This window comes from Sutcliffiella horikoshii, assembly GCF_019931755.1.
Classification (GTDB): domain Bacteria; phylum Bacillota; class Bacilli; order Bacillales; family Bacillaceae_I; genus Sutcliffiella_A; species Sutcliffiella_A horikoshii_E.
Window position 1 is genome coordinate 3,566,604 of record NZ_CP082918.1, and the last position, 114,479, is coordinate 3,681,082.

127 protein-coding genes, 1 pseudogene and 1 riboswitch (1 of these 129 only partly in view) are annotated in these 114,479 nt (G+C 41.2%); of the genes and pseudogenes, 20 read left to right on the top strand and 108 right to left on the bottom strand.

Translation table 11 applies throughout. The features are described from left to right. Window positions 1–391 carry the 5' end (the start) of a spore germination protein gene (locus tag K7887_RS18330; RefSeq protein WP_223491068.1) on the bottom strand. The gene continues 944 nt to the left of window position 1, outside the view, so the window shows 391 of its 1,335 coding nt (coding positions 1–391); the start codon lies at window positions 389–391; its stop codon lies beyond the left edge, outside the window. Window positions 392–731: 340 nt separating this feature from the next. On the opposite strand from K7887_RS18330, the gene K7887_RS18335 reads away from it, so the two are divergent. After that, on the top strand, window positions 732–929 hold the full coding sequence (locus K7887_RS18335; RefSeq protein WP_223491069.1) for a helix-turn-helix domain-containing protein: 198 nt from the start codon (window positions 732–734) through the stop codon (window positions 927–929). Between the two features lie 4 nt (window positions 930–933). Beyond that, window positions 934–1,773 carry a DUF817 domain-containing protein gene (locus K7887_RS18340; RefSeq protein ID WP_399209731.1) on the top strand — a complete coding sequence of 280 codons (840 nt, stop codon included), beginning with the start codon at window positions 934–936 and terminating at the stop codon, window positions 1,771–1,773. Window positions 1,774–2,046: 273 nt separating this feature from the next. Here K7887_RS18340 and K7887_RS18345 read toward each other — a convergent pair whose 3' ends face one another. The 4 genes from K7887_RS18345 to K7887_RS18360 form a co-directional block, all read right to left on the bottom strand. Then, window positions 2,047–2,604: a hypothetical protein gene (locus K7887_RS18345; protein ID WP_223491073.1), complete on the bottom strand. Its 558-nt coding sequence runs from the start codon at window positions 2,602–2,604 to the stop codon at window positions 2,047–2,049. 11 nt (window positions 2,605–2,615) lie between these two features. Then, entirely contained in the window at window positions 2,616–3,002 is a 387-nt protein-coding gene (locus K7887_RS18350) for a hypothetical protein (RefSeq protein WP_223491075.1), read from the bottom strand. Between the two features lie 73 nt (window positions 3,003–3,075). Beyond that, window positions 3,076–3,444: a hypothetical protein gene (locus K7887_RS18355; protein ID WP_223491076.1), complete on the bottom strand. Its 369-nt coding sequence runs from the start codon at window positions 3,442–3,444 to the stop codon at window positions 3,076–3,078. After that, window positions 3,413–3,556, bottom strand: coding sequence for a hypothetical protein (locus K7887_RS18360; RefSeq protein WP_223491077.1), 144 nt, complete (start codon window positions 3,554–3,556; stop codon window positions 3,413–3,415). Before K7887_RS18360 ends, K7887_RS18355 begins: the two co-directional genes overlap by 32 nt. 171 nt (window positions 3,557–3,727) lie before the next feature. On the opposite strand from K7887_RS18360, the gene K7887_RS18365 reads away from it, so the two are divergent. The 3 genes from K7887_RS18365 to K7887_RS18375 all read left to right on the top strand — a co-directional run bounded on the left by K7887_RS18365 (window position 3,728) and on the right by K7887_RS18375 (window position 4,967). Further along, window positions 3,728–3,985, top strand: a complete 258-nt coding sequence (locus tag K7887_RS18365; RefSeq protein WP_223491078.1) for a helix-turn-helix transcriptional regulator — start codon at window positions 3,728–3,730, stop codon at window positions 3,983–3,985. Then, window positions 3,982–4,188 carry a hypothetical protein gene (locus tag K7887_RS18370; protein ID WP_223491079.1) on the top strand — a complete coding sequence of 69 codons (207 nt, stop codon included), beginning with the start codon at window positions 3,982–3,984 and terminating at the stop codon, window positions 4,186–4,188. The genes K7887_RS18365 and K7887_RS18370 overlap by 4 nt, the downstream gene beginning before the upstream one ends. A gap of 113 nt (window positions 4,189–4,301) precedes the next feature. Further along, a complete protein-coding gene (locus tag K7887_RS18375; RefSeq protein WP_223491080.1) occupies window positions 4,302–4,967 on the top strand; it encodes a UPF0489 family protein in 666 nt (221 codons plus the stop codon). A 43-nt stretch (window positions 4,968–5,010) separates the two neighbouring features. Here the strand turns inward: K7887_RS18375 and K7887_RS18380 are convergent, their stop codons facing one another. From K7887_RS18380 to K7887_RS18590, 43 genes and pseudogenes are all read right to left on the bottom strand, one after another. Beyond that, window positions 5,011–5,898, bottom strand: coding sequence for an N-acetylmuramoyl-L-alanine amidase (locus tag K7887_RS18380; RefSeq protein ID WP_223491081.1), 888 nt, complete (start codon window positions 5,896–5,898; stop codon window positions 5,011–5,013). 118 nt (window positions 5,899–6,016) lie between these two features. Further along, window positions 6,017–6,271 (bottom strand): hypothetical protein, encoded by a 255-nt coding sequence (locus K7887_RS18385; RefSeq protein ID WP_223491082.1) that lies wholly within the window; start codon window positions 6,269–6,271, stop codon window positions 6,017–6,019. Window position 6,272: 1 nt separating this feature from the next. Further along, a complete protein-coding gene (locus tag K7887_RS18390) occupies window positions 6,273–6,653 on the bottom strand; it encodes a hypothetical protein (RefSeq protein ID WP_223491083.1) in 381 nt (126 codons plus the stop codon). Between the two features lie 164 nt (window positions 6,654–6,817). Further along, a complete protein-coding gene (gene ltrA / locus K7887_RS18395; RefSeq protein ID WP_223489544.1) occupies window positions 6,818–8,092 on the bottom strand; it encodes a group II intron reverse transcriptase/maturase in 1,275 nt (424 codons plus the stop codon). A gap of 749 nt (window positions 8,093–8,841) precedes the next feature. Then, the gene (locus K7887_RS18400; RefSeq protein ID WP_223491084.1) at window positions 8,842–10,737 is read right to left on the bottom strand and encodes a phage tail spike protein; all 1,896 of its coding nucleotides are present in this window, start codon (window positions 10,735–10,737) and stop codon (window positions 8,842–8,844) included. A gap of 199 nt (window positions 10,738–10,936) precedes the next feature. Then, window positions 10,937–12,163: a hypothetical protein gene (locus K7887_RS18405; RefSeq protein WP_223491085.1), complete on the bottom strand. Its 1,227-nt coding sequence runs from the start codon at window positions 12,161–12,163 to the stop codon at window positions 10,937–10,939. A 46-nt stretch (window positions 12,164–12,209) separates the two neighbouring features. Continuing rightward, window positions 12,210–13,895: a hypothetical protein gene (locus K7887_RS18410; protein WP_223491086.1), complete on the bottom strand. Its 1,686-nt coding sequence runs from the start codon at window positions 13,893–13,895 to the stop codon at window positions 12,210–12,212. Window positions 13,896–13,908: 13 nt separating this feature from the next. Further along, window positions 13,909–14,706, bottom strand: a complete 798-nt coding sequence (locus K7887_RS18415) for a phage tail domain-containing protein (protein ID WP_223491087.1) — start codon at window positions 14,704–14,706, stop codon at window positions 13,909–13,911. Between the two features lie 1,483 nt (window positions 14,707–16,189). Then, a pseudogene (locus tag K7887_RS23090) lies at window positions 16,190–16,832 on the bottom strand (phage tail tape measure protein); the annotation flags it as partial. Window positions 16,833–17,073: 241 nt separating this feature from the next. Beyond that, the gene (locus K7887_RS18425) at window positions 17,074–17,502 is read right to left on the bottom strand and encodes a hypothetical protein (RefSeq protein ID WP_223491088.1); all 429 of its coding nucleotides are present in this window, start codon (window positions 17,500–17,502) and stop codon (window positions 17,074–17,076) included. A gap of 4 nt (window positions 17,503–17,506) precedes the next feature. Further along, window positions 17,507–18,145: a major tail protein gene (locus K7887_RS18430; protein WP_223491089.1), complete on the bottom strand. Its 639-nt coding sequence runs from the start codon at window positions 18,143–18,145 to the stop codon at window positions 17,507–17,509. A 6-nt stretch (window positions 18,146–18,151) separates the two neighbouring features. Then, on the bottom strand, window positions 18,152–18,532 hold the full coding sequence (locus K7887_RS18435) for an HK97-gp10 family putative phage morphogenesis protein (RefSeq protein WP_223491090.1): 381 nt from the start codon (window positions 18,530–18,532) through the stop codon (window positions 18,152–18,154). Beyond that, a complete protein-coding gene (locus tag K7887_RS18440) occupies window positions 18,532–18,861 on the bottom strand; it encodes a hypothetical protein (RefSeq protein WP_223491091.1) in 330 nt (109 codons plus the stop codon). Before K7887_RS18440 ends, K7887_RS18435 begins: the two co-directional genes overlap by 1 nt. Next, window positions 18,851–19,183, bottom strand: coding sequence for a hypothetical protein (locus K7887_RS18445; RefSeq protein ID WP_223491092.1), 333 nt, complete (start codon window positions 19,181–19,183; stop codon window positions 18,851–18,853). Before K7887_RS18445 ends, K7887_RS18440 begins: the two co-directional genes overlap by 11 nt. Next, on the bottom strand, window positions 19,155–19,424 hold the full coding sequence (locus K7887_RS18450; protein WP_223491093.1) for a head-tail connector protein: 270 nt from the start codon (window positions 19,422–19,424) through the stop codon (window positions 19,155–19,157). Before K7887_RS18450 ends, K7887_RS18445 begins: the two co-directional genes overlap by 29 nt. Before the next feature lie 4 nt (window positions 19,425–19,428). Further along, a complete protein-coding gene (locus K7887_RS18455) occupies window positions 19,429–20,775 on the bottom strand; it encodes a phage major capsid protein (RefSeq protein WP_223491094.1) in 1,347 nt (448 codons plus the stop codon). Next, entirely contained in the window at window positions 20,772–21,356 is a 585-nt protein-coding gene (locus tag K7887_RS18460) for an HK97 family phage prohead protease (RefSeq protein ID WP_223491095.1), read from the bottom strand. The genes K7887_RS18455 and K7887_RS18460 overlap by 4 nt, the downstream gene beginning before the upstream one ends. Continuing rightward, window positions 21,325–22,527 carry a phage portal protein gene (locus tag K7887_RS18465; protein WP_223491096.1) on the bottom strand — a complete coding sequence of 401 codons (1,203 nt, stop codon included), beginning with the start codon at window positions 22,525–22,527 and terminating at the stop codon, window positions 21,325–21,327. Before K7887_RS18465 ends, K7887_RS18460 begins: the two co-directional genes overlap by 32 nt. Before the next feature lie 11 nt (window positions 22,528–22,538). After that, window positions 22,539–24,260: a terminase large subunit gene (locus K7887_RS18470; protein WP_223491097.1), complete on the bottom strand. Its 1,722-nt coding sequence runs from the start codon at window positions 24,258–24,260 to the stop codon at window positions 22,539–22,541. A 24-nt stretch (window positions 24,261–24,284) separates the two neighbouring features. Continuing rightward, window positions 24,285–24,722: a P27 family phage terminase small subunit gene (locus K7887_RS18475; protein ID WP_223493700.1), complete on the bottom strand. Its 438-nt coding sequence runs from the start codon at window positions 24,720–24,722 to the stop codon at window positions 24,285–24,287. 104 nt (window positions 24,723–24,826) lie between these two features. Continuing rightward, window positions 24,827–25,207 carry an HNH endonuclease gene (locus K7887_RS18480; RefSeq protein WP_223491098.1) on the bottom strand — a complete coding sequence of 127 codons (381 nt, stop codon included), beginning with the start codon at window positions 25,205–25,207 and terminating at the stop codon, window positions 24,827–24,829. Further along, window positions 25,204–25,521 carry a hypothetical protein gene (locus tag K7887_RS18485; RefSeq protein WP_223491099.1) on the bottom strand — a complete coding sequence of 106 codons (318 nt, stop codon included), beginning with the start codon at window positions 25,519–25,521 and terminating at the stop codon, window positions 25,204–25,206. The genes K7887_RS18480 and K7887_RS18485 overlap by 4 nt, the downstream gene beginning before the upstream one ends. A 22-nt stretch (window positions 25,522–25,543) precedes the next feature. Next, window positions 25,544–25,843, bottom strand: coding sequence for a hypothetical protein (locus K7887_RS18490; RefSeq protein WP_223491100.1), 300 nt, complete (start codon window positions 25,841–25,843; stop codon window positions 25,544–25,546). A gap of 233 nt (window positions 25,844–26,076) precedes the next feature. Continuing rightward, window positions 26,077–26,619, bottom strand: coding sequence for a site-specific integrase (locus tag K7887_RS18495; protein ID WP_223491101.1), 543 nt, complete (start codon window positions 26,617–26,619; stop codon window positions 26,077–26,079). Next, on the bottom strand, window positions 26,619–27,074 hold the full coding sequence (locus tag K7887_RS18500; RefSeq protein ID WP_223491102.1) for an ArpU family phage packaging/lysis transcriptional regulator: 456 nt from the start codon (window positions 27,072–27,074) through the stop codon (window positions 26,619–26,621). Before K7887_RS18500 ends, K7887_RS18495 begins: the two co-directional genes overlap by 1 nt. A gap of 60 nt (window positions 27,075–27,134) precedes the next feature. Beyond that, a complete protein-coding gene (locus tag K7887_RS18505; RefSeq protein ID WP_223491103.1) occupies window positions 27,135–27,296 on the bottom strand; it encodes a hypothetical protein in 162 nt (53 codons plus the stop codon). A gap of 44 nt (window positions 27,297–27,340) precedes the next feature. Further along, window positions 27,341–27,496: a hypothetical protein gene (locus K7887_RS18510; RefSeq protein ID WP_223491104.1), complete on the bottom strand. Its 156-nt coding sequence runs from the start codon at window positions 27,494–27,496 to the stop codon at window positions 27,341–27,343. Between the two features lie 42 nt (window positions 27,497–27,538). Then, complete coding sequence (locus K7887_RS18515) at window positions 27,539–27,919, bottom strand: hypothetical protein (RefSeq protein WP_223491105.1); 381 nt, start codon at window positions 27,917–27,919, stop codon at window positions 27,539–27,541. Between the two features lie 174 nt (window positions 27,920–28,093). Further along, entirely contained in the window at window positions 28,094–28,333 is a 240-nt protein-coding gene (locus tag K7887_RS18520) for a hypothetical protein (protein ID WP_223491106.1), read from the bottom strand. Beyond that, on the bottom strand, window positions 28,324–28,527 hold the full coding sequence (locus K7887_RS18525) for a hypothetical protein (protein WP_223491107.1): 204 nt from the start codon (window positions 28,525–28,527) through the stop codon (window positions 28,324–28,326). Before K7887_RS18525 ends, K7887_RS18520 begins: the two co-directional genes overlap by 10 nt. A gap of 55 nt (window positions 28,528–28,582) precedes the next feature. Further along, window positions 28,583–29,290, bottom strand: a complete 708-nt coding sequence (locus K7887_RS18530) for a hypothetical protein (protein WP_223491108.1) — start codon at window positions 29,288–29,290, stop codon at window positions 28,583–28,585. Then, complete coding sequence (locus K7887_RS18535) at window positions 29,287–29,673, bottom strand: replication terminator protein (RefSeq protein ID WP_223491109.1); 387 nt, start codon at window positions 29,671–29,673, stop codon at window positions 29,287–29,289. The genes K7887_RS18530 and K7887_RS18535 overlap by 4 nt, the downstream gene beginning before the upstream one ends. After that, complete coding sequence (locus K7887_RS18540) at window positions 29,666–29,848, bottom strand: hypothetical protein (protein ID WP_223491110.1); 183 nt, start codon at window positions 29,846–29,848, stop codon at window positions 29,666–29,668. Before K7887_RS18540 ends, K7887_RS18535 begins: the two co-directional genes overlap by 8 nt. Continuing rightward, the gene (dnaB, locus tag K7887_RS18545; protein WP_223491111.1) at window positions 29,832–31,133 is read right to left on the bottom strand and encodes a replicative DNA helicase; all 1,302 of its coding nucleotides are present in this window, start codon (window positions 31,131–31,133) and stop codon (window positions 29,832–29,834) included. Before dnaB ends, K7887_RS18540 begins: the two co-directional genes overlap by 17 nt. 3 nt (window positions 31,134–31,136) lie before the next feature. Beyond that, window positions 31,137–31,484: a replicative helicase loader/inhibitor gene (locus tag K7887_RS18550; RefSeq protein ID WP_223491112.1), complete on the bottom strand. Its 348-nt coding sequence runs from the start codon at window positions 31,482–31,484 to the stop codon at window positions 31,137–31,139. Window positions 31,485–31,502: 18 nt separating this feature from the next. Continuing rightward, window positions 31,503–32,309: a DnaD domain-containing protein gene (locus K7887_RS18555; RefSeq protein ID WP_223491113.1), complete on the bottom strand. Its 807-nt coding sequence runs from the start codon at window positions 32,307–32,309 to the stop codon at window positions 31,503–31,505. Between the two features lie 489 nt (window positions 32,310–32,798). Next, on the bottom strand, window positions 32,799–33,131 hold the full coding sequence (locus tag K7887_RS18560; RefSeq protein WP_223491114.1) for a hypothetical protein: 333 nt from the start codon (window positions 33,129–33,131) through the stop codon (window positions 32,799–32,801). Beyond that, complete coding sequence (locus K7887_RS18565; RefSeq protein WP_223491115.1) at window positions 33,124–33,369, bottom strand: hypothetical protein; 246 nt, start codon at window positions 33,367–33,369, stop codon at window positions 33,124–33,126. The genes K7887_RS18560 and K7887_RS18565 overlap by 8 nt, the downstream gene beginning before the upstream one ends. A 35-nt stretch (window positions 33,370–33,404) precedes the next feature. After that, window positions 33,405–34,220 carry a phage antirepressor gene (locus K7887_RS18570; RefSeq protein ID WP_223491116.1) on the bottom strand — a complete coding sequence of 272 codons (816 nt, stop codon included), beginning with the start codon at window positions 34,218–34,220 and terminating at the stop codon, window positions 33,405–33,407. 426 nt (window positions 34,221–34,646) lie between these two features. Continuing rightward, window positions 34,647–34,817 carry a hypothetical protein gene (locus K7887_RS18575; protein ID WP_223491117.1) on the bottom strand — a complete coding sequence of 57 codons (171 nt, stop codon included), beginning with the start codon at window positions 34,815–34,817 and terminating at the stop codon, window positions 34,647–34,649. A 157-nt stretch (window positions 34,818–34,974) separates the two neighbouring features. After that, the gene (locus K7887_RS18580; protein ID WP_223491118.1) at window positions 34,975–35,334 is read right to left on the bottom strand and encodes a hypothetical protein; all 360 of its coding nucleotides are present in this window, start codon (window positions 35,332–35,334) and stop codon (window positions 34,975–34,977) included. After that, window positions 35,331–35,522 (bottom strand): hypothetical protein, encoded by a 192-nt coding sequence (locus K7887_RS18585; protein ID WP_223491119.1) that lies wholly within the window; start codon window positions 35,520–35,522, stop codon window positions 35,331–35,333. The genes K7887_RS18580 and K7887_RS18585 overlap by 4 nt, the downstream gene beginning before the upstream one ends. A 54-nt stretch (window positions 35,523–35,576) precedes the next feature. After that, window positions 35,577–35,810: a helix-turn-helix transcriptional regulator gene (locus K7887_RS18590; RefSeq protein ID WP_223491120.1), complete on the bottom strand. Its 234-nt coding sequence runs from the start codon at window positions 35,808–35,810 to the stop codon at window positions 35,577–35,579. A gap of 166 nt (window positions 35,811–35,976) precedes the next feature. On the opposite strand from K7887_RS18590, the gene K7887_RS18595 reads away from it, so the two are divergent. The 6 genes from K7887_RS18595 (at window position 35,977) to K7887_RS18620 (ending at window position 39,665) form a co-directional block, all read left to right on the top strand. Then, window positions 35,977–36,354 carry a helix-turn-helix domain-containing protein gene (locus K7887_RS18595; RefSeq protein ID WP_223491121.1) on the top strand — a complete coding sequence of 126 codons (378 nt, stop codon included), beginning with the start codon at window positions 35,977–35,979 and terminating at the stop codon, window positions 36,352–36,354. Window positions 36,355–36,608: 254 nt separating this feature from the next. Then, window positions 36,609–36,860 (top strand): hypothetical protein, encoded by a 252-nt coding sequence (locus K7887_RS18600; RefSeq protein WP_223491122.1) that lies wholly within the window; start codon window positions 36,609–36,611, stop codon window positions 36,858–36,860. Between the two features lie 182 nt (window positions 36,861–37,042). After that, a complete protein-coding gene (locus K7887_RS18605) occupies window positions 37,043–37,738 on the top strand; it encodes a hypothetical protein (protein ID WP_223491123.1) in 696 nt (231 codons plus the stop codon). Then, window positions 37,735–38,031, top strand: coding sequence for a hypothetical protein (locus tag K7887_RS18610; protein ID WP_223491124.1), 297 nt, complete (start codon window positions 37,735–37,737; stop codon window positions 38,029–38,031). Before K7887_RS18605 ends, K7887_RS18610 begins: the two co-directional genes overlap by 4 nt. A gap of 91 nt (window positions 38,032–38,122) precedes the next feature. Then, window positions 38,123–38,602, top strand: coding sequence for an ImmA/IrrE family metallo-endopeptidase (locus K7887_RS18615; RefSeq protein ID WP_223491125.1), 480 nt, complete (start codon window positions 38,123–38,125; stop codon window positions 38,600–38,602). Continuing rightward, window positions 38,589–39,665, top strand: coding sequence for a site-specific integrase (locus tag K7887_RS18620; protein WP_223491126.1), 1,077 nt, complete (start codon window positions 38,589–38,591; stop codon window positions 39,663–39,665). The genes K7887_RS18615 and K7887_RS18620 overlap by 14 nt, the downstream gene beginning before the upstream one ends. A gap of 43 nt (window positions 39,666–39,708) precedes the next feature. On the opposite strand, the gene sufB is transcribed toward K7887_RS18620, so the two are convergent. From sufB to K7887_RS18710, 18 genes are all read right to left on the bottom strand, one after another. After that, window positions 39,709–41,106 (bottom strand): Fe-S cluster assembly protein SufB, encoded by a 1,398-nt coding sequence (sufB, locus tag K7887_RS18625; RefSeq protein ID WP_010196644.1) that lies wholly within the window; start codon window positions 41,104–41,106, stop codon window positions 39,709–39,711. A gap of 75 nt (window positions 41,107–41,181) precedes the next feature. After that, complete coding sequence (gene sufU, locus K7887_RS18630) at window positions 41,182–41,616, bottom strand: Fe-S cluster assembly sulfur transfer protein SufU (RefSeq protein ID WP_010196645.1); 435 nt, start codon at window positions 41,614–41,616, stop codon at window positions 41,182–41,184. Further along, window positions 41,606–42,826 (bottom strand): cysteine desulfurase, encoded by a 1,221-nt coding sequence (locus K7887_RS18635; RefSeq protein WP_223491127.1) that lies wholly within the window; start codon window positions 42,824–42,826, stop codon window positions 41,606–41,608. Before K7887_RS18635 ends, sufU begins: the two co-directional genes overlap by 11 nt. After that, entirely contained in the window at window positions 42,826–44,118 is a 1,293-nt protein-coding gene (gene sufD, locus K7887_RS18640) for a Fe-S cluster assembly protein SufD (RefSeq protein ID WP_223491128.1), read from the bottom strand. The genes K7887_RS18635 and sufD overlap by 1 nt, the downstream gene beginning before the upstream one ends. Window positions 44,119–44,133: 15 nt before the next feature. Next, window positions 44,134–44,916 (bottom strand): Fe-S cluster assembly ATPase SufC, encoded by a 783-nt coding sequence (gene sufC, locus K7887_RS18645; RefSeq protein ID WP_088019426.1) that lies wholly within the window; start codon window positions 44,914–44,916, stop codon window positions 44,134–44,136. A gap of 448 nt (window positions 44,917–45,364) precedes the next feature. After that, the gene (locus K7887_RS18650) at window positions 45,365–45,505 is read right to left on the bottom strand and encodes a YuzK family famiily protein (protein ID WP_010196652.1); all 141 of its coding nucleotides are present in this window, start codon (window positions 45,503–45,505) and stop codon (window positions 45,365–45,367) included. A gap of 318 nt (window positions 45,506–45,823) precedes the next feature. Continuing rightward, complete coding sequence (locus K7887_RS18655; RefSeq protein WP_223491129.1) at window positions 45,824–46,195, bottom strand: carboxymuconolactone decarboxylase family protein; 372 nt, start codon at window positions 46,193–46,195, stop codon at window positions 45,824–45,826. Window positions 46,196–46,354: 159 nt separating this feature from the next. Then, window positions 46,355–47,188, bottom strand: coding sequence for a MetQ/NlpA family ABC transporter substrate-binding protein (locus K7887_RS18660; RefSeq protein ID WP_223491130.1), 834 nt, complete (start codon window positions 47,186–47,188; stop codon window positions 46,355–46,357). Window positions 47,189–47,207: 19 nt separating this feature from the next. Beyond that, window positions 47,208–47,864, bottom strand: a complete 657-nt coding sequence (locus K7887_RS18665; RefSeq protein WP_223491131.1) for a methionine ABC transporter permease — start codon at window positions 47,862–47,864, stop codon at window positions 47,208–47,210. Next, complete coding sequence (locus tag K7887_RS18670; protein WP_223491132.1) at window positions 47,857–48,882, bottom strand: methionine ABC transporter ATP-binding protein; 1,026 nt, start codon at window positions 48,880–48,882, stop codon at window positions 47,857–47,859. Before K7887_RS18670 ends, K7887_RS18665 begins: the two co-directional genes overlap by 8 nt. Window positions 48,883–49,017: 135 nt before the next feature. Further along, window positions 49,018–49,130: riboswitch (SAM riboswitch) on the bottom strand. A 104-nt stretch (window positions 49,131–49,234) separates the two neighbouring features. Then, entirely contained in the window at window positions 49,235–50,119 is an 885-nt protein-coding gene (locus K7887_RS18675; protein ID WP_223491133.1) for a diacylglycerol/lipid kinase family protein, read from the bottom strand. A gap of 69 nt (window positions 50,120–50,188) precedes the next feature. After that, window positions 50,189–50,524, bottom strand: a complete 336-nt coding sequence (locus tag K7887_RS18680) for a hypothetical protein (protein ID WP_223491134.1) — start codon at window positions 50,522–50,524, stop codon at window positions 50,189–50,191. Between the two features lie 122 nt (window positions 50,525–50,646). Beyond that, window positions 50,647–51,918 carry an MFS transporter gene (locus tag K7887_RS18685; RefSeq protein WP_223491135.1) on the bottom strand — a complete coding sequence of 424 codons (1,272 nt, stop codon included), beginning with the start codon at window positions 51,916–51,918 and terminating at the stop codon, window positions 50,647–50,649. 562 nt (window positions 51,919–52,480) lie between these two features. Then, window positions 52,481–52,795 carry a thioredoxin family protein gene (locus K7887_RS18690; protein WP_223491136.1) on the bottom strand — a complete coding sequence of 105 codons (315 nt, stop codon included), beginning with the start codon at window positions 52,793–52,795 and terminating at the stop codon, window positions 52,481–52,483. A gap of 23 nt (window positions 52,796–52,818) precedes the next feature. Beyond that, window positions 52,819–53,166, bottom strand: coding sequence for a toprim domain-containing protein (locus K7887_RS18695; RefSeq protein ID WP_223491137.1), 348 nt, complete (start codon window positions 53,164–53,166; stop codon window positions 52,819–52,821). Between the two features lie 153 nt (window positions 53,167–53,319). Then, window positions 53,320–53,565, bottom strand: coding sequence for a YusG family protein (locus K7887_RS18700; RefSeq protein ID WP_060665454.1), 246 nt, complete (start codon window positions 53,563–53,565; stop codon window positions 53,320–53,322). Window positions 53,566–53,624: 59 nt separating this feature from the next. Then, window positions 53,625–54,008, bottom strand: a complete 384-nt coding sequence (gene gcvH / locus K7887_RS18705; protein ID WP_010196676.1) for a glycine cleavage system protein GcvH — start codon at window positions 54,006–54,008, stop codon at window positions 53,625–53,627. A 77-nt stretch (window positions 54,009–54,085) separates the two neighbouring features. Next, window positions 54,086–54,442, bottom strand: coding sequence for an arsenate reductase family protein (locus K7887_RS18710; RefSeq protein ID WP_223491138.1), 357 nt, complete (start codon window positions 54,440–54,442; stop codon window positions 54,086–54,088). Window positions 54,443–54,647: 205 nt separating this feature from the next. Here K7887_RS18710 and K7887_RS18715 point away from each other — a divergent pair, with 205 nt between their 5' ends. Then, window positions 54,648–55,349, top strand: a complete 702-nt coding sequence (locus tag K7887_RS18715; protein ID WP_223491139.1) for a Crp/Fnr family transcriptional regulator — start codon at window positions 54,648–54,650, stop codon at window positions 55,347–55,349. Window positions 55,350–55,401: 52 nt separating this feature from the next. Here K7887_RS18715 and K7887_RS18720 read toward each other — a convergent pair whose 3' ends face one another. From K7887_RS18720 to K7887_RS18730, 3 genes are all read right to left on the bottom strand, one after another. Next, window positions 55,402–57,186 carry an acyl-CoA dehydrogenase family protein gene (locus tag K7887_RS18720; protein ID WP_223491140.1) on the bottom strand — a complete coding sequence of 595 codons (1,785 nt, stop codon included), beginning with the start codon at window positions 57,184–57,186 and terminating at the stop codon, window positions 55,402–55,404. 231 nt (window positions 57,187–57,417) lie between these two features. Beyond that, a complete protein-coding gene (locus K7887_RS18725; protein ID WP_168862893.1) occupies window positions 57,418–58,596 on the bottom strand; it encodes an acetyl-CoA C-acetyltransferase in 1,179 nt (392 codons plus the stop codon). 206 nt (window positions 58,597–58,802) lie between these two features. Further along, window positions 58,803–61,187, bottom strand: a complete 2,385-nt coding sequence (locus K7887_RS18730) for a 3-hydroxyacyl-CoA dehydrogenase/enoyl-CoA hydratase family protein (protein ID WP_223491141.1) — start codon at window positions 61,185–61,187, stop codon at window positions 58,803–58,805. 234 nt (window positions 61,188–61,421) lie between these two features. Between K7887_RS18730 and K7887_RS18735 the strand changes: the two genes are divergently transcribed. After that, window positions 61,422–61,568: a YuzL family protein gene (locus tag K7887_RS18735; protein ID WP_223491142.1), complete on the top strand. Its 147-nt coding sequence runs from the start codon at window positions 61,422–61,424 to the stop codon at window positions 61,566–61,568. A gap of 41 nt (window positions 61,569–61,609) precedes the next feature. Here the strand turns inward: K7887_RS18735 and K7887_RS18740 are convergent, their stop codons facing one another. Continuing rightward, entirely contained in the window at window positions 61,610–62,527 is a 918-nt protein-coding gene (locus K7887_RS18740) for a proline dehydrogenase family protein (protein ID WP_223491143.1), read from the bottom strand. A gap of 278 nt (window positions 62,528–62,805) precedes the next feature. Here K7887_RS18740 and K7887_RS18745 point away from each other — a divergent pair, with 278 nt between their 5' ends. The 3 genes from K7887_RS18745 to K7887_RS18755 all read left to right on the top strand — a co-directional run bounded on the left by K7887_RS18745 (window position 62,806) and on the right by K7887_RS18755 (window position 64,279). After that, window positions 62,806–63,087 (top strand): hypothetical protein, encoded by a 282-nt coding sequence (locus tag K7887_RS18745; protein WP_223491144.1) that lies wholly within the window; start codon window positions 62,806–62,808, stop codon window positions 63,085–63,087. Between the two features lie 17 nt (window positions 63,088–63,104). Beyond that, window positions 63,105–63,443: a spore coat protein gene (locus K7887_RS18750; RefSeq protein ID WP_223491145.1), complete on the top strand. Its 339-nt coding sequence runs from the start codon at window positions 63,105–63,107 to the stop codon at window positions 63,441–63,443. Between the two features lie 194 nt (window positions 63,444–63,637). Beyond that, complete coding sequence (locus K7887_RS18755; protein ID WP_223491146.1) at window positions 63,638–64,279, top strand: hypothetical protein; 642 nt, start codon at window positions 63,638–63,640, stop codon at window positions 64,277–64,279. A 60-nt stretch (window positions 64,280–64,339) separates the two neighbouring features. Here the strand turns inward: K7887_RS18755 and K7887_RS18760 are convergent, their stop codons facing one another. The 5 genes from K7887_RS18760 to K7887_RS18780 are packed head-to-tail and all read right to left on the bottom strand — an operon-like array spanning window position 64,340 to window position 68,279. Further along, window positions 64,340–64,591: a YusU family protein gene (locus tag K7887_RS18760; RefSeq protein WP_088019441.1), complete on the bottom strand. Its 252-nt coding sequence runs from the start codon at window positions 64,589–64,591 to the stop codon at window positions 64,340–64,342. 46 nt (window positions 64,592–64,637) lie between these two features. Then, complete coding sequence (locus K7887_RS18765) at window positions 64,638–65,390, bottom strand: IucA/IucC family C-terminal-domain containing protein (RefSeq protein ID WP_223491147.1); 753 nt, start codon at window positions 65,388–65,390, stop codon at window positions 64,638–64,640. Then, window positions 65,387–66,205, bottom strand: a complete 819-nt coding sequence (locus K7887_RS18770) for an ABC transporter ATP-binding protein (RefSeq protein WP_223491148.1) — start codon at window positions 66,203–66,205, stop codon at window positions 65,387–65,389. Before K7887_RS18770 ends, K7887_RS18765 begins: the two co-directional genes overlap by 4 nt. A gap of 17 nt (window positions 66,206–66,222) precedes the next feature. Beyond that, the gene (locus K7887_RS18775; RefSeq protein ID WP_223491149.1) at window positions 66,223–67,278 is read right to left on the bottom strand and encodes a FecCD family ABC transporter permease; all 1,056 of its coding nucleotides are present in this window, start codon (window positions 67,276–67,278) and stop codon (window positions 66,223–66,225) included. Further along, window positions 67,275–68,279 (bottom strand): FecCD family ABC transporter permease, encoded by a 1,005-nt coding sequence (locus K7887_RS18780; RefSeq protein WP_223491150.1) that lies wholly within the window; start codon window positions 68,277–68,279, stop codon window positions 67,275–67,277. The genes K7887_RS18775 and K7887_RS18780 overlap by 4 nt, the downstream gene beginning before the upstream one ends. A 178-nt stretch (window positions 68,280–68,457) precedes the next feature. On the opposite strand from K7887_RS18780, the gene K7887_RS18785 reads away from it, so the two are divergent. Further along, a complete protein-coding gene (locus K7887_RS18785) occupies window positions 68,458–69,444 on the top strand; it encodes an ABC transporter substrate-binding protein (RefSeq protein WP_223491151.1) in 987 nt (328 codons plus the stop codon). Between the two features lie 105 nt (window positions 69,445–69,549). Here K7887_RS18785 and K7887_RS18790 read toward each other — a convergent pair whose 3' ends face one another. The 12 genes from K7887_RS18790 to K7887_RS18845 all read right to left on the bottom strand — a co-directional run bounded on the left by K7887_RS18790 (window position 69,550) and on the right by K7887_RS18845 (window position 81,441). Beyond that, window positions 69,550–73,731 carry a DUF6359 domain-containing protein gene (locus K7887_RS18790; RefSeq protein WP_223491152.1) on the bottom strand — a complete coding sequence of 1,394 codons (4,182 nt, stop codon included), beginning with the start codon at window positions 73,729–73,731 and terminating at the stop codon, window positions 69,550–69,552. 303 nt (window positions 73,732–74,034) lie between these two features. After that, entirely contained in the window at window positions 74,035–75,306 is a 1,272-nt protein-coding gene (locus tag K7887_RS18795; RefSeq protein WP_223493701.1) for a DUF3994 domain-containing protein, read from the bottom strand. Window positions 75,307–75,417: 111 nt separating this feature from the next. Next, window positions 75,418–76,176, bottom strand: coding sequence for a (S)-benzoin forming benzil reductase (locus K7887_RS18800; protein ID WP_223491153.1), 759 nt, complete (start codon window positions 76,174–76,176; stop codon window positions 75,418–75,420). 15 nt (window positions 76,177–76,191) lie between these two features. After that, on the bottom strand, window positions 76,192–76,647 hold the full coding sequence (locus K7887_RS18805; protein WP_223491154.1) for a site-2 protease family protein: 456 nt from the start codon (window positions 76,645–76,647) through the stop codon (window positions 76,192–76,194). Between the two features lie 153 nt (window positions 76,648–76,800). Then, window positions 76,801–77,583: a sulfite exporter TauE/SafE family protein gene (locus tag K7887_RS18810; protein ID WP_223491155.1), complete on the bottom strand. Its 783-nt coding sequence runs from the start codon at window positions 77,581–77,583 to the stop codon at window positions 76,801–76,803. A 158-nt stretch (window positions 77,584–77,741) separates the two neighbouring features. Further along, on the bottom strand, window positions 77,742–78,869 hold the full coding sequence (locus K7887_RS18815) for an MBL fold metallo-hydrolase (protein ID WP_223491156.1): 1,128 nt from the start codon (window positions 78,867–78,869) through the stop codon (window positions 77,742–77,744). Between the two features lie 48 nt (window positions 78,870–78,917). Continuing rightward, a complete protein-coding gene (locus K7887_RS18820; RefSeq protein ID WP_399208719.1) occupies window positions 78,918–79,469 on the bottom strand; it encodes a sulfurtransferase TusA family protein in 552 nt (183 codons plus the stop codon). A 31-nt stretch (window positions 79,470–79,500) separates the two neighbouring features. Next, a complete protein-coding gene (locus tag K7887_RS18825) occupies window positions 79,501–79,797 on the bottom strand; it encodes a rhodanese-like domain-containing protein (protein ID WP_064098870.1) in 297 nt (98 codons plus the stop codon). Window positions 79,798–79,824: 27 nt separating this feature from the next. Beyond that, entirely contained in the window at window positions 79,825–80,181 is a 357-nt protein-coding gene (locus tag K7887_RS18830; RefSeq protein WP_223491157.1) for a rhodanese-like domain-containing protein, read from the bottom strand. A 14-nt stretch (window positions 80,182–80,195) separates the two neighbouring features. Continuing rightward, window positions 80,196–80,675 carry a DsrE/DsrF/DrsH-like family protein gene (locus tag K7887_RS18835; protein ID WP_029326530.1) on the bottom strand — a complete coding sequence of 160 codons (480 nt, stop codon included), beginning with the start codon at window positions 80,673–80,675 and terminating at the stop codon, window positions 80,196–80,198. Between the two features lie 37 nt (window positions 80,676–80,712). Continuing rightward, window positions 80,713–80,940 (bottom strand): sulfurtransferase TusA family protein, encoded by a 228-nt coding sequence (locus K7887_RS18840; protein WP_223491158.1) that lies wholly within the window; start codon window positions 80,938–80,940, stop codon window positions 80,713–80,715. Between the two features lie 240 nt (window positions 80,941–81,180). Beyond that, window positions 81,181–81,441, bottom strand: a complete 261-nt coding sequence (locus tag K7887_RS18845; RefSeq protein WP_010196754.1) for a metal-sensitive transcriptional regulator — start codon at window positions 81,439–81,441, stop codon at window positions 81,181–81,183. A gap of 293 nt (window positions 81,442–81,734) precedes the next feature. On the opposite strand from K7887_RS18845, the gene K7887_RS18850 reads away from it, so the two are divergent. After that, complete coding sequence (locus K7887_RS18850; RefSeq protein ID WP_223491159.1) at window positions 81,735–84,155, top strand: beta-galactosidase; 2,421 nt, start codon at window positions 81,735–81,737, stop codon at window positions 84,153–84,155. 242 nt (window positions 84,156–84,397) lie between these two features. Here K7887_RS18850 and K7887_RS18855 read toward each other — a convergent pair whose 3' ends face one another. The 18 genes from K7887_RS18855 to K7887_RS18940 all read right to left on the bottom strand — a co-directional run bounded on the left by K7887_RS18855 (window position 84,398) and on the right by K7887_RS18940 (window position 110,171). Continuing rightward, a complete protein-coding gene (locus K7887_RS18855; protein WP_223491160.1) occupies window positions 84,398–85,156 on the bottom strand; it encodes a sugar phosphate isomerase/epimerase family protein in 759 nt (252 codons plus the stop codon). A gap of 70 nt (window positions 85,157–85,226) precedes the next feature. After that, window positions 85,227–86,195 (bottom strand): sugar phosphate isomerase/epimerase family protein, encoded by a 969-nt coding sequence (locus tag K7887_RS18860; RefSeq protein WP_223491161.1) that lies wholly within the window; start codon window positions 86,193–86,195, stop codon window positions 85,227–85,229. 15 nt (window positions 86,196–86,210) lie between these two features. Next, window positions 86,211–87,248, bottom strand: a complete 1,038-nt coding sequence (locus K7887_RS18865; protein ID WP_223491162.1) for a Gfo/Idh/MocA family protein — start codon at window positions 87,246–87,248, stop codon at window positions 86,211–86,213. Window positions 87,249–87,261: 13 nt separating this feature from the next. Then, a complete protein-coding gene (locus K7887_RS18870) occupies window positions 87,262–87,984 on the bottom strand; it encodes a ThuA domain-containing protein (RefSeq protein ID WP_223491163.1) in 723 nt (240 codons plus the stop codon). A 420-nt stretch (window positions 87,985–88,404) separates the two neighbouring features. Then, complete coding sequence (locus K7887_RS18875) at window positions 88,405–89,391, bottom strand: LacI family DNA-binding transcriptional regulator (protein WP_223491164.1); 987 nt, start codon at window positions 89,389–89,391, stop codon at window positions 88,405–88,407. 163 nt (window positions 89,392–89,554) lie between these two features. Beyond that, on the bottom strand, window positions 89,555–90,670 hold the full coding sequence (locus tag K7887_RS18880; protein WP_223491165.1) for a Gfo/Idh/MocA family protein: 1,116 nt from the start codon (window positions 90,668–90,670) through the stop codon (window positions 89,555–89,557). A 102-nt stretch (window positions 90,671–90,772) separates the two neighbouring features. Further along, window positions 90,773–94,117: a GH36-type glycosyl hydrolase domain-containing protein gene (locus K7887_RS18885; protein ID WP_223491166.1), complete on the bottom strand. Its 3,345-nt coding sequence runs from the start codon at window positions 94,115–94,117 to the stop codon at window positions 90,773–90,775. A 192-nt stretch (window positions 94,118–94,309) separates the two neighbouring features. Beyond that, window positions 94,310–96,469, bottom strand: coding sequence for a glycoside hydrolase family 3 N-terminal domain-containing protein (locus tag K7887_RS18890; protein ID WP_223491167.1), 2,160 nt, complete (start codon window positions 96,467–96,469; stop codon window positions 94,310–94,312). Window positions 96,470–96,623: 154 nt separating this feature from the next. Beyond that, on the bottom strand, window positions 96,624–97,583 hold the full coding sequence (locus K7887_RS18895) for a carbohydrate ABC transporter permease (RefSeq protein ID WP_223491168.1): 960 nt from the start codon (window positions 97,581–97,583) through the stop codon (window positions 96,624–96,626). A gap of 14 nt (window positions 97,584–97,597) precedes the next feature. After that, on the bottom strand, window positions 97,598–98,461 hold the full coding sequence (locus K7887_RS18900) for a carbohydrate ABC transporter permease (RefSeq protein WP_223491169.1): 864 nt from the start codon (window positions 98,459–98,461) through the stop codon (window positions 97,598–97,600). A gap of 2 nt (window positions 98,462–98,463) precedes the next feature. Beyond that, on the bottom strand, window positions 98,464–100,725 hold the full coding sequence (locus tag K7887_RS18905; RefSeq protein WP_223491170.1) for a DUF5696 domain-containing protein: 2,262 nt from the start codon (window positions 100,723–100,725) through the stop codon (window positions 98,464–98,466). Next, complete coding sequence (locus K7887_RS18910) at window positions 100,718–102,742, bottom strand: YIP1 family protein (RefSeq protein WP_223491171.1); 2,025 nt, start codon at window positions 102,740–102,742, stop codon at window positions 100,718–100,720. The genes K7887_RS18905 and K7887_RS18910 overlap by 8 nt, the downstream gene beginning before the upstream one ends. 18 nt (window positions 102,743–102,760) lie before the next feature. Further along, window positions 102,761–103,639, bottom strand: a complete 879-nt coding sequence (locus K7887_RS18915) for a carbohydrate ABC transporter permease (RefSeq protein ID WP_088019463.1) — start codon at window positions 103,637–103,639, stop codon at window positions 102,761–102,763. A 19-nt stretch (window positions 103,640–103,658) separates the two neighbouring features. Then, the gene (locus tag K7887_RS18920) at window positions 103,659–104,552 is read right to left on the bottom strand and encodes a carbohydrate ABC transporter permease (protein WP_088019464.1); all 894 of its coding nucleotides are present in this window, start codon (window positions 104,550–104,552) and stop codon (window positions 103,659–103,661) included. Further along, complete coding sequence (locus K7887_RS18925; RefSeq protein ID WP_223491172.1) at window positions 104,542–107,178, bottom strand: extracellular solute-binding protein; 2,637 nt, start codon at window positions 107,176–107,178, stop codon at window positions 104,542–104,544. Before K7887_RS18925 ends, K7887_RS18920 begins: the two co-directional genes overlap by 11 nt. Beyond that, the gene (locus K7887_RS18930) at window positions 107,169–107,480 is read right to left on the bottom strand and encodes a hypothetical protein (RefSeq protein WP_223491173.1); all 312 of its coding nucleotides are present in this window, start codon (window positions 107,478–107,480) and stop codon (window positions 107,169–107,171) included. The genes K7887_RS18925 and K7887_RS18930 overlap by 10 nt, the downstream gene beginning before the upstream one ends. Before the next feature lie 34 nt (window positions 107,481–107,514). Continuing rightward, on the bottom strand, window positions 107,515–108,891 hold the full coding sequence (locus K7887_RS18935; protein ID WP_223491174.1) for an ABC transporter substrate-binding protein: 1,377 nt from the start codon (window positions 108,889–108,891) through the stop codon (window positions 107,515–107,517). Between the two features lie 524 nt (window positions 108,892–109,415). Then, the gene (locus tag K7887_RS18940; RefSeq protein WP_223491175.1) at window positions 109,416–110,171 is read right to left on the bottom strand and encodes an alpha/beta hydrolase; all 756 of its coding nucleotides are present in this window, start codon (window positions 110,169–110,171) and stop codon (window positions 109,416–109,418) included. Between the two features lie 183 nt (window positions 110,172–110,354). Here K7887_RS18940 and K7887_RS18945 point away from each other — a divergent pair, with 183 nt between their 5' ends. Continuing rightward, the gene (locus K7887_RS18945; protein ID WP_223491176.1) at window positions 110,355–110,768 is read left to right on the top strand and encodes a VOC family protein; all 414 of its coding nucleotides are present in this window, start codon (window positions 110,355–110,357) and stop codon (window positions 110,766–110,768) included. 47 nt (window positions 110,769–110,815) lie between these two features. On the opposite strand, the gene K7887_RS18950 is transcribed toward K7887_RS18945, so the two are convergent. Genes K7887_RS18950 through K7887_RS18960 form a run of 3 tightly spaced genes read right to left on the bottom strand, consistent with a single transcriptional unit; the run spans window position 110,816 to window position 113,443 of the window. Beyond that, a complete protein-coding gene (locus K7887_RS18950; protein WP_223491177.1) occupies window positions 110,816–111,124 on the bottom strand; it encodes a DUF962 domain-containing protein in 309 nt (102 codons plus the stop codon). Window positions 111,125–111,130: 6 nt separating this feature from the next. Then, window positions 111,131–111,862, bottom strand: a complete 732-nt coding sequence (locus K7887_RS18955; RefSeq protein WP_223491178.1) for an SDR family NAD(P)-dependent oxidoreductase — start codon at window positions 111,860–111,862, stop codon at window positions 111,131–111,133. A gap of 27 nt (window positions 111,863–111,889) precedes the next feature. Continuing rightward, on the bottom strand, window positions 111,890–113,443 hold the full coding sequence (locus tag K7887_RS18960) for an ATP-binding protein (protein ID WP_223491179.1): 1,554 nt from the start codon (window positions 113,441–113,443) through the stop codon (window positions 111,890–111,892). A 71-nt stretch (window positions 113,444–113,514) separates the two neighbouring features. On the opposite strand from K7887_RS18960, the gene K7887_RS18965 reads away from it, so the two are divergent. Beyond that, on the top strand, window positions 113,515–113,925 hold the full coding sequence (locus K7887_RS18965) for an LAGLIDADG family homing endonuclease (RefSeq protein WP_223491180.1): 411 nt from the start codon (window positions 113,515–113,517) through the stop codon (window positions 113,923–113,925). The last annotated feature ends 554 nt before the right edge of the window (window positions 113,926–114,479 follow it).

Here is a 114,479-nt window from a genome sequence, read left to right on the forward strand (position 1 = left end):
CATTGAAAGAGTTTAATGGACCTTGCAATACACTGCCATTCGTAGGCTGTTCCACCGGTCTGCTTAATGACACTCTTATCGGTTCTAAACTTACCACGAAATTTTCACAATCTTCGAAGACTAGTATCAATTCACCTTCTAAGACAGCAGTGATTATTTCATGTTCCTTGCTTATTTTCTTTCCATTACTGATTAAGTAGTCTAGCACTCCTTTATGCATGAGGGTCGCTGTCGTCACATGTTTTTCAATTAGTTCCAATGATTTGGCTAAATCAACTAGACTCCGTACACCAATAATCTCAAACTTGGTCTGATTGAATTCCTCTTCTATTACAAAAAAATCATCACTATCACTTAATTTATCCTTTAAGGAGCCTAATAGAGAGCTCATATCATGCTTCCTTTCACCATTTTTAGGATATTCCACTACTTCCTATTAGTGTTTCCTTGAAGGAATTATATATGTAGACTCTCAATTTATTGGTACGGGTAGAATGAATAAATGCCCAACCAAAGTTCTCATACCCTAAAATTTTATTGTTTATCAATAAATTTTATGTTATATTCAATAAAAACATCGTAAGTGAGGTGCTCTTGTGCTCCATGAAACAGGATTTTCAAGCTAGCAGTTTTACTTATCTGGATCCCGCTCCTTGCTTTATATATCTTCTGGCTACCGTAATGCCATTAATACAAAATCAAAAAATGTTTTAAAGGTCTGAGGGGAGCACATGAAGATTTTTATTAATGTGGATGTAATGTTGGCAAAACCAAAAATGAGTGTAACAGTAGAGAGGGTAGGGATAACGATGGCAAAACTATCAATTTTGAAAAATGGTAAAGCAAAGGCTATCTGCATGGCGTTGGATTGTCGGCCTGGAGATATTATCGAATATCAAAATGATGAGGAGGAAACCCAAAATGGCTAGGAGCATGGATCTTAGCTCAGAGATAAAAAAGAGAGAATGGTACATAGTTGGCGCAATCAAGCAACTCGTTCGATTCGGCTGGCAACAGGCTCTCTCCTGCGTGTTTCCTGTCGTTATTTTTGCATCCCTAGCCATAACTCAAGTGATTCCTCTCCCCTTCTTACCTCGTTATGATTGGCTTCTGGTTATCTGCATTCTGATGCAATGGTGGATGTTACGGTTTGGACTTGAAACCCGCGATGAATTAAAAGTTATTACCTTGTTCCACCTTATCGGGCTGGCACTTGAGATCTTTAAGGTGCACATGGGATCTTGGGCCTATCCAGAGGAAGGCTATTCCAAAATTTTTGGAGTGCCATTATACAGCGGATTTATGTATGCAAGTGTCGCGAGTTATCTTTGTCAGGCTTGGAGAAGGTTGAATGTCGAGCTCATTGACTGGCCACCTTTTTGGGCTGTGGTATCACTTGCAGCAGCCATTTATTTGAACTTTTTCTCTCATCATTATTGGATCGATATTCGTTGGTGGTTATCTGCTTTAGTCATTATTCTGTTTTGGAAGTCTTGGGTCCGTTATGAAGTTGGTGAAAAGAGTTACCGTATGCCTATCGCCCTTTCCTTTGTCCTAATCGGATTTTTTATTTGGATCGCGGAAAACATCGCAACATTTTTCGGCGCATGGGAATATCCAAATCAAACAGAGGCATGGAGCCTTGTACATTTGGGAAAGGTGAGTTCCTGGCTATTGCTCGTGATTGTCAGCTTTCTTATTGTGGCGACATTGAAGCGGGTGAAGGGGAAAGGTTCTAGTAGCTTAAATGATAAAATTGCTTTCCATAAATAAAAACCTTGGCATGCAAGCACGCCAAGGTTTTTTTATAACTAAATGTTACCCAATAGAACCTTCCATCTCGACTATATTAAAACGAATATAATTTCAAGAAGTGCATAATATCAAGGTTTTCTTTGTTTTACGCAACATGAAAATTTAGTGTTTTTATAATTTTAAAGAATTAACGGTATCAAAAGTGGTATCACGAAACCGTGGTACCACTTATTATTTTTATTCATTACCTCAAATCAATATGCCGTCTACATTTTGTACACACGAAATAACTTAGCTTACATACTCCAAGATATCCGCGATCACATTCTTTCTCCTGCCTTTCATGTACTCCAACAGGAAATCAAGGTAAACAATCTCGATTAACTTTTCCACCGTAAGCTCATGTTTAGGAAAGAAATATGATAAGTCTTCCAGTAGCACCTCTGCCCTCAGAGCATCTTCCTTATCTATTCTTGTGGAAACAAGGGTCGTGCTTCTAGTTGGTATAATCGGTTGATCCTTAACTAATGGCAACTCCTGTGTACGGACAGTAACTCGGTTGTAAATCGCCCCCACATTTGAATCGTTCTTCCGTACTTCATCCAGGAAGTCCAGGAATATATGTTCAACCAAATCACGTTGTGGAAAGACCTTTTCTGAATCGCACAACTGGTCAATGTCATCACATAGCACCTGGGCCCGCAAATACATATCATTTGGTACACGGATCTCAAACTTGTATCTCTTCTCACTCAATGAGTTGATCATGATTTGAAAGATGTTTCTTTCTTCAAGCGCAGCCTTTTCCTTTTCAATCAGATTATACTTGCTGTATATAAACGCTCCCAAAACATCCCCTCCTATAATTGCAGTTCATTCATCAGAATCCTGTGTGCTGCCTGTTTGACGCTACGAAGACCCCATTCTACCTTCAATTCGATTAACTTCTCATAGACGTTCCTGTGCACTCTGGTAGACACATAGATTCCTGTTTCAATATATTTCTTATCTTTTGCATGCCTGATGAAATCTCTTTCTACAGACAGTTTATAGACGTCTGCTAGAAACGAATGAAACTCTCCACTATGACCTTTTGAAAAACTTAATCTGGCAATCTCTAATTTTTGGCTAGACGTCACAGGGACTATTACCTGAAGCTTTTTGTCTGAACGTTGTTGACGTCTTTGAGGCTTCATATCTACTTTTACCGGCTTGAATTTCTCAAACATAGGGTTGAGCGTGCTCATCCCCCACTCCCCTCTCCAATTCATTTATACTTGTTATCCCAATTACAGAATTATTGAGTTACAGAATTACGGTTTAAAAACCGGGGAGGGATAGGTTGATTCCACCTTCATTCTTCACCTCAATTCTCCTCCCCTCCCCTTGCGGCTGTAAGTCGGGAGTAGGGACGTCTTTTACTGCATTCTGGCCGTATATTTCCGCATTCTGCTCCAACCAATACTTTGCCTCCCTCAAGGACCATTTAGGCTGTGGAAGAGTGACGTCAACCCCCTCCTCTTGATCATAGAAATAGGGTTTCATCAGCTGGTGAAATAGTGGAGAAAAGGCAGCCGTGAATAATGCAGCTCTTATAATCTGATTGCGATCTAGGGACGTCATCTTGTTTAGGTCATCCACGTACTTCCGAAAGACATCATGATACCTTACTGTTGGACGGTACACCATTGTCAGACGTCACCTCCTCCACCATTTCTAAAAGTAATGTGTGCCCTTCAGACGTCAGGAATACGTCTGTACGCTTCAATAAGACTTCTGCCAACTCTTTAGTCATCTTCATTTACTTATTCCCTCCTTGCGTCAATTTGGCGTCCTGTGGATGCCTTTAATAAACTCTATGTAAGTGGACTTATATTATTACTCTTAGAATTATATTTTTTATTTATGAACGTCAATTTTATAAAAGGAATTGCTTTTGTGTATGTTGAATGGGATATGTGGAGGTGTTACGATGCCGATAAAAGGATTTACATGTAATTTGAGAGTTATGTTTGCTGAGGAGAAAATGAAGAATCCTACCTTTACACAAATTAAGTTTGCTAAGAAGATAGGGTTAAGCACGACAGCCTTAAGCGCCTTGGTAACCGAAAGGAGTCTCCCTAGTTTTGAAGTGGCTTATTCCATAGCTAGTGAGCTAAATCGACCAATTGAACGAATTTGGGTGAAGTTCGATGATAGAGTCGAAGTCAAAGAGAGTGATAGTGTATGAGAAACAAAATTGAAGTTGGTGATACAATCAGAAATCCTGAAAATGGCCTTGTTGGAGTCTTAAAGAAGGAAGAAGGTAGAGAAAACTACTACGTTGTAGGGGAACATGAGTATGCAGGTAAATGGCAAACTGCCGGAGGATCTTTGAGAGACTACCAAAAATGGGATTTGTACCAGAAAGGGGATAAAGAGAATGCCGATTAATAAAACAAGAGGATTTTTAAAGGTTGGAAAAATAATCTCAAGTGGCGCAGCTGGTAAAGTTACAGGTAGAGCTTTAGGGAAGTTTTCTAAGTAAATCATAAAGTAGGGATCATATGATAAAAGTGAAAGATATGCCAAATACATGGAAAATAAAATATCCAAAACGAAAAATATACCTTATGCGTGATCATAATTGGGCGTTTTCTGCTTGGGAAATTAGTAGGTTGAATGGAGAAATTTTACCTGGCGCAAGGCTATTACATGTAGATTTTCACGATGATTATTGGGATCCAGAAGAAACAATTGAAATTAATACGGAACAAGATGCAATATTAGCAGGTAAGAAGTTAAACATAGCAGAATTTATTAAAGCAGCAGAATCAACTGGAACAATAAAAGATGTTTATATGATCGGTGATTATAGTATGGCAACTCAAAAGAAGGTTGTTCATTCCTATAGTTATTATCAATTTGAAAACGAACATCGATTGAATTTTTTTCAACCTGAGAATCAAAGTTTTATATTAGATTTGGATTTAGACTTTTTTAATATACACGCCCACAATAGTATAAGTGCATATAATAGCAATCCTTATCTTTACAGTGATGAATATATAAAGAAACACTTAGAACGATTTAAACAATATGTAGATTGCTGGGATATTATTACTGTTTGCATATCACCTGAACATTGTGGTGGTAATGAAGCCGCGCAACACTTATTGGATTTATTTTTAGAAGTCTTTGAGTTGACGAATGAACCATTTATAAAATGGTAATTAAACAGCAAAAAAGCCCCTCCGTTGCAGGAAGGGCTTTTAATTATTTTCTTAACTTATTCAACAATTGTGTGTTTTGTGCTGCCGTACCACTATAATTATTAATACCATGTTGCTTGGCCAACTTTTCACGATTAGCATAGGTGGAATCTTTATTAATGGAATTCAAATAATCAACAATACTATCAGTTTGTAGATTTCCTTGGGCTGCCTTAGTTGCATTAGTAAGGGAGCTCGGCCCACCAGCAACTAGTAACACCTGTCCAACCACAATCGTATAGTTACTATCAAGATTGTTCCAATCTCTAATTTGTTGGACTGTACTGCCATATCGTTGACTTAAGGAATAAACCGTGTCACCTGAGACCACAGTATGATAGACGGTCGATGTTTTTCTTGTTAGACCAAAGCTCCGGACCATCCCATTCACATGGCCACGGGCAATATTCTCAATAAAAGAAGCTGATTTGAGCTTTGCTGCATCTTCCGCATTATCGATAAATCCATTCTCGGTTAGTAGAGCTGGCATGTTAGATTCACGCAACATATGGAAATTCGCTGTCTTCTTTCCTCGATCACGGAAGTTTACGAGCTTCATAATTTCCTCATGAATTAGATTCTGATATGTGGTTGTTGGGGCTCCTACTCCTGGATAAATAAAATCTTCATACCCGGTTCCACCACCTGCATTGATGTGGACGGAAAGAAGGAAGTCTGCTCCCCAAGCATTGGCTGCATTCGTACGCTGAGTAAGGGAAAGCGTTTGATCTCCCGTTCTACTCATAAGCACAGATACATCATTGAACTCATTTACTAACATGTCTCTAATACGCGTGGAAATTTGCAAAGTCAAATTCTTCTCCTGTAGACCGTTCCCGACTGCACCTGGATCTGTCCCACCATGACCAGGGTCAATAAATATTTTTACCATTCTTAATCACCTCATATTATTTTTATGAAACCAGTAAATAAATGCTTGTACTCTTAACCTGATAAGACTCCATTCCTTCTCACCTCCCCAAAAGAAAAAGCCACCCAAATAGGCAGCTTTACTTCTTCATTAATCCTTGCGCTTTTAATGCGTTCTCTTTCAGTTGCTGCGCTTGTTTGCTGACATAGGTGTTCTTCCAGATGCCCCAGAGGTTCCAGGCAAGAAATGCTGTCATCATGACAGCTGCTACAAACGGTCCAACATACTTCTCTAAATCCCATCCAAATACTGCAGTTAAAAAGATTGCAACTGCAGATCCCCAAGCGCTTAATAAAATACCCCAATCTTTCCAAGTTTGTGGTTTTGTGTACATATTATTGTCCTCCCATTCCTAATCCGTTTTTGAATACCAGCCAACAAAAAGCTCCTAACCCCGCAGCGAAAGGTGTGGCGAAAATAAAAAAGACCTTCCAGGCGAAAGTCTTCATACTTTTGTAATTTTGCTCATGCATTTTATTGGAATTTTCGACTAGCTCTTTAAAGTCATCGAATTGCTTTTTTATATCATCTTCTACTTTATCTAGCCTTTTATGGGCCGACTTTGCACTTTCGTCTGTTCTCTCCGCCATTTCTTTTACATTGCGAAGGTTCTCAAACTTTTCAGTGTGGCTAAAAACCGTTTTGTCCACCTCATGGAGGGTTTTCTGTATGTCTTTAATCCCATCTTTCATTTCCCTCACATCTTGTTCTCTCATGTCTTGCGCCTCCTCCATTGACAACAGTATAATCGCCCCCTTCTATATTCAGCATTTACTAACCTCACTCCCTTCCACACAAATCGAGTAGAGGGAAAATAACTTAAATTATTTTCGCCCCTCTCACACCACCGTACATACGGTTCCGTATACGGCGGTTCAATTTATATTACAGTGTGTACTTTTAGATAATGTTCTAAAGCAGAGGGGAATCCCCTCTGCTTTAATCTTTTGTTTGAGATAGCTCTATGAATAACTTTTGATAGTCCGATGAACCGGTAACCTCTCCGACAGAAAGTTAACCCTTTCGCTTCTTCCTTCGGAATTCCTAGTTGGACAAGCGATTTGATTTGTTTTTTCGGTACCTTCCATTGCTTCCAAATGATAACTCTGATTCTGGAGCGAAGCTTCTGGTCTATCTCAGTCATTGCTGTTTTCATATTTGAAGTTCTAAAGTAATTAACCCATCCGATTATGACTTGTTTTAGTTTTATTATTCGATAGTCCAACCGTATACTCCAATTTCGCTTTGTTAATTTCCGAAGCTTCCGTTGGAATTTTTGAATGGAGTCAGGATGAGGTCGTACTTGATATTTCTTACTTTTACTATCGTAGTAGTAACCAAAACCTAAGAATTTCAAGTCATTGGGACGAGAGATTTTACTCTTTTCCATGTTGACTATCAGTCCTAATTTCTTTTCTATGAACCGTACAATTGAATCCATCACTCTATTAGCCGCTTTCTCACTCTTCACAAAAATTAGGGCGTCATCTGCATATCTTACAAATTGGAGTCCTCTACTTTCTAGTTCCTTATCCAATTCGTTCAACATAATATTACTCAGAAGTGGACTTAGGTTTCCTCCTTGCGGAGTCCCAACTGGTGTGGTCTCATATCTTCCATTCACCATCACTCCACTGACGAGATATTTTCTTATTAGAGAGATGACATCTCCATCATCTATTGTGTTAGAGATGATTCGCATGAGTTTATCATGGTGGACTGTATCGAAAAACCTTTCAAGATCAATGTCCACAACCCAGTTATGTCCATCATTTAGAAATTCAAGGCTTTTAATAATTGCCATCTCACAGCTTCTTTTGGGTCTGAAGCCATAACTAAATTCGCTGAACTGCTTTTCAAATATCGGGCTGAGTATTTGATGGATGGCTTGTTGAACTACCCTATCCACTACTGTTGGTATTCCCAATTTGCGCATCTTGCCATTTTCTTTTGGGATTTCCACTCTTAAGGCAGCTTGTGGTTGGTATTTTCTTGTTCTGATGCGCTGACGCAGCTCGTCTTTGTGCTCTTTCAGATATTGCTTTAATTCATCGACCGTTATTCCGTCGACCCCACTCGCACCTTTGTTTTTATAGACACGAAGGTAAGCTTCATTCATGTTTTGATTACTTAGTATTTGTTCTAAAAGTTCCACACTCGTTTCTCCTATCCGTTCACGTAGTAAGTGATTATTCCATTTTGGTTATCCTCTGAGATACGCTCATACGTTCACCATTAACACATTCGGAACACTTCACTTACGCATTCGTGGTGTCGAAACACTATAAATTGTTCAGCCCTTCATGGAATAATTCCACTACTATGGCTTCGGCTGACTTCTTGCGGCAAACCTTTTTCGACTGTACCTTGGTACATCCGCAAGACCTCCCAGGGTAAGACAACTATCTTTCCTCTTTTACTCGCCTGATTTACCCTACAAAGTTACGCACATCTTTTGGACTTTGACTTGTTGAGGAGCCTCATCCCTTTGAAGAGCCTTAGTATCAGATTTCTGTTCGTCGAGCCAAGATTTTATTCCACGCTTCCTCCCGCCCTTACCTCACGGTAAGTACCTTGCGCTTCCTTAGTGGTTGGTCGATGTGTACCCCCACAGTGGACTTTCACCACCTAGATAGATGCCATGCCTGGCACACTCAAAAAAACGACCCGTTAAGGTCGTTCGGCTAGTGTGTTTACGAAAAGGTTTCTATATGATGACTTATCTATATCTAAGTCACTTCTAATAATGCGAATGCCGATTGTGACTAATAGCAAACCAAGTAAATAACCAGCGAGAATTATGGCTGATTTTGTAGTTAGAAATATTAAAAGGAAACATACTATTTTGAATAGAATATTCATCACTTCCTCCTTTTACTATACCTTATTTTAATTATACCTTAGTTATAACGAATATTGTCCTCGAGATTGAATGAAGAATTGAGTATTTATTTGTGCGTTAATTCTCCCTCTTTCGTTTGGTGTTAGCGAGACAACGTGCTTGCCCCTTGCTACCTTTCCATCGCTATCCTTAGTCAAATATGGAATGAGGTTAATCGCATCAGCGCTATTGCCTGAAAAAGAAACGAGGTTTCCGTCTACCCTTATCTCTACATTATTTGGCATAGTATCAAGTAGGAAGATTCCATGCTCAATAGGGTGAGTGTGTGGATCTAGTTCTACTTCGTGTGTGTGCGGGCTAACTGTATGTGTGTGATCGCTTACCTGGTGGGTGTGTGGCGAGACACTGTGAGTATGATCAGAAACTGTGTGTGTGTGTGGAGAAACACTTACCGTATGCCAGTGGTCAAAATCTGATGTGTCGATCGTTACTCCATGAATATGACTGCTGCCATCTGGTATGGCCATACCTGTCATATATGGAATAATCGTAGCTGGGAACCCATTCGCTTGACCGCTAGTTGTCGAGGTACCACCTCCACTGCTTGTTGTTTGTCCGCCTCCGGATGAAGTAGTCTGTCCACCTCCAGAAGATGTGGTCTGTCCACCGCCTGCTGAAGTTGTTTGTCCCCCTCCTGCAGAGGTGCTACGCACAACAGCTCCACCACTCTCTATACCTCTTGAATATCCGCGAAAATAGTCAGTTTCAAACCACAGCGTAAGTTCGTTTATATTCACCATTCCGTCGGGCAAAAAGAATACAATTTCGGCAGGGTGCTCGTCGTCAGCATTGTCGTTATAAGAATAAGATAGGAGATTCGTTGCGCCTTGGGCATAGACTTCGTTAATTTTCTGTCTTCGTTCTAAATCAGCTTGCGTCGTGCTCAAATCTTCTGTCAAACTACCAATCTCTAATTGGGTATTGCCGGGGGTGCCTTTAGTATCTGGCCGGTGTTCTTTCATAATTAATAAATCCATACTAGGAAAATCATCTAGTTCTAAGCGGACCACATTTCCTTCTTTCAGCTCATCAATTTTGGCACCTGTTATTTTAGAAACATCTGCAGCTGACACTACCAAGGAGACAATTGGCTCTTTCCACCTTTTTAGGAGTGCTTGACTGCTGGCCATTAAAGTTGCAGCATCTTCAAAACGTTTGTCTACCCAAACGGTCTCTAAAATTCCATTCTCAGCGACTGATTCTGCATCCTCGATGTAAGGAACCCCGTTATTCACAGACTCTATGGTCAATTGATTTACGCCTTCTCCGTACCCTAATGGATATATGCGATTGAAGACGCTCATGGGATTCTCTTCTATTTCAAAGTTAATTAGATTATGTCGCTCTTTTATCCGACAAACCGGTTCTATATTCGGCCGAACAAGATTCAGGGTCCACGGATATGTGGTTGTGTCCCATGTCCATCGGTATTGCTCATCAAATGGTTTGGTCACACTGAAAATTGCAGATAGTAAATTTTCGTTTTCCCACAAGTAATGAAAATATCGAGTGATTTCAACAGATCCCAGTTGCCAATGCGGTTCTTTTTGCTGGCCCAAGAGATACTCCAGTACTTCGTTGGTTGGCAGGTTGGTTAACTGGTGATCTTTGAACAACGTACTTCCTAAGAGAGTTGCAAGAACATGCTCGCATTCAAAAGAAACGGATAAGGAACTTTTAGATGTCTTTTTAGGAATGATTCTAAAGAGACCGATGTATTCTGATTCAACTGAAATCTCAACGTATTTCAACAACTTTACCTTTTGAATTTTCTTGTCATTTATCGGCAAAGAAAATGATGCTTGCCATATCTGATTATTGGTTCTTGTGTAAGAAATAGCATAAGCATTTTCAAGTATGGCTGTTACATTTCTTTGTAGATCTAGTGTTTTTATCACTAATTGACCACCCTCTTTTTGCTCAATTATTTAGCATCATTTTAGGGAATCTAGACCGTCTAAAAAACTTTGTGCTTATTTAGAACTTATTTAGAAGTTTCCCCATGAGACTTGTTATACTTTCAAGACGAAAAAAAGAGCCTGTGATTGGGCTCTTTTTTCATTTCATTTATAATTCTTCTTACCGCACTCTTTCCTCCTACTGAGTAGTTTTTAAATAGATGTGTTTGTGTATTAAGCCCAAAAATAAACAGAAAATAGTAAAATAATAAAACCACCCCTGCATAATCGGCTCTAGTAAAAATGTTACAATCATCGCAGTAAAACAGGATATAACTAATCCTTTTAAAAATACTGGTAAATCACTTTTAAGGAATGTCCTTAATGAAATTAATCCCAATAGAGAAAAAATAACTAACAAGACGAAAGGTATCAATCCTGCATCGTATCCCACATCGAGCCAAAGATTGTGAGCATAGTTTAATGATAACTCTGTTTTCCTTCCGCCAGATGGATAGCTGAACATACCTTTAAAAGATTCGCCCCAGGCTGTAAAACGAGGATCATCAATAGCCGAGAAGTTTCTCATTCTATTTCCGATAGTAGTGCTGAACCATTTGTCTTTAACTCCAAATATGTTTCCAATGAATAACAGAAAACCAAGAATAGAGAAAAAGAAAATAATAACCGTGCTCATTATTTTCCTCGGTGTTAATTTTGTCGTATAAAAAAACACCGCAATACACGAAGCGCCTAGTATGAGAAGCCCAGTTCTATTCCCAAGACTCAGGGAAACATAGATAGATATAGCCGAAACCGCTAAGATAAGGAGTTTGGTTATTTTCATTTTCTTTATATTGTTGTCCCTGAGAAACAATAAAGGTGTTAAGGCAATTCCAAGTGATACATAGGTATTCATTCCAGTTGCAGAAAGGAAATTCTCGCCCCATAAACTCATTACAGCACGTCCGCCGTATGTGGGGGAAGCATTTTCAAGACTTCCATATATCTGCGTTGTTCTAACTATGCTCAGTATCGCAAACAACATCGTACTAATTGCCACCGTAAAAATCAGACAATAACTTTTTTTGATGGGGTTTTTGTTGTTGATAAAAGCGTACCCCGTCCAATAAAAAACAATTGGCGCAATAAGGTAGCCACCCAATACTAAGGTAACATCAGAAAACCCATACAATTTTACAGTTATAGCGTAATAAGCACTAAATAACATGAGTAGCGAACTCATAATTATTAATCGTTTAGTCATCTCCTTGAATATTATTTTCCAAAGAATAAAAGGTAGTAACAAGAAAGCAATTACTATTCCTTTATTTAAAAAGTTGGCTGCATACAGGCCGACAATTATAATAAACAGTATTTCTGCATTTGATAATTTTGAGTTTTGGCCCATTTGTGTAGTTGTCATGTTATTCACCCCTTGAAAATAATACCATGACAACTAATTTTTTTCATTACTTATTGTTAAAATAAGTAACACTACCTCGGATTGAAGTAATACCTTGCAACTTGTGTGTGTACATATTCATATCCGTCGAATTTGGGTATTTTTGATTGCGTATAAATAATCTATTAGTTGCTCCATCCACCACCCCGTATAGATTCATTACAGAAGTAGAACTCCCATAATGTTCTATCGGAAAGGTGAAATACCCTTGTATAGGCTTAGTTGTTTCTGGTAATGTCACTACTAATAAACGAGTCGTAGGTAAAGCAGAAACGTCTCCAATATCTATCCGAAAAGTGTAATGAGTAAGCATTTCATCAGTGATATAATTACCAACTACATTTGTTGTTGGAACATCTCCTTCAACGGCAGTTGATCCAGAGTTAAGATACTGTAACTTAGATGAAAAAGATTTGCTTGTTAGACGATTTTTCTTTAATGATTTGACAACTCTTTTTAATTCCCAGTCCACTCCCCCTACAGAAGCATCACCCATCAGGTTATAGTACAAAACCAAGTTCAGGTCTGTTGCCGTTTCTTCGAAAATAACTGCTGGTTTATATAAACCCCTCCCAGCTACAGCCCTCGTTAATAGATTTTCAGATGATAAAGAAAACCCGAAACCATCAGACGACTTAAAGAGCATGATATTATTAAATTGCAAATCATCCGCAATCATAATCAAGCCTTCTGCGGATTGGTACATTTCAAAATGCCATAACGTCTTACTTGTACCCTGCACTTCGCATGTAGTTAAATTTGTCCACGTTTTTAGATCATCACTTTGAACCCTTTTCAATTTGTAGCCATCTGTTATATCAATGAAATACATAAAGTATCTACCGTTAAGATACACGACATCCGGTGACACAATTGCATTTGAAGATTGATAGATAATTTCTTTTTCTGACCAAGTGCGCCCATCATCTGAACTTTGTAACCAGTAACGGTCACTAATCCCTGTACCGTTTTCACGATAGATCAAATGTAATGTATAACCATTTTTATCTAATATCCAACAAGGGTCAGAATAGTGTCTTCCTTGTGCTGGATAAGGTTGCAGTGGATTAGTAACTCCGGGAGGATTTAGCCAATTCTTTCCGTCATTTGATACATAAATACAAGGATTTTCATACGCTTCACTATTGTCCTTGTATGGAGTGATAGCCATCCAATAGTTATAACCGTTCCACTTTCTAGGGAAGTTAATAATCTGCGGATGTACGTATTCGGTATTTCCGTATGGTGATACTGGCATATTCACATTTGTAGCAGTATCAACGGAGTCTATTGCCACACTTACGAGGTCTATGCTATTTCTCCCAATAAACCTTGTATTAATGGGATTGGAAATAACAGACTGCGTATTTTGTGCCAAGAGCGCGGTAACGTTTTGATTCTCTGTCCGCACTCTATGGTCAGGAGAGTCGTAAACTGTACCATCTGTACCAATCTTCAATTGTTCTACAGCTGGGTCAATGGTGGACGCGCCTATCACTTGATCTACTTGCGTTTGTACATAATCTGCAGTTTCATTCGCTTGGTTTGCTACGTTCAGCGATTGTTCTGCCGTATTTTTTGCTGATTCCGAATCAACTTTTGCTTTTTCTGCTGCATCGATTGCATCATTTATATATTCTACTCCCTTATAGATAGGAAATCCTACCCCAATCGGAATTTTTGGAAGAGGCATATCACCACCGTCCTTACGTGTATTGGTCTCTCACTTTTATTGAAAAATTCAAATTCATATTTGAACCTGTGATGTATATTTCATTGGTTCCTGGCATCAAGGTTATAAATTCACCGAGGATAAAGGTCTCTTGTCCGTCTTTAATAAACTCATAATCTTTTCCTTTAACTTCGAATGTTGCATTAGTAAAGGTTCCTAAAGAAAAAGATTTCCCATTCCCCTCGATTACAACGTTTTCACCCGAACCAATGATTAAGAATTCAGGAATAATTGCAGTGCCATTTATTGTTGTTTTTACAGTCTGTGGAGACGTAATTGTGACATCGTTTACGTACAATGTGTCTATAGAATAGCTATCATCAAAAGTAACTAGAGTACTGTCCCAGTTGATTTCATGATTCTCAACATTTGCATATTTGACTGGATCATTGGCAACAAAGTTTATTTTAAGTATGAATTCTTCTTCAGCTCGGCTGGGTACTATGGGCCCGTTTAGCTTCACCATGTAATGCATATCTGGCTCATAATCACGTACCATCTTTATTTCTCTTGGCTTCCCATAAGGATCCAATAAAAAAGCAACGAGCTCATTAACTCGCCGCTGCATATTCATATGAAACTGGTCTATGATTTTTAAAGAATAAGAGAAAGGACGTTCTCTTACTTCATCTCCGAAATCCCACAATCCTTTCCTACCAGGTATTGCTACCGTTATGCTTTCGTAGTTTGGAGTTGAAGGATCTTCATTATTACCTGGCTCACAAAAAAATCCAAAGTCTTCAAATCGATAGTTGTCATCCATTGTGATCATACTAAAATTACCCCCTGAGATCGGGCTTTGACTTTGTTTGTCTGTTGGATTTTCCTACTCATTCCGGGAGCTAATTTGGTATTCATCTCATCTGTATCAAGATACACATGAACATCAACTTTTCCACCGGATCCACCCATTGTTGCTGCTATTCCTTTTCCAATATCACCTAATGTTTTTTCATTCAGTGGGATTAATGCTTCATTCTCTCCTGGCACTTCACCTGCGCCTTGTAACTTACCTCCGTATGCTCCAAAAATGGTTGGTTGCGTGAAAATTCCACCTTTAGCATTCCATTTAATTCCTATACTCGGAACACTTGGTGGCATTAAACTGAAACCTCCACTAATTGTAAACTTAGGTAGTTTAGGTTTGGGAATTTCAATCTTTAATTTTTCTTTTAGTCCTGTGAAAAAACCCTTTATTTTCTCTAGATTTTCAAAGAATTTATTCTTTAATTCAATTGCTTTTCCTACAGACTTAGAAACCATATCAGCGATTAAATCTCTCAAATAGGTAAAGGTGGCTTTCCCAACAACCTTTATTTCGTCCCAGTTTTTATAGAGGAGGACCCCAATCGCAATAAAGCCACCAATTACTGCAGTAATGGCTAGGATTATACCTATCAAAGGTAATAGTCCTATGCCAAGTGCACCTGCTCCTAAAGCGAGAGCAGTAAATATTGTAGATAAAACAACTCCAGCTACAGTTAAGGCACCAACGGCAGAAGTTGTAACTGCAATCCCTGTTGTCAATTTAGGATGTTCATTAGCCCATTCAATTATCTTTGTTGTAAATTCTGCTACATCTGTTACCAGTGGAGTTAATGTCTTTGCTAGCTCAGCAAGGGCCATTTGTTGATCTATTAAAGCTTCTTCGTGTGCAACTAACTCAGGATTCATTTTTTTATATTCTTCATACGCTGAAGCCAATCCCAACTCCGATAATTGTCGAAGGACATAATCCGTGTCCCGCCCGACTAATTTAGCCATTTCTAGACCTCGATTAAACCTTTCAAGTTCCACACCACTACGTTCTAAAAGCTCTGCAAATGGTCCAACAGCTTCACCAGTGGCGAATGTTTCTTGTAAACCATCCGCAATACCTTCTGTTTTCAATGTGTCAGAGAATCTAATTGCAGCACCGTTAATTTCATCTATAACCTTTGCAAGTTGAGCCTCGTTCAAGTCAGTAGCCATTAGGTTAGCCATTGTTTCAACCGCTGAATCTGTTTCACCTGTTACCGCTGCAATCTTCCTGAAACCTTCTTCAATTGCCCCTACATTAAATCCAGCATTCAATGCGTTTGTTTCGAGTCGTGCTAGTTCTCTATTAAAATCACGCATGCTATCAACTAATCCACCGATGACAGCAGCAGGTGCAGCACCTGCTATCGCTTGCAAGCCCTTCTCAACACCATCAAGGGACTTTTTTGACTTTTTGCCACTATCCTCTAACTTATCAAGGTTTCTCTTGAAGTCCGCTACAGTACTCTTAGCATCATTTAGTCTTGCATTTAATTGACGTACCTCTACAGAGTTCTCTCCATAAACTTTTTTGGTTGTTTCTAATTGACTCTCGAGGTTTTTAACTGCACGATCAGTTAATTTCATTTGAGATTCTAATTGTTTTTGAGCCAGTTCGACTTTTTGAGCAGCACTTGCATTTTCTCCAAGTTCTGTATTCTGAAGTTTAAACGCGCTAGTAAGTTCCTTTTGTTCAGCTTCTAACAACTGACTTTCGCTCTTCAGCTTATCAAGCTTGTCCTCTGCATCCCTTGCCTCCTGGGCTTGTTCTGTCAGTCCTTTATTCACTCTTTCCATGGATTGTTGGAGAGAGGTTTCTGCTCGTTCAGCGTCTAAGAGCTTGCTGTACATTTGAGTCAGTTGGCCGGTGGTTGTTTTTGTGTCTTTGCTCATCGCATCATATTGAGCTCTTAACATTCCGGTACGTTTTTGAGCGCTTTCCATCTGTATTTCAAGTTTTTTCTTTTCAGCTCGAAGCTTGTCCGTTGCTTTCGCATCGTTGCCCATAGCTGCTATATGATTTTTGTACTCTTTAGCTGCTGTGTTCATCACTGCATTTATTTCCCTTAACGTTTCTGCATATTGAACTTGTCCATCCATTTTAAAATTTAGGATAACGTTTTTTTCTTTACTTGACACACCCTCACCTCCTACTACAAAAATGGTGTCTCATCAAGGGTGTAGATTTTTTTAGAAAGACTATCTTCATTCAAAGCTTTTGGGTGGTGATAACGAATATGCATAATATATTGTTTGAGTAAATGATTTGGTGTGATGTTGAAAAAGTCCTCCATAGTTAAACCTAGCAAGGTATTTCCAACATAAAAATAAAAGTCCCAATCTAATTCCGGTGATTGGGACGGTTCTTTTGTTTGAAAGACGTTCTTTTTTTTTCTGTTTTTATTTTTTTCATATCAGAGTTTTGGAAATTTTGATTGTTAAATAAATCAAGTGCCACTTGAAAAATACCAGGTAGATCACTTAACGGGATGGAATTTTCCAATTCGTACGGTGTGCAATCTGTTCCGCCTGCTTTCACCATAGCATAAATAAGTGCGTTCATTAATTTCACTTCATTTTTTCCTAGTTGAAGCTGTCCTTTTCCCAACATATTATTTACATCTTTTTCAAAGACATGGTAGGGTTTTCCGTAAGCTTCTTCTACATAAGGGAAAGATTTGAACGTGAATATTACAGGAATATCTACGCCTTGGATTCTGATTGTATCTCGATTGATATTTATGTTTACTAAATCACTGAGTCTTGTCATTTAATTATGCCCCCGTTCCACCTGTGTCGGGTACCAGACTTGCCAGCTGAGATTCGTCACAAATTACTTGAGCCATAAAGTCTTCTGCTTTTATACCTTCAGCTGTTGTTCTAGCAGAATTAAAGTCAACTTTAGTGTTTGCGTTAAATAGAAGTGGAGTAGCAGTCATTACAATTTGTTGAGTCGGAATCGTCGCCTCATCGTTTGTTGTTGTATATGATTCGTCATCTGTTGTGACTTGGACCCGAGGGAACCACCTAGCCATCTTACTACCATCATTCAATGGTGCGATAAAGCCAATCGCAAAATAAGGGTACTCCGTTAAGTTTGAAGAGTCGAAAACCACCCCATTCACTGGTGTCTTTCCGTGCATCTTATCTTTAACCTCAACAGGTAAGGATGTATGATCTAGAGTAAGTGTGTACTGATTATTCTTTGTCGCACTTACAAAAATTTTATTACTAGCCCATTTCCGGACAGTAGCTGGCGCCCCTGCGATTCCAATGGTTTCAATTGTTGGCAGTTCATACATTTCGATGTCATAGGTAGGTAGCTCGCCAGCTGAATCTTTTCCTCCGGTCATAAAGGCAATAAATAAATTTTCTACCCCCACCGGATAAAGCATTTCTTTTGCTTTTGTCATGAATAATTATCCTCCCATTTTCTTTATTATTTTATTAGCCATGATGTCTGCTATCTTATCGCCTTCTGCATCAAATGTGTTCTGGACAAAGTGTTGTCCTTTCACCCTTCCGCGACCGTTTGCTTTTTTATGACCATGTTCAACCATGTGCCAATAGAATGCTCCGTCTTCAAATTCTACGGAAACACGATCGTTTTTAACTACAACTTTCAAGCTATCCCTTAGATGTTTTTTATTTAAATTAGATTTCTTTATGCGGGGCCTAAGTTTTTCTACAAAATATTCCGCTGCTTCTTCTAGAACGTTTTTTTCAACAGTTTTATTTACTTTTAAAAGTGTATTTATTTCCCTAATAGCCTCTTCAAAACCATTATTGTTGGCTGACATTAGTTAACACACCTGACATAAGTGATAAATTGAGTGATTGTATCATCATTTTCGTCATAAGGTAATCCCTCAAACTGACTAAAGGAAACACCATAACTATTTAACGCATTTTTCAAGGGCTCGTAATCCGTTTCTACGCCGTTTGTGATAACGGATATCTGATACATAGGTAACGACTTTAACACCCTAGAGGAGGCTCTTTTGTGCGTCTCATTTACGAATTCATAGACAACATATGGGTACGTAACTGAAGAAGCAGGCTCGTCACGAAAAACAGGAAGGCCAGACTCTTTTAAAATGGACCTCAGTTGTTGAAAACTAACTGACATACGATAAACTCAACTCCATTATGCGGTCATCTTCACGCACATAGGCTCTTTCTATATTAAAAATTCGTTCTTTGATTTTCACCCGGTAAGATTCCTGGTCATTTTCAACTTCGCGATCAAGACGAGTTTCTATCTTTTTCATAATTTCACTGGTGTCCCTAGTTGTGAATTTGTCCGTTGCAGTTACACCGATATTGTTGTATTTCAAATCCCGAATTTTCATGTACCCTAATACCACTCGGTCAGTGTCAGGATCAACCGTTTCCCCGAGTTTTAATAAATCTGCATTCCATTTAAGTTTGTTCGCCTGTCTCTTCGTCATCTTCAAACACCTCCTGGATAAAAAATGGTGTCAAAGCGTCAAGAGCTTGCTGTAGTTCTTTTTCAGAAACACGATAGTCATAGAAAATACTTGCGACCATGATTACAAGCCACTCGTCCTCTTTACCAGTTGCCTTTTTCACATACTTTCTTGCACGCGCAACATAAAAAGGGAGCATGGAATCATCCATGCCCTCTTCCCAGTGAATATGTGATTTTAGTTTATCAGTAAGAATGTCCATTTAATTAGCCTCCAACAGGCTCAGTTGCTCCCACTTCATAACGATAAACAGATGGTTCGAACGGAGAATAAATCAATTGACCATCCAGTAGGTTATAAATCTGGAAACCTACTTTATTTGTACCAGCATATTTCTCAACAAGCTTCTGTAACTCCATAGAACCAATTACGTCCTGAACGTGGAACGTTTTGATATCACCAAAGTAAAAAATTGCTTTGGAAGGATCAGTGCCGTTTGCAGCATCTGTAAAATCTACTTTGTGGCCGAGTAATTTATACCCAATACCGTCAGTTGCTTCTCGTAAAAGCGGACGTCCAGTAGTGTCAGTCATTCCTTCTAAGGCAGTCAAAGCTGCACGGTTGATAATCCACATAGACTTTTTAAGGACTTCCGTAACTGGTTGACCTTTCATCTTAACTAATTCTTGATGAAGTTTTTGTGAGTAATCAGCTGCGGTAATATCCACTGGCGTTGATTCGTAATAAGCAACAGCTTTCTTTGCAAGTGCACCAGGGTTTTCATTGCCGACATCGTTACCGTTAAACATATAGTTAGTTTCTTTACGTACATATGCTTTCTTCAATTCATCAATAACAATTTGCTCTACTGGAGCACCAGACATTTTGAGCAACTTCTTCGTAACAGTTGCCAGTGCATCGAACTCAGCTGGATCAAGAAGAATCTCGTCGAATTCGATATCTGTTTCAGGGATATCAGTAGTACGTTCAGTTTTTGTTACATTAGCATCTGCCTTCTTGACGAGTACAGGGTACTTAACGTTGCCCTTTGTCTTATGGCGTGATCCATATTTACGCAACAAGTTTTCTTCCTGAGCATAAGTAATGATTTCAGAAGCAATGACTTCAGGGATAGTTACGGAACCATTACCTACTTCCACACCAAGTGAACGCGCCTCAGTTTCAGTGATTTTACCAACTACAAAGTTAGCAAATGCAGAACGAATCTCTTTCTCTTTGGTCTTTGTTGACTTGTGTCCACGACTAGAAAGTCCTTTGCCAATTTGGCTCATGATTTTGTTGCGTTGCTCAGGTGAAATGCCTGCTCCACGCTGTTCGCCACCTTCATCTTCTTCACCATCGTCATCCTCTTCCTCATCACCTGAATCATTATCACCTTCATCGGATCCAGTTTCTTCACCATCTCCACTGTCATCAAGGTTTGCTAGTTCATCAGCAATCTCTTGTGCTTCTTCCGTGAGATCGTCTACTTCGGTTTGTACAGCTTCTAATTCTTCCTCCCGTACTTCACCTTTTTCAAGCTTAGTGCGTAATTCAGTTAAACGAGCATTGTTGCGTTTTTGTAATGCTAGTAATAATTTGCGTGTTTTCATTTTGTTACCCCCAATGTCTTATCAATTTTTTTTATTATCGCCAAGCGTTTTTCAACCTGTTTGCCAATTTCCTTACTTCGCACAAGTGACACTTCTGTATCTTCATATGCAGGCAAACTTACTACTGAAATCTCATAAAGCTCTACTTCAACTAGTGTCCTTAAAGCAGGCTCTACTGAATAGTCCCAAGTTTCTTTTCCTTCATCCACCCAAAAACCAAAAGAGCATTGGTCAATATCTCCTCGTTCCATTGATTCCACAAGGTCACGAGCAACAGATGTATTAGGCAATTCAACTTCAAACTTTAGCCCACGACTATCCTCTTCTAAACGAAGGGTTCCGCTTTTGGTTCTACCAATTACATTACTCCAATCGTGATTAATCAACGCTCTAATATCCCCATCGGAAAGTGAACGTGAAAAAGCACCCGGTGCAATGATTTCATCGAAATAATTCCCAATGCTTGTTCTTGAATTAAAAACAGCAGCATAACCGCTAATTACATGAGACTCTTTATTTTGTCCATCTCGGGTTTGAAGGTTGGTGATATTAACTGTCCTCGTCTCCCGTTTCTTTCTCACCTTCATCACCTCCCTTCAAACTATCATCAGTCGCTTTTTTCTCGCCAATTTTTGATAGGTCGTTAGAGATGTAAATTGCTTGTGTTTCAGGTGTATTCTGCTTAGGAAAACCAAGCATGTCAGCAACGTTATCCGGTGAGGTGATTCCAGTACGTACGATGTTGTACCCAATATTTGTTTTGGTACTATAGGTGACAAAATCAAGAATGTTTATTTTGAATTTTAATCGCTTATCGGAATTTGAACCTAAAAAAAGAAGACTCAGATGGTCTTCAAAGTTTTTCATTATTGGACGTACCGCTTTATTATGCAAGTACATCATAGCTTTTTCTAAATCACTTTTCATGAGTGCGGTATAAGTATCAACATTAATCCCCAGAAACTTACCTAGATCCTTTTTGTAAACATTCAAGTAAGCTAATATTTTATCATCTTCTATCGGGCTTTTTAACGTATCAATGTCGTACCCTTTACCTAGTGGTATGAGTTTTACTGTTCTGGACTCATCAATTGCTTCTAATTGATCTAATATTGCATTTATAAGCTTTGACTGAGCAGCATTTTGCGGGTTGATGTGAGCATCTAGCTTAAGCAAGAAGGCAAGGAATCCACCTTTCTTATACTTATCCGTCAATACCTTCTCGGCATTCATTACACCTTCCAGTGTGTCTTTGCCTAACGTTTTTAGTCCCACTCCTCTTAGGTGATTAGTCCCTACGTTTTTTACCTGTCTGATCATTTCGGATGGAATCTCTACCCCATTTATCTTAAAGCGTTGTTTTAAATTGGTGATTTCACATTGAACATTGGCTGGCAAGTGCAATTCTTTATTGTTTAGAAGGGGAAATACCTCACCTTCCAACAAATAAGTGTTTGTCATAAGCTTAATAAATTCAGAGCCTGTCAGATAACTGTTGGGATTTTTTAGTGACTTTATGGATGGGTGGTCGTTTATTTCATTTCCATCCTTATCCTCTAGCACAATGTCCGCCAGCATGATTTGATTACTAATATCTTGCATTAGCTCGTAAACATCACTTGATTCTAAGATGTTTTCATCATTTATATAATGGCTACCATAATTGACGGTATGAGAGTAAATATCCTCAAACCAACCTCGTTTCTCCATCTGTCGATATAAAAAATTTGAAAACCTGTCCCTTAAACCCAATTTACCACCTCCTATCTATAGATAGTGCTTATTAATTCATCCATACCATTTTCATCTACATCGTCCATTGCCGTCATAGTTTCTTTATGGGCTACCAGAAAGGCAACAAATCCGTCAATCTTCTTCTTTGACTGTCGTTTACTAGGGCCTTTCATTCCATTTATGTTGGTAACAACTACAAGGTTAAGGGCGCAATAGATGAACAATGGATTGTCTGTTAATATGCGCTTTTCATAAATTAGTCTCTCTGCATCATCGATCATTGCATTCATAACATTCGGGTACTGATTTACAACTATACATTCAATACCTAGATTCTCGCATTTCTCGATAAGCTTTTGAGACATTGCTGGATCGTAATTAAGCTGCTGCACATCATAAAGATCCATGCATTCAACTATGAAATTCATGACCTGGTCTTGGTCAATCATTTTACCATCACACAACTGGACGAATCCTCGTTCTACTAAATCTGTATATGGAACATTATCTTCTTTTTCCCTTGATTCAATATCAGCATTAGGAATGAAATACATTTGCTTTACCTTTAATATGGACTTCCCATTTTCGTCATGGGTAGGAAAATTCAAACTGACACATGTTAAGTCCGTTGTCTTTGATAAATCTAGTCCTAGGTAACATCTTTCTCCTTGTAAATCACCTAGGTCATCCACAAGTATATGTTGCACTTGATCCTGTTCGAAAAAGTTATCTGCGCCATTTACGAAAACATTTAAATGTTTGGATAGAAACTCTGCTTTTTTGTGAGCTGAACGGTTTGCCGATATGAATTGGGTCTCCAATGCGGACATCGTTACAGAAACTCCTATATTAGGATTTACCATTGCCCATACTTTACGGTCTGTCCAGTCATATCCTTTGTTCGGTTCATAGATCATTACGAAGTTTGAATCATCATCATCGTTCTTTAATACTTCCTTCGCTTCTCTATATACTCGCATACCGACACTGGAGGACCCCTTACCTGCTGTACTTATGTTAAACATGATAGGTTCATCTCTGGCAATTTGAGCAGATTTAAAGTTATCGTACTGATCCATATTTTCCTGCTTATGCAATTCATCATTAAGGACAAAGTGTGGATTGGACCCCTCAATACTTTGTATATTTTTGCTCATTACGATGAATTGATTTTGATAGGCCAAGTTATCCTGCATGTACTCATAAACAACAGATGAAACAGTCCCTTTAGGCCCTTTATATATATGGGAGTTTTCCATTAACGCGTCATGATTCAATATGGTTGCTGCGAATGGCTTTGCTGCATATTGTGCTTGTTGAAAATCACTAGCACAACAATAACAATCCGCACTTAATACTCCCTCACCATACATGGAAAAACCTAATGCTCCAACCGCTATCAATGTTTTCCCATTTTTTTTAGGGACTTGAATGTAACATTCTCTAGTGACCCTTACTGTTTTACCTTTTTCGTTTTTGCGCATCCATCCATATATCCAAGAATACGCAAACTTTTCCCAATCTTCTAGAATAAATGGCTGGCCGGCCAAGTCACCTTTAGTATGGCGGACAAATGTTTCTACCCAATCCATCATTTCGTTGGCACGATCTACATCAAACCAGATATCCTTTCGCTTTTTCCATTTATAATACCTAGTAACCATCAGCTTTATGGTGTCAGGGTATTTCTTGGGATTTCTCTTTACTTGTTTTGCAAATTTCTCCGCGTAATTTTTGCCACGTTCTATCACATAAACCCCTCACCTCCGGGATCGTTACGCTTTGTTTCTCCACTTGTTTCGATGAGCTTCCAATTCATTCTCAACCTGGTTTGGTTTCTCCATTTCTTCGTTCTTCCAAACAGAAGAACCTCCAGTTACTGTTTTGCCAACCTTAGATTTGTTTGTAAGTCCTAGCAAATCGAGGGCCTTGGTCTTTTTATCTGCCCAAGTCTCCACTTGTTGCGCTAAAGGATGCTTAGAATTGTTCGTTGCCCCTGCCTTGTTGGTATATCTTTGTGTGACAGGAAACCCCTTTTCTTTCCAATGAATATACATTGTTTGGTAAACTTCAAAAATATCTAGATATGACTCTATTAATGGATCCAAAGTGAGGGTGTAAATATCAGCGTCCCTCATGACTTTTAACACCCGTTGTTTTTCTGCTGCCGTTTTTTCCAAGACAATTCTTTGACGTTCTTTTTTGGTGGCTATTTTTCACACCCCCCTTTGTTTTTGAAAGTTTGTCTAACGGTACGTTTAGAACCCTTGCTACCTATCTTCCCTATAATGGAAAAAATGTATTTGGGTAGGGGGGGTTATCCAAAATAACTCGGAAATACTTTATCTTTTTTTTCTTTGTTCTCTTCTTCTGTATGACAAGTAGGACACAATAGTTTCAAATTATTTTCTTCTAGCTTTAATGTTGGATCATCTTTGATTGGTATCTCATGATGGACATGAGCCTTCCTGCCGAATACAAACCTTCCACACTTCTGACAGCAGCCGCGTTCTCTCTCGTAGATAAAGGACCTCATGTTTTTCCAAGGCTTTGAATTATAGAACTTCTTATTGTCATGATGGTAGATGTCCTTCTTCTTCCGTTTCTTTAGAGATGATTTGTGAGACCGTTTATGGTCATCGCAGTAAGCGCCACGCTCTATCTTTGTCCCGCAACCATTGAAGTCACAATACTTCACTCCACATCATCTAACTTGTTTTGCAAGTAGTGGATGATATCCTCTTTCTTTTTCATATCACTGGGAAGCTCCCATTCATTAGATGCAGCGTATTCTTTCAACTGGGCAACAGTCATTTCATCAAGTGGTGTGTTCATCGGTCTGACAATTGTTCGGTCAGGTCCACTTGCAAGATCTACTCCTAGGATCATACTCTTAGGATTCTCTGTTACTTCAAACTTTGGTTCCTTTCCTTTAGGTACAAAACGAATTCTCTTTTCTTTAGTGTCCCAGTACTCAGTGCCAGCTGCCGTTTTACGAGTTTCTACTATCATGATATCTCTCCTTTAAATTGAATTATTTTCTTCTTATAGCTCCCTTAACTCTCTTGAACGTATCTCTGTTACTTCCCATGATCTCGTGCCAGTTAACCTTTTCCGTCTTCTTCTTAGGTTTACTTCTACCAAGGACGTTGAGTTTATGTTTATTCTCTGCTGACAAATGATCAGATAGTTTCATTGTTCCCCATCCCTTTTGCCAATGTAAAAAGGCACCACTCTTTGAACGAGTGATGCCTTCTTCGAGGTATTCCATTACTAACATAATACCACTTAAAAACCGAAATGCTCTGCCTTTAATCTGCCACAAGTCTGCCATTTTTATATTCTTCTTGTGATTTTGTGAATTACCCATAATCTATAAACTGTGACTTTCGTCTAAAAGCTCCACCCTTTGGCACACTTATTTGGAGTCGATTTCCCTGTTTTGAATGACACATTCGCCTTTTGAAGAGAATAATTTAAGGAATTTTATTTTTTGAACATTTTAAAGACAGAAAAACCCCATAAAAACGCATGAAAAAAGACTATCCATAAAACTTGCAGATAGTCCTAAAGATTAAAGTTTTTCATAGCCTTATCGATACTGTCCTGGTTGATTCCGATGTACCGAAGTGTGATTTTCGCCTCACTATGATTAAATATCTCCTGGAGCAAGGCAGTGTCTTTTGTTTGTCTATAGAAGTGATAACCAAACGTCTTCCTTAACGTATGGGTGCCAATTTCCTCAAGACCTACATGTTGTGCCGCATCTTTTAGGATTTTATATGCTGCACTCCTTCCAAGAGGCTGATTCACTCCTTTTCTACTAGGAAACAGATACTCATAGTCCTCTTTGCCTTCACAGTACTTGCTTAGTTCTCTTTTAAGCAGAGGAGTAAAGTCCAAGCGTTTCTGCTTCCTTGTCTTCGTTTCCCTTAAGCTAAAATAAGGTCTTCTCCCGTCTCGTACTTTTAATTTCAAAATATCTGATATACGCAATCCAGAATTAATCCCTAAAACAAAAAGCATGTAATTTCGTTCATTTTTCTCCTTCAGGTATTTCTTAATTGCTAGTATCTGGTCTCTGTCCCGTATAGGTTGAACGAAATTCATTACTTGGCCACCTCGTTCTGGATATAGACCTCCACCTTCAATGCCAAGGCGAGATTGTAGATGGCTCTACTTTTCAGGCGGTTGTAGTGTCTTTCACTTAATCCTAAGTCATTGTAGACTTCATAGTGGTATTTCTTCTCTACATCCAAGTAGGCCTTAATAATGATGGCCCTTTCAATGAAGCAAAGACGGTTGACTGCCTTCTGTACCTTTTGGATAAAATCTTGAATAGCCTTCTCTCTATCTACTTTTCTAATTACAAAATCCTCTGTTGGCGAAGAAATCTCGTTTGTATTTGTTGGTGGAGTTAAGGAGTACTGTGGTGTGATTTTAGGAAGCTGTTCTTCTGGCTGCGTTAACATCATCAATCGATAGTCACCTAGGGTCTTTTCGACCTCTTCTTTCGTTTTCTCGCTATCAAGCTCCAGCATCAAAAAGGATAATTGCTTTCTCACCTTGACCACCCCATGCTATAATAATTTTAGGTGTTTAGTCAGGAGTGGTCCTGGCTTTTTTTATTTTGGTTCCATTTCATCTAGCATCTGAAGGATATACTTTATGTCCTTCATCCACTTTTCAGGAGAATTGATTTGCTGCCAATCCTCTTCAACATTCAACCCTAGGCTAACAACCTTGGATTTCAAATGTACAATTTGGCTTTTAAAAGCAAGATCCATTCATTATCACCTCGAATGTAGTATGACCGGACAAGCGAGGATGATTACTTTTTCTTGCTTCGACTCCCATAAGTGTGGATGTTTGAAAATGCTTCAACTTTTTTCTTTAGCTTCTTTTGATCAGATTTAGGAGGATACTTTCTTCTATATGCATCTAACTCTTCAGGAGTCATCTTCCACTCGACGACTTTGCCAATCACGTATTCTCACCTCTCTCGCTGTTTGGTGGAACTATACAGTAGTTAATTTTTCAAAAACCCAACTTGCTTTGCGTAGTCAATTATTTCTTGTTGCACTACTTCGCTATGCCCCCAATGACGACAATATAATCCGCCATATCCGTTATTTCCGTTAGTATAGTTACCAGTACGGACATACTCAGCAAAATCAAGCACCAACGCTCTCAATGTCCCTCCATGACTGAACCCTTTCCAGTCATAGTAACTTTTGATAACGGGGATCTCCCTTTGTGTATAGTCATCAACAAAGTAAATTCGTCCGTTTTTCATTTTCATAAAAGCCAAGTTACCCCTCGTTTCAAAGAACCTCCGACCACGTTCTGAAATGAATTGGATCAGTTTGTTGATTGCTTCAAGACGTTCCTCTTTTTGGTTTTTCAACATTTTTCCCTCCCTCACTGTTTCGGTCAATTGGAAAACAAAAAATAATAACGTCTAGTCCAACCTATTCTTCAATTACCTCCATTATTTCCCCACAACACTCGCACCGTTTGTATGGAATAACCTCAGCTGCTATTTCTGATAGATCACATTCAGGGCATGTATATTCATACATTGCTATTCCTCTTTTACTACCAATTCCGGTCTTACAAAGAAGAGAGATCGCACGAGCTCGACACTGCAGGCTTTACCGTTCATAGAAAACTCCATGATATCTTCAAAGAGTACTTTGTATTTCTTCATAACTGCTTGGAACTCTTCTAAGCTTTCGATGAAAGCATAAAGACCCCGTTCATCACCGGAGCGATGGATATAAGTTAATTGAATCCAATTACCCTTTCTCCAATTTAAAACCATTTATTATCATCCTTATCTGCATCAATTTCCCTAAAGGCTAGTAAGACCAATTCATACTTTAATTCTTGGTAGCTCATCATTTCCAACTCTGTTCCAGATTGGCTTACTAAGACACCTTTCTGGCGCAACTGATCTAATACAAAATTCCGTTTCATCTCTTGGTGAAGGTTTACTCTGTCAACATGTAATACCATTAGCTCACCTCATTTTGGATAGAGGGTGCAGCTTTCACCGCCCCCTCTCACTCTATTAAGCTATTACGATTATTTTCCCACCTTCTATTTCGCTAGAGAGTTCCAAGTTCAAATATCTCTTAATGTTTCCCATAGCCTCTAACTTCCACGCACCACCATCTGCTTCAAACAATGCGCACCTTGGACCATTTTTCATTCTGAATACAAAATTACTTTCCGGTTGTTGAACTTCCACAAACGTCCTGTAAGGCTTTAATGCTACCGGGTTTGGAACTTCCACCTGTCCTACTGTAGCAACGCCTACCTTGGCAGTAACAGACTGACTGATACCATCGTCCCCATAGGTCTTTACATCTTCTTCTTTGATGTTCCCTACCACTTTCAGGATGATATCTTTATCCTCATTACTGACAAATCCAGATTGTAGTTTGATGATAAATGTCTCTGGATCATACCAGTTTTCAAAATGAAATTGCGGTAGCATCGCATTGGCTTTAATCAGATATTCTCGGTTTCTGTCACCGTTCAAAGTGGTGAAGACCGTCACTTCCGTTGGAGATTCCACATGGACCATAAGCGTCTGATCACTATCAAAATGGGATTTCAGATAAGATACTAAACCGGATAGACTATGGACGGTCAATTTCGCTGCAACTGGAGCTTCTAGCTTGTATAAGATTTGTGAAGAATGGGCCTGTCCGTTCTCGTAAAATACTTCTGTATTGCCTAAACCAACAATGTACTCAATAGCTGCTTTAATCATTGATTACTACCTCCCTGTTTTTTAAAGCTGATTATTTTTTCCCCTGTGTCAGATGAAACATCTCCATCATCATCCACAAATGTTTGACCTTTGGCTCCAGATTTCAATTCCTGACCAACTACTTTTCCTCTGCCGTCCCTATCTAGAACAATCCTTGTCTCAATATCTTTCGCCGGCGCTAGTTTGGTATTCGCAGTGACAGTTACATTGGCGAGGTCTCGTTTGTCATCACCTTTCATAGTGATTTTTACAGTGATGGTTCTCGCTTTCTTTGGATCCGTATTTGGATCGGCAAGGTTCTCCAGGGCCTTCTGCAACTCGATGTTCACTCTTTCAGCTACAGCACCATCTGCAAAATCCGATAGATTGATAATTTTAGTCATGTTTCATCCTCGCTTTCTCATTTTCGTAAACCTGCTCCAACTCGGTTAGGGTTAAGTCTTTCACCAAGCAGCCATCGGGTGTTCGGATGTAATTCAGGCCACTTAGCTTATTGATCAAAAAGCTTCTTTTCAAATTAACAGCTTGTCTTAATCGATTCTCATGATTGATGATCATGAAGCCTCCTATCCAGATTAAGAAAAACACCATATTCTTTGATGAAGGCTGCCTGGACAGTCCCTGTTGGACCGTTCCGGTGCTTGGCAAGGATGATTTCGGTGATGTTCTTGCTCTCTGATTCTTTATCATAATAATCGTCACGGTATAGAAAACCGATGATATCTGCATCCTGCTCGACACTTCCCGATTCACGTATATCAGACATCATCGGGCGTTTATCATGCCTGTTTTCTACAGCCCGGCTCAACTGGGACAGGACGATTACGGGGATATTGAATTCACGCGCCATCTGCTTTAATTCTTTTGACATATGCCCAATTGCCAGATCATGCCGTTCGAATTTCCCGACCGGTTGCATGAGCTGCAGGTAGTCGATGATCACAAGATGCTTCTTATCTGGTTGCTCCCGAATTGCTTTTCTAACCGCGGCCTTAATCTCATAAACTGTAATGCCCGGTTTATCATGAATATTCATCTGCCATTTTTCATATGTCCCTATGGCACTGGCAATTTTTTTATGATCATCCGGTGTAAAGTCATGGAACGGATTTTTCCACTTTTTCAGATTTACGTTAGAGATGCTCGATAGCATCCTTTGAACCAAGCTCTTATCCCCCATCTCGAGGGAAAAAATATTGGATACCCCATGGTGATGACAATTCCTCATGGCAAGTTTGAGTGCGAAAGCAGTTTTACCCATACTCGGCCGTGCTCCGATGATGATTAAATCTCCACCCTGCCATCCTCCTGTCATGTCATTTAAATCTTTCAATCCGGTATCTATTCCTGACATTCCATCATGCGGCGTGCTCATATCCTTGAAGATTTCTGTCAGAATATCTGTTTTGGTACGGTTAGAGGTTGCGTTACTATCTTGTAAGTTCCCAAGATCCTGTAGAATTTTAGGCATTTCTTCTTCGCTCGAGACGCCGGATAACTTAGACCCCAGCATTCTTGCTCTCCGAATGCGATAGGCCTCTAAAATCATTAGCTCATACACTCTGAAATTTGCTGTTGTCGGGACTGAATCGGCTAGGGAGGAAAGGTAACTTACCCCTCCAATTTCCTCTGTAGACGTTCCTAATTCCGTTACCACTGTGACCATATCCACAGCTTTATTTGCCTTATCCACAGATACCATCGCATTGAAGATTGCTTGATGGGACTTCTGATAAAAATGGTCTGCTTCTAGTTTCGTTTCTTGGATGAGGTCGCCTTGTATCAAGATGGCGCCCAATACCGCCTGTTCTGCTTCTGGCTTTTCGTAAGGTAGTAGATCCATGCGTTATTTTTCCTCCTGGATCAACGGTTGGTATTTCGCCTTGATATCTGGTGAAAGATAATCCATAAAAGTTTTCTGGTTGCCTGATGCCCTTGCATGCTGTACCTCTTGGCGCCAGTCCTTCTGCTCTTCCAAAAACTTATTCTTCTCTGGTAGTTTGGCCGCAATGTCCGCGATGGTTGGCGGAAACTTCTTGGTACCGATGTGCTTATTGAGATTATGCAGAACTCCTTTGAAATCCATGTTTTTTAATTGTTCGCTCCAGACGTTGACGCGTTTTTCGCTTAACTTAAAGTGGTCATAGGCTGCTGCGATATGCTCCAATATTTCCAAGCTTTGTTCTTCTGTCACGTTGTTTCCTACCCCCTTTTAAGTCCCGATGCCTCTCTTTCGCTTGTATTCAGCAAGAAAATCCAAATTGCTTTGTTTCTTGGAGAAAGGTGCTCCTCCTTCTCCGTCCGACCGTTGCCTCTCGTACATTTGTAAGTCAGCAATGGTCTTGACATTAGCCTTAGCCCAGTTGGATAAAGTGGTCCAAAGGTAATTCATGACCTTCTTGTCCGATTGCCGTACTCGTTCAATTCCTTCGAGTATTAACGATTCTGCCATGCCGTCATGATCTATGTAAGTTCCTAGGCGCTCAGCATGGTTTGGTTTGATGTCGAAACCAAAGACGGTTTTCCATTCCTCCAAAATTTCACTCCAAGTGGATTTTGATTTCGGTTCGTCTTGTCTATCTATCTTTCTATCTATCTGTCTATATAATGGGTCACTACCTTGGCTACTATCTTGGCTACTGCCTTGGTCACTATTTGACCCAAGAGGTTTTTCTTGGTCACTACCCTGGCTACTACCTTGGTCACTATTTGACCCAAGGGGTTTTTCTTGGTCATATTTTGACCATAGAGGTAGATGGTAAACAGAAGATTGACCACCAGTTCTTGGTTCCATTTGGATGTAATTCTTACTCATTAATTCATTTCTAGCTTTCTTAAAAGCTCCTAATTTTAAGCCCGACCTTTCCATAAGAATGGACCTAGCTACAGAGAACTTCTCTAATTTCCCGACTTTCATTTTGTTGTACACAAGTGCATACCACAATGCTATTGCCGACGATGACAAGGGATTGGTTTCTAGTTGGTCATAAAATGCTGTTATCTCTTCTGGATAGCTCATACGTCTATTCTCGCTCCTTTCTCTTCTGGCAAATGGCTACGGTTCCCTGGATCTTCACAAGTTCCATATCGTGGTGATAACGAGCCACATAGCCTATCACATACCTTTTGAATAATTCGCCCCTATTACGCCTTCCTTCTGTCATCCAGACGTAGCAATCGGGTATGCCCACCCTGTACTCCATATCCATCTCTCCACCTTGTGATTGAAATATTTTTGAATTAAAGGTAAAATCAACAGATACTATGATTTTTAGATGGATGACTCGCTGGGCTATAGCGGATCATCCTTTTTATTTGTCTCTTACATCGTTCTCACCCCTTTCAAATGGTTAGTGCTACTGAAGCACTGGGTTGACCACAAAGACCCATAGAAAAGGGGGGCCACAAGTCCTCATGATCAACCCAGCAATTCAGTTTGCTGGAGCACAATAGGATGTGCTATAATATTGCTACCTGTAATTTTCGACGCAGCTAAGTGTTGGTAGCACTAGCTGCTTTTTTCTATTTTCGGGCCATTCGTGTACTGGTAGTATTGTCTTTGCAAATCAATCTTCCTTGCTAATTCATGCAAAAACTCGCTATCTTTCAATCTACCTTGTCCAAAAAACACATTAGCTCTATTCCTCAAAGCATCTACATACGTAATCATCTCTCCGCCGTCCACTAAAGGCTGTTTCTCCTTAGCAAGCTTCCTGAATGCTACTAGGGCATAAGGGACGTATCCTCTCTTGGTTTCCAACCCACCCAGCCATTTCACATACCTCGCAAGTGCTGCTTGAAGAATGAAGCGTTCCGAACCAGTAATCTCTAGTTTATTCATTAGTTTTTCTCCCTTCCCAGAAGACCATTTCCACGTTATGCCCTTCTTCTATGAGTTTTTTTATGAACTTCTTTCTCTTGTCGATCATCACTTTCTTTTCCAGCAACTGATCTAATTCTCGTTTGCATCGATGGAACTCGTTCATCCACCAATCAGCTTGGTCTAAATTATCTTTCTTAAAATAAATGGCGCTTTTCTTTAGGCAGGTGTGGCAACATTTGTATAGTTTAATTGCCATTTTTAAATCTCTGGGGAGTACTTGTTTATGTAGATTCATGATGTTTTTATCTCCGCGGCAATGAGCTTATTAATGAAATACACTTGCCCCTTACCGGAGACCTTTGGGGTTTTGCTGATGCTAATATGACCGTAGTTGTGAGTAATGGACGTTTCCTTAATTTCAAACAGGCCCATTTCCATGCTTCTCTGTGTTGGCATATTAAAGTCTGTTCCTTTTCTTCGGATAAGATAACCGTTATCTCGTAACCAGTGGAACAATCGTTTCTGTCCTGTTTCAATGCCATTCTGCTTCAACAACTTGGCTAGTTCTCCAACCAGAATAGAAGTTCTGGAGGCTCCTACTGCATCGGCGAAAATTACCTTAGGGCGCTGTTCTTGCAAATTCTTGTATTGGGTTGCAATCACCTTGTTCTTTTCTAACACCATGTTTTCAGCAGCCAAACGTTTTTCCTGTTCCACTTTAAGATTGGTAGCTAAACGAATGAGGGTGTCAGGATTTAATAGCGCTTCTTCCACCTTTTCCGGAGTTAAGTATCCGCCATGTTTTCTAATCGACGGTAAAACTTCACTTACAATCCATTCTTCAAACTTCTCAGCACTTGGTAGTTTGGAACGCATCACCAGGCGGTACACATCGCGTTCAGATATCACCTTCGTCAGCTGATCTCCTCCATTGGTGGGTATGAACGTTTCGTTCACTCGTTTACAATGATCCCTGATGGCTTTTTGTGGATTGGTATAACCTAAGACCTCGGCAACGTCCTTTGCTACAAAAAAGATTTCTTCCCCTTGAACCACGGTTCTAACTTGGTTCATTCCAAATTGGAAAACTTGCTGTAATTGATTCATTAACCTTCCCCTCCCGGCAATATTTGCCTCAACGCTTGTATGAGCTCCTCGACCTGGTTATTATCCAGCCTGCTCTCTGCAACCACTTGCTCGTTCTCCTTAATTTCCCTGATGGCCACTAACGTGCTATTTCTTGTATTCTCACGTTCTATTACAAAGATGGTCTCGTCAAAGTTTAGATTAATAGATTTCCTGATTACCGGTTTAGAAGGTAGGCCAAATACTTGTATATTTCACCTCCGTTCGACTTTGGTACGGCGCAAAATGACAACGTTTTTCTGTTATCCGATAACTTGACATCATTCAACAGCATTTTTCGCCAGATTGGGTAAAAAAAGTAGGGTGGTTAGCCCTGTTTATCTAGCTTATAGATGAGATAGGTAAGTCCTAGAGTACCTGCAGCTGCAACAAGCAACAGTGTAGTAATCAATCCTCAAACTCATAAGAAGGATTATTCATATCAATGGTGAGGATAATATCCTTTAACGTTTCTTCTACTTCACCTGATGCCACATCTTTTGTTTTCATAGTCGTATGCAGGTCTACAAGCTCACTCTGGATATGTCGGATAAGGTGTACCAAGTGTAGGTTACTCATAGGTGGGCCTCCTGGTACTTCCTGATCTCTTCGTGCATCATTTTTTTGTACGCCATTAAGCGATAACTGCGGTACATAAATGACCGAGGCTGCTTCTTAGCTGGATGAATAGCTGCTCTTTGCGCAACTTTGCGAGTGTAATACTCAATACGGTGTGTTATGTGCTTTGACACGAGGCAACCTCCTTTTTCATCTCAAATGGCATGTCGTAGAATAACCGAACATCCTGAGTGGCTAAGCAATCTTCTTGGATGTGCCCAGTAATAAATCGATACTCCAAAACTGTTATTGCGCCGATACCAGAAAAAATAACTTTAATTCCATCGCGCACATCTTTTATTAGAAATCTGTCATCTTCTAGTGAGTAGAATTTAAGAATATGTTTTACTTTCTCTACAAACTCACCCGACGTTTTCTCCTGCAGCTCTTCAAAATCGATTTTGTTTTGAATCATTGCTTGCCCCTCCTTGTGTTCTCCAACCTCTAAGAGAACAAAATTCTTTACATCGAACTTCACGCGCTCCCCTCCTTCTCCACATATGGATATTTCTCATGAAAAAACTTGATTGGCACCTTTCCTCTTTCAATCCAGTAACCCCTGGATGACAATTCTTCATTTAGCGACTGGATCCGCAGTTGAGCAGTTCGGAGGGTGTTAAGTCCCAACATATCTTTAACCTCTTTCGACGTGTAGAAGTGTTTCACCAAAGAGCCTCCTTTCATGAAATTTGTAATGTTGGTAAATGCTACTTTTGTACATTAAATTATTTGGTTCTGCTTTTGTTCGACATGTACGACATCACTTGCAAAAAAAATATCACGTGGGTCTTTGTCAAAGAAATTTGCAATTCTTAACATTAATTCTGCAGTAGTATTTCCACCGTTCTCAATCGATACAATTGTTTGTCTAGAAACATTCAAGGCTTCGGCTAACTGTTGTTGTGTAAGGTCAAACCCCTCGCTTTTTCTAAGGTATTTGATTCTATTTTTCAAATTATTCACCTCTCAGTATTGTCGTACATGTCTTACAATTACAAGTGTACGACATGTCTGAATTTTTGTCAACTATGTTTTACGATTCTTTTTCGCATATTGCTTAATTAATTGTAATCTTTGTTTTACAATATGTAGTATAGAGTTTACAAGGGGAATTCAAATTATGAATGAACTAGGAAATTTACTAAGAAATTTAAGGGGAAAAGAATCACTTAGATCCGTCGGTGAACGAACAGGCCTGAGTCATTCCTATATATCTGATATAGAAAATGGTTATAGAAGAGGAACAAAAAAACCTATTCATCCTTCTGCAGATACCCTACAACGTTTGGCTAAAGCTTATAAATATCCTGTTAATCGTTTACTTCAGGTAGCAGGATATATGGAAATGGAAAACGAGGACCTTAAACCAGAATCCGAAAACGAATCCTTATTCTTTTTTGACAAGGAAGATATAACACCAGAGGAAATGGAAGAGCTGAAGAAGTATCTGGAGTTCATGAGGATGAAGGCAAAGCAGGAGAATGAGAAAAAAGATTAAGTAAGTAAAATATACAATATTGGCAAAGAAGAGAATCAAAACGAAGCGAGGCGCAGCCGAAGTGTGGAGTTAGGATTTTATTTTTTCCCTTTCACTTCTCAATTTGAGAAGTTTTTCTCAAGAAACTTTATAGACTGTGGAATTTAATAACAACAGGAACAAATTATACATAAATGCTATAAGACAACGGAGAAAAGACACTCCTGTTTATTGGGTGCTATTTGTGAATTAAAAATGTCTCGGAGGAAATTATTATGAAACCATATGTAACTACTTTTGCTTTTTCAGACGATGTCAAAGAAATGCCTAACCAGAATGGCGGAGCAACAATGCATGTAATAAATCCGCAAAATCTATTTCGACCACATTTCGTACCAGGTACTTATTCATTCGCAGTTACATTTGGTTTTTTAGGTGTAGATCCAGAAAGGAAGCATAAACTTAGTTTTCAATTTTTATCACCTAATTCGGCCGAAAATGCCCTTATAGATATTAGAGATGCTTAACTTCCTCCGAATCTAACTTTAGATTCACGACTTCCTAAAGAAGCAAATGGATTTATATTTAATATGGATTTTAGGAACATCGCTTTCCGAGTAGAAGGTAAATATACTGCTAAGGTATCCTTAAACGGCGAGCCTCTTGGAGAATTTCCAGTACTTGTTTATCCCCAGGAAAAAATGTAAATATGGGCAGCCCTACGGTTATTATTGAAAATGGAATTGTGAAAATTATCTCTCCTCATCGTTATGAAACTGAGGAAGGGGAATGTATTGAAAAAGAAAGTAATACTTACTATAAACGAGTACTCAATAAAGTAATAAGTAATCAAGTGGCAATAATGGTGTTTACGACGTCAGCAATATTACAACATGGGATGCTAGATACAGATTCCGTTCATCATAACATGGTGAATAATAATTCCCAAGAGTCTCCTATAAGTTATAAAGAAGAGCGAATCCCTATCAAAAACATACAACAAAACAGTAAATTGATTGCTTATAATTTTGGTACTCCTTATTCTGAAAGTCATAATATCGTAAATGAACAATTTTCAAGTGATATTTTGGCGAAAATTGCCGTAAATAGGCTTACGGACAGTGTTCTTTCCCCTCAAATTACTGATATAATAGATACTAGTCATATTGAGGAGAAAGAGGGTGTGTTGTCCATGGTCAATACATTAGATGAGATAGATAAGAAAATCAGGAAGACTTATAATTATAGTGCTCTATTATTATCAGGCCTTGCTGCAACATCTTTTATTTCTGTTATAGGTTTAAATTTTCTCCCGTCACCCATTGATTCAACACTCTTAGTTGCAAGTACAGCTGGCGCTCTTGGTCTTTTTATTGATAAGATTAAGCGAGTAAAAGTTACTTGACAGTACCTAATGAATTCAACCTAACAGAAGTTCTTAGGAGTCTGCCAGCGTCCCTAATTTTCATATTGTTAGTTGATTGGTTCTTTATGAAAGATTTAGTACAGTTGTATACTTTCCAATTAGAAGCATCTGATCCTAATGGGAACTATACTTTTATAACAATTATCGCCATCGTTTTTGTTAACCTTGTTATTATTTCTTCCTTTGCAAGAGTAAGGTATCTCCAGGAAAAACAATTGACTTTAGCGAAAAAGGTTAAGGAAAACAGTGAAAGTATTCCTAATGAATCCTAGAGCCCACTTATTGGGCTCTTTCTTTTTGTTGTAAACACGAACACTTGTTTGTATAATTGTATTACAATATACAAATAAAGGAGATTTACAAGTGAATAGCTACTCGCCGATGCCATTGGAAATAGCAATATCGAATTTATTTAAAAGGCTACAAATATTTAAGCCGGAGCAAATTTCAGAAAAGAAGATTGCACGAGACTTAAGAATATTCCTTACAACAAAGCCGATAAGATCCGTCTGCTACGAGAACGGACGGTTCCAATCCATAAACATTGACCAACGATTACCAGTAGAAATGCAACGTGAACAATTTTATCATGAACTATGCCATCTACTACGGCATAGCGGTTGGCAGTTGGGAATCATGCCGAGAGATTTTCATGATCTGCAGGAATGGGATGCAAGGAATTTTGTACGGTATGCTGCCATTCCTTATCACATGCTGCAGTTTATAGACATAGATGATCCGTATGTCGTTGATAATATGGCTAGTGTGTTCAAAGTAACTCATGAACTATGCCAAGAAAGATTGGAACAACTTCAAAGGAGGGTACACTGTGCCGGTTTATAAAGATAAAGAAAGAGACACCTGGTACTACAAGACGAGATATAAAGATATGTACGGAAAAAGTAAGCAAAAATTAAAAAGAGGATTTAGAAAGAGAAGAGAGGCGGTTCTTGCCGAAGCTGATTTTTTGGCGAGCATACAAGATGCCTTTTCGGATAATGTTACGCTGGATGAAGTATTTGAGCATAACATCAGTTACAAAAGCTATAAAGACAAAACGATTCGTAGACGCACCCACGAATACAACCGGCATATCAAGCCGAGGTTCGGCCATCTTAAATTAAAAGACATTACTACTCAACAAGTATTGGAATTCCAACGATATCTTTCAGATGAGTTAAAATCATTGGAAAGTGCAAGGACCATATTTGCCAATTTTAAAGTCCTAATTAATCATGCGAAGAAGTTCTTCAATTTGCGTCGGGATCCCACGCTCCAAGTTCCAGCAATGCCTCGTGGAAAAAAGAAAGTAGATTTTATTAAACGTGAAGAGTTTGATGTTCGTGTTGAGGCTATTGATATGCACTACTACAAAGAAATGACAATCCTCATGTTTTATACTGGGCTTCGGATTGGAGAAGCAATGGCCATAAAGTGGGTGGACGTAAACTTAGATAATAGAGAAATTGACATTAATAAAGCCTGGAGTTTAAATGAAAAGAAAGAAGGATCTGTGAAAACAGCAGCTAGCGAAGCAGTTATCCCCATCCCTAGAGTGGTTGTGGATATGTTGACAACTATAAAAAAAGAATCCTCTGAAAAAATTTATGGATTCAATGAGAATTACTATGTGTTTGGCGGTATGAAACCATACCATTACAATCACTATCACAAAAAATATAAAGATGTTTTCCCAGATCTTCGGATCCATTCTCTCAGGCACAGTTTTGCAGCGTATCTAATCAATAAAGGAGTGGATATCTACCTGGTGAAGGAGCTCATGCGTCATGAGAATATAAAAGAAACAGCCGACACTTACGGCCACTTATATGTGGAACGTAAGCATTCGGCTATGAGTGTTTTTGATGAAATTTTAGAGGGAAATGGTATCATTCCAGTATCATAAGATGATACCACCACTCAAAAACATTGTTATATTAAGGTTTAAATTATCCTATAGAACCTTCCATCTCAAACTTGATCAGACGGTTCATTTCTACTGCGTATTCCATTGGTAGTTCTTTTGTGAATGGCTCGATGAAGCCCATTACGATCATTTCTGTTGCTTCTTCTTCAGAAAGGCCACGGCTCATTAGATAGAACAGTTGCTCTTCGGATACTTTGGATACCTTCGCTTCGTGCTCAAGAGAAACATTGTCGTTAAACACTTCGTTATAAGGGATCGTATCAGAAGTAGACTGGTTATCCATGATTAGCGTGTCACACTCGATGTTAGAGCGTGCGCCGGAAGCTTTTTTACCAAAGTGTACGATTCCACGGTATGTTACTTTACCACCTTGCTTGGAGATGGATTTAGAAACGATTGTGGAAGACGTGTTTGGTGCAAGGTGGATCATTTTCGCACCTGCATCTTGGTGTTGGCCTTTACCAGCTAATGCGATGGAAAGAGTCATACCACGAGCGCCTTCACCTTTAAGGATAACCGCTGGGTATTTCATCGTTAATTTGGAACCGATGTTACCATCAATCCATTCCATTGTTGCATTAGCTTCACACACTGCACGCTTCGTAACTAGGTTGTATACATTGTTCGCCCAGTTTTGAATCGTCGTGTAACGGCAGTAAGCATCTTTCTTGATGATGATTTCTACTACCGCACTGTGAAGGGAGTTTGTTGTGTAAACAGGTGCTGTACAGCCTTCTACATAGTGTACGTGTGCGCCTTCGTCTACGATGATAAGCGTACGCTCGAATTGACCCATGTTCTCAGAGTTGATTCGGAAGTATGCTTGTAGTGGAGTTTCCACTTTCACACCTTTTGGTACATAGATGAAAGATCCACCAGACCATACTGCAGAGTTCAGTGCAGAGAACTTATTGTCTGTCGGCGGGATTACCTTCGCGAAGTGCTCACGGAAGATGTCTTCATTTTCTTTTAACGCGGTGTCTGTGTCTTTAAACACTACACCAAGATCTTCTAAGTCTTCTTGCATGTTGTGGTATACAACCTCAGATTCATACTGAGCAGATACACCTGCAAGATACTTTTGTTCTGCTTCAGGGATACCTAATTTGTCAAACGTCTGCTTGATCTCTTCAGGTACTTCATCCCAAGAACGCTCAGACTTCTCAGACGGTTTTACGTAATACGTAATTTCATCAAAGTTCAAGCTGTTCAAATCGCCGCCCCATTGTGGCATTGGCATGTTATAGAAATGTTCTAATGATTTAAGACGGAAATCCAACATCCATTGAGGCTCTTCCTTCATACGAGAGATTTCTTCAACGATCTCTTTCGTAAGACCACGGCCGGAACGGAAAATGGAAACGTCTTTGTCCTTAAAACCATACTTGTAATCGCCGATTTCAGGCATTTTTTTCGCCATTTTATTCCCTCCATTCAAGAGGTGAGCAACAGTGAGGCAAATAATGCCGCACTATCACTCCCTATCTTGCCTTGCTTATTCCGATTTGACTCCCTTTTCCATGGCTTTCCATGCAAGAGTGGCACATTTAATACGTGCCGGGAACTTCGCCACACCTTGAAGTGCTTCGAGATCCCCTAAGTCCATCGCTTCGTCATCGTACTCTTTGCCTAACATAATATCATAAAAGATCTGGGATAGCTCAAGCGCCTTTTCCACTTCTAACCCTTTTACCGCTTGGGTCATCATGGATGCAGATGCCATGGAAATGGAACATCCTTCGCCATCGAACTTTGCATCCGCCACTTTTCCATCTTCCACTTGAAGTGTCAAATGGATGCGGTCACCGCATGTAGGGTTATTCATGTCGACAGTGATGCTGTCAGACTCTATTGTCCCTTTGTTGCGCGGATTTTTATAATGATCCATAATCACTTGACGATAGAGAGTATCTAAATTATTAAAAGACATTACTAAAGTACTCCTTTGTTTTCACTAATGATGCTACTAGCTTATCAATTTCTTCCTCTGTGTTGTACAGGTAAAAACTAGCACGTGCAGTGGAAGAAACGTTTAAATACTTCATTAATGGCTGTGCACAGTGATGTCCCGCACGAACAGCAATTCCTTCAGCATCCAACACTGTAGCTACATCATGTGGATGTACGTCGTCTATATTGAATGTAACAAGTCCCGCTCTTTTTTGCGGACCGTAAATCGTGATTCCTTCAATTTCGGACATGCGGTTCATCGCATAATCTGCAAGCTTATGTTCATGGGCAAGGATATTGTCCATTCCCACCTGCTCCAGGAAGTCAATTGCTGCTCCAAGTCCAATCGCACCCGCAATAATCGGGGTACCTCCTTCAAACTTCCAAGGCAGCTCCTTCCAAGTGGATTCCTGCAGTCCGACAAAATCAATCATTTCCCCACCGAACTCAATTGGTTCCATGTTCTCAAGCAAATCCTTTTTCCCGTAAAGTGCACCGATACCCGTTGGAGCACCCATTTTATGACCGGACAATGCGAAGAAGTCACAGTCTAAATCCTGCACATCTACTTTCATGTGCGGTGTACTCTGGGCACCGTCGACCACCATGATTGCACCGTTTTTATGGGCAATTTCAGCGATCTCCTTAATCGGGTTGATGGTTCCTAATACGTTAGAAACTTGCATGATGGAAACAATTTTCGTGTTTTCCGTAATGGTAGCTTCCACATCTGATAAGGACAGGCTTCCGTCCTCTGTCAGTGGGATATATTTTAAAGTAGCACCAGTGGCTTTTGCCGCCTGTTGCCATGGAATGATATTACTATGATGCTCCATGTAAGTGATAACTATTTCGTCGCCTTCCTTCAGGTTAGCGCGTGCATAGCTCCCAGCTACAAGGTTTAGAGCGGTCGTTGTTCCACGAGTGAAGACTATTTCTTCTCTGTGGGACGCGTTGATAAAGTTCTTCACCTTATCACGTGCACCTTCGTAACCGTCTGTCGCTCTCGTACCCAAAGTATGAACTCCTCGATGAACATTGGAGTTATACCCTTTATAGTACTTCTCCAACGCCTCAATAACCGCAAGCGGTTTTTGAGATGTAGCAGCACTATCCAGATACACAAGCGGATTTCCATTGACCTCTTGATGCAAAATCGGAAACTGCTGACGTATCTCCTGGATATTCATTACTTCACTTTCCTTTCAATTACATCAATCAATTGGTTCTTAACCGACTCGATTGGCAATTGATTTACTACAGGTGCCAAGAATCCGTGGATTACTAAGCGCTCCGCTTCCTTCTTGGAAATTCCGCGGCTCATCAGGTAGTAAAGCTGAAGTGGATCGATGCGACCCGCTGATGCTGCGTGACCTGCTGTTACATCATCTTCATCAATTAGAAGAATAGGGTTAGCGTCTCCACGAGCTTTTTCACTAAGCATTAACACGCGGGATTCCTGCTCGGCATTAGACTTGGATGCACCGTGCTCAATTTTACCGATTCCGTTGAAAACAGAGCTTGCGCTGTCTTTCATCACACCGTGCTTAAGGATTTGACCGTCAGAGTTTTTGCCAAAATGTACAACCTTCGTTGTAAAGTTTTGCTTTTGCTCTCCACGTCCAACTACCACTGTTTTTGTATCTCCAACAGAGCCGTCACCCAAAAGGTTTGTTACGTTCTCAGAGATAGTGTCGCCATCATTCATCAGGCCAAGTGCCCACTCAAGTGTCGCGTCACGTCCAACGACTCCGCGGCGGTTTACGTAAGTTGTCACACCTTTTCCAAGGTTGTCTACAGCACCGTATTGAACTTTAGAGTTTCCGTTAGCGATAACTTCCGTCACGATGTTGAAGATGGAACCTTCGCCATCGTTGTTGGACAGATAGTTCTCTACATAAGTAACCGCACTATTGTCTTCTGCCACGATCAATACGTGGTTGAACACAGCTTCTGCTTGGTCTTGAAGGTAGATCGCTTGGATCGGTTCTTCAATAACAACGTTCTTCGGAACATAAAGGAATGCTCCGCCGTTCATTAGTGCAGCGTGTAAAGCGGACAGCTTGTGCTCATCTACTTTTACACCGTCTTGCATGAAGTATTTTTTCACAAGGTCACTGTGCTCTTTTGCAGCAGTGATGATATCTGTAAAGATAACGCCTTGTGCTTTTAATTCTTCTTTCACAGTGGATACAACTGGTGTGTTATCCACTTGAACATATATATTTTCTCCATCTACTAACGCCTTTACGTCTTCAGGCAATTGGTCCAAAGAAGTAATGGAAGTTTCTACAGTGTGCTTCTGGAAGTTTGTAAAATTCCAGTTTGTAATCTTCGTCTTATCCGGCTTAGGTAATGGCAGCTCTTCTGCCAAGGAATAAGCTTGTAAGCGAAGATCTAACAGCCACTGAGGCTCCCCTGACTCTTTGGAGTAGTTAGTGAGGTAGTCTTGATCAAACGGTAATTTCGTCTCTAACGTCATGATAATCCTCCTTGCTTACGCTTCTTGACCGACTGTTTCGTCTTCGATACCTAGTTCTTGCTTAATCCAATCGTAACCTTCTGCCTCTAAACGTTGCGCTAATTCCTTACCACCGGACTTCACGATACGTCCTTGCATCATTACGTGAACGTGGTCAGGAGTGATGTAGTTCAATAAACGTTGGTAGTGAGTGATGATAAGGCAACCGAAGTCGTCTCCGCGCATTTCGTTGATTCCTTTAGAAACAACTTTCAATGCATCGATATCAAGACCAGAGTCAATCTCATCAAGAATAGCGATCTTAGGCTCGATCATCATCAATTGAAGAATTTCGTTACGTTTCTTTTCCCCACCAGAGAAACCTTCGTTCAGGTAACGCTGTGCCATTGCTTGATCCATTTCCAAAAAGTCCATGTTCTTATCCATTTTACGGATAAATTTCATTAGGGAAATCTCATCGCCCTCTTCACGGCGAGCGTTGATAGCAGAACGCAAGAAGTCCGCGTTTGTTACACCGCTGATCTCACTTGGGTATTGCATGGCAAGGAATAAGCCAACTTGCGCGCGCTCATCCACTTCCATTTCAAGAACATCTTCACCATCAAATGTGATGCTTCCGCTTGTTACTTCATATTTCGGGTGTCCCATGATTGCAGAAGAAAGCGTAGACTTTCCTGTTCCGTTAGGACCCATGATTGCGTGAATCTCTCCGCCTTTTACTTCAAGATTTACACCCTTTAAAATCTCTTTATCATTAATGGATACATGTAAATCTTTAATCGTTAACGTTGAACCCATAACTGTAACCTCCAATGTTCTTGTGTTCCTATATGAAAACACATTCTTGTTTTAATTCTCATTTTATTCTCATTACAATCTTATAACAAATAGAAAGTGATAGCAACCTTTTCCGCCTTGTGTATGATACCCTCAAATTATAACGAATATATGGGGGGAAAGTCGAATTTTCGCGGATATTTTATTTAATTGGTACTCCCGGTTAATTTCCGTTCCAGTTATTCGCTTTCCACGGGGCGGTGCTTGAGCCTCCTCACTTCGTTGCGGGGTCTCAAGTCTACCGCTACCTCCCGCTGGAGTCTCATAACTTGCACTACAATTAACCGGGGGAACTTTATAAACAACAAAAAGGGTCTGCGTTATTCTCATTTGTTGGAGAATAACACGAACCCTTTTCTTTTTCTTCTATATTATATGGTCAACCTGTCAGCTTGCTGCTGCCCAGGTTTTATGGGCGGAAATTACGGTCTACTTCTTCAACAATCTCCAAGCTTCTTTGGTAATCCTTTTCTCGTTTCTGCTCCACTTCTAAAAGTTTTGAGAGCTTATTTGAGTACTCCTCATAACCAAAACCATAAGCTTGATACATTGCCTTCTCCATTTCACCTGTGTACTTTACGTGTACCTGATGGATAATAAACCATTCCCTTCCTATTTATAAGTGTTAAATTTTCGTACCAGTTTTTTTGATACCCTTAAAGTATTTGTATTAAACACCTTATTAATCATAACAGGGGTGGTTAATTTATCCAAACGAAGTATGGAGCGATTACTGGGGATATTAGAGGGTGTGGAGGAATGAGGGGAGGTGGTTGATAGGAGGCTTAGAATTTCTCTTGAATGCTAGGGCGTTCTGGTTGTCCCAATAATAAAAAAGCCCAACCCCAAAAGGTCAGACTCCAAAAAATCAATGCTTCAATTCATTAAAATCACTAATACAAGACTGTACCAAAGTCACGGATTGGCTCATTGCCGCGCCGCCTCCAAATACTGCTGTCACGCCGCATGCTTCCAAGATTTCCTGCTCTGTTGCACCTTGATCTAAACAGCCTTTTGTGTGATAAACGATGCAATATTCATCTTGGGAATACACACTCACACCAAGAGCAATCAATTGCTTCTGCTTTTTATCAAGTACGCCCTCTTTAAAGCAAGCTTCCGTGAACTCATTATAGTGGTGTGCAAGCTCAGGCATCTTTTCAGTGAATACACCAAGTCCCGCTTTATAATCATGAAGTGCTGCTTCTGCATAGTTTTTCGGCTCGTAATGTTGTTCCATTGAAGACAACTCCCATCCTTATTTTTCACAAAGTTAGTATTTGTTTAGGGGGGAGGTAAGTATTCATGAGCAATGACAAAATTTTAAACCATTCTGGGCAACCACCCTATGTATAGATAAAACCCGTACTTATAAATAAGCACGGGGTCCTTAAAAATCTTATTCTTCGTCAGATGCCTTTGCAGGAAGCACGGATCCTTTGTATTCTTCTTCGATAAATGCTTTAATCTCATCAGATTGAAGCACTTCTACCAATGCTTTGATCTGTTCATTATCTTTATCTTCCTCACGAACAACGATAAGGTTTACGTAAGGATTGTTTTCACCAGATTCTAAAGCGATTGCTTCTTTTTCTGGATCGATATCAGCGCCAAGTGCATAGTTACCGTTAATCAGTACTGCATCTCCGTCGCCATTCAAGTATGCTTGCGGAAGGAAAGCTGCTTCGAATTGAGTATTGAACTCAAGATTCTTAGGGTTCTCATCAATATCATCAACAGATGCAGATGTAACTTCTACACCTTCTTTTAATGTAATTAGTCCTTTTTCTTCAAGCATTGCAAGGATACGGCCATGATCGGCAACAGAGTTACTCATTAAGATTTCCGCTCCTTCAGGAAGCTCTTCCAAGCTGTCATACTCTTTTGAGTATACACCGATTGGTTCAATGTGAACGCCGCCTGCACTTACAAATTCGTAATCATTTTCTTCAATTTGACTTTTCAGATAAGGTTCATGTTGGAAAAAGTTCGCATCAATATCTTTATCACGTAGAGCTTGGTTGGGAATGATGTAATCTGTATATGTTTGAATGTCTAATTCAATTCCCTGGTCTTCTAATAAAGGTTTTGCTTCTTCAAGGATTTCTGCATGCGGTACATTAGATGCACCTATTACCAGCTTACCTTCCTCTATACCTTTTTCACCGCCGCCACATGCAGCAAGTACTAACACTAACAATGATATTACAGCAAAGCTTAAAACTTTTTTCATAATTTTAGTCCCCTCTTTCTTATCGTTTGTCTAGTTTGTTGGTTATTAAATCTCCAATGAATTGGATGATAAATACTATGATTAAGATGATGACTGTACACACTAAGGTTACTTCCCAGTTGTTACGCTGGAAACCATCTAAGAATGCAAGGTTACCCAAACCACCTGCACCGATGATCCCTGCCATCGCTGTGTAACTTACAATTGCAATGGCAGTAACAGTTATACCGGAAACCAATGCTGGCATCGATTCCGGAAGGAGTACTTTCCAGATGATTTCTGAAGTTTTTGCACCCATCGAACGTGCTGCTTCAATGACACCTTTGTCGATTTCACGTAATGCAATTTCAACCATACGTGCGTAAAATGGTGCTGCTCCTATGATCAAGGCTGGCAATGCCGCGTTTGCACCGATAATGGTATCCATGATGAACCTTGTGAAAGGAATAAGTAAAAATATTAAAATGACAAATGGGATGGAACGGAAGATATTTACGAATGCTGCAACCAATCCATTAATTAACCGGCTTTCCCATATGTTCCCCTTAGCTGTTAAAAACAATAATAGTCCTAAAACAATTCCTAGTATAAACGTAGCGACAACCGATATACTGCTCATATAAAGAGTTTCTAAGGTTGCTTCCCACATCTTGTCCCAATTAACTCTCTCAAGCATGTGTCATCACCTCCAACTCCACTTGCTGCTCACGGATAAAACTCAATGCCTCTTGTACTTGCGTTTCTTCTCCATCAAGGTGCACAAAAAGTGTGCCATATGCTCCATTTTGAGTTTGTGAGATTTTCCCTTGAAGGATGTTCACATCAATTGGAAATCTGCGAATCAAATTCGTTATTAAAGGCTGTTCTGCCGAAGTTCCTACAAATGTTAGTTGAATTACTTTTCCTTGTGGGTATTCAGCCAACAAGTGTTCCACTGTTTCTTGCGTATCTTCTGGTTCTGTCACCTGTTTTACGAAGCGTTTTGTAATTGGCTGTTCTGGCTTACGGAAGACATTAAGTACATCTCCCTGTTCCACAACCTTTCCATTTTCCATCACCGCAACTCGATGACAAATTTTCCGAATAACATGCATTTCATGTGTGATTAGTACGATAGTGAGAGATAAACGTTTATTTATATCGACTAAGAGGTCTAGGATGGAATCTGTAGTCTGTGGATCCAATGCCGAAGTCGCTTCATCACATAAAAGGACTTTAGGGTTATTCGCAAGCGCTCTTGCAATCCCTACACGTTGCTTTTGACCTCCGCTAAGTTGAGATGGATAGGAGTCTCCTCTTCCTTCTAAGCCTACAAGCTTGATAAGTTCTTCCACTCGCTTGTTACGCTCTGAACTGCTGACTCCGGCAATTTCAAGTGGAAACGCGATATTTTCCTTCACCGTTCTTGACCATAACAGATTGAAGTGCTGGAAGATCATACTGATTTCCTGGCGTGCTTCTCTCAGTTCTTTGCCCTTAACTTTTGCAAGGTTTCTTCCTGCAACATCCACCACTCCGTCCGTTGGCGTTTCCAGTCCATTTAGCATGCGGATTAAAGTGCTTTTTCCTGCTCCGCTGTACCCAATAACACCGAAAATCTCTCCTTGGTTGATGGATAGATCTATATTATCAACAGCTGTCACTACTCCGTTTTTCGTTTTAAAAACCTTTTTTACACCTTGAAGTGAAATCATGTTCGCACCTACTTTCTTACATTTCCTTGTTTTAGCTTACCCAATTAAGAATAAACAAACGTTTGTTTAATCCCTGAAAATAAAAAATCCCTTCTGCAACAATGAGCAGAAAGGATTAAATGAGAAAAGTCCTTTCTCTCATCTATCAAAGCAAATTGCTTTGTGTGAATTGGCACCAATTTCAACAATTCCTTGTTGACGGTTGCCGGGTTTCATCGGGCACGTCCCTCCACCTCTCTCGATAAGAGATAAACATATATAGTTAAAATTAAGTATTTGGGCAATTCGAATTAACGAGTGTTATCGTATCACGGTGATAAATAGCCTGTCAATTAAAAACTTTCTCCTATATTTAAAAAATCTTTATAGCTTTCTTTTCCACGCTAAAATCAATTGTTCCATTTGGAACGATTTCTCCGTCACATTGCATGATCATGGATGAACTCGTGCTAACTTGTATGGATGAGCCTCTAAGCATCGTGACATTTCGGTGTTTAATATGTTTTCCTTTAAAAGCAAGCGGAAACACAAATAATAACTCCCATCTTCCAATACCAGAAACCACACATATATCCAATGCCCCGTCATTTCCGCAGGCATCTGGGCAGATCATGATTCCTCCTCCATAATAGGGGAGATTTGCTACCGCTATCAGCCACACATCCTGAAACTTATATAACCTTCCATCTACTGCAACAGAAACATCAGACGGTTGATAGGTGAAAAGAACTCTGAAAATATTCAGCACATAAGACAAGCCACCTAAGCCTAATTTATTCAATAAACGTTTCGCCCTTGACCTATTGGTCACTTCTGCAACCTTGCCGTCAAACCCAAGCCCCGCTATCGAAATATAATGCTCTTCACCTACTTTGGGTACATCTATTAGTTGATAGGAACCCTTTAATATCCTAAACAATGCTCCTTCTACATCAAAAGGGACTCCAAGGCTTCTTGCCAAGTCATTTCCCGAACCGGCAGGAACAATCCCGAGAGCCACTTTTTTATGAACCAATTTACTCACCACTTCATGAATGGTACCATCTCCACCGACTACCACGACAGCATGAACCACATTCTCCTCTATATTTTCTATCAATTCACCGGCATGACCTGCATATTCAGTAAATGAGACGTGATAAGTTACACTTTTCTTTTCTAAAAACTTCTCCGCTTCTTTCCACATACGAAGTCCTTTTCCATTTCCGGCAATTTTGTTGACAATAACATGATACACTACCCCTACACCGCCTATAAATTCTCTTTATCTATATAGTTTAATTCGGTATAGGTGAGGACAATTCCTTTAAGATACTTCTTTTCTTTCTGAGCGGTTTACAAGGGTAAATAATGAATCCATAAGCAAGAAATGCCTGAAGGACCCTTTAAATGCCAAACCTTTAACATCTCTCATCTTCGTTCCATTCAAAAGTTCCATTATATCTTCTCTTGATCCTTCTATAACAATATCAGCTACCGTTGCATCCTGTACCAGTTGCATTTGGTTTTTACTTAGTGAAAAAAACGATCTTTCCCCTTGGGTGACTAAACAGCAGCGCAGACTGTAGTAAGGCAAAATTTCCATTACATGCGACTTACTTTTGGCTTTAACAAGAAACATTTCCAAGTTCTCTACTACCATTACATACCAGCCCCCTTTACCTATTAATTTCCCTGCATCTCAGCCTAATCCCTGCAATAAAAAAAGAACAATTACCGCGTATTTCCGATAACTGTTCTTCATTTCCCAAGAAATATGTCAGACTATGATGTCTTTACCATAGCTTTTTGATAGGTTGCCGTCGTTTTTTCCCTAAACATCATATAAAAGAAAATAGAACTTGTCAGATAAAGCACAGCCGTGATGGAGAATACAATCGAATATCCCCAATATTCCCCGTACAAAAGCACAATTGTCATGGAGACCGGACCCATGCTTGCCCACCCGAGTGAGAAGACCATTTGATTAATGGAGTTAGCAAACCCCTTCAAAGAGTTATCTACCTTCTCCATCATCATCGATGAAATAATTGGATTGGCCGCATTCATCAATGCCTGCCTAAATAAAAATCCGAGAGCAGCGAGCCAAAAAATCTGTGTGAAAGCGGTTAGTAGCATAAACGGTAAGGAAAGCAGCTGTAAAATGACTACCGCTCTCATCTCCCCTACTTTCCTGACTACCGCAGGTCCAATAATCATGGCAACTGCAGTGACTGCCTGACCTAGGGAAAGCACAATACCAATGGTAGAATTCGATGTTCCAAAACGATCTGCAAAGTACATATTCAAGTAAGGAATGACCAATCCAGACCCAAACCCTACTAAAATAGATGCAAAAGAAAAGGCAAAGATTAGCTTCCATTGTCCCTTTGGTATGGAGGCTTGGAAATTTTTAAAAGTAAAAGCCTTGTTTTCCTTTTCCCGTTGAACTTCCGTGGTTTTCCACAAAGGAATGATACCCAACATGAAGATGAGACTTCCAAGAAGAAGTGTCAGCCTGATACTCCAAACGGGACTAAGTCCTACAACGTGTAAAAGTAAATCAGTTAAAGTCCCTCCCAGGAGATTCCCGACAACGTTTGCTCCCATCATAACGGCAAAATGATAACTGAAGAGTTTAACTCGTTGTTCTTTAGTGGAGCTTTCCGCAAGCCATGGTACTGCTGTCACCTGAATGAAGGCCATCGCTATCCCTGCAATAAAAGCACTGACCAAAAGGAGTGATTCTAACTCGAAAATACTTCTCAAAAACATAAAAATGCCACTAAAAAATACACCATATAGCATCATTTTCTTACGGCCAATCCGATCGCTTAATATGCCCGCCGGAATTAAGATGATAGCTGCGGCCAATGAGGAAGCTGCGATGACATTACCATTTACCGTTTCCGCAAACCCAAGCTCCCTTATATAAAAATTATAGACAATCATAAAAATCCCGAGCCCTATTTGCGTAAGGATATTAACAATAAACAACTTCTGGATATTATGATCATACCGTTTAAATGACTGAAACCAGTTTGCATTTTTCAACATATATGTGCCCCTTGCTTGTTTGTGTGCGAAAATATAATATATTTCGTCTCCCTAAACAAACTTACTCCTTTTTCAGAAAAATGGCAATAGGATAATATGTCGAAATAAAGAAAAACCGAGAAAAAAACTCCTGGTCCTACTTTAGCTTGAATCATTAGTTAGTGAATAATAGCCGCTGTTCCTTTCCGCAAATGGCTGTGCTTTCCGCGGGACGGCGTTTGAGCCTCCTCACTTCGTTGCGGGGTCTCAACCTACCGTTACTCCCCCGCTGGAGTCTTCGCCATTTGCTCCAATCCACAGCTGAAAATTAAGTGAACGATAGGTTAATGCATATTCAGTTATCTCGGTTAGATGGCTTTTCATAAACACTTCGATTAATGAAGCCACCTTGTTGATTGGAGTGGAAGGCGCGCAGACGCCCGTGGGAGGAAGGGACAAGTGAGACCCCGGAGGCGCAAGCCGAGGAGGCTCACGGACCGCCCGCAGGCAAGCGAAGCGCCTGGAACGGAAATCCAACGGATTATGGACAAAAAAAACACCACAATGGGTGTTTTTGGATTTCTTACTTTCCATCATACTGTTTAATGAGTCCATACAAATACTCCACAGAACGAAAAGCATATATCTTTTCCTTTATCTCGCCATTTTCAAAAATCATCAAACACGGAACACTTTCGATTTCCCACTTCATAGCAAGATCTTGAATATAATTCACATCAAGCATTCCAAAAGTAAGATGCGGAAAAAGCTCTTTCGTCACATCCATCATTCTTTTGGCAACCTGACATGTCCCACACATAGGGGTGAAAAAATAAACCACACTGAGTTTATTTTCGTTAATTTCTTGTAAAAGCTCTTTCTTCGTCCAATCCTTCATTATCTCATCCTCATTACACCTTATTACAAGTATTCTGCATGAATATCAATGTTAGCACTTAATAACACCGTAGCTATATGTTGATGTGGCGCTGAGGCCACTTCTCGATACATTTTATCAATATATAGGTGCTCCGCCTCCGGAAATTCCCTTTTAAAAAGCTTTCGCAATTTTTCACCGGAACTATCTGCATCCACCAGGATATAGACCTCTTTATCCATAATATCTTCCATTAATTCATCAAGCTTCGTGACACTGATTGTGCCATTCGTACATATGATATGAACTGGCTCATTAATGACTTCCTGAACGCGTTTTTTATCTGATTTCCCCTCAACTATGATGATCTTTTCCTCATGTATAAAATCCATATCCATCACCTGTTCTAAAAAGATGTATAAAGATATATTGCTTTATACTATAACTATTCCGAATAGTGGTAATGTACACATATAATTAAAAATAAGGGCACTAATATATAAAAAAAGGGGCGGAACTAAATTAAGTCCCAACCCCACCGATGGTTAACACCATCCATTTTCGTAGTCGCAATCTACATATTTGGCATCTTTTTCAGACGGCACTTGAACTTGTTGGAAGATCTTGCTTCCTTCTTGTTCATAGCCATTTTTCAATGCGTATTGGTTGCCTTGTTCGGTAAATGTCACTTGACCGATGGATTCATTCTCCACATAAAGCTCAAAGCCTTGGTTTGTCAGCTTACCATTTACTCGGTCGGTGATGTCCAACCTTTTATTATCCAACGTCATTTAAGGTCACCCTCTTTAGTAAAAGTTAACTAAAGTTAGGTTGCCCCGCGTCTTGGTTATTAGTCTTCTTTTGTCATTTCCTCATATTGCTCAGCAGTCATTAAATTGTCAACTTCGCCAGCATCTGCAGGTTCCACCACAATCATCCATGCTTTTTCATATGGAGATTCGTTCACAAACTCAGGGCTGTCATTTAGATCTTCATTCACTTCTACCACTTTTCCGCTAATAGGAGCGTAAAGTTCAGAAACTGTTTTTACAGATTCTACACTTCCAAATGGCTCGTCTGCAGAGATTTCATCTCCAACTTCAGGAAGTTCAACAAACACGATATCGCCAAGCTCGGATTGTGCAAAGTGCGTAATCCCCACTCGTACTTTTTCTCCTTCAACTTTTACCCATTCATGCTCTTCGGAATAACGTAAATCTTTAGGTGTGCTCATTAATAATTCCCTCCATCAAACTAGTTTATTTTTAGCTCTTCTTATAGGTCATAACCCATTTAAAAAGAGAGCCTTTCCTATTTCCATGTTTCCTCAAACTGCTTTTCATTAAATCCAACTGTTACTTTGCTGCCGTCCGTAGTAATCGGGCGCTTAATTAGCATCCCGTCTGTTGCAAGAATATCAAGCAACTCCCCTTCGGATGCTGTTTTTACTTTATCCTTCAACCCAAGCTCACGATATTTCATGCCACTTGTATTAAAGAACTTCTTCAGTTCGAGACCGCTTTTTTTGTACAGCTCCTCTAACTTTTCACGTGATGGTGGATTTTCGACAATATGTACTTCTTCTACCGCTACACCATTCGCCTCAAGCCACTTTTTAGCATTGCGGCATGTGCCACATTTAGGATACCAATAAAACGTTACTGTCATAACCTTTTTGCACCACCTTAGCATACATGATTTTACTCATATATTGTAGCATAACAGAAAGCCTGCGCCTAATTTTCAACACGCTATTTTCTATAATTCGACGTCTTTTTTTATTTTCCTTTTTGACGGGATACAATTTCTGTAGACCATAGATTTTGGAGTGTATTACCGTTAAAATAAAGATATAGTTGGAACGGTGGAAAGGATGAGCTCTGTGACGGAAAAATTATCAAAAGAATTAAAAGAGTTTTTGTTCTCTTCTTTTGAAAAGAAATTGGCTGTCAAAAAGGGAGCTTATTTATTTCAAGAGGGTATGGTAGCCTCTGAGATATATTTAATTTTGAATGGAAGCTTTAAAATAAGTAAGGTGACCCCTGATGGCCAGGAACTTACATTAAGGTTATGTAGCGAAGATGACTTAATTGGAGAGTTAACCTTGTTTTGCGCAGGAGCGATCTATATGTTAAGTGCAAAATCAATGGACGAAAAAGGAGAAGTTTTGGTTATCCCCAAGGCTTTGCTGGAACGGAAACTCGCGGAAAACGGGAAGCTCGCTCTGGAATTTATGAAATGGATGAGCCTTCACTACCGTAAAACTCAGACAAAGTTCAGGGATTTAGTATTGAATGGAAGAAAAGGTGCCTTGTTCTCCACTCTGATCAGGATGTCCAATAGCTATGGGATCTTAAAAGAGGAGGGTATCTTGATTGACCTTCCCTTAACCAATCAGGAGTTGGCCAACTATTGCGGAACCTCACGGGAAGTAGTGAATAGAATGCTCTCTGACTTGAAAAAGAACGGCGTTGTGTCTGTTGATAAGGGACGGATTACCATACATGACTTGAATCATCTGAAGGTGGAGATTCATTGTGAAAATTGTCCTGATGAGTTGTGCCGGATCGACTAGTGATATATTAAAAAAACCAGGCTCTCCAATGAGGAGGCCTGGTTTTTCATTATCATACTGTATATTTTTGAGTATCCAATACGACTGCTGCAATTTCGCGTTTCTTCGCAACAACGTTGATTGGTGTGTGGCGAGTGAATTTACGTAGTGCAGAGATCATCATACGAAGTGTATCGCCAGTTTCAGCAGCTACCAATGTCTCTCTTGCATCTGCTTCGATTTGGTTGAACGCTGCTTGACAGAATACTTGCGTGTAAAGGACCTTCAATTTGTTTTTGTCTTCGCCGGATTTTGCGATTGCTTTTTCCGTACGAAGTACTGCAGACTCCATAGCATAGACGTTACTGATGATGTCAGCGATGTTAACAAGCAATTCTTGTTCTCTTTCCAATGCTTTTCCATACTTTTGAGCAACAAGCCCTGTCATTAAGATAGCGATTTTCTTAGCATTTTTTACAAGATATTTCTCTTGCTCCAATACTCCATCGCCAACTTCTTCCGGCATAAGCATCATTAATTCTTCTTGTAGGCTTTGCGCTTTTTGGATAAGTGGAAGTTCGCCTTTTAATGCTTTACGCAGGTACGTTCCCGGAACCAATAAGCGGTTGATTTCGTTTGTTCCTTCGAAGATACGGTTGATACGGGAGTCGCGGTACATTCTTTCTACTTCGTACTCTGCCATAAAGCCGTATCCACCATGGATTTGAACTGCTTCATCCACTACATAGTCAAGCGTTTCAGAACCGAATACTTTATTTAAAGAACACTCAATTGCATATTCAGCAACAGCTTTTGCCACGGCATTAGGATCTTTCTCTTCTTCTTTAGTCAAGCGACCCATGCTGTCTTCGAAAAGGCCGACAGTACGGTAAACGGAGCTTTCTGTTGCATAGGTTTTAACAGCCATGTTTGCAAGTTTCTCTTGGATTAGGGAGAACTTTGCGATTGGCGTTTTGAACTGTTGGCGTTGGTTTGCATACGTTGCTGCAAGCTCAATTCCACGCTTGGATCCACCAACTGTTCCAACAGCCAATTTGTAACGTCCGATGTTAAGAATGTTAAATGCGATAACGTGGCCGCGACCAATTTCACCAAGAAGGTTTTCTTTAGGTACTAATGCATCTTCCAAGATCAATGTACGTGTAGAAGAACCTTTGATCCCCATTTTCTTTTCTTCCGGTCCAGTGGAAACCCCACCAAACTCACGCTCTACGATGAAGGCAGAGAAATGCTCGCCATCGACTTTTGCATAGACAACGAATACATCAGCAAAGCCTGCATTTGTGATCCATTGCTTTTCACCATTCAGTACATAGTGTGTGCCTTCGTCATTAAGCTTAGCTGTCGTTTTCGCCCCAAGTGCATCAGATCCGGAACCTGGCTCTGTTAATGCGTACGCTGCAAGCATTTCACCAGAAGACAGTTTTGGAAGGTATTTTTGCTTTTGGTCTTCATTACCGAAAAGAACGATAGGAAGGGATCCGATTCCAACGTGTGCTCCGTAGGATAAGGAGAATCCGCCCGCTCTTGAGAATTTTTCTGTGATTAGGGATGAACTGATTTTATCAAGTCCGAATCCGCCGTACTCTTCTTGAACGTCTGCTCCTAATAGGCCTAGTTCGCCTGCTTCTTTTAAAAGTTTTACGGAGATATCGAAGTTGTGGTGCTCGATTTCTTCTAGGTTTGGAACTACTTCGTTTACGACGAATTCTTCTGTTGTTTTGGCAATTAGTTTGTGTTCGTCTGAGAAGTCTTCTGGTGTGAAGACTTTTTCTGCGGCGATGTCGTCAAGTAGGAAGCTTCCGCCTTTGATTACGTTTTCTAATGTGTTTGACATTTTGTTTTCCTCCCGTTTGGTTACTAAAAAATAATTTATTGTCTGGATAACTTCCTGTTTCCTTTCTTTCCAGGTGTTCGCTTTCCTAGGGGCGGTGCTTGAGCCTCCTCGCTTCGCTGTGGGGTCTCAAGCTACGCTATCTCCCTCAGGAGTCTCACACCTTGCACTCCAGTCAACAGGATGAATCACGTAATATTAAGCACATCTATTAACCGTTTAAAAACAATCTATTTAAGCCAGTAGTTCGAATACGCCTGCGGCTCCCATTCCTCCGCCGATACACATGCTGACGATACCGAACTGTTCGTTGCGGCGTTGCATTTCGTGTAGGAGGGTCAGGGTCAGTTTGGAACCTGTGCATCCAAGTGGGTGGCCTAGTGCGATTGCTCCACCGTTTACGTTCACTTTGTCTTCATCAAGATTTAGTTCGCGCATGACTTGGATTGCTTGGGATGCAAATGCTTCGTTTAACTCTAGTAAGCCGATATCGGAAAGCTCCAAGCCTGCCAGTTTAAGTGCTTTAGGAATTGCTACTACCGGGCCGATTCCCATTACTTCCGGTGGTACGCCTCCAACTGCGAAGGATCGGAATTTAGCGATTGGTTTAAGACCAAGTGCTTCCGCTCTTTCTCTTTCCATCACAAGAACAGATGCTGCTCCGTCACTTGTTTGAGAAGAGTTTCCTGCTGTTACGGAACCTTTTACATTAAATGCCGGACGAAGTTTGCTCAATACTTCCATGGAAGTGCCTGCTCTTACTCCTTCATCCTGGCTGAAAGTGAATGTTGATTCTTGCAATTTGTGGTTTGATCCGACCTTGCGCAATGTTACATCCACAGGTACGATTTCATCCACGAATTTTCCTTCTTGAATCGCTCTTGCGGCACGCTCATGACTGCGAACAGCGAACGCATCCTGGTCTTCACGGCTTACTCCGTATTTCATTGCTACTTGTTCTGCCGTGTGACCCATTCCCATGTAGTACTCTGGTGCGGAGTCAACAAGTCGTGCATTGGGTCTTACTGTGTGGCCTACCATTGGTACCATGCTCATGGATTCTGCTCCACCGGCGATTATGGATTCAGAATGTCCAAGCATGATTCGCTCTGCTGCATATGCAATGGTTTGCAAGCCTGAAGAACAATATCTATTTATCGTGATTGCAGGTACGCTTGATGGAAGTCCAGCCAATCCTCCGATGTTTCTTGCCATGTTCAGTCCTTGTTCCGCTTCTGGCATTGCACATCCGAAAATCAGGTCATCGATTGGACCATCATAATTTCCTGCTCGTTTTAGTGTTTCTTTTACTACTAATGCCCCTAGATCATCTGGTCGAACTGTAGCTAGTGATCCTTTTCTTGATCTTCCGACTGGTGTTCTTGCACCAGCAACAATAACCGCTTCTTTCAAAGTGCTCCCCTCGCTTTTCTAGTAGTTTAGTAGATTTCCATTTAACACCGCTGTTGATTTCCGCAAATGGCTTCGCTTTCCTAGGGGCGCTGCTGGAGCCTCCTCGGCAAGCCTGCGGGGTCTCCACCTAGCGCTATCTCCCTCAGGAGTCTTCGCCTTTTGCTCCAATCAACAGCTATGAAATTTATCTAACATTATGAGTTGGTTTAGTTACGTAATGGTTTTCCTTTTACTAGCATGTGTTGCATGCGTTGTTGGGATTTTGCTTCGCCAACTAGGCTGAGGAATGCTTCTCTCTCAAGGTCTAGTAGGTACTGTTCATCTACTTCTGTTCCGAACGGTACATTTCCGCCTGCGATAACGTAAGCAAGCTTTTTGGCGATTTTTAAGTCGTGCTCGGAAATGAATCCGGAGTATTGCATATTGTGTGCTCCAAGCATTAAGGTTGCATAGCCTGTTTCTCCCACTACAGGTACTTTTCTGCGCACAGGTGCTGTGTAGCCTGCATCATACAAGCTTGTTACCGCCTGCTTCGCATCATGAATTAGGTGGTCACCGTTGAAGCTGATTTGATCTTTATTATTAAGCAAGTGCAGATCTCTTGCTTCCGCTGCAGAAGTAGAGACTTTTGCCGTCGCAATTTGTTCGAAAACTTTGTTCGCTACTTTTTGCAGGTCAAATTCAAGTCCTTGTGGCATGCTGTTTAAGTGCTTCATGTAAAGCTCTTTATTTCCGCCTCCACCAGGGATCAAACCTACACCGACTTCTACAAGACCCATATACGATTCACTGGATGCCTGAAGTTGGCTTGTTGGGAGACAGATTTCTGTTCCTCCTCCGAGTGTCATGCCAAATGGCGCTGCCACAACCGGTTTGGAGCTGTATTTTATATTCATCATGGCTTGTTGGAAGTGCTTTACAACCATTTCTATTTCAAAATAATTGTCATCTTGTGCTTCCATCAGAATCATCGCAAGGTTTGCGCCTACGCAGAAATTCTTGCCTTGGTTCCCGATTACAAGTCCTTTGTAGTTCTTATCCACTTCTTCAAGCGCGTAGTTCACCATCTGGATAATATCAAGGCCAATCGCATTGTTAGGAGATTGGAATTCAAGTAGTGCGACATCATCTCCAAGATCGATTAAGCTTGCACCTGAGTTTTTCTTAATAACACCTTTTGTTTCTTTTAATGTTTTTAAGTGAACAACTTTCGGATTTACTTCTAGCGCTTTGTAAGTGCCGTTTTCATAAAATAGAGTTGTTCCACCATCTTTTTTGTAGAAAGAACGGTGGCCATTTGCTAGCATTTCGTCGACCCATTTCGGAACAGTGATTCCATCTTCTTTCATTTTCAGGACTGACTGTTCTAGACCGATGGCATCCCACGTTTCAAATGGACCATGATCCCAGCCGAAGCCCCATTTCATTGCTTGGTCAATTGCCACGATATCATCGGCGATCTCACCAAGTAACTCTGCGGAATAGCTCAACACCGGTGCAAGAATGCTCCAAATCAGATTTCCAGCGCGGTCATCAGCATATACAAGCGCTTTCATTTTGTTGCTGTAGCCTTTTGCTTGTTTGCTCATTTCCAACGCAGGAGTTTTCAACTTTTTGCGTGCGTCATATTCCAATGTTTCTGGGTTAAGTTCCAAAATCTCTTTTCCTTGTTTTAGGAAAAAGCCTTGACCCGACTTGGAGCCCAACCAGCCTTTTTCTTTCATCTTGTTCATGAAATCTGGAATGCGGAATACTTCTTGTTCCTTGCCTTCCACTTTTTCGTAAACATTGTTGGCTACATGGATGAATGTATCCAACCCTACAACGTCAAGTGTACGGAATGTTGCACTCTTCGGTCTGCCGATTGCAGGACCAGTAACGGAATCCACTTCTCCGACACTATATCCGCCCTCAAGCATTTCATTAACTGTTACAAGTAAGCCATACGTTCCAATGCGGTTGGCAATGAAGTTTGGCGTATCTTTTGCAAGCACGATTCCTTTTCCTAATACATCTTCACCAAATGTTTTAATGAAGCTGACAACCTCAGGACTAGTGTCTTTAGTTGGTATCACTTCGAGTAATTTCAAATAACGCGGCGGGTTAAAGAAGTGAGTTCCAAGGAAATTCTTTTTGAAATCTTCGGAGCGTCCTTCTGCCATCGCCTCAATGGAAATACCGGATGTGTTGGAACTGATGATGCTACCAGGCTTGCGGTGTGAATCTACTTTTTCAAATAGTTGTTTTTTGATTTCCAGGTTTTCAACAATTACCTCAATGACCCAGTCACAATCGGCAATTTTCGCTATATCGTCTTCTAGGTTTCCTGCTTCAATTAGAGCAATATTAGATTTGGATGTAAGTGGAGCTGGTTTTTGCTTTAATAATTTTTGTACTGCTGTATTGGTAAATTTGTTGCGGATTACTTTATCAGAGAGTGTTAAGCCCTTTTGTTCTTCTTCACTCGTTAATTTGTTAGGAACGATATCTAACAAGATTGTAGGAATTCCAACGTTTGCTAAGTGTGCGGCAATGCCGGATCCCATAACTCCCGATCCGATTACAGCAGCCTTTTTAATACTTTGTTTCATTCTTCCTCCCCCTTGATAGTTGGTTTTAAAAGTTAGTAACAGATTTTTGAATGAATGCTCATTCATTTTTACCACAAAAAAATATCTCCTTTGTAAGAGTTCCCTTGGTTCTAACTATAAAGTATTTTGAAAATTTTCGCAATAAATAAATGCGAATTTACCATTTTATTTTCTAATATGTGCTGCATGTAGCTCATTGGTGTGGGAAAAATGAAAAAGTGGAGGTGAGACATCATGGCAAAGTTGAAAAAGCAACCTTCTCAAGCAGCTAAAAGTGCGGCAAGTGTAAAAGGAAACGCTGGTCCGACAATGGAAATGGACTATCGTGGTAAAAAGACAAGTAATAACCAACAGTACGGAAAACAGAACATGGAAGACTGAGTTTATAGAATGCAAAGAGCGTGCTATCGCACGCTCTCTTATTATTTCTTGATGATTCCTTTTAGTACGAACGCTACGTTTGCAGGGCGTTCTGCCAGTCGGCGCATGAAATATCCGTACCAGTCTGTACCGTATGGAACGTATACACGCATTTTGTAGCCTTCTTTTACGAGTTCCAGTTGGCGCTCTGGGCGGATCCCGTAGAGCATTTGGAATTCAAATTGGTCCTTGGAGATGCCATGTTTTTTCACGATTTCTTTTGTGTATTCAATCATGGCATCATCATGAGTGGCAACAGCAGTATAGTTTCCGTTCAAAAGATGCATTTCAATGATTTTCTTGAAGTTATCATCCACATCTTTTTTATCTGGAAAAGCAACTTCCGGTGATTCTTTGTAAGCTCCTTTAACTAAACGGAGATTCGGACTGTACTGATTTAGGTCTTCCATGTCTTTGACCGTTCTGTACAAGTAAGCCTGTATGACCGTTCCGACATTGTCATACTCTTCCCTCAACTTTTTGAATACATCTATCGTTTTCCCACAACGGGAGTAGTCTTCCATGTCAATCGTGACAAATACACCGTATTCTTTTGCTGCATCAAGGATTCTACGCATGTTTTTCATCACAACTTCTTCAGAGATATCAAGCCCCATGGATGTCATTTTCAAAGATAATTGAGAATCAAGGTTCTCGGTGCCGATTGCACGAATAGCTTCAATTGAGTTGTCTGCCATTTCATTCGCTTCTTTTTCCGTATCAATAAATTCACCCAAATAGTCAATGGTGACACAAAGGTCTTTTTCGTTAAGTTCTTGGATGCACTTTACCGCTTGATCGATTCTTTCCCCTGCAACAAAACGGCCAGCACCGAAACGCAATCCGTACTTTCTTGCCATTTTGGTTAATGACTTGCTTTTGGATAGATACAAAAATGTATTGCGCATTACCTGTTCCATTTGATATTCCTCCCGCTTCTTCTTGGTGTCCCTCTCCGATTGCTTTATTCTATTTTTCTGAAACTTTATAGTAAACGCTTTCATTGAGTGTAAAAATAAAATTACACCCTCATTTTATCATCTTTTCAAATATTTGAATACAAATTATTTGTCGGGAAATAGTGTTGATTACTGTCGCATTTTTAAGCTTCTTGGGTATGGTGAATTTCCCGGTTCGTACATATTTTTTCGCTAAAAGGATACTCTACATTTGATAGATTATGATAGGAGGTCGTTGTATGCAACAACAGCAACCACAGCAAAATACTACCCAGCAGCCTGGAAATTACCCACAGCCGCCAAACGTTGTTACGACAAAAGATTCTTTATACTTTGCAGATATGCTTTCCTGGAATTTACTTGCGATGAAGAAAGCGCACTTTTTTGCAAGCCAATGTCAGGATCAGGATGTCATCAATGCGATTGAAAAAGCCGGCCAAATGCATCAAAGACATTATCAAAAGATTTTGACTCACTTACAAGGTCAAAATCAAATGCAGCAACAACAGCCACTTCAATAGAAAGGAGGACAACCTATATGACTCAACAAAAAATCCAGAATCCTGAATCGCAGGTAGCCAAAACACCTCAAATGAATGATCGCGATTTCATCAACGATATGCTCGCGACGGAAAAATATATGACTGACTCATACAGTACTGCACTAAATGAAGCAAGCAACCAGCAAATCTACACAGACCTGCTTGCGATTTTTAATGAAACTCAAAATTGTCAGCGTGAACTTTATAATGTCATGTTCCAAAAAGGTTGGTACGGACTGGAGCCAGCTGATCAGACGAAACTTCAACAAGAATACCAGCAGTTCCAAGGCTACACGAACCAGTTTCCTTATGGAAATAACGGGATGATGCAGTAATTGTATAAAGCGACGGGTGAAGCCTGAAATTCGGCTTCTTTCGTTGCTTTTTTTGTTCTTTGAAGGTCTTTTACAAAATCGTATCTTCCCCTCTACCCTTCAGCATATTTTCCGAAACCCGAAGCTTATTAATTTAGGTAAATTACTCCAGTTAATTGTGGTAAAATTAAACAAAATATTTTAGGGGAGATTGGATGAAACGTTTATTTGCTCTATTTTTGATAGGAGTTTTGGTCAGTGGTTGCTCCAATACAGAAAATCATCAAGAAAAAGTCACAGAATTAGAAAATGAAATAGCGGAAGTCTATGCACAACTAGAAGAGAAAGAAATGGAGATAGAAACACTTTCTCAACCATCTATGGAAGAAGAAACTGGAGAGTTCATCACGATTCCAAAAGATCAAGTACCTCTTCTATGGAGAGATGTTGATGCACAGCTTTGGGATTACTTAATAAATGATTCGCTGGCGGAAGAGAACGGCTGGGAGAAAGGCATTACCAATTGGCGGGAGTGGGATGGCGAATATGACCAAGCTCTAGGGTCTGCCAATCAAACTTGGGAATCCCCGGGAGTGCTAATGAATGCATGGATGTTGGACGTAGGATTAAGTAATGGACTTGGTATGGATGTGTGGGAAATTAACACTAGGATTGATTTTTCGGATGAAGCTATTGCAGAAGGGTATATCATGAGTTATGGAATGCGGGATGATTCCGTATCGGGAAGCGATATAAAGCTTTCGATGTTGAAAGAAAATGATTTCTGGTATGTGGAGAAGGCGGAAGTACGATTTAGGTGTTCGCGGGGTGTTAGTGAGGATGACCTCTGTTTGTAATCAACAATTTTGATAATAAATAAAGCCTTGATTTGCAAATTAGCAATCCAAGGCTCTCCCTTATTTCCCGCTTTTGGCACGGTGGGCGTCATTCAATTCTTTGATTTCCTTAATCAGTGCCATCATATCTTGCTTTGCGTCTGGATATTGCTCATTCCAATGCTTAACAAGTGGTGGCATTGATTTTGCGATATATGTATAGAGCACCCATGCTTTCACATTTTCCTTGTGCTCTTCTGTCACTTCCCCTAAAAGAAGTTCCGTGTACTTTTCTAATAAACCGTCCAATTGTTGGTCGAGTTTTTCGTTCATCGGCAGAACCTCCCCTCAAGCTTTTGTTCCATTATAGTGAAGTCCATCACACATTACAATTCAATGGACACGTAGAGCATCGGGATCCTTCACTGTTGGTTTTATAATAGTAGCAGCAGGTAGTTCGCATTCTGATCTCAGCTTGGTGCAGTTCTACGAAGGTTTTCGGCTTGTAGAACAATGCTGCTGGATTTCTTTTCATCCCAAATAAGGCAGGGTCGGCCTCCAATAAACTTTTAAAATCTTCTTCTTGGTATGGCGCGTCAAGCTGCTGATTAGGAAGAATGGACTCATACATCCAGTAGATATAAAGCACAACATTTTCCCATAATGTTTGGCGGGATACCTTTGCCTCTTTGGACATACGTTGAATCAACGGGGCAAACACTCCGTTGAAAAGCTCATTAAAATGCTGAACTCTCCACTCCTCTCGGGTTCCAAATTCCGTGACCTCAACTGCTTGCACCTCTGTATAACGAAGCTTTGGTAGCCAAACATCATTTTCCACATAAGAATCAATCCAAATGTTAGCTGGATCCACTTTTAAGGTTTTATTGAATGCCGTCATGGAAAGCAAACAGTTTACCGCAAGGAATCCTAATCTTTTCATGAGAAGCGATGCGGCAACGTCCATTTCGTCTGTGCCCAATGCAGCCTTAACTTTCGTCAAATACGCTTCCGTTCCGTCGTGGATAAGTGAATGTAAGGATATAGTATCTTCTACTTGTGCCTCTCCTGCTACAAACCGGCAACTCTCTTCTAGAAAACGAAATTCCTGCTTTGTGAGCGTGCTCATCATGCTCTTAGTCCTTCCAAATTGGGAACCAAGCATCTGCCGCGACCGTGCGGAATGCATAATGGTGTTCCAAAAAGTGGATCAGTTGTTACTTGGCAATTCATATCAAAGACATTTTTGACAAGATCGCAGTTGATTACTTCTTCTGGTTTGCCTTGCGCATAAATCTGCTTATCGCGGATTGCAACTAAGTGGTGTGCATAGCGACAGGCAAGGTTAAGGTCATGAAGCACCATGATAATCGTACGGTTTTCTTTTTCATTTAACTCAAAAAGAAGGTCGAGAATTTCAATTTGATGTGTAAGATCCAAGTAGGTTGTCGGTTCATCTAGTAAGATGACATCTGTTTCTTGTGCAAGCGTCATTGCAATCCATGCGCGCTGACGCTGTCCGCCTGATAGTGAATCGACCGTTCTTTCTGCAAATTCTTCCATGCCTGTTGCACGAAGCGAATCCCAGACTACCTTTTCATCATGTTCCGACCATTGCTTTAACCATGATTGATAAGGGTAACGGCCTTGTTTTACCAATTGAAGCACAGATAACCCTTCTGGTGCAGTCGGTCCTTGTGGAAGGATGGCAAGTTGCTTGGCAATATCCTTGGTGGATTGGCCGGAAATTGCCTTTCCTTCAAGGAGCACATTTCCTTGTTTAGGCTTTAACAAACGAGCAAGTGAACGAAGCAAGGTGGATTTCCCACAGCCATTTCCACCGATAAAGACCGTAATCTCCCCTTTAGGGATTTGCAGATCTAATTCCTCAATAATGATGGATTCACCATAGGATAATGTAAGTGACTGGGTTTCTAAAGCATTCATGTTACTTCCACCTCTCGTTAAGAATTTCTCGTTTTATAAAGTAGATAAATAAAATACGGTGCTCCTATTGAAGCGGTAAATACGCCGGCCGGGATTTCAAGTGGCGAAAACAAAGTTCTGCCAATTAAATCGGCCAGCATGACCAGGAATGCTCCGATAAATGCGGATGTAGGGATCAACACTCCAAATGATGAGCCAACAAGCCTGCGGGCAATATGGGGAGCCATCAAACCAACAAATCCAATTCCTCCTGCAAATGCAACCGCGCCACCCGTCAGTGCCGTACTCAGGAAAAGCAAGCCCACTCGGTGTTTATTGACAGCACCGCCTACACCTGTTGCCACTTCATCTCCAAGTTCTTGTATATTCAATTGCCTTACTGCCATAATGCTGACAATCACAAGTAAGACAGTCCAAGGTAATAAAATTTTGACATGACTCCAGTTTGAGCCGTACACAGTTCCGGTAATCCAAATGTTCGCTTGGCTTGCACGGTAAATCGGACCAAGTAACATGAATAATGTTGTTAAAGCTTGCATCAAGGTGGAAATCCCTATTCCAATCAGTACGAGTCTGATCGGTGATAATCCGTTTTTCCATGCAAGGGAATATACAAGGATCGCGATGGCCGTCGCTCCGACAAATGCACTTAATGGCAGCCACTGAATGCTAACCGTCAGTGAGTTATTACTGTCACTGAAAAGAGCGAGGAACAGGACAACCGCTGTCGAAGCCCCGCCAGTCAATCCTATAATATCAGGAGATGCGAGCGGGTTCCGAATTATGCCCTGTAAAATAGCCCCGGCAACTGCCAGAGAAATTCCGACAAGCAATGCGATGATGATTCTCGGCAGACGGAAGGATTGGACAACAAGCGTCTCCATGGAATCTCCTTGGCCGAAGAATACTTTTATCACATTCCATGGAGAGATTTTCATATCTCCCATACCTGTACTTAAAATAAACAAACTGATGACAGCGAGTGCTAACCCAAAAATAGTAAGTATTGCTTTTTTATCCATAAAGAAGGATAAGCGACCTTTGCCAAGTCGAAACGTTTTATAGTTCTTCATTTTCCGTGGAACCCCCTTCTCGCAATATAAATAAAGAATGGAGTTCCAATTACAGCCGTCATGACTCCGACAGGGACCTCTTGCGGCATAATCACATAACGAGCTCCTATATCGGCTATAAGCAGCAGGATGCCGCCAAGTATACCGCAGTAGGGAGCCAGCCAGCGATGGTCAGTACCCACTAGAAATCTGGCAACATGCGGGATAACTATTCCGATGAATACAATTGGTCCTGCAATTGCAACCGATCCTCCTGCAAGCAAGATGATAATGATTGCAGCCGTAATTTTTAGGAAGCCGATTTTTACACCAAGGCTTGTTGCGACGTCATCCCCCATTGCAAGCAAGTTAATCTTTTTCCCGATGAAAAAGGATGCAAACCATGCAACTGCAATATAAGGAAGTACGGCATACACCATATCAAGACTTCTCCCTTGAACAGAACCTGCCAACCAGAACAGGACTTGATCGAGAGCCGTCTCGTTCACAACGAGCAACCCCTGTGTGAGAGAGGAAAACATAGCCGCAATCGCCGCACCGGCAAGTGTCAGCTTCATCGGAGTCAGCCCCTCACGGCCAAGTGATCCGATAAAATAAACCGCAAACGCAGCAAGGGCTGCACCGGCAAAAGCCAGCCAAGTATAAGTTTGTAAAGATGTTACAGAAAAGAAGGAAACCGCGACTACCACAAAAAAGCTAGCTCCCGCGTTAATGCCGAAAATCCCTGGAGAAGCCAACGGATTTTTAGTGAGCGCCTGCATCCATAGTCCTGCAATCGCTAAGCTTCCTCCCACCACTGCTGCAATGATTGCACGTGGAAGACGAACAGATTGAACAATGATATGTTCATTAGATCCGTCAAAATTTCGGAATGCATCAATAGCAAGTGAAAAGCTGGTATCTGTATATCCATATATAATGCTTGCCACAAAGCTCATTGATAATAGAAGAAACCCGATTATCAATCCAAATACTTTGTGAGTATTTTTACGAAGTAACATAATGTGTACCTTCAATCTATATAACTTTTTATCTAACTATAAGTTTAGGAGAATTAGGAGGAAGTGTCAATGACTTTGAAAATCATTCTCATGAAAGTATTGACATTCATTCTCATCCGAAGTACTATTTATCTTGTGAATGAAAATCATTATCATTAATATACGGGGGCTACATATTATGTTGAAAAACAAAAAGCTATTTTCATTATTTTTACTTACTTTAATTACTTCGCTTGTTCTAGCTGCTTGCTCTGGCAACAATGGCAATAACGCTGGGCAAGAAGAAGATGCTTCTGGTGATACTCCAAAGGAAGACACTTCTTATGAAGTAGAACATGCAATGGGTACAGAAACAATTGAAGGCACTCCTGAAAGAGTAGTTATCCTTACGAACGAAGGTACAGAAGCATTGCTTGCTATGGGTGTAAAACCTGTCGGAGCTGTACAATCTTGGTTAGGCGACACTTGGTATGATCATATCAAGTCTGACATGGAAGGCGTAGAAGTTGTTGGTACAGAAAGTGCGGTAAACTTAGAAGCCATCGCGGCTTTAGAGCCTGACTTAATTATTGGGAACAAACTTCGTCAAGAAGATGTATATGAGCAATTAGATGCAATTGCACCAACTGTTTTTGCTGAAACATTAAAAGGTGACTGGAAAGAGAACTTCCAACTTTACGCAAAAGCATTGAATAAGGAAGAAGAAGGCAAAAAAGTAATGGACGACTTTGATGCACGTGTTGCAGAGATGAGCGAACAACTTGGTGAAAAGAAAGAGCAAGAAGTTTCTATCGTCCGCTTTACAGCTGGAGATGTTCGTATCTACCATAAAGATTCCTTCTCTGGAATTATTTTAGATCAACTTGGATTTGCACGTCCGGAATCTCAAAATGTTGATGACTTTGCTGAAATGAATGCAACAAAAGAAAGAATCCCTGCAATGGACGGAGACATTCTCTTCCACTTCTCTTTTGAAACTGGTGACGGAGAAGCAACAAAAATCAAAGATGAGTGGTTAGAGGATCCATTGTTTAATAACCTTGAAGTCGCGAAGGCTGGAAATATCCATGAAGTTAGTGATGCAGTATGGAACACTGCTGGTGGAGTACTTGCAGCAAACATTATGTTGGATGATATTGAGGAAGTATTTTTAGGGGAAGAGTAATAAGATGGGAGCTGGCACGCATTATGTGTCGGCTCTTTTTTATTGCTCGTTCAGGCACTGAGTACATGCAAAAAAAGAGGAGACCCGAAAGCCCCCTCCACCATTTTACTTTATTTCGCTTCTCTCCACTACATTACCTTCTACATCTTTCACCACTACTGTCAAAGTGTAGCGTTGACCATTGTGGTTGGCAGGAATCGCAACTTCTGTGCTGAACAATTCTTCACTCTCGCCTGTCACTTCATAATTTTCTTCAGAGGAATGTTTTACTCGGCCATGCTTGTCCACCAATTCAACAGAAACCGTGAACTCACGCGCGTCACGAACATGATTGGCAATTGTAGTATTAATCGTTACATTAGATTTCCTTTCAAGCTTCTTTAATTCTTTTCCTTTTGCATCAAGGAACTTGTTTTCAACCGTATACTTTACTTCAGGCTCTTCGTAGGAATCGTATTCTACAATATCATCCACAGAGCGTGGTTTAAGTTGAATTGTTTCATTGAAAATGCTTGAGATCCCCGTAATGGTTACGGTATCGCCATTTTCAAAAGCGAAGTCGCTAAACTTCAGTCCAGTTCGGTTATCTACACGAACTAGTACGGATTCCCCGTCTTTTGTTGCAATGAACTCAAATGTTCCATAATTATTTACTTCTTCCAAATCGGAAATTTCTACTCCTTCAATGGAAACTAATTCACTCTCGTTTCCACTTCCCAGTTCTGCAGGAGTTAACACCTGAACAGCCGGCACATCAGCAGTACCTGTCTTTTCAAATGCACTTAATGAACTGATTTGGAATTCGCCATTATAAGCTCCAACTGCACCTGTCAGTTTTACCACATCACCAGGAACAACATCCTCAGTGTTTTGGAATACATACGTTCCACCAGTTTCATCCTGTACATAAAATCCTTTTTGGCCCCATGCACCAGAAGTTGTAGTAACAACACCTTCAATCGTTACCACACTGCCGTTTGCCGCTTCTCTAGCTTCGGCAATCGTCACAGTACCGATATCACCACCTGGTTCGCCCACTTCAGAGATTCGCCCTTCTGCTACATAATTGATCGGGCCGTCAAAGCTGCGAACAAAGTTAACTGTAGCTTCTAAGTCTTCCGGTCCTGTCACAGGATTTTTACCAAGCTCGCCGATAGGACGGTACTTGCTTCCTGTGGATGTAGCCATAAAGTTGTTTGTTACAACCGTATATGTTGCTTCTTTATCAATCGGTGTTCCATCCGGGAAAGTGATATCTACCACTTTGTAAGTGGAGCCATCCCAAGTATAATGAAAGCCGCTGATACTATAATCTGGTCCATATGGAGCTTGAAGTTGTGCATTCATAATCGTGTAAAGGTCTGCACCTGTAATTTCAAGCTTCATTAGAACATTATTGAATGGCTGGATATTAAACAATTCACCCCAAGTGATGTCCCCTTGATTTAAACTGTCACGGATTCCACCACCATTCATGAGTGCAAAGTCCGCATCCATTTCCGCTTTCATGCCATCAGCAATCAGGTTACCTAGGGCATTGTCCCCTATTTCCCCACGTACACCATAGCCGCCTTCCATGGCAATTTCCGCCACACCAATCACTTCATTCAAAATTGGTGCAATTCTATTTTCATAGTTTGCTAGAATTTCCGCTACAACAGGATCTGGGTCCATTTTACTTTGGTCAACAAATACAATTTCTGCTTCCTTGTTTACAATATCGCCTGTTTCCGGATCGATTTCAAGTTCTACTGCAGAAAATGCTTTTCCGTAATCCAAAGCTTGTACAATCAATTTATTGTCAACAATCGCATTTACAATTTCGTGATTATGAGCTGCAAAAATCACGTCTACTTCATCATCCACATTGTTTGCAAGGTTCGCCGCATCACCAGTAGCAGAATCTCCATCTTGTGATGCAGGCATATGGGAAAGAACCACAATAGATCTAATTCCTTGCTCTTTCAATTCTTGTGTGGCTTCATTAACTGCATCCACTTCATCCGTAAATGTGATATCCTGGATGCCATCCGGGATAACCATGTTTAATGTAGCAGTTGTGTTTACACCGATGAAACCGATTTGTTCTCCGCCAACTTCCAAAATTTCATATGGAGGCAAGAACGTTTCACCACTGTCTTTCCATACACAGTTGGCACAAACATTCGGGAAGTTCATCCCTTCATAGCCTTCTGTACCTTTTCCTTCTGGATGGTCCCCACCGTTTACCATACGTAAGAACTCTGTTGTACCTTCATCAAACTCATGGTTACCAACAGTACCGATGTCAAATCCAATTTCATTCATAATTTCTACAACAGGCTCGTCCTGAAGCAACGCTGCAACCGGAGAGCTTCCACCAATCATATCACCTGCATGCATAATCAGTGTGTTAGGGTTCTGTTCTCTCCGGTCTTTTAAATACGCAGATACATAATCCATACGGCCTGCTGCTGCAACACCATAATCTTCTGCCAAATCATACGTTTGATCTATTTTACCGTGTAAATCATTCATTCCTATAAGCTGGACAGATACAAGCTCTCCAGGATTAGGTTCTTCTTCTCCACCGTCGTCCACCGGAGTGTAACCTGCTGCAATTGCATCTGCTTCATTCCAGAAGAATACACGTTTCTCAACAGGAACATCTTCCCATTCTGTAGGTTGTACATATTCTTTTGTATCTGAGTTTCCAACTGGCTTTGTTAAAGGATTTCCTTCGTAGCGGGCACGGAAAAATGTCGGTAGCTCCAATAATGGATCTGCTGCATTCCAAATTCCTTTGCCAGCATCTTTCGCTTCTTTCACCGCAGTTTGGAATTCGTTGTACTCATTTTCCGGTCCAACCGGATGGATAAAGTACGTTACCGCATATCCTTCTCTAACCATTTCAAGGTTCGTGTTCAGTCTATCTTCCTTGCGTAAAACTTGAGCTAGTAATCTACCATAGTTGTCAGTAGGCTCTTCGCCCACTTTCAGTATTACTTCATCCCCTGGTTGAAGGAGAGTCTGCATATAAGCAGTCGCTTCATTTCCTTTATCTTTTTGGTTCTGATCAAGATCATTTCTTACAGAATGATAGGTTTCCGGCGTATCAATATTCACATAACGTACGCTTTGGGAACCAAATAACGGAGAAGTAATACGGATCGTATCGCCATCCGTTACACGCTCTACTACCGCCGGATATTCACCTGCTGCACTTGGTGGTTCAGGTTGCTCTTCAGCCAATACGATATCGGAAGCTTTTCTAGGCAAAATTTGATACGTATTGTATTGACTAAGGATAGCGGTAATCTCATACCATTTTCCTTCTTCTAATGCATCAATAGCATTAGTACCTTCCATAACACGTAACGTTGTGGAGTTAAAATCACTGTCAGTCAATGTTACATTGTACCCGCCACCAGCCGGTGTAGATGGCTTGCTGGAAACATAACCTGTAACTGTAACAAGCTGGCCCTCTAGAGGTTCAGCAACAGTTGCTGTTTGTAATTCTTCAATTGTAATTGGTGTTGGAGCTGGAAGTGCTTCGTTTTCAGCTAAAATTTCAATGCCATTAGTGTTCGGCATAATTTCAAGCAAGCCGTTATATTCCGCTATCTTCCCTCTAACCTCTACCACTTGACCTTCTACTAGATTTGGAAAGCCTGATAGACTATTAGAAAACAAATTGATTCCTGCTGTTTCATCTTGTATGTAAGTAGATAGTTTCCCACCGCCGATTGCTGCATTGTCTGCTGTGACAACACCTTGGACGATTACTTCTTGTCCTACATTTTTAGTTCGTGCTTCTTCTAGAGTGATAAGTTCTGGTTCTGCTGGAGGTTCAGGCTCTTGGCCGCCATCGATGATGGTGTAATCAGTTGGGCTTCTTAGGCCTGGTACACTGAAGTATGCTGCTAATGAACCTGTAATTTGTATTTTTGCGTGGTGATTACCTGGATTATCAACTAAATTTAATCCACTACGGATGGATCCGCTAGGTAGTTGAACAGGTAACATCTTGGAGAAGTCTGTTTCAGTTGGTGAATCTGCTATAGCTAAGTTTGTGGCAGTGGTAAATGGAGCATCTAAATCATAATTGGTTCCGGAAATCACCGTCCCCACTATATACCCCTCTACAGTCGCAGTCCCGCTATTATTAGCTATAGCTTGCTCGACTGTAATAGCAGTTGACTGCTCTTCTGCTGCATAAGTTGTCAAGTTCATAGCTGGCAAAAGATTAGAGAATGTTAATATGAAAGCTAATAGAATCATGACAACTCTTTTAGAATGATGTCGCATTTGTTTTCCTCCTTTATAATGGTTGGATGTCGTACTTTCCCAATATACTTGAGCTGTGTAAATGCATTGTTGTCTGACGGTAAAGTAATTGTAAAAATTCTAACAACTCCAACTTTATTATGAAGTACAGACATCAAAGAGGACATACGACATATTAACCTAATTTGCTACACTTTATAGTTCAAAAGTTTTAAAAATAATCAGAATAATAGGCTTTTTGTCACATTGTGGTATATATTACTAAAAAATATATAAGAAAAACCGTTTCCTAAGCAAAATCCTAGGAAACGGTCTTATCTATAACTAATGATTTTTCAATTCCAGTACTTCTTTTTCAATCTCAACTGTTAGTGTATCTCCTTGTAAATCCACTATTTGGAAGGTCAATGTTTTCGGAAAGTCTTTTACTTCTTTATAATCTTCCAATGCATCCTCTACCATTAATGTAATGGTGTTCTTTTCTGCATCATGTTTCCACGAACCCATATAGGTCAAAGTTGTACCTGCTGTATAGTCGTTAATGGAATAGCTCGCGAACTCTTCTTCCTGCAGACTCAACCCATAATATACATCTTGGTCGGTGACAACACTCCATAATTCTTTTAATTCAGCAGGAACTTTTTCTGAACTATCTTTAGCGGTGTCAGCTTCCTCTGTTGAAGCCGAATCTGGATTTGCAGTTCCTTCTTTTACATAATAGAATGTGTTTAACGTATCTACATCCAACAGCTGTAATGTGTCATCATGAAAAGCCTGAATGTCCATCGTCATGGTGCGCAGTCCTTCTCCATGTTCAAAGCTGAGAGTCTGACGGAGGTAATCATACGACCAGATACCTTCAATGCTTGGAGTGGACTCGCCATTTGCGTATCCCTCATAATTACCGTCTTCATATAGCTGAATTCCCATTTGGAAGGTACCATCTTCCTGATACGTGCCCCACTTTCCAACGAGCTCGTTTCCATCTTCTGAAACATTCAAGAGGACACTGTCACGATCGATTCCCGCATTTTTATCTAAGTCTTTAAGATCTTGAGTAGTAATGGTTCCATCTCCCACGGGATAAGCATACGTCAGCGACAGCAAAGCATTCGCACGACTGAGCAACAGCTCTCCCTTTTCCACATTTTCTGCACCTGTATTGATATGTGTGAGATCCTCCTTGCTTAGCGCCTCCCTCATGATGCCCAGATACACTTGAAATTCTACCATCGCTTCCTCATACACCTGATCCGCATCCGCATAGACTTCAGGAGGTTCCAACGCCACCAACTCTCTTGTTAAAAGCTCCATGCTATCAATCTCTTCATAGAGTGCATCCAGCATTTCTTGATCGATTGTTTCCGCTTCTTGTAAATCCTTTAGCGTCTGACCAAGCTTTTCATAAAACGCTTTAGTCTTATCAAGAACCTCCACCTCATACTCTTCCTTGCTTACCGGGTTAACTTCCACATTCGCTTCCGCTACTCCCTGTTTATATCCGTTTTCAAATCCTTCTTTAAAATCAGCCACTGCCTGACAACCCGTAAGTGTAAATGTTAGTATCCCAATTCCAACAACCCTTCCAATTTTCACTCTCAACCATTGTTCCTCCATCTCATTTTTTAATATCTAGTTTCACCCTTTCCCTTTTTCCATTAAATAGAAACTTATCCAATTAAAAAAAGCACACAATAAGTGCGCTTCTTAGAGAAATTCTTTTATATCATAGACTCTTCCGTTTTCAACCGTACTTGAAGATATTAGATTTATCATTTTCTCAGCCACAAACGACGGACTTCTTAATTGACCCTCTTCATGATAGTTTTTGAATGTCTCCAAATTGCTGAAGTCCTTTTCATCTGAGCTGCGAATGACTCCTTGCATGTCCGTATCCATAATTCCCGGTGAAAAAGAAAGAATGGTTGTCGGATGTGCAGCTTGACTTTGCTCTAATCCTATCGATTTCGTAAACATATCAAGTCCCGCCTTTGTCGTGCAGTAAGTGTTCCAGCCGTGAATCGGGCGGTTGGCAGCACCGGAGCTAATATTGACGATTACCTTTTTGCAACTCCATTCCTCCGTAAGCCGGATAAATTCGTTGGTCATCAGCATCGGTGTGAGGAGATTAAGGTGAACTGCCTTCGTCATGGAGGCCTCATCCGCTTTCCCCGCAGGCTTAATTGGATCGACCATTCCGGCGTTGTTGATCAAATAAACACCTTCTGCTTGACCGTCTTTCTCTATTTTAGATAGAAGATATTGCACAATTCCCGTTACTCGTTCATGCTTGCTTAAATCCTCTTGTAAAAACGTGAATTCCGCTCCACTCTCTTTTGCAGCGAGTTCCAAGTCCTTATTTTCACTTCTGGCAATACAAATCAGATGATGGTTTTCTTTTAACAGTAATTTTACTGTGGCCTCTCCAAGTCCTTTGGAAGAGCCTGTTACGATAAAATAGTTCATTATTACACTCCCAATCTATCTGTTTTTTACTAGTTTGATGAGCGAAGACGCAACCTGCCAGCCATCCGAACATTTTTCTCCCAATTTAAATGGAATAAGATTGACGATGCCAATCCAGAGGCTGAAATAAACGAACAAGGCAGAAAAGGAAAACTGAAAGGGGGTCCAAAAAGGTAGAACAAGTAGGATTGATAATATGTTAAAGAGTGGACCACCAATGGAAATCCAGGCAATTTCTTTATGGGATAACTCCCTTGTCAGATCATTGCTGGAGTATCCTCCTAAAAAAGGTATAATGTTAATCCTTATCTGTGTACCCTTTAGATTAAAGTCCGCAATCTTTGGACCTATGCCAATCCCGATCTCCGTTTTTTTCACCTTATGAAGTTTTGCCATACTCACATGGCCAGCCTCGTGAATCAGGTGGACAAGTGGTACGACAACGTAGAAAAACATCAATGTATCAAGCATACCAAAGCAACCTTCTTTTTAAGTCGTTGGTTTTATTATACATGAGCAACCAGCTGTATTGGAGGAATTTGGTGTAGAAAAAAAACTCCTGTAGGGGTCAGACCCCTACAGGAGTTTTCATTTTAGTCTCGAATACACTAATGTTATACCTTATTAGATTATATCCAACCAGATTTTTATGGTAGTTGCTAAAATCAATAATGCCAAAATCCATTGCAACACTTTCGTATTTAACTTCTGTCCAAGTTTTGCGCCAATTGGGGCCGCGATGATGCTGGCGATGACCATAACGATTGCTGGTACCAATAGCACCTGGCCTGTCGTAATCTTCCCGACGGTACTACCGATAGAGGAGATAAATGTGATTGCAAGTGAAGTCGCTATCGTCATACGTGTTGGGATTTTTAATACAACAAGCATGATTGGTACGAGCAAGAATGCCCCTGCCGCTCCGACAATACCGGAGCCGATACCAACGATGAACGCTAGGACAGCAGCAAGCGCCTTATTAAAGGTAACTTGATCTAACGGTATGTCATCAATACCTTTTTTAGGAACGAACATCATAATAACAGCTATAAGTGCAAGAATACCGTAAACCATGTTAATACCTTCCGCGCTCATAAGGCGGGATCCATATCCTCCAATAAAACTACCAATCAGGATACTTATTCCCATATAAATGATAAGATCTTTATTTAAATAGCCGCCTTTGCGGTAGGCCCATACACCTGAGATGGTTGCGAAAAACACCTGAACCGCACTGACACCTGACACCTCATGAGCCGTGAGCGCAGTAAGACCAAGCATCGGTGGAATATACAAAAGCATTGGATACTTAATAATCGAACCACCAATACCAACCATCCCCGACACAAACGATCCTATGAAACCTATCGCAAACAAAGCTACAAGCCACATAATATCAAATTCCATAAAGCATCCCTCCTTCAAGGTTGAGGGGGTTTCGACACGAATGCCAAAACTCCTAGAGGGGTCTGACCCCTCATCTAAACTTTTTTAAATATTGATCCGCCCTTCGACACGAAGGGCGGAATTCCTTTGAGGGTCTGACCCCTCTTCACAAATATTTTTTATCCGTGCACCGCGCAACGGTTTGGACCGATTTCCATGTCGCGTTGTTCGTCTTCGGTTGGGTTGATTTTGCCCATGTTTAGTTGGCGGATTTCTTGGTATGCGTTTGGTTGTGGTGGCAGGTTTTCGGAAACGAGTTTGCGGAATTCCGCTTCGTCTTCGATGTTTAGGCCTGCATTGTTTTCAAACAAATCGCCTAGACGTGCTGCCACTAGGCCACCTTCGCCTACTTCGGACATTGTACCGAAGTGAGCCGGCAATACCATTAGATCCTCAGACAACTCTTTGTAACGAGAATAAAGTGTTTCGCGTAAATCTGCTACCCAGTCTTCCGCTTTTCCTGCTAGGTCAGGTCGACCAATGGATTCTACGAACAAGATGTCACCACTTAACAAGAAACGGTTATCCACGACGAAAGATGTACTTCCGATTGTGTGACCCGGAGAGTAGATCGCTTGCACAGCAACCTTCGTTGTACCAACGGTGATTTCCACTCCGTCTTCAAGAGCTGCGTAATCAAACGTTACTTCTTCTGCATCCTTTGGAGGTAACCAGTACGTTGCATTTGTTGCTTCACGAAGCATGCGTCCACCTGAAATGTGGTCGGCATGCAAGTGTGTGTCCGCCACATGTACCACTTTCAAACCTTTCGCTTCAGCAAATGAAATGTACTGATCCACCATACGTGTGGAGTCAATGATCATCGCAGAACCATCAGATTCAACTAGGTAACTTAAGCAGCCTTTTCCGATACGAACGAACTGCCACAGCGTACCGCCATCCGTTAAATCTGCCACCTTAACTGGCTCCAAGTACTCACTCCAAGCTTTCATTCCACCTTGCAAGTAAGAAACATTTTTCACGCCAGCTTCTACTAGCATTTCCCCAACAAAGATAGAAGAACCCTCTTTCGCACATACAACTAACACATTTTCAGATGGAATTTGGTCTAAGATTTCTTCTACCCCATCCATCAACTCAAAGTAAGGTACATTCTTATGCTCAACAGATGCGCCTTCAATTTTCCAATCAGCAAATGCATCTTCGTTTCGCACATCTAAAATAAATAATGATTCATTAGCCAAAATCTTTTTCGTTACATCTTTTGCAGTCATTGCGTTTAACATGAATAAATACCCCCTATGGTATAATTTATTTTAAAAAAATTTATAGTTTTAAGCTGTAGGACCTTCCCACTTGCTCATTCCTGGAACAACATTTTTCACATTCGTAAAACATAGTTCTGTTAATTTCTGAGCTGCCATATCACTGCGGCTTCCTGTACGGCAAATAACATATGTTTCTTTTTCTTTGTCTAATTCAGCAATTCCGCCTTCTAAGTCACCTAATGGAACGGAAACTGCACCAGGAATGTGTCCGAATGCATACTCGGCTGGTTCACGGACATCCAATACAGTAATGCCTGCTTCTAATTTTGCAGCCAACTCTTCGTTTGTAACTACATGAGGATAGTTTTGTTCTTCTTTTTCCTCTTCTGATCTTGCTTTACGGATATAATGTTTCAGTACATCGCCTTCTTCAAGCGTTCCTAAATATTGATGGCCGATTTTATCTGCCCATGCTTTAATATCCGCCTTTGAACCTTTATCTGTTGCTAATACTTCCAATACTTCTCCAGATTCAATCTGGTCGATCGCCTTTTTCGTACGCACGATCGGCATAGGACATGCCAACCCTTTTGCATCTACAGTCAAGTTTACATTCATCAGTAGGTCATCTCCTTTTATGAAAATAATGTTATTCTACGTTACCTTCCCACTCGAGCATTCCGCCAACCATATTGATGACGTCAAAACCTTGGGCTGCCAAGAACATAGAGGCCTTCCCACTTCTTCCACCTGAACGGCAGACCATGAAATGTGTTTTAGACTTATCGATATCTTGCGTGCGGAACTCCAATAAACTTAACGGGATGTTCACCGCTTGTGGGATCTTCCCTGCAGCCACTTCCTCTGCTTCACGTACATCAATAATAGATACCTGCTCGCCAGCAGCAAGCTTTGCTTCTAATTCCTGTGGTGTAATCTCTTTCATGTTTGACAGCTCCTTTTCTATTTAAAATTACCAGGCATTCATGCCACCTTTTACATTTGCAAGCTTTGTGAATCCTGCTTTTTTCAATTGTTTCACGGCTGCATTGCTGCGCATACCGCTTTGACAAATCACAATAGTCTCTTTGTCTTTAGAAAGTTTATTCATGTTGTTTCCAATGGTGTTCAAAGGGATATTCTGAAACTGTCGAATGTGATTCCCTTTGTATTCCATTGGTGTACGAACATCAATGAATTGTTTGTTCTTGTCGTTTAATTCCTGTTTCAAATCAGCCGTTGTTATCTGACGTACTCCGGCAGTCGGTTTCATTCTGCTGATCAGAAAAACCACTGCCAGCCCCATTAAAATATAAGGAAGAAACTCCATCTAGCCACACCCCTTTAGATGAATAAGTTCACATTACCTTCAGAAGCATCGCCTAAATATGCGCCAACCCCTGCGTACTCGATTCCGTCAATCATCTCTTCGTGCTTCAAGCCAAGTAAGTCCACTGTCATTTGGCAGCCAACAAGTTTAACATCTTGCTCTTTCGCCATTTCAATCAAGCTCGGTAAAGACTGCACATTATGCTTTTTCATGATGCCTTTAATCATTTTCGGACCCATGCCGGCCATGTTCATCGTAGATAATGGCAACTTGTTAGCTCCGCGTGGCATCATTTTGCCGAACATTTTTTCAATAAAGTTTTTCTTAACTGGAACAAGCTCCTCTTTACGAAGTGCATTCAAGCCCCAGAATGTGTGGAAAATCGTTACTTCGTGATCATAAGCTGCAGCACCGTTAGCAATAATATAAGCTGCCATCGCTTTGTCATAGTCACCGCTGAAAAGTACAATCGTTGTTTTTTTCTTTTCCATGATAAGATCCTCTCCCTTTGTTTTTTTGTTTTATTTGTCGTTACGCTTTTTTAATATAGAAAGTAAATACGTCGTTTTCTTCTTTCATGTCTAATAGCACGTTTCCAGTTGCTTTGCACCATGCAGTAAGGTCAGTCTTCGCACCCTTGTCTGTAGAGATAACCTCTAGAATCTCACCGCTGTTCACTTCATTTAAAGCTTTCTTCGTTTTCACCAATGGCATTGGGCAAGCTAATCCTTTTGCGTCTAATACTTTGTTTACATTCATGTTTTATTCCTCCTATTTTTGTTACCCCTGGGGGTATATTGTAAGTTAAAAAAATATAGTTGATATTTTTATACCTGGTAGGGTATATTTTACTTCAAAAAAATACGGGTTGATCTAAATACCCTTAGGGGTATAATAACATATAAAAAAATATGATGCAACCTTCCATTCAAATACCCTAGTGGGTATCTATAACTTTATAATATACCACTCAGGGTATATTATCAAGTACTTTTTTTACTACCTGCTTTTAATAAGAAGATCAACCGCTTGTTGTACCATTTCGCTAGTCTCTTCACCTTTTAGTACATTTTCTCGAACGCATTGCTCCAAGTTTGTACTAACGATGACGCCAATGGCACGTTCAATTGCAGTAGTTGCTGCATTTAACTGCGATACCACATCTCGGCAATCTTCACCTTGCTCCATCATATGAAGAACTCCTCTGATTTGCCCTTCAGCACGTTTCAAACGATTCTTCATTTGGTTTGTGTATTCCATAGCAGACATGCACCTCCTGTTGAAAATGATGTAGTAACAATGTCTATGCTCATATATTATACCCCTTAGGGTATATTGTCAACCCTTTTAAAAAGAATTCTTTTTCTTCCTTATTATATAAAATGCTGTTAGTTAGAATCATTTATACCAATACAATGACACCTCCTTTTAATAAAATCGTTTCAACAAACACCTATTTGTGGTAGGATTATTCTTGTATATTAATTAGCGAAACGTTTCGATTCAATGTTTTTGTAAGCGCTTTTTATTTTACATTAAGGGGATGAAAAGACATGATTGAAATTAAAAATAAACAGATACTCATAGATGGAGAACCTGTACTTATTATGTGCGGAGAAATACATTACTATCGGTTGGAACGGAAAGAATGGCAGGATCGCATCAACAAACTGAAGGATGCAGGCTGTAATGCGGTCGCAACATATATCCCATGGTTGTGCCATGAACCAGTTGAAGGACAGTTGGATCTTGATGGCCGCACTCGACCTGAATTGGATTTGGGTGCATTTATCGACCTTTGTGCCGAAAATGATTTATATTTCTTTGCCAGACCAGGCCCGTTCATTATGGCAGAGATGAAAAATGAAGGGATACCTCATTGGGTATCTAAGAAGCACCCGGAAGTTGTTCCAGTCGGTTGGGATGGAAATGCAGCAACAACACCAACACTCGATTACTTGGCTCCAAACTTTTTAAAAGAAACAAAAAAGTGGTATGAGGCAGTGATGGCAGTAATCGCTCCCCGCTTGCACACAAACGGCGGCAATATTATTGGAGTACAGCTTGATAATGAAATCGGGATGCTATCTTGGGTCAGCAACTGTCCAGATTTGACAGAGCAGTTGTTGGAGGACTTTTCTCGTTGGTTAAATGAGAAATACGAAGAGACAGAGTTAAAGGAACGGTATCCAATTAATCTGCATGATGCATCCGAGAGAATCACTGGTATCCGCTCTCCAAAAGAAAAGTATGCAGCCGAATTGATGCGCGACCTTGGCCATTACATGAGAGATCGCTTTGCACGCTATGTTGCTATTTTGCGCGATTATGCTGAAGAGTTCGGTGTGAAGGATGTTCCATTCATCGTCAATATTCATGGAACAGGCGGCGGCCGCGGATTAACGTATCCGATTGGTATCTCCCAGCTTTATGAATCCTACACCCAAAGTGAGGGGTATATGTCTGGTTCAGATATTTACTTTGGAGACTTGGATATGGAGTCATTCCAAGATCTTTACTTGATTAATGGTTTTATGGACGCCGTGCACAATCCTGATCAGCCTTTGACTAGCGTCGAATTTAACTGTGGCGATGGCAACTTTGGGGAAACATATGGCGGTCGCTATGACGTTTCCGCAGCCGATTTTAAAACAAGAATGTGTATCGCACAAGGAAATCGTCTGATCAACTATTACCTATTTACCGGTGGCTATAACTATAAGATGGATGAAGCAGCAGGCGACGGGAACGGCCGAATCGCATCTACGGGAAAACGTCACGGTTTTGCAGCACCGGTCAATCCAGAGGGCAAGCTCAACTACACATTCCCTCGCATGGCCTGTTCCATCAAAACGATGATGGCAGTCGGCGACAAACTTGCCGCAATGGACGAAGACAGAGATTCGGTGGCATTTGCGTTCATCCCAGACTATTACATGACTGAATACCGTTATCCTGAAAGCATGAAAATGCGGGATATCGTTGATAATATTACGATGCACCGCGGAGCAGGCGCTTGGGAAATTGTTGCCCGTGCCATGCTGCTTGGAAGCTACCGTTTCAGTTCCGTGGATGTGCAAAATAAAGAATTGGACCCGCAAGTAACCAAGGCGCTTGTGCTGCCTTCTGCACGCTATATGGACAGAGAGGTTCAGCTGAAATTGGTGGAGTATTTAAAGCGCGGTGGAGGAATTCTGTTATACGGTGAGGTACCGACTTTTGATATGGAAGGGAAACCTTTTACTGCACTTGCAGATGCACTTGGCGTGAAACCTTTAGGTGTAACATTCAATGAGCATGGTCGCTTTATGTCATTAACAGCAGACGGATGGGCAGCTGAACGACCTGAAATTCGCACTTATTTTGCACAGACATTTGAGCTTGGTTCAAATGCAGAAGCCGTCATGCGTGTAACGGAATCGGATGATGTATGTGGTTTTGACGCGAAGGTTGGCGAAGGTCGTGCCATCGTGCTTTCTACCGCTTACCGTTGCGATATCGACCTTTTCAAAACAGCACTGGAGCGACTTGGTGCGGTTGCAGGCCTAACTCATGATTGCGATTACCATGGAATATTCTCGACTTCTGTATCTAGTGGTGATGAGCGTTTTATTCATCTTTTGAATTTGGATGGTTTTGAAAAGGAAATTCAGGTTCGTTTAGACGGTGAAAAGCTCTTGGGAGGCCGCACGTTCACCCTTCAAAGCAAGGACGGCGTGATGCTTCCTGTGAATGTATCCTTGGAGAAACCCGGAGTGAAAGTAGTTTATTCGACTGCTGAAATTATGGAGGTTACCGCTGACTCCATTGCCTTCCGACTGACACAAAGCAGTGACAGCATTCTCTTGGAAATAAACAGGGGTGTAGTGGAGCATGCTGATTATAATGTGGAAGAGGTTGATTCTTCAAAAGTATTGATTACTTCTAAAAAACATGGAAAAATAGATGATCATTTAGTGGTTAATTTCAAATAGTAAGCTACAAAGAGCTGTCCAGGTACCTTTTTTCTTCAATTGAAGTTTGGTATCTGGGCATTTTTGTTGTGAATTAGTCGAGTTCGTGCGGAAACCGGGTGAGTTGATGCCAAAATGATGCGAGTTCGTGCCAAACCCCCCCGAGTTCATGCCAAAACCCATCGAGTTCATGCCGATTTCCAAAATCCATCAAAAAAACAGGCAACCTCCCATACTCCGGCGGCCACCTGTTACAAAAAACATTAAATTTTCTCCATCATCCCTTGCAGGTTCCCAATACTCACACGCAAGCTGTCCAAAGGATTCCCCGGACATACGTCCTGCTCGATGATATACCATTTCACGCCGTTCTCTTCTCCCCAACGCAATACCGGTGCAAAGTCGATGACTCCTGTACCTACTTCGGCAAAGCTTCCTTCCTCACCGGCAGCCATATCTTTCATATGTAATGTAGGAACACGGCCAGCTAATGGTGACAAGAAATCCAGAACATCATGACCTGCTTTCGTTACCCAATAAACATCCAGTTCGGCATGGATCAAGTTATCGGCACTTGGCTCAAGTATGTACTCCAAGACTACCTTGCCGTCAATTTCCTTATGAAACTCGAAATCATGGTTATGATAGCTGATGGTGTACCCGTCTTTTTTCAATACAGCAGCAAGCTCGTTCAACTCAGCCTTCAAAGAAACATAATATTCCTCCGTACGGTCCTCTTCTACCACATAAGGCATAATAAGGTGCTTTGTACCAAACAGTTCCGCTTCATCCAACACGGCAGGAAGCTCGTTGCGTAATCGATCCAAACCTATGTGCATACCGGCAACGGATAACCCTAATTCCTTCAGTGCTGCGGCAATTTCTTTTGGGTCATAGCCATAAAGTCCCGCCATCTCTACTCCAGCGTAGCCCATTTCTTTTAGCTCTTTTAGTACTCCAATAAAATCTTTTTCCAATAGGTCACGTACAGTATAAAGCTGTGCTGCAATTTTATGTTTCATCTTCATCCACCTTCCATTTTATAAAAACAAGCAACCAAGAGTCCCCTTGGTTGCTATATTCGTTATATCCTTACACCCACCACATATCAGCAGGTTGTTCTTTGATCAATACAGATTGAAGGTTCGACACCGCGCGTGCAAAGCCCTCTTCAATCGACATGATTGGGTCTTCATGCTCGATGCTTACTACATAATCGTAACCGTACGTGCGCAGCGCACTCATCATGTCCGACCACTCTTGAACACTATGACCGCATCCTACAGAACGGAAACTCCATGCCCGGGTTTGCACTTCGCCATATGGCTGCATGTCTGTTAAGCCGTACATGTTCACATTGTCCTGATCGATGTAAGTGTCTTTTGCATGGAAATGATGGATGGCTCCAGCTTTTCCTAAGATTTTGATTGCTGCAACAGGGTCAATACCTTGCCACCAAAGATGGCTTGGATCCAGGTTTGCGCCGATTGCAGGAGATGTTAACTCACGAAGTTTGAGCATCGTGTGTGGCGTATGTACCAAGAATCCGCCGTGCAGTTCAAGACCGATTTTGATGTTACGCTCTTCTGCGTACTTCCCTACTTCTTTCCAATAAGGTACAAGCTTTGTTTCCCACTGCCAGGTCAGGACGTCGCCAAACTCATTTGGCCAAGGTGCAACAGGCCAGTTTGGTGCTTTTGCATTTTCGCTGTCACCAGGAACACCGGAGAAGCAGTTCACTACTTCAACCCCTGTCAAAGCAGCAAGATCTATCGTTTTCAACAACGTTTCATGCGATTCTTTTGCAAAAGCCTCATCTGGTGAAATTGGGTTACCGTGGCAGCTGAATGCACTGATTTGCAAGCCGCGGGAATGGATTTCTTCCATATAAGTATTGCGTGCCCCTTCGTCCTCAAGAAGAGTATCCAGTGGACAATGGTTGTTGCCAGGATAGCAGCCTGTTCCGATTTCTACTGCATCCAGACCTGCCGCTTTCACATAATCAAGCATTTCCGTGAAAGATTTATTTGCAAAAAGGACTGTAAATACGCCTAGTTTCATAAGTGTTCACGCTCCTTAGTTCAATTCGTTTTGGATGTTGACAATCTTCTTCGTTTCGTTGGATTCAAGCGCTCCTAAAATAACCATCAAGGAGTTCTTTCCTTCGTTTCCGTCTACAAGTACTTCTTTGTTTTCAAGGATGCTTGTTACAAAATGGTCAATTACATGAGAACCAGTTTGTCCGCCTGCATCATTGCTTTGGATTTTGCCTAGCTCGTAGCGAACTGTTTCACCAGTTGCATATTGTACAACTAAAGAGTGAGTCGGATCGTCTTCAAGGCGAAGAACCGCTTTTTCCGCATAGATGATCGTCGAGTTATCTTCACGCTTGTAAGACCAGCTAGCAGCAAGTGTTCCAACAATTCCGCTTTCCGTTCTTAACGCGCAAACTGCCGTGTCATCCACATCTGTGTTTTCTTTTGAAGAAGTTTCGATGAATGCTCCCACTTCCACGATTTCTTCCCCTAAAAGGTAACGCATCAAATCAGACTTGTGGACACCAAGGTCTCCCATCGCACCGATAAATGCTTCTTCTTTACGGAAGAACCAGCTGTCTTTTCCGTCTACACTCCAGCCTTCTGGTCCAGGGTGGCCGAATGCTGTGCGGAAGCTATAGATTTTCCCTACTTCGCCGCTTTCGATCAGTTGCTTCGCTTTTTGGTGGGATGGAACAAAACGTTGGTTGTGCGCGATCATCAGTTTTTTGCCAGATGCCTTCGCTGCAGCAATCATTTCATCCGCTTCTTCTTTAGACGTTGCCATCGGCTTTTCACATAAAACATGCGCTCCAGCTTTGGAAGCATAGATGGATACAGGGGCATGCAGGTAGTTCGGTGTGCACACACTCACAACATCCAATTCTTCACGGTCGATCATTTCTTGGTAGCTTTCATATGCTTTCCCGCCATATGTTTCAACAGCTTGCTCTGCTCGTTCTAAAACAACATCACATAGTGCTACAAGCTCTACATTTGGGTTTGCATGGTACTCCGGTAAATGGCGGTGTTTAGCGATACTTCCGCATCCTACTACTCCAACTCGTAATTTCTTCATTTTGTAATCCCCCTTATTTGCTTTTGATTTCTTCTAATGGTTTTGCATTTCCGTAATATACATCGCCGATTGTTGTCGGTTTTGCCCAGTTAACGGCATTCTTGATAACTTTTTGAACTTTTTCATGATAGTAAGTCGGGTATGTTTCATGACCTGGACGGAAGTAGAATACTTTCCCTCTTCCGCGCTTGTATGTGCAACCGCTGCGGAAAACCTCTCCGCCCTCAAACCAGCTTACAAACACTAGCTCGTCCGGATCTGGAATATCGAAGTGCTCGCCATACATTTCCTCGCGCTCGATATCGATGTGCTCCCCGATTCCTTCTGCGATTGGATGACCTGGAGATACTACCCAGATGCGTTCTTTTTCGTCTGCTTCTCTCCATTTCAAGTCACAAGTTGTACCCATCAATGTTTTGAAAATTTTAGAGAAATGACCAGAGTGAAGAACGATCAATCCCATTCCGTCTAGTACTCTATTTTTTACGCGGGTGACGATCTCATCGCTCACATCGTCATGCGCTACATGGCCCCACCATAAAAGAACGTCTGTGTTATTTAGCACTTCTTCCGTAAGTCCGTGCTCTGGCTCGTCCAATGTAGCAGTTGTTACTTCGTAGTCTTCTTCTTTTAGGAAGGATGCGATGGCACCGTGGATACCTTCTGGATATACTTCTCTCACTTTTTCGTTTGTTTGTTCATGTCGGTTTTCATTCCATACAGTTACTTTAATCATTGCTTGTTGCTCCTTTCCTTGCTACCAGTCTATTTGGGTTACACCGCTGCTGATTTCCGCGCCAGGCTTCGCTTTCCGCGGGGCCCTGCTGGAGCCTCCTCGGCAAGCCTGCGGGGTCTCCACCTAGCGCTATCTTCCGCAGGAGTCTACGCCTTTCGCTCCAATCATCAGCTAGGTTACTTATATTTTTGCAAAATCTCTAACTCTATTAATTTATTGTGGTTGAGCATGTGGGAACGTTTCCATATTGCTGTATATGTAACGTCTCATGATAACTCTCCTACATTATAAATGGATAATAAAGCGTTTTCAATGTTAAAGTCCGAACTAGATGGTAAAATTCCGACTTCCTTTCGGTGACACCTGACATAAAAAAGAGCATACCCCGTCATAACAGACATGGTATGCTCAACATGTACCTTACTTAACCGACTTCCGCTCCACAATCTCGGTAGAAAGATTATAGTAATTTTCGACTGAATCCTCTTTTGCCAACGCTTGGAACACAACATGTACTGCTAATGCCCCAACTTCATACTTCGGCTGTCTTACCGTTGTCAAAGGCGGACTCACATATTCAGCGAGCTGGATATCATCATAACCAATGATGGAAATATCCTCAGGCACGCTGATTTTGTTCTCTTTAAATGCTTGCAGACCGCCGATTGCCATCTCATCATTGGCATAGAAGATGGCTTCTGGAAGCTGGCGTTGCGCGATCAGCATTTTCGTTGCTCGGTAGCCGCCTTCACGCGTAAAATCACCAGACAGCTTCCATTTGTTCTGGTATTGGATGCCGTGGTCCTTTAAAGCAGACATATACCCGTCAAAACGCATCTCGTTATCATGGGAGTTCATTGGTCCGCTCACATAGCCGATTTCGCGATGCCCTTTGTTAATCAGGTACTCTGTTGCCGCATATCCTCCGTGAATATTGTCCACTTCCACTTGATACACAAACTCATGATCAAGTTTTCGGTCAAGCACCACAATCGGGAAGCCTTCGCGGGCTGATTCAAATACAATATCATTTGTTATATTATGGGCAAGGATGATCGCACCATCCACCCTTTTTTCTTTTAAAAATTTGGCTGCCGTTGATTGTGCACCACCAACAGAGCTGCATGCTATCAGGTCATAACCATTTGCCATGGTAACTTCCTGTACCCCTTTGATGAGTTCGGAATAGAATGGTCCAGATAGATCCCTTAAAATAAGGGCAATGGTATTCGTCTTTGTTCTTTTTAAATCAGAAGCAAAGCCATTTTTAAAATAGTTCAATTCCCTAGCCGCTTCTTGCACCTTTTTCATCGTAGCCGGACTGACCTTGTTTACATTATTCAATGCATAGGATGCTGTTGAAACAGCTACTCCGGCCAGCTTTGCCACATCTTTGATTGTTGCCACCTTGTTTAACCCCCTTATGAAGACAAACCACATGTCCAAAAACGACATCTGAATCCGCCCCTGTTCGAAACGTTTCAATCACCTATCTCTAGCATAATGTAAACGTTGCTATTATTCAATAGTTTATAGCTTCCATAGAGGGTTTCTTAAAAGAATATGCTGCTTAATTTTTAAACAAATCCTGATTTTCCTGACTCAATCCAAAAGGCAGGATTTCCGGGCGCGAACAATCATTTTTTATGTGAATATGTTTTCCCTCCACAGAAGACTCGTGGATGGCATGCATTACCTCTAGAACCTGCAAGGCCATCTGTCCATTTGCTCTGTGAGGTCTGCCGGCTCTGATTGCATGTGCCATATCAGCCGCACCAATCCCTCTGCTGTTATCAGAGTAACCGTACTCCAGTGGAACTTCCTTAAAATCGTGCTCCCCAAGTTCTCGGACCCGAATTGCACCGCCAAAATTATTCGGATCAGGAACACTTAATGTTCCTTTTGTGCCGTAGATTTCCATGCAAGGAAGCTGTGTACCGCCCATCACATCAAAACTTGTAATTAATGTTCCTACCTCTCCATTTTCAAAATCAAGCAAGCCTGTGACATGTGTTGGTGTTTCCACTTGGATTTGGCGTCCGTAATCTTCTTCTCTTGTTACGGTCCGCTTTTCAAAAGCAGATTGGGTCGAGCCTGTCACTCGTTTAATTGGTCCCAAAAGGTGGATGAAAGCCGTTAAATAATAAGGGCCCATATCAAACATCGGCCCGCCGCCCTTCTGGTAGTAGAAGTCAGGTGCAGGATGCCAGCCTTCAGGACCGGCCCCAAGCATGAAACCTGTAGCTGCAACAGGCTTGCCAATAACGCCTTCATCGATTAGTTTGCGGCAGGTTTGCAGCGCACCGCCAAGGAAGGTATCCGGGGCACAACCAACACGGAGCCCTTTTTTCTCAGCGAGTTCTAAAAGTCTTTTCCCTTCTTCTACTTCTATCGTCAGTGGTTTTTCAACAAATACGTGCTTGCCCGCTTCAAGTGCAACAAGTGTCACTTCATAATGTGCTTTAGGAATGGTCAGATTGATGACCATTTCAATTTCCGGATCTGCTAGCATTTCTTCGACCGTGTAAACTTTCTCCACTTTATACTCTGCTGCCTTCTCTTTCGCACGTTCCAGGTTCAAGTCCGCTACTGCGACAATATCCAAGATGGAAAATTTGGTTGGCGCTTCTAAATAAATACCGCTGATCGTACCTGTACCGATGACTCCAACTTTCACTTTTTTCAAGATTTTCTCTCCTCACAAAGAAATACGGCGCACATAAATCTACGCCGTATTCCATATTTAAATTGGTATCTTCCTATTTTACCCTTTTAGTGGGAAAAAAGCTTAGATAAATACCTCGATCTTATTTTCACCTGCAAGCAGAAGCTGGTTTAACTCTTCCTTGCTGATGACAAATCCTCCATCACGATAGCGGTTGGAAACTTTAGCTCCAACAACTACTGTGCCATTTACACGGACTTCCTTCTGTTCTTGACCTAACTGGTAAACAAACTGAACATCATGTCCATTTACTTTATAGGTAAAATGCAGCCCGTCAAGATCTGCTGGTAGTACAGGATCCACTACAAGGTCTCCAGCTTGGAAACGGATACCCAGGCAGTTGGAAATCAATTGGTTCATGTAGATTCCCGGTCCGCTAGAGTAAATTCTCCAGCCGCCTTTTACTTTTACAGTGCCATCGCGCAGCTTGCCGAATTGTTCTTGTGCTTCGTAACGGTCGTTGAACTGTCCGTCAGAAGAACTGAAGTAGGCGTTGCTTTGACGGCGTTCCGCGTTTGGCACCGCCTTTTGAATATTGATTGGATTGATGGTATTCAAACCTCTCCATACTTCATCCGTCTTCCCAAGCTTGGCCATTGCTTCCACATAGCGGATATGTGCATGCACATATTGAAGTCCGATTTCGCGGCCGAAGTTTGCGGCTTGTTCTGCACGCTTAAAGTGAGTGCTGACACCACCTGCATAGTTTGCCGGACGGTTCATAAGGCGTACGCCGTCAGGGCAGTACAACTCTTTCTTAATCAGCTCAAAATGTGCTTTCGCTTGTTCTGGTGTCAATAGTTCACTGATCATGCTACGAGTCATCGGCAGCAAACGATAATGAATGCCTGTTTTCGTATCTTCAGGGTGTACCATCAATTCCGGTTTGTCCTGATCTTCCATGTAGACGAAACCAGGAATCACTTCAGATGCAAGCATGTATTTGTTAAAATCAATTTCAATGCCTTTTGCTAATGCCTTCAGGTCTGCTGCTTCATCTGTCAATACTTCCTCAAGTGCTTTGGAAAGTGTGTTCAATACTTGATAGGTTAAGGAAACGGTCCAGCTCGATACCATGTATTGCTTTAACTGTGCATTTGCCGGCTGAAGCGTGTCATCCCAGTCTCCATCCCCATAGGAGGATAGGAATGTATCATGTAAGAAGTGATCCTTAATGTATTGAATTTCTTTTTTCGCATGTTCCAACACAGTAGCTTTTTCTTCTGTGAAATGGAAAGCACCACGAACAGTGTAAGGAACCTTTTCTTCTAAAATAGAGTAGTCCTTTGTAATGGTCAGATAATCACTTAACACTTTTAATGGCCAAACGATGATATCTCCATGGCTTTCTTCACTTTGGATACGATTGTATTGATCGAACATGAACCATTGCGGCCAGTTCCCTGTATCCTCATATTGGTGAGTGTACACTTTTTTGATGATTTCCTTCACGCTTTCGTAGTTTTGCGTTGCCATGAAGTATTCCGTCGGCCCCTGGCATACATCACGCGTTCCCCATGCCGCTCCACCGTACTGCTCAAGGCCATGTGGCACAGAGTAGTGAACAAGCATGTTGTGTGTGTACCACCATGCAGTGGCATTCATTTTTTCTAGCTCTTCCTTGCTTTCGCTGCCCAATGACAACTTGAATCCGTTCATCACTTTTTCAAAAAATGCACGGTAACGCTCTACCTCTGTAGCAAAGTCCGGAGTCGCAAATTCCCTCTCTTCCCCGTGTAACAAGCCTTGAACCGTCATCGTCCAGCTCACTGTTGCTTCTGTTTCCAATACGACAAGGGAAGCAGATCCAGGAGTCGTTCCTTCTGCAAGCTTTGTTTCGTCGCTAACAGTAAAGTCCGCGCCTTCCACAGTCAGTTTATAAGCCAGGTCAGGGTAAACAAGTTTGCTGTCAGACCCTTCCACCGCTGTGAACGTCAGCACTTTGCCGTCCTGTTTCATATCATAAGAAACAACCAGCTCATTGTTGTTCATGGAGATTTGATTTGTAACAAGGTAGCGATAGTTTTTGCCGTTTTCAGACGTTACCTCTAATTGAATGTCAGGAGAATCTACTACCGTATAGTTTGTTACCACAATCACATCATCTGCCGTTTTGTAGTACCAGCGAGCATAGTTAAAGCCGATTTCAAACAAAGTAGGCATCGTTAATAGGTTGTACTGTCCTTCCACTTCCACATAGATACGCTGTCCGGAAGTTTTCATGACATTTAATGCATTACGGGCATTTGTCATCATCTTATGGAAAGAAGTGTTGCCCACCACAAGCTGCGAGTTGAAGATTCCGTACATATAAGAAGTGGAGGTGATGATGTTTTCCGTCATTTTGTCATTATTGCCTGACATGATGATATGGCCGTGCGGACGCTCGACGATAAGCTCTTTTTCTTTTAACACGATATGCTCATACGTATCGGTGAAGAAAGATAGCAATGTGTCCCCTTCCCATTCTTCTTGCTGGCGAACCGGGAAGTATTTATCCAGTTCTTCTTTTGTAAAAGAAGTTCCGGAAAGCACTCCGGATAGGTTGGCGTTAGCACTAACTTTCTCCAGCTCTTCAGAAGTGTCAGAAGACAGCCCCTTCACTTCCTCCCAAGCCTGCGCTACCTCCTCTGTAAACTCAAGCTCTGTTACAGCTTCCTGGTGGTTTTCTTTGAAAAGGCCATAAAATACGAAGCTTTTTTGTCCATCAAGCACAACCTTTTCCGATTGCAATCCTGTATAAGCAAATTCATATTGATAGATTTCATTGGCAAGCGTTTCTTTTGTCAACACTTCCGGCTCGTTTGTTTCTTTGTAGGAAAGACCAAAGAATTGGAAACCGTCTGTTGAGTAACCTACTGCTTTTGTCAGGGAACCTTGCTGCAGGTATGGAAAACCTCCAGGTTGTGGCTGGTTTTGACGGGAGCAGACAACATAGCCATTTTGCTTGTCTTCAAATACGGTGTGGTCGATGTATTGAGACAGGTAGGATTCGTTTGTGCGTACAAGTCCTTTGCTTCCGATTCCAACGTCTTGGCCGTAAACGATATCGATTGTTTGACCGGTGCCATTTACGTTTACATCCCAGAACCAGATACCTTTTTCTGATAGACGGAAGTTTACGGAATAGGCGATCTCTGCAACTGTTCCTGCCCATTTGATTTCGTTTTGGGAATTGCTCGTGTTGCTGGTTGATTTTACGCCTAGAAGCGGGTAAGCTTGGATGCCGTTTTCACCGTGAACGCGAAGGTATAGGTTGTTCAGTGCACCGTCGATTGGGTTGGACATCCATTGGTTGATCATGATTTCTTTGTGTGTTGCTTCGAAGAGGTCTCCGCTGTTTAGGAAAGTAAAGCGAACATTTCCGGCTTCTATATTGATCTTTTGATTGGCTGTTGTTGTTTGCATGATTAAAGTCCTCCTTTAATGGTTGGGCTGCTTATACGACGCAGGTGATTTCCGAAAAAGGCTTCGCTTTCCGCGGGGTGGCCTTGAGCCTCCTCGGCTTTGCCTGCGGGGTCTCAACATTGCCACTTCTCCCCTGCAGGAGTCTTCGCCTTTTTCTCCAATCACCTGCTAATACTGCACTTTCTTTACAAACTACTTATTCAAAACGAACTCTTTTATCGTCAATTCGTTGCTGTTCGGGCCGATCATGGCGTGGAATTTGCCTTTGTCGCTTTGGAAGGTCAGGTCCGAATGGTAGTAACGGAGCTGATCTTCTGTGATGGTGAAGGTAATTTGTTTTGTTTCACTAGGCTCTAGCCATACTTTTTCATAGCCTTTTAGTTCTTTAAGCGGGCGGACGATTTCGCCTGAGAGGTCACGGATATAGAACTGAACCGTTTCTTCACCGGCACGCTCACCTGTGTTCGTTATGTTGACTGTCACATCGATGCTGGAGTCTTCTGTTAAACTCTCTGCTGATAGGCTCACATCGCTGTAAGCAAAGGTGGTATAGCTTAATCCATATCCAAATGGCAATAAAGGCTCATTTGGGATATCAAGATAATGCGTGACATAGCGTTCCTGCTTGTTTTCGCCTTGGGGGCGTCCCGTGTTGAAACAGTTGTAGTAGACCGGCACCTGTCCGACAGAATAAGGGAAACTCATCGTAAGTCTTCCAGAAGGGTTCGCCTCTCCGAACAACAGGTCTGCAACGGCTGAACCGGCTTCGGTTCCCGGATACCATGCTTCAAGCAATACATCGGATTCAGCAATCACTCCATGTAAATCTAACGGACGACCATTGAAAAGAACCGTCACGACAGGTTTTCCGAGCTCCCTTATTTTCGCTACAAGCTTTAATTGTGCTTCCGGCAGGCGGATGTCTGCTCGGCAACCACCTTCTCCGCTCATTTCAGATGCTTCCCCAAGTGCAAGGACGATGACATCTGCTTCTTTTGCTGTTTCCACAGCTTTTGTGAGCTGCTCTTCTGTAATCGTTTCGATGTCAGATCCCTGTGCAACCAAAAGGTTCGTTTCAGATGTTTTTGCAAGCAGTCCGTCATATACCTGTACTGCGGCTTCCTTTGAACCTTGCCAGGACCAAGGACCAAGCACGTCCCCATTTTTCGCAAAGGGTCCGATTAATGCGATTCTTTGTTCTTTATTCAACGGTAGAACCTGGTCATTTTTTAAAAGAACACTAGATTTGATGGCAAGTTCTTTTGCCACTTGGCGGTGTTCCTCTGACATGATGACTTCTTTTTCTAGTTCTTCGCTCGTACCGCGGTATGGATTTTCAAAAAGTCCAAGTTTGTTTTTCAGGTTGAGAATACGTAAGACCGATTCATCGATCAGCGTTTCCGAAAGTTCGCCGCTCTCTACAAGGTCTCCAAGATTTTTTGCATAACAGGCTGTCATCATTTCGATGTCCACCCCTGCCTCAAGACCTTTTAGGGCCGCTTCTCTTTCGTCTTCTGCAACACCATGTGGAATCAATTCTTTTACTGCGCCCCAGTCGGAGATCATGACACCGTCAAAGCCCCATTCCTCGCGCAGCAAATCTCTCATCAGCTTTTTGTTTCCCGATGCAGGAATGCCGTCGACCGTGTTAAAAGCAGTCATGACCATCTCACAGCCTTCATCAAGTGCAGCTTTGTAAGCTGGCAAATAGGACTCGCGAAGCTGTCTTTCTGACATGTTGACGGTATTATAATCACGGCCTCCTTCTGGTGCGCCGTATGCTGCAAAGTGTTTGACGCACGCTGCAACACGGTAAGTGTCATTGGTCAAGTCCTCTCCTTGGAAGCCTCGAACAAAGGCCTTGGCAAAGACACTGTTCAGATAAGGATCTTCCCCGGTTGATTCCATCACTCGCCCCCACCTTGGATCTCTTACTAAATCGACCATCGGTGCAAACGTGACATGAACACCAGAGACAGATGCTTCTTTTGCGGCAATTTCTGCACTCTTTTCGGCAAGTTCTGTATCCCATGAACAACCAATTGCAAGAGGTACAGGAAAGATGGTTTTAAATCCGTGGACAATATCTGCCATCATCAGTAGAGGAATTCCTAACCGGTTTTCTGCAAGATGCTCTCGTTGAATATTGGCAACTTCCCATGCTCCTGATGCACCAAGAACGGAGCCGCTGTTTTGCACCACGTCATTTGAGATTCCCATATCTTCAAGAGGACCGGTAATTTCTCCATCCCCTGCTGCCCCTTTATAGAAGAATGTTGCCAATTGCATGAGCTGGGCTATTTTTTCCTCTAACGTCATTTGTTCTAGTAGACTTTCCATGTTTTTAGCCATCCCTAATTACCTCCTCAATCGCATTGCACTAATACGAAACGTTTTCACTTAAAAAATGCATAAATATAAGCTTTTCTGTAATAAAATCTATTGCGTTTGTCGAAACGTTTCTATTTATTTCGATAAAGAGGCCATATTGGCACTCTTTATCCCTTTATTCCCCTGCTATACCAGAGCGGTCAACACCTTCGACAAACCAGCGTTGCGTGATTGCATAGACAACAAGCATCGGCAGAATCGTCATAACCGTACCTGCCATATTGATACCTTCATTTATTTCAGATGCCTCCCCGCCACTTTGCGGGTACATCTGTTGATAGGTTGCTACGAACTTTTGGAGCTCGAGCGGTAAGGTTGTTAATGAGTTACCAAAATAGATCGCTGCCAAATATGTTTCATTCCAGTACCAAACGAAGGAGAACAAGAACGAAATGATGATTGCAGGTGCAGCCATCGGAAGCGCCAGCGTCAAGAAAATACGTAAATATCCCGCTCCATCTAACTGAGCTGCTTCTTCAAGCGCTTTTGGCATCATTTTAAAGAATTGATAGAAAATCAAGATAAAGATTGCACTATTGATTCCTTGTCCAAGTAAGGCTGGGAACAAGAAAGCCTGAATGCTTCCCAGAATACCAATCTCGTTAAAAAATACATAACGAGGGATGACCGTCACTTGAGGAGGAATGATGAACGTCGCCAATACCAGCACAAACATGGTTCGTTTGAATGGAAAGGCAAAGCGTGCAAACCCATAACCAACCACCGCACATACTGCCGTTTGAACGATGGCAGGAATGGCTGTCACATATAGCGATTCCAATAAAGTAGGCAGGAACTTCAATACCGCATAAGCAGATTGATAGTTATCCAGATAAAGTTGCGTCGGGATCCAGTTTACTAGCGGATTTAAAATGTCATCTAAACTTTTCAAACTATAAGATATCATATAAAGCAGCGGGAATAAGTATACAAAGCCAATTCCGATCAACAAGCCGTAAATGAATAGCTTATATAGAAGGCCGTCGTTCCCTTTCATTCCGAAAGCGAGCTTTTTCAACCTGGTCACGATGCCTGTCCCTTTTGGTTTGCGGTTAGTCAGCGATTCGCTTGCCATGATAACGGCCTCCTTTAAGCATAATTTTTTCTTCCTCTAACGGTTAACAACGCTACGGAAATACCCAGTGCAACCGCAATCAATAAGAAGTAGATCCATGATAGGGCTGAGGCATAACCAAAGCCTGTATTGATTTGAAACATATTTGTTTGGATATGCTCGATGACTGGATTTAACGAGAATATCGAGAATGTCACAATCGTATAAACCGTGTTTACGACGATCATTGGGAAAATGCTTGGCAGTGTCACCTTCCAGAAGCATTCCCAGTTGGACGCCCCGTCAATTTTGGCAGCTTCATAGACTTGTGTATCTATTTTTTGCAAGGCTGCCAGGAAAATTAAGAACTGTACCCCGGAGAACCATAAAATAATGATCAGGTTATCCATCAAATACAGGAGAACACTGCTGAATAAGGAATCCGCAGAGAGCATCGTTTCAAATATCGCATAGTCCTTGATGGACGGAATGGATGTCACTCCCTGTGAGATTAATTCATTGATAACCGGGCCGCTCGCAATGATCACCGGCAGAAAGAAAATCATCCGGAAAAAATTACGAAAGCGGATCGGCTGATTCAACAGAATCGCAATGATTAGAGAAAACACAATGATGATGGGCACCGATAACACAAGCTCCTGCACGAACGTCAATAGCTTTTGGGTGAACAATGCGTCCACTGTAAAGGCGTCTTTAAAATTATCAAACTTAACAAAGGTTGTTTGAATGCCCTCGGTGGTAATCCGTACTTTTTGAAAACTTAAGTAAAAAGAATAAAAGAGGGGATAAGCTGTGAATAAGAGAAATCCAAGAATCCATGGTGAGATGAACAATAATCCTGTTAGCGAATTCTTTGAGCGCATGGATAGCTGCTTCATGCTTAATTCCCCCCTTCTTTTATGCTAAATGACGTAGCAGCGACCGTTGTGCCGTCAATGGTAACGTCTGAATCCGTGTAGTTGACGATAATGGATACACCATTTTCATAGACAACTTCTGACACACCTTGTTGATGGACAATGCGATCAACAATCGAGCTGTTCTCTACTTTTCCAAGACTTTCTTTCACTTGACTGTATTGACTGATCAATTCTTCTTTCCAACTAGCAAACTCTGACGTATACAAACCTCTTGAAGGAGTCTTCATTAATAGCTGTGCGGACTCTCTTGTCAGATAAAAGGATGGATATGCACCAAACTCGATCATTCTCAACACTTCTTCCGTTGGATTATGAGAGAAGTTGGAGAAGGTCGCATAATACGGCGTGTAGCCCTTCAAAACAATTTGCAAGAACGGAACGGTGTCCGTCACAAACATATAGTTGGAGGAGTACATCGGCATATCTAAGTACTTGTCCATATAACCCCAAGCGTAGTCATTCGGACGATATAAGGATAAATCAATATTTTGCTCCTGATAATGAGCAAACAGTTCTTGATTCAATTCAATCATCTCTGCCCTTGAAGACGACATGCCTTTATTAAAGTCAGAGAATAGTTTGCTTGCAGTCGTTTCAACTGCGATATTTTCTACCCCATGATCCTTGAAATCAGCTGCATCTTTTTTGGCAATTTCAAGCGATTTCGCAGGGCTGAGATAATAACTGCTATAGCCAAAATGATTTTGCGTCATCGGTTGGCCGTTAATTTTCTTGGAAACATCCTTGCTTCCGGAAAAGCCGGATGCGCCGTCAAAAGCAGTCGTGAAGTCTGTGTGCAAATAGAAAGGAATGTCTTTTTCCTCTAGAGTTTGGATCGTTTCCTCCAAATCCCCTTTACTGCCAACCTTCTTCTCTAACGGAAACTTTTGTGGCAGCGTTCCCGTCAGGCCGCCTTTTGTCCAGCCTCTTAACACCACATGCAGATTATCCACATCGTTTTGCTCTAACTCTTCTACAAAACGAGGAATGTCTTGAATCTCAGTCATTTGCTCAACGGAATTCCATATCAGGCCTTTTTTCGTTTCCCCGCCTAAAAGCTCGAGGCGAAGATCTACCTTGTCCTCATTGTTGTTAGAAAGAGTGCCTTTCTCCTCTAAATGCTGCTGATATCTGTTCGCCATTCCTACATAATCTGCTTCTTCATCAGATAAAAACATGACTTTCTGTTTGATATTGAAGTTGTTTTTTTCTTCCTGGTAGACATTAAATCCACCCATGCTCTTACTTGTCGGCTGAAAATAATTAAAGCGATATTGATAGTCTGATGTTACCCAAAAGAAATCAGTGGATGCCCCAGACGGGTAAGCAAGGATTCTTCCATAGCTTTGGCCTTCCTCAATGAAGGTGATGAAAGCATTTTGCTTTACACCATGTACGGCACCGTACACAGGAACCGAAATCGTCTGTGCCGGGTATGTGTAAACATCTTCTGTGTTTTTCGGTCTTGTAAAGCCTTCATCTTCTCCATAAATGGAACCGATGAATGGTGTATCAGAGCGGAAAGCACTCTTTTCAAAACGCATGAGCGCACCGCTTCCGTCCGGAATAAATAAATAACCGGTGATATCATCCATATGTGCAGCACCAAGGAATGGATATACTTTCATGGCCACAATCTTATTGTAGGTTCCATCTTGTACGCCTTCATCAGGCACATCAATTACAATGCTTTCCTCTTCAAGCGTTACGTTCAGCACTACTTCAATGCTAGAACCTCGGAAATCAATCTCCGCGGTAAAGCCGTTGTCGTTTAATTGAATGCTTGGCTTTGTGTCTTCCGTTAGAATGCTTTCTGTTTTGATGTTTCCGCGACGATCCAAGTAATCAATTGTGAGGGCCGATTGAACCATATCTGTCCATGTATTGTTCAATCGGTAGTTCTCGGAATTATCAACGCCAGAGTGCCAAATATAGCCCGTTTCTTTGTTCTGAATTTTTATAGCCAGCGACTCTTCTTGCACATACAAGGCAAGCTTGTCGTTCTCCGTCACCTTTGTAAAACCTTCAAGGCTTCCTTCGGGCAGAGGTTTATTCTCTCCCTCTGGTTGTGTGAACTGATTGGAATCAAAGCGGAGTGTCTCTTCTCCGAGCTCTGTTTCCACTTCGATATCTTCCAACTCTTCCTTTGATGTCAATGATTCTGCAAAGACAGAAACCGGAAGAATGGCGATAAGCATAGCGAGCAGAATTTTTTTAAACACGGAGAATCACCTCCTGAATGATTGCTGTTACAAAATCAATAACCTGATCCATCAATACGTAGATGATGAAGCATACCAATACGATGATGAGCATACAGAAAATCGTCGTAAAGATGTTTCGTACCGTTCCCCAGAATTCAAAGGCATGAATTTCTTTGATCATGATGAACAAGATAATCAATGACCATCCCATCATCACTTGCATAAAGAAAACATATAAGAAGTACTCATTAAGCGTAAGCACATTTGACATGAGTGTAATTGGAACTAACATCACAATAATCGGTGCCAACGAATAAATGGTTCCAATATAAATATCCGAGAATCTTCCTTCTCCATCGTTGATCGTGCTGACCAGATAGTTAGAAACGATGAAAAGAATGATTGGCAGGAATAATAGTATGAATTCCATGCCGAAATTAATTTGTTCAAGAGAGATACCTCCCCTGAAAATAAATCCTGTAAAATACTTCATAAATAAAAATTCTGCATACAAGATGATGTAAAGAATGGTTGCAGATAAAACGCTGACCCTTCTCTGTCTTTTAATATAATAGAAGCTGTCTATCGGATGACGTAAAAACTTGCCTAAGAATAATAGCTCACTTAAAAGTTTCTTACTTTTAAATGCCTGCCATCTTTTCCTTGCCGGTGCTAAAATCCCTTTCTTTTTATCTGCAAAAAGCAGGCTCGCTCTAATAGCAAATAATCCAATTAAGATAGCAAAAACAGTGCTTAGGTTCTCATTCATCCACTGGTTCCTGATCTCCCAGAAGGAATCCGAATATCCTTCCACATTCCCTACCAGTTCAAAGGATTCCAGGGCCGCTTCATATTCCTGCTGCTTGTAATATGCTTCCCCCATTGCGTTATGGGCAAGGCCAATGGAAGAATTCATCCGCAACACTTCGCTCCAATATTGCTCACTCTCTATGTAAAGCCCTTGAGCATAGAGGGAGATCCCACCATGAAGCATTTCTGCAAAAGCTGTTGGCTCCAGCACTTGAACTGTCCCGCGCTCACGGTCTGTAATAAAAACTCTGCCGAGATTATCTGTTGCAACTCCCGAAGGATCCATAAACAATCCCAGACGGTTTGTTCCATCGTCTTTTCCGCCAAAAATAAAGAGCAGATTTCCAAAACTATCATACTCATAAATTCTTCCATCTTTAGCTAAAACAAAGAAATTTCCAAGTGGCCCCATTGCGATATCTTGAAGATTAGTAATCTCGGAAATGTACGGCGATAAAATATTCCCACCGGCAATGTTCAGCTTTCGAATGACTTCAAAGCTAGTACCGGCTGTAATGGTGTATACAAGCCCTTTTTCATCAATCGCAATGTTAGTAGGCGCAGGCGGCACTTTCAGGAACATGCTAGAGCGCTGCTGATCTGTTGTCAGTGCATCCTGGATGACAGACATTAACGATGGTCTTGTACGGTTTACTCCGAAGAATCCGAGAAATGTACCATCCTGCCCAACCTGGATGATCCCGTTTGTCGAACCCTCTCCGATAATGTAGAGGTTGCCTCGTTTGTCTACGGTAATCTTCTGTGGTTTATACGGTGTTTTTGTCCCAAAAAGGGGAGAATCCGGTCTGCCGTATTCTTGGAGCATTTCGCCTTCTTCAGAAAAACGATATACTTTTTCATTTGTATAATCTGCTACATATATTTGCTGTTCTTCGTCTACAAAAACCCCCGTCGGCATTTGCAGAATTCCTTCTCCGACTTCTAACAGTTTTCTACCATTCTCATCAAACTTGGTGATTTTCTTCGTACCGGAATCAGCCACATACACATCGTTGTTCTGATCGATATAGACATCTTCTGGACTGACAATATCATTCGTACTTCCGAAAAGCCCCACTGGAATATAGGCGGTCTGCGTTTCAATTAGATACCCTTCTGTTGATACCGTCTCTGTATTATATGGAACAGACAGGGCTGCAAAAGATTGCAAAGGAGAAAGGAGGATTAACCATACAGTCAATAAGCCAATAAAAATGCGCTTCATACTCTTTTTCTCCCCCTTCTACTTGATTCCTGAATGTGCCATCGTATTCATTACCTGGCTTTGTAAGATGATAAAGATGATTAAATTTGGAATGAACATAATTAAAGATGCCGCTGCCGCCATACCTTGACCCGCTACCGTGTTTCCACTTGTGGCCGAAGTTAAGGTCGACATGTAAAAGGCAAAGGTCTTCAGATTTTCATTATCAACAAACAATGTCGAGGTTTCCGTGTTATTCCAAACAAGTTGGAAAGAAAGGATCGCAATGGTTGCAATCGCCGGTTTTACAAGCGGAATGATAATCTTTCGGAAAATTTGATAGTCTGTCGCCCCGTCCATCTGGGCTGCTTCAATCAATTCGTTCGGTATTTGATCAATAAATTGTTTTACTAGGAAAAGCCCGATCGGCATCGCGATCAACGGAAAAATATGGACAAGGAATGTGTCCAACAGTCCCACCTTTTCAATCAGCAAGTAACGCGGAATGACGACTGCCGCCGAAACGAACATTAAGGCAAGTGTGTTGATTTCAAAGATGGTTTTCTTTAGTCTGAATCGTTTTTTCGATAAGGCATACCCTGCCATCGTACTAATAAGAACAGTGACAAAGACGACGATGAGGGTGATGGAGATACTGTTAAACAAGTAACGGGACATCGGAACGCCCGTTGTGCTTGTGTTATTCATTAAATCAATGAAGTTCTGCATCGTCGGCTTTTGCACAAAAAAGCGCGGTGGATAAGCAAATAGCTCATCGATCGGCTTAAAGGCGTGAGAAAAGACAAAGACGATGGGCATAGCCATAAAGATGGCGAGCGGTATTAGAAATGCATAGAACTTTAATTGGCTTTTGTGAAAACGGTCTGGATTGATTTTCGTTCCATGGAATGCCGACACATCATTCACTCCCTACTCTTTAGTCTTTTTCACCGAATAAACGCCAGGCGATTTTTGAGAAGATATATACGAATAATAGTAATAGAACGGATATTGCTGCTGCATATCCCATCTCATATCGGATGAAGCCGTAGTCCTCTAAATGGTTGACCATTAACTGACCTGCATATTGTGGCGTCGGATTGGCACCGGATAAGGCTACCCCAATCGCACCGGCCTGGAACGTCCCGACCACAGCCATGACAGCTCCGAAAAGCATCTGCGGCTTCATGGATGGAATGGTGATATAGATGATTTCTTGGAATCTATTTTTTATGCCGTCAATATAACCAGCTTCATAGATTTCCCTATTGATGTTCAAAACACCGGAAAGCATCGCAAGAAATCCTACTCCCATGCTCCCCCAAAGGGTAACAACAATCATGATCGTCATTAAGTGATCTGGTGATTGCAGCCATTGAACAGGCTCTAAGATGACACCGATTGTGATTAAAAGACTGTTTAAATAGCCTGTCTGATCCCCACTGAAAATGATGGTCCATACAACCGCCATCGCAATGCCGGCTGTCATGGATGGGGAATAGATGATAAGCGCCAATACCGTTCGCGGCCCTTTAGAGATTTGAGCAAGCATCCAAGCTAGCAGGAAGGATAAAATATATCCTCCCGGCCCGACGATGACTGCAAACATCAACGTATTCGGCAAGACGCGTTGCATGAAGACTTCATCTTGCGTAAGCACACTCACATAGTTGGCAAGCCCGATGAAGCTCGGCATCTCAATCGCATTGAAATACGTGAACGATAAAAGAATGGCCACTACCACCGGAATGATGATAAAGGTAAAGAAAAAGATTAAATATGGTGCAAGAAAGATCGATGTACTTGCATGCTTTTGAAGGCTACTCCTCATTTTCTTCCACCCAGCTTTCTACTTGTTCAATCGTCGGAATCGGATAAGTTTTCACGATTTTTCCATTTTTCATATATCCGAATTCCTCCATCTTCCGCCTCATTTCACGGTCGATAGTCACCACCGCATCATCTACAGCTGAACGGGTATTTTCCCCGTCAAAGACAACACGGTTCCATACATTACTAATCTCACGTTCTACCATATAGGTGTATGGCGTTTTCGGCACTTCACGTAAATGTTCCCATTGCGCTAAGATGACTTCTTTATGTTCCTCTGGCCATGGTAATTGCTTAAAGGCGTCAAGATTTGCGGTATTCCACATGTAAGAAGGACCATACATGATTTGCAAGGTAGTAGCAAAATCAGTCTGTGTTTCTGTGGACATCCACCATTTCAACACTTGCCATGCTTCGTCCTTATTCTTGCTGCCGTTAAAAATCATGCCGGCCTGTCCAGATCCTGTTGCCCATCGTTCCACTTCTCCGTCCTCATTTTCCACTCCAGGATGAAGGGAAATGTCCCACCAGCCGGAGATTTCCGGTGCTGCAGATGTAAGCTCTACATAAGTCTGGAAATTAGACACACCAATCGGCAAGGTGGAATAGCGGAAATGGTTATAGAAATTCGGCACCTGAAGCGGTGTGCTATAGATCGTATTCAAATCCGTCATAAGCTGAATGCCGCGGACTGTTTCATCGCTGTCAATCGTCGTACCCATGCCATTCTCTTTATACATGTCCCCTTGATGTTGATAAATAAATGGAGAGGTAGATTGGAATGGTTTGAATGCCACTGCACCTGCAATAGGCGTGTAGTAATTCAACCCAAAGCGTTGCAGCTCAGGCAAGACATCTACTACATCCTCCCATGTGTCAGGGACAGGAACATCTAACGTACCTAAAATATCTTTTCTGTAAAATTGAACAAAGAAGTCTTGCGTTTCCGGCAACCCATATACCTCATCATCAATGATCATTGGCAAGAAGGCACCAGGAGAGAAATGAGCAAGCGTTTCATCAAAATCGTCAAATTCTCTTAAGTCATAGGCCGCTCCACGGATAGCAAGTTCATATGGCAACCAGCTACTGATTCCTAGCGCGAGATCCGGCTGACTGTTTGCTGCATTAGCCAAAATCAATTTCTGCTCAGAAGGCATGATGGAAAATCTCACTTTAATTCCTGTTTGAGGCGTAAAGTTTTGATCCACCATATTTTGCATCAATTCTACATATTGACGTGGTCTGTTTACCCACACATCCACCACATCATCATCCACTTTTTCCGTTGCTAACGTATTAGACTGGAACGAGTGGAAGAATTTCAGGACAGATTCTTTTGTTTTCGCGAAAAATCCTAGTTCTGGTTTTGGTAACTTTTCATCACCGTGAATATATATTCGATCCATTATTAATGGCTGTTTTTTCAAATCCAGTGTTGCATTTCCAAGAAGCTGTGCGACAGAACTGGAGCCTTCTGAAAGCTGAGTCAGTCGTGCTGGAATTTTGTCAGGGTCTGCTGCAAGCTCTCTTAACCGTTCAACGGCAATGTTGAGCGATACAATCTCCACTGATTCTTTTCCATCACTTAATTCAAGCAGATACTCACTTTCTCCTTCCAGCTTATCCGCCCATGAAGTAAGGTCTCCTTCAATCTCAGGCATGTACTCGGTAATCCTCCAGCCGCGAGAGCGATCTTGGTTGTTTCCGGTTAATCGTTTTATGGATAGGGAGAGTTGTTCAATGCCCTTCATCACTTCATCCATTTCGAATAACGTGCGATTTACAGGTGACGCATCACCTTTAAGTGTCAGGGTATTTTTCCCCTTTTCTAGATAAAAATAATACGGTTCCCCGTCTTCGTTGCTAAGCGTTTCATTTACCCAATTTTTCTCCTGTTGGAAAGAATAGCTTTCTACTTCTTCAAAAGGTACCTCTCCATTGATCATGACTGTCCGGAACACCGGAAAGCCTGATTGTTTTTCTTGTAAAACTTTCAACGAAATCTGGTAGTAGCCTGCTTCCTCTACTTCCATTTCCCATGTAGCCGTTTGACCGCTCGTCTCCCATGACTCCCCGCCGATTGCATTCAATAGGCGTTTGTCACGCTCATAAGGGACAACAGATGCATCCTGTCTATTCACAGGTCTGATAAAAGAGCTGTTCTTCTTCAGCGGGTGCTCCGCTTCGATCGTGATACTGTTTGTTTCTGTGAGATCCCCAGCATGGTTCTCTCTGTATTCTTCATATGTAGGGATCGTTCCCACACCGCTCACATATATGTTTCCAAGCAGCATTTCTCCCCGGATGTTCTCTAACGTAATGGTGTTTTTTCCTTCTTTTAATTGATACTTCAATGGCCTTGCTTGCAGATGACTAGAATCCTCTGCCTTGATAAAATGCCATTGTTCGATTGGCAGCTGCTCTGGAATAATTTCATCTCCAAAGCGGTCCTGTTCAAAATCATTTGTTGCACTTTTCCAGTCCTTCGGGAAGGTAATCCTGCGACTTTCAAAATATGGATATTCCCCGTTCACTTTGATAGAGCCTTCTATCGGAACAATTCCTTCACCAAGAGGATAATAGTCGAAGCCCAGTTCATATAAGCCTTCTTCCTCTACATCCACTTCAATCGTGACGGTATCCTTGTTTCTCCAAGCATAGACCTATCGCCATACTCCTTGCTTTCTCCACTAGAAAGCAGGCTATTCTCATCAATGGATAAAAAATCAGCGGGAGTGACAACGCGCTCGAAATCTTGCGCGTTGCCCTGTCCCACTTCATTCCACTGCTTAAGGATTGATAGATAGCGTGGCTCAATGACTTGTTCTGCCACCTGCTCTAGGCTCTTCTCTTCATCAGCAAATGCGAATTGGCCTGGTACTAGCAACAGCAGTATTAATGACCAGAACATCATTTTACGTTTCATATCTAATCCCCATCCCCTTCACAGTTGATCCATCTTATTGACCAATCGCTTCTTTGCCTTCTTGGTACTTTTGATTTGCTAATTCATTGATTTGTGCCGCATAGTCTTCAATCTTGATTTCGCCTCTGACGCTCGCATCAATCAATGCTGCGATATTTGCGTTCGGCTCTTCTCCGATTGCAACGCCGGTTGGTGCTTCCCATCTAGATTGAGCGAATCCTGGTACTGTTTTCACAGGTTCCACAATTCCATTCGCCAGATTGTCATATGCTGTACGTAAGCCAGGGATATCCTGAACTTCGAAGAATGCATCCAATACTTCCTCGTCCTGTGTTACAGGCAAGTTGTTCAATGCTTTCTCATGCTCTACTGCCAGATCAATACGTTTTAAGAACCCTTCTTTACCAAAGCTCATCCACTTAGCAAAAAGGAACGCTTCTTCTTGATGTTTAGTAGATTTAGAGATTCCCATGAAATCATTTACGATAACCGTTCTTCCGCCAGGAGTTCCAACGAAGTCCCAATCAAAATCAAGGTTAGTAGAGAAATTTTCCACTGCCCATGTACCATCCCAGTTAAGTCCGATACCACCGCCGGCAAATACTTCTCCAGCATTCTCGCCATTGAAGTTGGCTTTTTGCTCATCAGACAAATTCTCATAAGAATAACCATTTGTTACAAAGTTGCTTGTAAGATTAACACCAGAAATGAATTCATTACTGTTTAGGTGATACTCATCTTCACTGAATGTATACCATCCAATATCTTCATTTACAGAAGAAGGATACCAATCCACAATGGCAAATGGATTATTCAACCCAACTACTCCACTGTTCACATTTGTCACGGAACGAACAGATTCCGTAAAGTCATCAACAGAGATGCCATATTCAGGAACATCCAGGTTTGCCTGGTTGTATAAATCTTTATTTACAAAATAACCAAGGAAATGCTGTGCACTAGGAATTGCATATACTGCATCATTGTATGTAACAGAATCTGTTACAACTTCAGGAATGTTTGCAAAGTCTTCATCTTCTGCAGCCAATTCCGTTACATCTAACAACCAGTCATTCGCAAGGCCAGTCGGTACTTGTGATACCATGAAAACGTCAGGCATCGCATTTGCACTTGCTGCAGAGGAAAGGGAATTATTCCAGTCATCTGTTGAGATCGACTCATCAATTTCTACATCAATGTTAGGATATTTCTCTTCGAATTCCTCAATCATTAAACGCTCGATGTTATTATCCTCTTCCGTTCCAAGCGCCCAGCTGGCAAACTTAATGGTTACTTGATCTTCGTTGTTACCTTCCTTCTCCGCGTCATTTGAAGCATTGTTGGAATTACTGCACCCAACTACCAACATGAACGAAGCGGCGATCGCGATCCAAGGTTTCATCAATTTCATTACCCATACACCCCTTAAATATTTTTTATACACCTTTATCGAAACGTTTCAATTAGTTCGTAAAAATAAAAAGGGAGATCTACTCAACCTTTTCTACCTGTCTATCTGCAATTGATACGTTTCACTAACGTCATTATACTCCGTCTTGTAAACGATTACAATATTATTTTCTAAATATTTTCGGAGATTGATAGAATTGATTGAAAAGTCTTAATACATAAGGGTTTGGTAGGTATTACCTGTGTTTCTATGTTTATGTAGAACGGAAAAAAGAACCGATTCTGATTAGTAGAATCGATTCGATAATTTCATATTGTTTCTGTTAAACACCGCTGTTGATTTCCGCAAATGGCTTCGCTTTCCGCGGGACGGTGCTTGAGCCTCCTCGCTGCGCTGTGGGGTCTCAAGCTACCGTTACTCCCCCGCTGGAGTCTTCGCCTTTTGCTCCAATCAACAGCTAGAAAGCGGTAATTATTCAACATTCAACTTTAAGAGAACTTATTATTTCGACTTATAATCACCGATTAAAGTTGTTGTTCGAAGAATGCTAACACATCCTCGATATGCTTGTCCCAGTATCCCCAATCATGGCCGCCGGGACCATCGGAAAAGGTAAGGTCTAATCCCGCTTGGATGGCATGGTCTCTAAAGCGGGTATTTGCTTCATAGTTATGATCTTCCGTGCCACAGCACTGATATAACTTTGGAGCTCTTTCTCCTACTCTTGACGCAAGATGATAAAGGTCATCCTCACTTCCCAAAATAGGACGATCGCCGAATATGTATTTGAAATCTCTTGGGAATGCAGGCAATCGTTCATTGATATCTACAGAACCTGACATGCTTGCTGCTGCAGCAAATTTCTCCGGATTCCTCATGGCGACTTTGAAAGCCCCATAACCGCCCATTGAAAGCCCCGCGATAAAGTTTTCCTCTCTCTTATCTGACAACGGAAAAAAGCTTTGAGCAAGTGTCGGAACTTCTTGACTGACAAATTTGTAAAAATCATATCCATGTTCCATATCCGTGTAAAAACTTCTCCCAGCAGCAGGCATCACAATCGCCCACCCCATAGCAGAGGCATAACGCTCTATGGAAGTGAATCTTGTCCAGATGGTATGGTCATCGGAAAGTCCGTGCAGTAAATAGAGGGTAGGGTGTTTCTTTTGTTTTACTTTTGTTGAGACCCCTATTTGTGAATTCGGCTGTGGCAATAGAACCGTCATGGATGTTGAACATTGCAAAGCCTCCGAGAAAAAATCGCATGTAATTCTAGCCATGCTTTTCACTCCTTTATATATGTTTTTGAAACGTTTCGACTACTTATATTATAAAAGGTAGTGAATCCGCTTTCAATAACTTTCCGATAATCACACTTTGTCGAACGTATGTTCTTTACTTTTCACTTGTACCAAAATATAATGAGAGAGTAAGTACATACCCATTGAGAAGGAGTGTTGAAAATGAAGCATCATGCTGTACCTTATTTATCATTTAACGGCAATGCAAGACAGGCACTTGAGTTTTACAAAGAGGTATTTGAAGGAGAAATCAAAGGCATCATGACCTTTGGCGAAGCGGACTTCCCTACTCCACCTGAAGCTGACAACCTTGTTATGCACGCGCGTTTTGAAAAAGGAAATCTAACACTGATGGCATCTGACTCATTCCCAGGTCAAACAGTAGAGATTGGTGGCAACGTCTCTCTCATGCTGGAGATGGAAAGCGAAGAACAGGTTGACACCCTATACGTACGCCTAAGTGAGAACGGAAAAGTATTGATGGAGCTTCAAGACACCTTCTGGGGAGCACGTTTTGGAAGTGTTCAGGATTCCTTCGGTGTGAAATGGGATTTAAACTATACGAAACCGCAATAAATTTAAAAACGCTTCGGGAGCCATGGAGGTTCTCGAAGCGTCTAAATTCATTTGGGGAGGATTCTTTTACCTGAAATCAGCTCGAATGTTTTTAAGAAAAAACAACTAAAACCGGCATAAAAACCAATGAGTGGATACCTAAATGATGCTGGCTTATTCTTTTCAAAGTAAAAGTGTCCGATCCAGGAAAAAACATAATGTAATATAGCTAGCACCAGGGTTACCCACCAATTAATAAATATAAAAATCCAGGCTAAGAAAGCAAAGAGAAAAGCAAAATAGTGAAGAATCTGATTCCATTTGTTCTCATGTGCTTTTTGATATAATAGCAAATCATTCTTCATTTTTTCTTTCATACTAGGTTATCCCTCGTAAATCATCTTTCTTGTCATGCCGCCGTCCACGGTAATGTTTTCTCCGTTGACAAAATTGTTTTCGGAGTCAGTTAAATACAAGCAAGCCTTTGCAATATCTTCCGGTTTTCCGACTCGATTGGACAGATGTTGTGCATGGTCCTTATCTCTTAACTCTTCATAATTTTCATTTTGGATCCATCCAGGTGAAATAGCATTCACAGTAATATTCCGCTCACTTAAAGAAGCTGCAAGCGCATGCGTCAGCGCTACAATCCCGCCTTTAGTTGCCGCATATGCTTCTGAGTTGGGTTCAGACATCGTTGCCCTAGTGGAGGCGATGTTAACGATAGAACCGCCACTTTTCAAATATTTAGATGCTTCTTTAGAAGCAATAAACACACTGCGCAAATTCGTGTTGATCACATCATCCCAAGCGTCGACAGTAAGGTCATGCAGTGGAGTAAATCGGGATACTCCTGCATTATTTATAAGGATATCGATCTGTTGGAAATGTTCCAGGGTTTTGGTCATAAGGTGTTGTATGTCCTTTTCTTTGCGGACATCGGTTTGGACGAAAATGGCATTGTTCCCTAGAGCCTGTTGAAGTGTTTGTCCTGCTTTTTCATCCAGGTCCGCAAGCACCACTTGTGCACCCGCATTTATGTATGCCGTTGCGATTCCTTTTCCTATTCCGTTCGCCGCACCAGTAACTATTACTGTTTTGTTATGGAAATTCATTGAAAGTGCCTCCTTTGAGTAGTATTGTTAGCCATTACAAGGCAGAATAATATCCACTACCGCCCCACCATTGTTATTATTTTGAATACAAAGCTTACCATTATGAATCTCTTCTACGACACGTTTACAGATCATTAATCCCAGGCCATTGCCGTCTTTTTTGGTTGTAAGGAATGGTTGGCCCATTCTGTGCAAAATCTGGTCAGGGAAACCATTCCCATCATCAGTAAAGCGGACCAAAAGTTCATTTTCACTATGTGGTCTTACACTGATGGTGAGTTTTCCGTTCTGTTCCACCGACTCCACACTATTTTTCACAAGATTGATAAACACCTGCTTCATTTGATTGCCATCACTATAGATAGGCTTAACATCCTGAAAGTCGTATAGAATTTCAACATTTTTTATAATGGCAAAGCTCGATAATAATACTTCTATTTCCCTGATAAGATCACGCACATCATGCCAGTCTTTTCTCTGAACCGTCGGCCTAGACAGAACAAGGAACTCATTGGTGATTTGATCAATCCTTTCTATTTCTTTCAACATGATTTCTGGAAAGGCATTACTTGGTCCGCCTTCTTTACTCAGCTGTATAAAGCCTTTTAGAGTAGTAAGTGGATTCTTTATTTCATGTGCAACTCCTGCTGCCATTTGTCCTACAATAGCAAGCTTTTCAGCATTTTGAATATAGGATTCGGTTTTCGTATATTCTGTAATATCATGAAGCTGAATCAATGTTCCTCGTTGAAAAGAAAAAAAATCTACCAAACATGTTCTTGTCTCGTGTTTATTTTGAAAAATAATTTTGTAATCCTGGATAACTTCTCCTTTTACATATAGGTCATGAACACGGCTCAACAACTTTAGTTCATTAATAGTGAAGGGTTCATTTTCATGGGGCAAACCTAAAATGTCCCTAGCTTTAGGATTTATTCTAACGATTTCCCTGTTTCCCTCTACCACTATGTAGCCTGTGTTGGATTGCTCCAGCACCATATGGTTCATTTCATCTAAATATCGATTCTTTTCTAGAAGGTTCAATTCCCTTTGAATCGAATCCACAATCGTTTCCAAAGAAGCCATGATAAGCGGGTTCGCGACCTGCACAAAAGTCATCATCGATATCGTTCCAACTACTTGGTTTTTATGATATAGCGGAACACTGTAGCATGCAGTCTGATGGAGAAAGTAATAGAAATGCTCCTCCCCTATTAGCTGTACAGGAATACCAAGTTCCAGTGCCGCTAAAACAGAGTTAACTCCTGCTTGCGCTTCACTGAATTGGACGCCTTTTTTCAGACCGACCTGATTAACAACCGTATCCTCCATGCTCGGATCGCCAAGATATTCAATGATATTCCCTTTTTCGTCCGTAACCGCCACAAGTATAGGTATACCTTTACTCTTTTCCAAAAATGTATTCATAAACAGTCTAATAATAGCTAATGTATCCTTGTATTCACTTTGTATTTCGGACAACTCCACATCCGATAAGCTATTAAAAGTGGGGATGACAAGTGGATCTAATTTATTGATATGGCAACGCTCGCGCATCTTTGTTATATATTCTTCTAGCATGCTATCATCCTTTGAGACTTGTAGTTTGCTCATACTAAAAAGTATATACTACTGAGAGTGGAGATGAAACGATGAAGGATTGGGAGGCGGCATATATCGCTGGTATTATTGATGGAGAAGGTAGTATTTTATTAACAAGAATTCACAAAAATGAATTTAGACGTCCTTGTATCACCATAGCTTCTACAGATATAGAATTACTAGAATTTGTCCAGAGTATAATCGGTGGTGCAATTGTAAGGAAAAAGAATTACAAGCCTACTATCCACAAGAATTCATTTTCACTAAATGTAAAATCAAAACGAGATGTTCTAAACACGTTGAAATGTATTTGTCCATATCTAAGAGTAGAAATAAAAAAGCGTAGAGCTATTTATATTTTGGATAACTATGAATTAGTTACAAAAAGAAATGGGAAATATAAGCTAGAAGAGCAGATAAATAAGATTAAATTTGAAGAGGAATTTTTTAACCTTAAATAAGAAAATAGGCGACATGAAGTACCTAATGGAGTTAAATATTTCGTCCTTCTATTGTCGAATGGAACAACCTTGTTGATTGTAGTGGAAGGCGCGTAGACTCCCGCGGGAGGAAGGGACAGGTAAGACCCCGCAACGGAGTGAGGAGGCTTACGGACCGCCCGCAGGAAAGCGAAGCGCCTGGAACGAAAATCAACTGAATCTCTTATTTTTAATTAAACAAACAAAAGACCACACCAGTGAACAGTGTGGTCTTCTTACATTAAAATGGAGACGGTGGGACGTGCAATTCCATGCTTTCGTCATGGCACTGACTATATCTTGAACCTCAAGGCTGAGGTCCTCTGGCGTATTATGCGAACTAAAATTTTTAGTTGCTACTGCAACTAGCAGTTCCGCATCCTAGTATTACCACTAATGTGGCAACCTATGAGTCGATACACGGCTGTTGGATTGCTCCACATACCGCTCGGCATTGCCTTATCGTAAAAGAACTACGACTTAGGTTTCACCGATAAAGCCAGATTTTCACTTGTATGTTGCCATACAAGGCGACT

What these genes read in the sequence shown, in the direction of transcription:
- K7887_RS18335 (WP_223491069.1), top strand. Translation starts at nt 732, where the DNA reads ATGAAGATTTTTATTAATGTGGATGTAATGTTGGCAAAACCAAAAATG.
- K7887_RS18340 (WP_399209731.1), top strand. Translation starts at nt 934, where the DNA reads ATGGATCTTAGCTCAGAGATAAAAAAGAGAGAATGGTACATAGTTGGC.
- K7887_RS18350 (WP_223491075.1), bottom strand. Translation starts at nt 3,002, where the DNA reads ATGAGCACGCTCAACCCTATGTTTGAGAAATTCAAGCCGGTAAAAGTA.
- K7887_RS18355 (WP_223491076.1), bottom strand. Translation starts at nt 3,444, where the DNA reads ATGGTGTACCGTCCAACAGTAAGGTATCATGATGTCTTTCGGAAGTAC.
- K7887_RS18360 (WP_223491077.1), bottom strand. Translation starts at nt 3,556, where the DNA reads ATGAAGATGACTAAAGAGTTGGCAGAAGTCTTATTGAAGCGTACAGAC.
- K7887_RS18365 (WP_223491078.1), top strand. Translation starts at nt 3,728, where the DNA reads ATGCCGATAAAAGGATTTACATGTAATTTGAGAGTTATGTTTGCTGAG.
- K7887_RS18370 (WP_223491079.1), top strand. Translation starts at nt 3,982, where the DNA reads ATGAGAAACAAAATTGAAGTTGGTGATACAATCAGAAATCCTGAAAAT.
- K7887_RS18375 (WP_223491080.1), top strand. Translation starts at nt 4,302, where the DNA reads ATGATAAAAGTGAAAGATATGCCAAATACATGGAAAATAAAATATCCA.
- K7887_RS18380 (WP_223491081.1), bottom strand. Translation starts at nt 5,898, where the DNA reads ATGGTAAAAATATTTATTGACCCTGGTCATGGTGGGACAGATCCAGGT.
- K7887_RS18385 (WP_223491082.1), bottom strand. Translation starts at nt 6,271, where the DNA reads ATGTACACAAAACCACAAACTTGGAAAGATTGGGGTATTTTATTAAGC.
- K7887_RS18390 (WP_223491083.1), bottom strand. Translation starts at nt 6,653, where the DNA reads ATGAGAGAACAAGATGTGAGGGAAATGAAAGATGGGATTAAAGACATA.
- K7887_RS18405 (WP_223491085.1), bottom strand. Translation starts at nt 12,163, where the DNA reads ATGACAACTACACAAATGGGCCAAAACTCAAAATTATCAAATGCAGAA.
- K7887_RS18410 (WP_223491086.1), bottom strand. Translation starts at nt 13,895, where the DNA reads ATGCCTCTTCCAAAAATTCCGATTGGGGTAGGATTTCCTATCTATAAG.
- K7887_RS18415 (WP_223491087.1), bottom strand. Translation starts at nt 14,706, where the DNA reads ATGATCACAATGGATGACAACTATCGATTTGAAGACTTTGGATTTTTT.
- K7887_RS18425 (WP_223491088.1), bottom strand. Translation starts at nt 17,502, where the DNA reads ATGACAAGACTCAGTGATTTAGTAAACATAAATATCAATCGAGATACA.
- K7887_RS18430 (WP_223491089.1), bottom strand. Translation starts at nt 18,145, where the DNA reads ATGACAAAAGCAAAAGAAATGCTTTATCCGGTGGGGGTAGAAAATTTA.
- K7887_RS18435 (WP_223491090.1), bottom strand. Translation starts at nt 18,532, where the DNA reads ATGTCAGCCAACAATAATGGTTTTGAAGAGGCTATTAGGGAAATAAAT.
- K7887_RS18440 (WP_223491091.1), bottom strand. Translation starts at nt 18,861, where the DNA reads ATGTCAGTTAGTTTTCAACAACTGAGGTCCATTTTAAAAGAGTCTGGC.
- K7887_RS18445 (WP_223491092.1), bottom strand. Translation starts at nt 19,183, where the DNA reads ATGACGAAGAGACAGGCGAACAAACTTAAATGGAATGCAGATTTATTA.
- K7887_RS18450 (WP_223491093.1), bottom strand. Translation starts at nt 19,424, where the DNA reads ATGGACATTCTTACTGATAAACTAAAATCACATATTCACTGGGAAGAG.
- K7887_RS18455 (WP_223491094.1), bottom strand. Translation starts at nt 20,775, where the DNA reads ATGAAAACACGCAAATTATTACTAGCATTACAAAAACGCAACAATGCT.
- K7887_RS18485 (WP_223491099.1), bottom strand. Translation starts at nt 25,521, where the DNA reads ATGATAGTAGAAACTCGTAAAACGGCAGCTGGCACTGAGTACTGGGAC.
- K7887_RS18490 (WP_223491100.1), bottom strand. Translation starts at nt 25,843, where the DNA reads ATGGCAGACTTGTGGCAGATTAAAGGCAGAGCATTTCGGTTTTTAAGT.
- K7887_RS18495 (WP_223491101.1), bottom strand. Translation starts at nt 26,619, where the DNA reads ATGAATTTCGTTCAACCTATACGGGACAGAGACCAGATACTAGCAATT.
- K7887_RS18505 (WP_223491103.1), bottom strand. Translation starts at nt 27,296, where the DNA reads ATGGATCTTGCTTTTAAAAGCCAAATTGTACATTTGAAATCCAAGGTT.
- K7887_RS18515 (WP_223491105.1), bottom strand. Translation starts at nt 27,919, where the DNA reads ATGTTGAAAAACCAAAAAGAGGAACGTCTTGAAGCAATCAACAAACTG.
- K7887_RS18520 (WP_223491106.1), bottom strand. Translation starts at nt 28,333, where the DNA reads ATGGTTTTAAATTGGAGAAAGGGTAATTGGATTCAATTAACTTATATC.
- K7887_RS18525 (WP_223491107.1), bottom strand. Translation starts at nt 28,527, where the DNA reads ATGGTATTACATGTTGACAGAGTAAACCTTCACCAAGAGATGAAACGG.
- K7887_RS18530 (WP_223491108.1), bottom strand. Translation starts at nt 29,290, where the DNA reads ATGATTAAAGCAGCTATTGAGTACATTGTTGGTTTAGGCAATACAGAA.
- K7887_RS18535 (WP_223491109.1), bottom strand. Translation starts at nt 29,673, where the DNA reads ATGACTAAAATTATCAATCTATCGGATTTTGCAGATGGTGCTGTAGCT.
- K7887_RS18540 (WP_223491110.1), bottom strand. Translation starts at nt 29,848, where the DNA reads ATGATCATCAATCATGAGAATCGATTAAGACAAGCTGTTAATTTGAAA.
- dnaB (WP_223491111.1), bottom strand. Translation starts at nt 31,133, where the DNA reads ATGGATCTACTACCTTACGAAAAGCCAGAAGCAGAACAGGCGGTATTG.
- K7887_RS18555 (WP_223491113.1), bottom strand. Translation starts at nt 32,309, where the DNA reads ATGAGCTATCCAGAAGAGATAACAGCATTTTATGACCAACTAGAAACC.
- K7887_RS18560 (WP_223491114.1), bottom strand. Translation starts at nt 33,131, where the DNA reads ATGAATAAACTAGAGATTACTGGTTCGGAACGCTTCATTCTTCAAGCA.
- K7887_RS18565 (WP_223491115.1), bottom strand. Translation starts at nt 33,369, where the DNA reads ATGGCAATTAAACTATACAAATGTTGCCACACCTGCCTAAAGAAAAGC.
- K7887_RS18570 (WP_223491116.1), bottom strand. Translation starts at nt 34,220, where the DNA reads ATGAATCAATTACAGCAAGTTTTCCAATTTGGAATGAACCAAGTTAGA.
- K7887_RS18575 (WP_223491117.1), bottom strand. Translation starts at nt 34,817, where the DNA reads ATGAGTAACCTACACTTGGTACACCTTATCCGACATATCCAGAGTGAG.
- K7887_RS18595 (WP_223491121.1), top strand. Translation starts at nt 35,977, where the DNA reads ATGAATGAACTAGGAAATTTACTAAGAAATTTAAGGGGAAAAGAATCA.
- K7887_RS18600 (WP_223491122.1), top strand. Translation starts at nt 36,609, where the DNA reads ATGAAACCATATGTAACTACTTTTGCTTTTTCAGACGATGTCAAAGAA.
- K7887_RS18605 (WP_223491123.1), top strand. Translation starts at nt 37,043, where the DNA reads ATGGGCAGCCCTACGGTTATTATTGAAAATGGAATTGTGAAAATTATC.
- sufB (WP_010196644.1), bottom strand. Translation starts at nt 41,106, where the DNA reads ATGGCGAAAAAAATGCCTGAAATCGGCGATTACAAGTATGGTTTTAAG.
- sufU (WP_010196645.1), bottom strand. Translation starts at nt 41,616, where the DNA reads ATGTCTTTTAATAATTTAGATACTCTCTATCGTCAAGTGATTATGGAT.
- K7887_RS18635 (WP_223491127.1), bottom strand. Translation starts at nt 42,826, where the DNA reads ATGAATATCCAGGAGATACGTCAGCAGTTTCCGATTTTGCATCAAGAG.
- sufD (WP_223491128.1), bottom strand. Translation starts at nt 44,118, where the DNA reads ATGACGTTAGAGACGAAATTACCGTTTGATCAAGACTACCTCACTAAC.
- sufC (WP_088019426.1), bottom strand. Translation starts at nt 44,916, where the DNA reads ATGGGTTCAACGTTAACGATTAAAGATTTACATGTATCCATTAATGAT.
- K7887_RS18650 (WP_010196652.1), bottom strand. Translation starts at nt 45,505, where the DNA reads ATGTATCAAGCTTATGGTTTTGGTTATGAGGAGTACTCAAATAAGCTC.
- K7887_RS18655 (WP_223491129.1), bottom strand. Translation starts at nt 46,195, where the DNA reads ATGGAACAACATTACGAGCCGAAAAACTATGCAGAAGCAGCACTTCAT.
- K7887_RS18660 (WP_223491130.1), bottom strand. Translation starts at nt 47,188, where the DNA reads ATGAAAAAAGTTTTAAGCTTTGCTGTAATATCATTGTTAGTGTTAGTA.
- K7887_RS18665 (WP_223491131.1), bottom strand. Translation starts at nt 47,864, where the DNA reads ATGCTTGAGAGAGTTAATTGGGACAAGATGTGGGAAGCAACCTTAGAA.
- K7887_RS18670 (WP_223491132.1), bottom strand. Translation starts at nt 48,882, where the DNA reads ATGATTTCACTTCAAGGTGTAAAAAAGGTTTTTAAAACGAAAAACGGA.
- K7887_RS18680 (WP_223491134.1), bottom strand. Translation starts at nt 50,524, where the DNA reads ATGGTAGTAGAGAACTTGGAAATGTTTCTTGTTAAAGCCAAAAGTAAG.
- K7887_RS18685 (WP_223491135.1), bottom strand. Translation starts at nt 51,918, where the DNA reads ATGTTGAAAAATGCAAACTGGTTTCAGTCATTTAAACGGTATGATCAT.
- K7887_RS18690 (WP_223491136.1), bottom strand. Translation starts at nt 52,795, where the DNA reads ATGAAGGATTGGACGAAGAAAGAGCTTTTACAAGAAATTAACGAAAAT.
- K7887_RS18695 (WP_223491137.1), bottom strand. Translation starts at nt 53,166, where the DNA reads ATGGATTTTATACATGAGGAAAAGATCATCATAGTTGAGGGGAAATCA.
- K7887_RS18700 (WP_060665454.1), bottom strand. Translation starts at nt 53,565, where the DNA reads ATGACGTTGGATAATAAAAGGTTGGACATCACCGACCGAGTAAATGGT.
- gcvH (WP_010196676.1), bottom strand. Translation starts at nt 54,008, where the DNA reads ATGAGCACACCTAAAGATTTACGTTATTCCGAAGAGCATGAATGGGTA.
- K7887_RS18710 (WP_223491138.1), bottom strand. Translation starts at nt 54,442, where the DNA reads ATGACAGTAACGTTTTATTGGTATCCTAAATGTGGCACATGCCGCAAT.
- K7887_RS18715 (WP_223491139.1), top strand. Translation starts at nt 54,648, where the DNA reads ATGAGCTCTGTGACGGAAAAATTATCAAAAGAATTAAAAGAGTTTTTG.
- K7887_RS18720 (WP_223491140.1), bottom strand. Translation starts at nt 57,186, where the DNA reads ATGTCAAACACATTAGAAAACGTAATCAAAGGCGGAAGCTTCCTACTT.
- K7887_RS18730 (WP_223491141.1), bottom strand. Translation starts at nt 61,187, where the DNA reads ATGAAACAAAGTATTAAAAAGGCTGCTGTAATCGGATCGGGAGTTATG.
- K7887_RS18735 (WP_223491142.1), top strand. Translation starts at nt 61,422, where the DNA reads ATGGCAAAGTTGAAAAAGCAACCTTCTCAAGCAGCTAAAAGTGCGGCA.
- K7887_RS18740 (WP_223491143.1), bottom strand. Translation starts at nt 62,527, where the DNA reads ATGGAACAGGTAATGCGCAATACATTTTTGTATCTATCCAAAAGCAAG.
- K7887_RS18745 (WP_223491144.1), top strand. Translation starts at nt 62,806, where the DNA reads ATGCAACAACAGCAACCACAGCAAAATACTACCCAGCAGCCTGGAAAT.
- K7887_RS18750 (WP_223491145.1), top strand. Translation starts at nt 63,105, where the DNA reads ATGACTCAACAAAAAATCCAGAATCCTGAATCGCAGGTAGCCAAAACA.
- K7887_RS18755 (WP_223491146.1), top strand. Translation starts at nt 63,638, where the DNA reads ATGAAACGTTTATTTGCTCTATTTTTGATAGGAGTTTTGGTCAGTGGT.
- K7887_RS18760 (WP_088019441.1), bottom strand. Translation starts at nt 64,591, where the DNA reads ATGAACGAAAAACTCGACCAACAATTGGACGGTTTATTAGAAAAGTAC.
- K7887_RS18765 (WP_223491147.1), bottom strand. Translation starts at nt 65,390, where the DNA reads ATGATGAGCACGCTCACAAAGCAGGAATTTCGTTTTCTAGAAGAGAGT.
- K7887_RS18770 (WP_223491148.1), bottom strand. Translation starts at nt 66,205, where the DNA reads ATGAATGCTTTAGAAACCCAGTCACTTACATTATCCTATGGTGAATCC.
- K7887_RS18775 (WP_223491149.1), bottom strand. Translation starts at nt 67,278, where the DNA reads ATGAAGAACTATAAAACGTTTCGACTTGGCAAAGGTCGCTTATCCTTC.
- K7887_RS18780 (WP_223491150.1), bottom strand. Translation starts at nt 68,279, where the DNA reads ATGTTACTTCGTAAAAATACTCACAAAGTATTTGGATTGATAATCGGG.
- K7887_RS18785 (WP_223491151.1), top strand. Translation starts at nt 68,458, where the DNA reads ATGTTGAAAAACAAAAAGCTATTTTCATTATTTTTACTTACTTTAATT.
- K7887_RS18790 (WP_223491152.1), bottom strand. Translation starts at nt 73,731, where the DNA reads ATGCGACATCATTCTAAAAGAGTTGTCATGATTCTATTAGCTTTCATA.
- K7887_RS18800 (WP_223491153.1), bottom strand. Translation starts at nt 76,176, where the DNA reads ATGAACTATTTTATCGTAACAGGCTCTTCCAAAGGACTTGGAGAGGCC.
- K7887_RS18805 (WP_223491154.1), bottom strand. Translation starts at nt 76,647, where the DNA reads ATGCTTGATACATTGATGTTTTTCTACGTTGTCGTACCACTTGTCCAC.
- K7887_RS18810 (WP_223491155.1), bottom strand. Translation starts at nt 77,583, where the DNA reads ATGGAATTTGATATTATGTGGCTTGTAGCTTTGTTTGCGATAGGTTTC.
- K7887_RS18815 (WP_223491156.1), bottom strand. Translation starts at nt 78,869, where the DNA reads ATGTTAAACGCAATGACTGCAAAAGATGTAACGAAAAAGATTTTGGCT.
- K7887_RS18820 (WP_399208719.1), bottom strand. Translation starts at nt 79,469, where the DNA reads ATGAATGTAAACTTGACTGTAGATGCAAAAGGGTTGGCATGTCCTATG.
- K7887_RS18825 (WP_064098870.1), bottom strand. Translation starts at nt 79,797, where the DNA reads ATGAAAGAGATTACACCACAGGAATTAGAAGCAAAGCTTGCTGCTGGC.
- K7887_RS18830 (WP_223491157.1), bottom strand. Translation starts at nt 80,181, where the DNA reads ATGGAGTTTCTTCCTTATATTTTAATGGGGCTGGCAGTGGTTTTTCTG.
- K7887_RS18840 (WP_223491158.1), bottom strand. Translation starts at nt 80,940, where the DNA reads ATGAATGTAAACAAAGTATTAGACGCAAAAGGATTAGCTTGCCCAATG.
- K7887_RS18845 (WP_010196754.1), bottom strand. Translation starts at nt 81,441, where the DNA reads ATGGAATACACAAACCAAATGAAGAATCGTTTGAAACGTGCTGAAGGG.
- K7887_RS18850 (WP_223491159.1), top strand. Translation starts at nt 81,735, where the DNA reads ATGATTGAAATTAAAAATAAACAGATACTCATAGATGGAGAACCTGTA.
- K7887_RS18855 (WP_223491160.1), bottom strand. Translation starts at nt 85,156, where the DNA reads ATGAAACATAAAATTGCAGCACAGCTTTATACTGTACGTGACCTATTG.
- K7887_RS18860 (WP_223491161.1), bottom strand. Translation starts at nt 86,195, where the DNA reads ATGAAACTAGGCGTATTTACAGTCCTTTTTGCAAATAAATCTTTCACG.
- K7887_RS18865 (WP_223491162.1), bottom strand. Translation starts at nt 87,248, where the DNA reads ATGAAGAAATTACGAGTTGGAGTAGTAGGATGCGGAAGTATCGCTAAA.
- K7887_RS18870 (WP_223491163.1), bottom strand. Translation starts at nt 87,984, where the DNA reads ATGATTAAAGTAACTGTATGGAATGAAAACCGACATGAACAAACAAAC.
- K7887_RS18885 (WP_223491166.1), bottom strand. Translation starts at nt 94,117, where the DNA reads ATGCAAACAACAACAGCCAATCAAAAGATCAATATAGAAGCCGGAAAT.
- K7887_RS18890 (WP_223491167.1), bottom strand. Translation starts at nt 96,469, where the DNA reads ATGGCTAAAAACATGGAAAGTCTACTAGAACAAATGACGTTAGAGGAA.
- K7887_RS18895 (WP_223491168.1), bottom strand. Translation starts at nt 97,583, where the DNA reads ATGGCAAGCGAATCGCTGACTAACCGCAAACCAAAAGGGACAGGCATC.
- K7887_RS18900 (WP_223491169.1), bottom strand. Translation starts at nt 98,461, where the DNA reads ATGAAGCAGCTATCCATGCGCTCAAAGAATTCGCTAACAGGATTATTG.
- K7887_RS18910 (WP_223491171.1), bottom strand. Translation starts at nt 102,742, where the DNA reads ATGAAGCGCATTTTTATTGGCTTATTGACTGTATGGTTAATCCTCCTT.
- K7887_RS18920 (WP_088019464.1), bottom strand. Translation starts at nt 104,552, where the DNA reads ATGAGGAGTAGCCTTCAAAAGCATGCAAGTACATCGATCTTTCTTGCA.
- K7887_RS18930 (WP_223491173.1), bottom strand. Translation starts at nt 107,480, where the DNA reads ATGAAACGTAAAATGATGTTCTGGTCATTAATACTGCTGTTGCTAGTA.
- K7887_RS18935 (WP_223491174.1), bottom strand. Translation starts at nt 108,891, where the DNA reads ATGAAATTGATGAAACCTTGGATCGCGATCGCCGCTTCGTTCATGTTG.
- K7887_RS18940 (WP_223491175.1), bottom strand. Translation starts at nt 110,171, where the DNA reads ATGGCTAGAATTACATGCGATTTTTTCTCGGAGGCTTTGCAATGTTCA.
- K7887_RS18945 (WP_223491176.1), top strand. Translation starts at nt 110,355, where the DNA reads ATGAAGCATCATGCTGTACCTTATTTATCATTTAACGGCAATGCAAGA.
- K7887_RS18950 (WP_223491177.1), bottom strand. Translation starts at nt 111,124, where the DNA reads ATGAAAGAAAAAATGAAGAATGATTTGCTATTATATCAAAAAGCACAT.
- K7887_RS18955 (WP_223491178.1), bottom strand. Translation starts at nt 111,862, where the DNA reads ATGAATTTCCATAACAAAACAGTAATAGTTACTGGTGCGGCGAACGGA.
- K7887_RS18960 (WP_223491179.1), bottom strand. Translation starts at nt 113,443, where the DNA reads ATGCTAGAAGAATATATAACAAAGATGCGCGAGCGTTGCCATATCAAT.
- K7887_RS18965 (WP_223491180.1), top strand. Translation starts at nt 113,515, where the DNA reads ATGAAGGATTGGGAGGCGGCATATATCGCTGGTATTATTGATGGAGAA.